The organism is Gilliamella sp. Occ3-1, assembly GCF_001690655.1.
Taxonomy (GTDB): domain Bacteria; phylum Pseudomonadota; class Gammaproteobacteria; order Enterobacterales; family Orbaceae; genus Gilliamella; species Gilliamella apicola_P.
The window spans coordinates 115,343-201,490 of the sequence record NZ_LZHQ01000034.1 but is presented as its reverse complement, the minus strand read 5'-3'; the positions used below and the strand labels follow the sequence as shown (position 1 = coordinate 201,490).

At 34.4% G+C, this 86,148-nt stretch carries 71 protein-coding genes, 1 tRNA gene, 1 other RNA gene and 3 pseudogenes (1 of these 76 running past the window's edge); 30 read left to right on the top strand and 46 right to left on the bottom strand.

The features are described 5' to 3' along the window. Positions 1 to 245, bottom strand: a 245-nt coding sequence (locus A9G43_RS10585) for a transposase (protein WP_065607405.1), incomplete at its 3' end; no start/stop codon positions are given. Between the two features lie 265 nt (positions 246 to 510). Between A9G43_RS10585 and A9G43_RS10580 the strand changes: the two genes are divergently transcribed. Further along, the gene (locus A9G43_RS10580) at positions 511 to 1,179 is read left to right on the top strand and encodes a hypothetical protein (protein WP_065608757.1); all 669 of its coding nucleotides are present in this window, start codon (positions 511 to 513) and stop codon (positions 1,177 to 1,179) included. A gap of 40 nt (positions 1,180 to 1,219) precedes the next feature. Further along, the gene (locus tag A9G43_RS10575) at positions 1,220 to 1,822 is read left to right on the top strand and encodes a hypothetical protein (protein WP_065608756.1); all 603 of its coding nucleotides are present in this window, start codon (positions 1,220 to 1,222) and stop codon (positions 1,820 to 1,822) included. Positions 1,823 to 1,969: 147 nt separating this feature from the next. Here A9G43_RS10575 and A9G43_RS10570 read toward each other — a convergent pair whose 3' ends face one another. The 3 genes from A9G43_RS10570 to A9G43_RS11485 form a co-directional block, all read right to left on the bottom strand. Then, positions 1,970 to 3,199 (bottom strand): integrase domain-containing protein, encoded by a 1,230-nt coding sequence (locus A9G43_RS10570; protein ID WP_065608755.1) that lies wholly within the window; start codon positions 3,197 to 3,199, stop codon positions 1,970 to 1,972. 175 nt (positions 3,200 to 3,374) lie between these two features. Further along, positions 3,375 to 3,739, bottom strand: a transfer-messenger RNA (tmRNA) gene (gene ssrA, locus A9G43_RS10565). Between the two features lie 206 nt (positions 3,740 to 3,945). Next, positions 3,946 to 4,212 (bottom strand): NAD(P)-dependent oxidoreductase, encoded by a 267-nt coding sequence (locus A9G43_RS11485; protein ID WP_442903324.1) that lies wholly within the window; start codon positions 4,210 to 4,212, stop codon positions 3,946 to 3,948. A 1,080-nt stretch (positions 4,213 to 5,292) separates the two neighbouring features. Between A9G43_RS11485 and A9G43_RS11480 the strand changes: the two are divergent. Further along, positions 5,293 to 6,186: pseudogene (locus A9G43_RS11480) on the top strand (DMT family transporter). 112 nt (positions 6,187 to 6,298) lie between these two features. Here A9G43_RS11480 and A9G43_RS10550 read toward each other — a convergent pair. Both A9G43_RS10550 and mprF read right to left on the bottom strand, forming a co-directional pair. Further along, complete coding sequence (locus A9G43_RS10550; protein ID WP_065608753.1) at positions 6,299 to 7,579, bottom strand: virulence factor family protein; 1,281 nt, start codon at positions 7,577 to 7,579, stop codon at positions 6,299 to 6,301. 1 nt (position 7,580) lies between these two features. Beyond that, a complete protein-coding gene (mprF, locus tag A9G43_RS10545; RefSeq protein ID WP_065608752.1) occupies positions 7,581 to 10,184 on the bottom strand; it encodes a bifunctional lysylphosphatidylglycerol flippase/synthetase MprF in 2,604 nt (867 codons plus the stop codon). A 463-nt stretch (positions 10,185 to 10,647) separates the two neighbouring features. Here mprF and A9G43_RS10540 point away from each other — a divergent pair, with 463 nt between their 5' ends. Both A9G43_RS10540 and A9G43_RS10535 read left to right on the top strand, forming a co-directional pair. Next, positions 10,648 to 12,174: a hypothetical protein gene (locus A9G43_RS10540; RefSeq protein ID WP_141674071.1), complete on the top strand. Its 1,527-nt coding sequence runs from the start codon at positions 10,648 to 10,650 to the stop codon at positions 12,172 to 12,174. 17 nt (positions 12,175 to 12,191) lie between these two features. Beyond that, positions 12,192 to 12,869, top strand: coding sequence for an HD domain-containing protein (locus tag A9G43_RS10535; protein ID WP_065608750.1), 678 nt, complete (start codon positions 12,192 to 12,194; stop codon positions 12,867 to 12,869). Positions 12,870 to 12,959: 90 nt separating this feature from the next. Here A9G43_RS10535 and A9G43_RS10530 read toward each other — a convergent pair whose 3' ends face one another. From A9G43_RS10530 to A9G43_RS10510, 5 genes are all read right to left on the bottom strand, one after another. Beyond that, positions 12,960 to 13,883, bottom strand: a complete 924-nt coding sequence (locus A9G43_RS10530; protein ID WP_065608749.1) for an AEC family transporter — start codon at positions 13,881 to 13,883, stop codon at positions 12,960 to 12,962. Between the two features lie 25 nt (positions 13,884 to 13,908). Further along, the gene (gene glnD / locus A9G43_RS10525; protein ID WP_065608748.1) at positions 13,909 to 16,563 is read right to left on the bottom strand and encodes a bifunctional uridylyltransferase/uridylyl-removing protein GlnD; all 2,655 of its coding nucleotides are present in this window, start codon (positions 16,561 to 16,563) and stop codon (positions 13,909 to 13,911) included. Positions 16,564 to 16,741: 178 nt separating this feature from the next. Next, entirely contained in the window at positions 16,742 to 17,872 is a 1,131-nt protein-coding gene (gene nrdB / locus A9G43_RS10520; RefSeq protein ID WP_065608766.1) for a class Ia ribonucleoside-diphosphate reductase subunit beta, read from the bottom strand. A gap of 145 nt (positions 17,873 to 18,017) precedes the next feature. Continuing rightward, positions 18,018 to 20,306: a class 1a ribonucleoside-diphosphate reductase subunit alpha gene (gene nrdA, locus A9G43_RS10515; RefSeq protein WP_065608747.1), complete on the bottom strand. Its 2,289-nt coding sequence runs from the start codon at positions 20,304 to 20,306 to the stop codon at positions 18,018 to 18,020. Positions 20,307 to 20,850: 544 nt separating this feature from the next. Further along, positions 20,851 to 22,188, bottom strand: a complete 1,338-nt coding sequence (locus A9G43_RS10510) for a replication-associated recombination protein A (RefSeq protein WP_034913662.1) — start codon at positions 22,186 to 22,188, stop codon at positions 20,851 to 20,853. Positions 22,189 to 22,366: 178 nt separating this feature from the next. Here A9G43_RS10510 and lolA point away from each other — a divergent pair, with 178 nt between their 5' ends. Next, positions 22,367 to 22,960: an outer membrane lipoprotein chaperone LolA gene (gene lolA, locus A9G43_RS10505; protein ID WP_034913659.1), complete on the top strand. Its 594-nt coding sequence runs from the start codon at positions 22,367 to 22,369 to the stop codon at positions 22,958 to 22,960. Positions 22,961 to 23,071: 111 nt separating this feature from the next. Here the strand turns inward: lolA and A9G43_RS10500 are convergent, their stop codons facing one another. The 6 genes from A9G43_RS10500 to exuR all read right to left on the bottom strand — a co-directional run bounded on the left by A9G43_RS10500 (position 23,072) and on the right by exuR (position 30,877). Next, positions 23,072 to 24,589: a UxaA family hydrolase gene (locus A9G43_RS10500; protein ID WP_065608746.1), complete on the bottom strand. Its 1,518-nt coding sequence runs from the start codon at positions 24,587 to 24,589 to the stop codon at positions 23,072 to 23,074. Positions 24,590 to 24,657: 68 nt separating this feature from the next. After that, positions 24,658 to 25,674 (bottom strand): zinc-binding alcohol dehydrogenase family protein, encoded by a 1,017-nt coding sequence (locus tag A9G43_RS10495; protein WP_065608765.1) that lies wholly within the window; start codon positions 25,672 to 25,674, stop codon positions 24,658 to 24,660. Between the two features lie 27 nt (positions 25,675 to 25,701). Then, on the bottom strand, positions 25,702 to 27,141 hold the full coding sequence (locus A9G43_RS10490) for a tagaturonate reductase (protein WP_065608745.1): 1,440 nt from the start codon (positions 27,139 to 27,141) through the stop codon (positions 25,702 to 25,704). A gap of 118 nt (positions 27,142 to 27,259) precedes the next feature. Next, positions 27,260 to 28,177 (bottom strand): GntR family transcriptional regulator, encoded by a 918-nt coding sequence (locus A9G43_RS10485; RefSeq protein ID WP_065608744.1) that lies wholly within the window; start codon positions 28,175 to 28,177, stop codon positions 27,260 to 27,262. A 92-nt stretch (positions 28,178 to 28,269) separates the two neighbouring features. Continuing rightward, positions 28,270 to 29,550: an MFS transporter gene (locus tag A9G43_RS10480; RefSeq protein WP_065608743.1), complete on the bottom strand. Its 1,281-nt coding sequence runs from the start codon at positions 29,548 to 29,550 to the stop codon at positions 28,270 to 28,272. A gap of 544 nt (positions 29,551 to 30,094) precedes the next feature. Further along, positions 30,095 to 30,877, bottom strand: a complete 783-nt coding sequence (gene exuR / locus A9G43_RS10475) for a transcriptional regulator ExuR (RefSeq protein WP_065608742.1) — start codon at positions 30,875 to 30,877, stop codon at positions 30,095 to 30,097. Between the two features lie 227 nt (positions 30,878 to 31,104). Between exuR and A9G43_RS10470 the strand changes: the two genes are divergently transcribed. The 5 genes from A9G43_RS10470 to A9G43_RS10450 all read left to right on the top strand — a co-directional run bounded on the left by A9G43_RS10470 (position 31,105) and on the right by A9G43_RS10450 (position 37,604). Beyond that, positions 31,105 to 32,370, top strand: coding sequence for an MFS transporter (locus A9G43_RS10470; RefSeq protein WP_065608741.1), 1,266 nt, complete (start codon positions 31,105 to 31,107; stop codon positions 32,368 to 32,370). Positions 32,371 to 32,439: 69 nt separating this feature from the next. Beyond that, positions 32,440 to 33,852 (top strand): glucuronate isomerase, encoded by a 1,413-nt coding sequence (gene uxaC, locus A9G43_RS10465; protein WP_065608740.1) that lies wholly within the window; start codon positions 32,440 to 32,442, stop codon positions 33,850 to 33,852. Between the two features lie 313 nt (positions 33,853 to 34,165). Next, entirely contained in the window at positions 34,166 to 35,389 is a 1,224-nt protein-coding gene (locus A9G43_RS10460) for an oligosaccharide MFS transporter (protein ID WP_065608739.1), read from the top strand. A gap of 74 nt (positions 35,390 to 35,463) precedes the next feature. Further along, positions 35,464 to 36,582, top strand: coding sequence for a glycoside hydrolase family 172 protein (locus A9G43_RS10455; protein ID WP_065608738.1), 1,119 nt, complete (start codon positions 35,464 to 35,466; stop codon positions 36,580 to 36,582). Between the two features lie 23 nt (positions 36,583 to 36,605). Then, positions 36,606 to 37,604 (top strand): LacI family DNA-binding transcriptional regulator, encoded by a 999-nt coding sequence (locus A9G43_RS10450; RefSeq protein WP_065608737.1) that lies wholly within the window; start codon positions 36,606 to 36,608, stop codon positions 37,602 to 37,604. 44 nt (positions 37,605 to 37,648) lie between these two features. Here A9G43_RS10450 and smpB read toward each other — a convergent pair whose 3' ends face one another. Then, on the bottom strand, positions 37,649 to 38,131 hold the full coding sequence (gene smpB / locus A9G43_RS10445; protein WP_034913656.1) for an SsrA-binding protein SmpB: 483 nt from the start codon (positions 38,129 to 38,131) through the stop codon (positions 37,649 to 37,651). Between the two features lie 33 nt (positions 38,132 to 38,164). On the opposite strand from smpB, the gene A9G43_RS10440 reads away from it, so the two are divergent. From A9G43_RS10440 to A9G43_RS10420, 5 genes are read left to right on the top strand one after another with little or no spacing between them, the layout of a single operon-like run. Beyond that, positions 38,165 to 38,626, top strand: a complete 462-nt coding sequence (locus tag A9G43_RS10440; RefSeq protein WP_051634262.1) for a type II toxin-antitoxin system RatA family toxin — start codon at positions 38,165 to 38,167, stop codon at positions 38,624 to 38,626. 1 nt (position 38,627) lies between these two features. Beyond that, a complete protein-coding gene (locus tag A9G43_RS10435) occupies positions 38,628 to 38,906 on the top strand; it encodes an RnfH family protein (RefSeq protein WP_065560477.1) in 279 nt (92 codons plus the stop codon). Between the two features lie 16 nt (positions 38,907 to 38,922). Then, positions 38,923 to 39,357 (top strand): zinc uptake transcriptional repressor Zur, encoded by a 435-nt coding sequence (zur, locus tag A9G43_RS10430; RefSeq protein WP_065560478.1) that lies wholly within the window; start codon positions 38,923 to 38,925, stop codon positions 39,355 to 39,357. Next, entirely contained in the window at positions 39,345 to 39,701 is a 357-nt protein-coding gene (locus A9G43_RS10425; protein WP_065608736.1) for an EamA family transporter, read from the top strand. The genes zur and A9G43_RS10425 overlap by 13 nt, the downstream gene beginning before the upstream one ends. Further along, on the top strand, positions 39,701 to 40,084 hold the full coding sequence (locus A9G43_RS10420; RefSeq protein WP_065608735.1) for a DMT family transporter: 384 nt from the start codon (positions 39,701 to 39,703) through the stop codon (positions 40,082 to 40,084). The genes A9G43_RS10425 and A9G43_RS10420 overlap by 1 nt, the downstream gene beginning before the upstream one ends. A 221-nt stretch (positions 40,085 to 40,305) precedes the next feature. Here the strand turns inward: A9G43_RS10420 and A9G43_RS10415 are convergent, their stop codons facing one another. From A9G43_RS10415 to gltB, 6 genes are all read right to left on the bottom strand, one after another. After that, positions 40,306 to 40,521 carry a DUF4177 domain-containing protein gene (locus A9G43_RS10415; RefSeq protein WP_065608734.1) on the bottom strand — a complete coding sequence of 72 codons (216 nt, stop codon included), beginning with the start codon at positions 40,519 to 40,521 and terminating at the stop codon, positions 40,306 to 40,308. A 584-nt stretch (positions 40,522 to 41,105) separates the two neighbouring features. Further along, positions 41,106 to 41,510 (bottom strand): 8-oxo-dGTP diphosphatase MutT, encoded by a 405-nt coding sequence (gene mutT / locus A9G43_RS10410; RefSeq protein WP_065608733.1) that lies wholly within the window; start codon positions 41,508 to 41,510, stop codon positions 41,106 to 41,108. 120 nt (positions 41,511 to 41,630) lie between these two features. Next, positions 41,631 to 44,363: a preprotein translocase subunit SecA gene (secA, locus tag A9G43_RS10405; protein ID WP_065608732.1), complete on the bottom strand. Its 2,733-nt coding sequence runs from the start codon at positions 44,361 to 44,363 to the stop codon at positions 41,631 to 41,633. A gap of 80 nt (positions 44,364 to 44,443) precedes the next feature. Continuing rightward, the gene (locus A9G43_RS10400; protein ID WP_065608731.1) at positions 44,444 to 44,788 is read right to left on the bottom strand and encodes a hypothetical protein; all 345 of its coding nucleotides are present in this window, start codon (positions 44,786 to 44,788) and stop codon (positions 44,444 to 44,446) included. 424 nt (positions 44,789 to 45,212) lie between these two features. Further along, positions 45,213 to 46,625 carry an FAD-dependent oxidoreductase gene (locus tag A9G43_RS10395; RefSeq protein ID WP_065608730.1) on the bottom strand — a complete coding sequence of 471 codons (1,413 nt, stop codon included), beginning with the start codon at positions 46,623 to 46,625 and terminating at the stop codon, positions 45,213 to 45,215. A gap of 13 nt (positions 46,626 to 46,638) precedes the next feature. Then, positions 46,639 to 51,096 (bottom strand): glutamate synthase large subunit, encoded by a 4,458-nt coding sequence (gene gltB / locus A9G43_RS10390; protein WP_065608729.1) that lies wholly within the window; start codon positions 51,094 to 51,096, stop codon positions 46,639 to 46,641. 256 nt (positions 51,097 to 51,352) lie between these two features. Here gltB and A9G43_RS10385 point away from each other — a divergent pair, with 256 nt between their 5' ends. The 3 genes from A9G43_RS10385 (at position 51,353) to A9G43_RS10375 (ending at position 55,206) form a co-directional block, all read left to right on the top strand. Then, positions 51,353 to 52,879: a hypothetical protein gene (locus A9G43_RS10385; protein WP_065608728.1), complete on the top strand. Its 1,527-nt coding sequence runs from the start codon at positions 51,353 to 51,355 to the stop codon at positions 52,877 to 52,879. Between the two features lie 10 nt (positions 52,880 to 52,889). Continuing rightward, positions 52,890 to 53,507, top strand: coding sequence for an MFS transporter (locus A9G43_RS10380; protein ID WP_065608727.1), 618 nt, complete (start codon positions 52,890 to 52,892; stop codon positions 53,505 to 53,507). Between the two features lie 517 nt (positions 53,508 to 54,024). Beyond that, positions 54,025 to 55,206: an NAD(P)/FAD-dependent oxidoreductase gene (locus A9G43_RS10375; RefSeq protein WP_065608726.1), complete on the top strand. Its 1,182-nt coding sequence runs from the start codon at positions 54,025 to 54,027 to the stop codon at positions 55,204 to 55,206. Here A9G43_RS10375 and A9G43_RS10370 read toward each other — a convergent pair. Then, positions 55,199 to 56,635 (bottom strand): sigma 54-interacting transcriptional regulator, encoded by a 1,437-nt coding sequence (locus tag A9G43_RS10370; RefSeq protein WP_141674069.1) that lies wholly within the window; start codon positions 56,633 to 56,635, stop codon positions 55,199 to 55,201. The genes A9G43_RS10375 and A9G43_RS10370 overlap by 8 nt on opposite strands. 249 nt (positions 56,636 to 56,884) lie before the next feature. On the opposite strand from A9G43_RS10370, the gene lysA reads away from it, so the two are divergent. Genes lysA through A9G43_RS10350 form a run of 4 tightly spaced genes read left to right on the top strand, consistent with a single transcriptional unit; the run spans position 56,885 to position 62,334 of the window. Beyond that, positions 56,885 to 58,282: a diaminopimelate decarboxylase gene (gene lysA, locus A9G43_RS10365; RefSeq protein ID WP_065608724.1), complete on the top strand. Its 1,398-nt coding sequence runs from the start codon at positions 56,885 to 56,887 to the stop codon at positions 58,280 to 58,282. 52 nt (positions 58,283 to 58,334) lie between these two features. Further along, positions 58,335 to 59,741: an APC family permease gene (locus A9G43_RS10360; protein WP_065608723.1), complete on the top strand. Its 1,407-nt coding sequence runs from the start codon at positions 58,335 to 58,337 to the stop codon at positions 59,739 to 59,741. 25 nt (positions 59,742 to 59,766) lie between these two features. Further along, the gene (locus A9G43_RS10355) at positions 59,767 to 60,873 is read left to right on the top strand and encodes an alanine/ornithine racemase family PLP-dependent enzyme (RefSeq protein ID WP_065608722.1); all 1,107 of its coding nucleotides are present in this window, start codon (positions 59,767 to 59,769) and stop codon (positions 60,871 to 60,873) included. A 54-nt stretch (positions 60,874 to 60,927) separates the two neighbouring features. Continuing rightward, positions 60,928 to 62,334 (top strand): amino acid permease, encoded by a 1,407-nt coding sequence (locus tag A9G43_RS10350; protein WP_065608721.1) that lies wholly within the window; start codon positions 60,928 to 60,930, stop codon positions 62,332 to 62,334. Positions 62,335 to 62,511: 177 nt separating this feature from the next. Here A9G43_RS10350 and A9G43_RS10345 read toward each other — a convergent pair whose 3' ends face one another. The 13 genes and pseudogenes from A9G43_RS10345 to aas all read right to left on the bottom strand — a co-directional run bounded on the left by A9G43_RS10345 (position 62,512) and on the right by aas (position 73,091). Beyond that, positions 62,512 to 63,114 (bottom strand): MarC family protein, encoded by a 603-nt coding sequence (locus A9G43_RS10345; protein ID WP_065561484.1) that lies wholly within the window; start codon positions 63,112 to 63,114, stop codon positions 62,512 to 62,514. Between the two features lie 163 nt (positions 63,115 to 63,277). After that, on the bottom strand, positions 63,278 to 63,628 hold the full coding sequence (gene rplS, locus A9G43_RS10340; protein WP_034913735.1) for a 50S ribosomal protein L19: 351 nt from the start codon (positions 63,626 to 63,628) through the stop codon (positions 63,278 to 63,280). A 31-nt stretch (positions 63,629 to 63,659) separates the two neighbouring features. Next, complete coding sequence (gene trmD / locus A9G43_RS10335; protein ID WP_065575039.1) at positions 63,660 to 64,412, bottom strand: tRNA (guanosine(37)-N1)-methyltransferase TrmD; 753 nt, start codon at positions 64,410 to 64,412, stop codon at positions 63,660 to 63,662. A gap of 16 nt (positions 64,413 to 64,428) precedes the next feature. Further along, positions 64,429 to 64,959: a ribosome maturation factor RimM gene (gene rimM / locus A9G43_RS10330; protein WP_065608720.1), complete on the bottom strand. Its 531-nt coding sequence runs from the start codon at positions 64,957 to 64,959 to the stop codon at positions 64,429 to 64,431. 23 nt (positions 64,960 to 64,982) lie between these two features. Continuing rightward, complete coding sequence (gene rpsP, locus A9G43_RS10325) at positions 64,983 to 65,231, bottom strand: 30S ribosomal protein S16 (protein ID WP_034900786.1); 249 nt, start codon at positions 65,229 to 65,231, stop codon at positions 64,983 to 64,985. A 224-nt stretch (positions 65,232 to 65,455) separates the two neighbouring features. Beyond that, a complete protein-coding gene (locus A9G43_RS10320; protein ID WP_065589383.1) occupies positions 65,456 to 65,830 on the bottom strand; it encodes a DUF956 family protein in 375 nt (124 codons plus the stop codon). 145 nt (positions 65,831 to 65,975) lie between these two features. Then, entirely contained in the window at positions 65,976 to 66,887 is a 912-nt protein-coding gene (locus A9G43_RS10315) for a PTS system mannose/fructose/sorbose family transporter subunit IID (protein ID WP_034913718.1), read from the bottom strand. A 16-nt stretch (positions 66,888 to 66,903) separates the two neighbouring features. Then, positions 66,904 to 67,698: a PTS mannose/fructose/sorbose transporter subunit IIC gene (locus A9G43_RS10310; protein ID WP_065608764.1), complete on the bottom strand. Its 795-nt coding sequence runs from the start codon at positions 67,696 to 67,698 to the stop codon at positions 66,904 to 66,906. A gap of 26 nt (positions 67,699 to 67,724) precedes the next feature. After that, positions 67,725 to 68,264 (bottom strand): annotated as a pseudogene (locus A9G43_RS11475) (PTS system mannose/fructose/N-acetylgalactosamine-transporter subunit IIB); the annotation flags it as partial. A gap of 60 nt (positions 68,265 to 68,324) precedes the next feature. Further along, positions 68,325 to 68,699: pseudogene (locus A9G43_RS11470) on the bottom strand (PTS sugar transporter subunit IIA); the annotation flags it as partial. Positions 68,700 to 68,863: 164 nt separating this feature from the next. Then, a complete protein-coding gene (gene murQ / locus A9G43_RS10300) occupies positions 68,864 to 69,760 on the bottom strand; it encodes an N-acetylmuramic acid 6-phosphate etherase (protein ID WP_065608718.1) in 897 nt (298 codons plus the stop codon). Then, a complete protein-coding gene (gene lplT, locus A9G43_RS10295; protein ID WP_065608717.1) occupies positions 69,747 to 70,934 on the bottom strand; it encodes a lysophospholipid transporter LplT in 1,188 nt (395 codons plus the stop codon). Before lplT ends, murQ begins: the two co-directional genes overlap by 14 nt. Before the next feature lie 15 nt (positions 70,935 to 70,949). Further along, positions 70,950 to 73,091: a bifunctional acyl-ACP--phospholipid O-acyltransferase/long-chain-fatty-acid--ACP ligase gene (gene aas / locus A9G43_RS10290; RefSeq protein WP_065608716.1), complete on the bottom strand. Its 2,142-nt coding sequence runs from the start codon at positions 73,089 to 73,091 to the stop codon at positions 70,950 to 70,952. 200 nt (positions 73,092 to 73,291) lie between these two features. Here aas and A9G43_RS10285 point away from each other — a divergent pair, with 200 nt between their 5' ends. Next, positions 73,292 to 74,266, top strand: a complete 975-nt coding sequence (locus A9G43_RS10285) for an ornithine cyclodeaminase family protein (protein ID WP_065608715.1) — start codon at positions 73,292 to 73,294, stop codon at positions 74,264 to 74,266. A 70-nt stretch (positions 74,267 to 74,336) separates the two neighbouring features. Here the strand turns inward: A9G43_RS10285 and gpsA are convergent, their stop codons facing one another. From gpsA to A9G43_RS10270, 3 genes are read right to left on the bottom strand one after another with little or no spacing between them, the layout of a single operon-like run. After that, on the bottom strand, positions 74,337 to 75,353 hold the full coding sequence (gpsA, locus tag A9G43_RS10280; protein ID WP_141674068.1) for an NAD(P)H-dependent glycerol-3-phosphate dehydrogenase: 1,017 nt from the start codon (positions 75,351 to 75,353) through the stop codon (positions 74,337 to 74,339). Positions 75,354 to 75,393: 40 nt separating this feature from the next. After that, on the bottom strand, positions 75,394 to 75,870 hold the full coding sequence (secB, locus tag A9G43_RS10275) for a protein-export chaperone SecB (RefSeq protein ID WP_065608713.1): 477 nt from the start codon (positions 75,868 to 75,870) through the stop codon (positions 75,394 to 75,396). 24 nt (positions 75,871 to 75,894) lie between these two features. Further along, positions 75,895 to 76,335 (bottom strand): rhodanese-like domain-containing protein, encoded by a 441-nt coding sequence (locus A9G43_RS10270; RefSeq protein WP_065608712.1) that lies wholly within the window; start codon positions 76,333 to 76,335, stop codon positions 75,895 to 75,897. 1,060 nt (positions 76,336 to 77,395) lie between these two features. On the opposite strand from A9G43_RS10270, the gene A9G43_RS10265 reads away from it, so the two are divergent. Beyond that, a complete protein-coding gene (locus A9G43_RS10265; protein ID WP_065608711.1) occupies positions 77,396 to 77,740 on the top strand; it encodes a hypothetical protein in 345 nt (114 codons plus the stop codon). A 59-nt stretch (positions 77,741 to 77,799) separates the two neighbouring features. Here A9G43_RS10265 and A9G43_RS10260 read toward each other — a convergent pair whose 3' ends face one another. The 4 genes from A9G43_RS10260 to secG all read right to left on the bottom strand — a co-directional run bounded on the left by A9G43_RS10260 (position 77,800) and on the right by secG (position 79,346). Continuing rightward, entirely contained in the window at positions 77,800 to 78,021 is a 222-nt protein-coding gene (locus tag A9G43_RS10260; RefSeq protein WP_065608710.1) for a tyrosine-type recombinase/integrase, read from the bottom strand. Between the two features lie 13 nt (positions 78,022 to 78,034). Continuing rightward, positions 78,035 to 78,691 (bottom strand): integrase arm-type DNA-binding domain-containing protein, encoded by a 657-nt coding sequence (locus A9G43_RS10255; RefSeq protein WP_065608709.1) that lies wholly within the window; start codon positions 78,689 to 78,691, stop codon positions 78,035 to 78,037. 187 nt (positions 78,692 to 78,878) lie between these two features. Beyond that, positions 78,879 to 78,964: transfer RNA gene (locus tag A9G43_RS10250), tRNA-Leu, on the bottom strand. A gap of 7 nt (positions 78,965 to 78,971) precedes the next feature. Continuing rightward, positions 78,972 to 79,346, bottom strand: a complete 375-nt coding sequence (gene secG / locus A9G43_RS10245) for a preprotein translocase subunit SecG (RefSeq protein ID WP_065608708.1) — start codon at positions 79,344 to 79,346, stop codon at positions 78,972 to 78,974. Positions 79,347 to 79,642: 296 nt separating this feature from the next. Here secG and thiI point away from each other — a divergent pair, with 296 nt between their 5' ends. From thiI to trmL, 4 genes are all read left to right on the top strand, one after another. Next, positions 79,643 to 81,091, top strand: a complete 1,449-nt coding sequence (gene thiI / locus A9G43_RS10240) for a tRNA uracil 4-sulfurtransferase ThiI (protein WP_065608707.1) — start codon at positions 79,643 to 79,645, stop codon at positions 81,089 to 81,091. Positions 81,092 to 81,209: 118 nt separating this feature from the next. After that, complete coding sequence (locus A9G43_RS10235) at positions 81,210 to 81,932, top strand: response regulator (protein ID WP_065608706.1); 723 nt, start codon at positions 81,210 to 81,212, stop codon at positions 81,930 to 81,932. A 29-nt stretch (positions 81,933 to 81,961) separates the two neighbouring features. Next, the gene (gene cpxA / locus A9G43_RS10230) at positions 81,962 to 83,344 is read left to right on the top strand and encodes an envelope stress sensor histidine kinase CpxA (protein ID WP_065608705.1); all 1,383 of its coding nucleotides are present in this window, start codon (positions 81,962 to 81,964) and stop codon (positions 83,342 to 83,344) included. Positions 83,345 to 83,363: 19 nt separating this feature from the next. Next, positions 83,364 to 83,849 carry a tRNA (uridine(34)/cytosine(34)/5-carboxymethylaminomethyluridine(34)-2'-O)-methyltransferase TrmL gene (gene trmL, locus A9G43_RS10225; protein WP_255308783.1) on the top strand — a complete coding sequence of 162 codons (486 nt, stop codon included), beginning with the start codon at positions 83,364 to 83,366 and terminating at the stop codon, positions 83,847 to 83,849. A 219-nt stretch (positions 83,850 to 84,068) separates the two neighbouring features. Here trmL and A9G43_RS10220 read toward each other — a convergent pair whose 3' ends face one another. Then, positions 84,069 to 85,538: a mannitol dehydrogenase family protein gene (locus A9G43_RS10220; RefSeq protein WP_065608703.1), complete on the bottom strand. Its 1,470-nt coding sequence runs from the start codon at positions 85,536 to 85,538 to the stop codon at positions 84,069 to 84,071. A 277-nt stretch (positions 85,539 to 85,815) separates the two neighbouring features. On the opposite strand from A9G43_RS10220, the gene A9G43_RS10215 reads away from it, so the two are divergent. Further along, positions 85,816 to 86,148: the start of a GntR family transcriptional regulator gene (locus A9G43_RS10215; protein ID WP_065608702.1), read on the top strand. Its footprint extends 429 nt past the window's final position; the window shows 333 of its 762 coding nt (coding positions 1-333); the start codon lies at positions 85,816 to 85,818; the stop codon falls past the right edge of the window.

Sequence of the window (86,148 nt, the reverse complement as noted above, 5' to 3'; positions counted from 1 at the left end):
ATGATTTCTTCCTGAAGCTGGGATTTTAAGCTCAGTTCGGCAAACATCTGTTTAAGCTTACGGTTTTCAGCCTCCAGCTCCTTTAAGCGTTTGATATCCGAAGTTTCCATTCCGCCGTATTTTTCCCGCCATTTATAGAAAGTTGAATTACCCATGCCATATTTACGACAGAGTTCTTTAACCGGAATACCCGCTTCAGCTTCTTTTAAAATAGCGACGATTTGATGTTCAGTCATTTTTTTCATGTTTAAATCCTCTTTACTTTTATCATAGAGAATTTTCTACTTTTTTGCTGTATTATTTTAGGGGAGAGTTACAGTATTACCTTGTTTGCAATTCACAATGTAAAAGTAACAGATAAAAAATTGTGGAAAAATATTTCGTTGGGTTTTGTTGCTTTCATTACAATAACTAGAATTTTTATTTTAATTTCATAATAATACACTTTGAAAAGTCCTTCTAAAAATAAAATTTAGGGGGGCTTTTATTCGTTAACGACGAGAACACATCATGAAAAAACGCACTCTATTTTTAGTTATTTTTCTATTCTCTTTTATAAATATTGCAGTTGCATCGCAACAAAAAATTCAATTATACAAAGAGTTGAATTATGGCATGAGTAAAAATGACGTATTAAATAAATATCAACTTGAATCAAATCCTCAAAATAATTCTGAATTATATGGTTATAACCAAAAATTTTTAGATTTCGAATGGGACATGTTATTAACTTTTGATAGTGATGAAAAATTGGAATCAGTATACTTAGAAACAAAATTCGATGAGAATGCTAATAAATTTACTTCACTAATGTCGGCATTAGGAAAAAACTTTTCAGCTGTTTATATAGCAAATGATGACAAAAATATTGACCTTTTTTATATTGTTAAGACTAAAGGTAATATTGTATGCCAAAAAATAGTTGAAGATTTTATGATGGAAAGTTTCGATAGCTCATCTTCATTGAATATTATTAGCATTAACAACGAATCATTACAACAAACGCTTAAAACGGCTAATTCATATATTGATTTACTACAAAAAAGTCCATTAAATACTCGTCAAGCAGAAATAATCATACAGTCTTACGAGGATGGAAGTTTTACTCTAGCGGTCGAATTTAGTGCTCCTAAAATGTTGATACAAAAAATGCAAAGTAAAACCTATGAACAGTTTTAGTAAAAACTGACTAATAAACTATTAAAATACTCAGTTAATAATGAGCGTTGTTTTAATTCTGCTTATTATTCCAATCCCATATTTTGCTACAATTCAACAAAAACCTATAACATTGGAAAGTGAATATAGTTATCTGTTCTGGGAAATATTAGCTACCGCTTTAGCGATAGCTATTTATGGTTCCTTCAAGAGTAACAGACGTGAGATAACCGTTTTTACAAACTACACTGACATTGTATTTGTTTTCGCTTCTATTTTTATACCGCTTATTGTGTTTATTATCATGCGTTGGGTAAATTCTTCTCTCAACATAAGTTATTGGGTTTTTAGCATAATCTTTATTACTTTTTTAATTGCAATAATTAAAGTTACCTTTTTATACAACAACGGTAACATACTAAATTTTTTATTGGAACTGTATACAAAAGTGTTTATTCCATTTGTATTGGTTGTATGCATAATTATTGCATTTATTTTATCGTCGGTATTAAGCAGAAACAAATATGAAAGAAAGACAAGCTATTCCAAACGACAAACCGGCACAATAATAGTAGGGTTTGGATTTAGTCTTTTGGCTGCTGCTTGGGTATTACATGATGAAGAATTTGTTTCTATTAAAAATTATTTATCAGGAAAAAACTAGAAACATAAGTTTATTAACTAGCTTTAACCTAAAAATAATTCAGTAGCGTGTATTGAAACAATACACTATGATTCACTCAAATCGTGTATTCTTTTAGCCCTAATAGCTAAACTAGTAATCATAATAGAACAAAATTGAACAACATCGCTAAACTACCATACTTAATGGTTTATAACTTGATTTTGACTGCTCGACAAAATTTCCCCACCATTGCATCATTTCAATTCTTTGTTCAAGGTAAACAGCTCGATTATAAGCTCGGCGAACCTCATTTTTATCAACATGAGCAAGAGCCGCTTCTATTACATCAGGAGGAAAACCATTCTCATTAAGTGCTGTAGATGCAATAGAACGAAATCCATGAGCAACTAATCGACCAGCAAAACCTATCCGTTTAATTACAGCATTAACAGTCTGACTGTTCATTGGTTTATTATGAGGTAATTTCATACTAGGGAAAACATATTCGCGATGCCCACTAATGGGTTTCATGATTTGCAAAATATCAATTGCTTGAGAGGATAAAGGAATTATATGTTCTCGCCCCATTTTCATTCTTTCAGCTGGTATAATCCAACAATTATTGTTGAGATCAATTTCACACCATTTTGTTCCTGTTGCTTCCGTTGGTCTCGTCATTGTATAAAGTTGCCAAAATAATAAGCACCAAGTCTGCTTTTCTATATTTGCGGTACTCAATGCACTTAACAATTCAGGCAATTGTTCAGGTCGTAGTGCTGGCATATTTTTTACAACAGGATTAGCAAATGCCGCTGTGATTTTGGATGCTGGATTAGCATCTATCAAACCAACATTAACCGCATAATACATAACCTCATTAATTCGTTGGCATATTCGTCGAATAGATTCTAGCTTTCCTTGTTGTTTAATTGGTTCAAGAGCATTTATAAAGTCTCTTGCTTTAATTTCAGTGATAGCAATACTACCTATATAAGGTAGTACATGTAATTCTAAAGAACGCCAAATATCTTTTAATGTATCAGCTTTTAAATTAGATGAAGATTTTAATTTAAACCAATCAGTAGCAACCTTTTCAAAAGTATTGTTCTGTTCATCTCTAAGTAGTTTTAGTTGATCTTTTTTATATTGTTGAGGATCTATTCCTTTGGCAAGAAGTTGTCTTGCTTCATCTCTTTTTAGCCTAGCATCAGCTAAACTAATCTCAGGGTATGATCCAAAACTCACAAGAGTTCTTACTTTAGATGTGGGATGGTAATAATTAAAACGCCAAATCTTTGTACCTATTGACTTAACGAGTAAATACAAACCATTCCCATCAGATAAAGTGTAATCTTTTTCTAACGGCTTGGCTGTTCTGATTTTAGTATCTGTGAGTGGTGTAGTTATACGTGGCATAGTTATATATTTATAGTTATACGTTGATGTTGTGTTTTTAGCGTATAACTAATTATATAACTAAAACTATTGATTGTCACTGAATTAACATAATACTTATTGACATAAAAACACTATAAAACATTTGGATTATAGTGAATTAATGATGGTTGGTGAATTTTAATGAACAGTATGGTGGTGGAGCTGGCGGGAGTTGAACCCGCGTCCGAAATCTCTACATCCTCGGTACTACATGCGTAGTTTGTTTTTGAATTTCATCTACCCGCTGCGAACAAACACGCTACTGATAGACTAGCTTGATTAAGTTTAATGTTTCCGCCCCAAGCAAGGTTTCCACACGATCTCGTTTGGGTTTGACTCCTCTTGATCCCCGTCCTACGAGCGGAGGCTAGGGAGAGAAGGCTCTATACAGGTTATTAAGCTGCTAGTGCGTAGTTTTCGTCGTTTGCGACTATTTTTTTGCGGTTTATTTACGAGGCCTACCGCACCTCGGCATGCACCTTGGGTTTCGCAAATCCCGTCGAATCCAGAATCAGCCCCAATTGTGAATTGTAACTAAGAACAATATCAGGGCATTATAGGTTAATTTAAGATGGAATACAAGTTAGCCAACGTCAAGGTTAACCCAGTTGTAGGTTGGTTTTTCATCTTTTAATGCTGTGATGATATTATCAACAGTACATTTTGCCATTGCATATCGTGTGTCAACCGTTGCAGAGCTGACTTGAAGTGATAATAAGACATCATCATAAAGTTTGTAGTAAAAAGGGAATTGGTGGGTAGCAGTTCAACTCTAAATGCATCAAATCCTGCGGCTTTGCTCGTTTTATTTTATAGTGCTCCAAACAGCGCTTATTGATCAACAATTTTTTACGGGTATTGTTAATAAGTATTCTTGAAGGCTTTATTAAAGCTAATTTTTCTTTTGTGAATAGTTGAGTAGTTTTTTTATGGATTAAAGATAGAATGATAACAACAAAATCGGCTTGTTTTAATACATTCTCTAGAAATATATAATCAAGCGGATAAGTTAACTGATGAATTAGCAGATCGCCCTTATTCTAGCTGTAAAATAGATGCAAAATCAAAATTAATAAGAAAAAATTCATTTAAAATCGATTAATTTGTTTCGACCAAATCATTTTTACCGTTGTTATCAATTAATTTTGCAGATGCTGACTGCTTACCATTTATCTGAAGGTGATAATTAGCTTGCCCAGAACGTTAATAATCAACTTTTTGATCCTCTGATGATTCAGCTTTTTCTATCGCTAATTTATTTACATTGAATGGCTGAGTATTTTTATCTTTAATCTATTTATTTTTACATAATCACTGATTACAGCTCTAGCTTGTTTAATTGCTTCTTCCAACCCTTTGTCCCACCTGTTTTTTACTTTCCCCCGTTATTTTACAACAATATAATTAGAATTAGTTGTATTACTATCGCTGTTAATTTTAGGATACCAATTCAATTATGATTTAAAGATTTGAAAAATTGTTAAAAATTCCAGTTAATTATATATTTCAATATAAAAATAAAATTTGTAACAGTTAAATTGAAAAATTTGCTGTACGATTATTTAGTACTTCTATTAAAGTAAATATGTAAGATTTATAACTTTTTATAAATATTTAAAAAAGTTTTATATAATATAATCAACATGTTAATTATTTCTTTATTAAAATATTAAGAAATATATGAAATTAAATTGAACTTTTCCCCATTTAGTCTGTCTATATTAACAGATTACGTTTTTCATTTTTTGCCTTCCATCCGAGTTTTCGGGTGGATTTTTTTTGCCTGATATTCCTTTCATATAAATATTTTTAAAATCTTTCCTTTTTCCATTTATTTATTAATAACTACTTGCTTTAGTATTTTTACTTCTTTTTTTTTGCTTTAAAATAATGCGTATAGAAAGCTAGTATTGCTAGAATTTTATTTATTTAATAAATAGCGCCTTTTCTTTGGTTAGCAAGTCTTATCATAAATTGTTTTAAATTTTTTTGAATACTACTATTTTTAATAAAAGATTGAGCAATGAGCTGTACTTTGGTTGCGAAATAGTTATGTGAGCAGAGAGATTATTATGTTCTTTTCAAAAAGAACACAAGGGCACTTAATCGCATTAATGACAGTGTTTCTTTGGGGAACAACATTTATTGCAACTAAAGTTTTATTGACGGATTTTAAGCCAATAGAGATCTTGTTTTTTTCGATTTGGACTTGGCTATCTAACCCTTTGGATCTTATCACCGCGCTTTTTGGCTTGGCAGGGGGTTAAGCGAGAGTTTATGTTTTTATGTGCAGGGCAGTGTGGTGTAACTTGTTAATTTTTATGTGAGAATATTGCATTAACTTATACTACAGCTTCAAATGTTGGAGTAATTACCACTTTAGCACCAATATTTACTGCAATATTATCTATTTTCTTTTTAAAAACTGAAACACCACCTAAACGTTTTTATATTGGTTGTTTATTTGCAATTATTGGTGTTGGACTAATTAGCTTTAATGGTAAGTTTGTGCTTTCGTTAAATCCACTTGGTGATCTGCTTACTATGTTGGTTTGTTTATTTTGGGCTTGTTATTCGATTTTTACTAAAAAAAGTAGCAATTATGGCTACAATACTATTTTGTTAACAAGGCGATTCTTTTTTTATGGTTTGATGTTAATGTTTCCTGTATTATCTTTCTTTGACTTTGATTGGAATTTATCACGTTTTACCGATCCTGTTAACATTTTTAATTTTTTATTCTTGGGTGTTGGTGCCTCGGCTATTTGTTTTGCATCTTGGAACTATGCTGTTAAATTAATTGGTGCAGTTAAAATTAGTATTTATATTTAGTTCCAATTCTTACTATTATTGCGGCTGTTATTATTTTGAACGAACCTTTTACTGGGATTGCTGCTATTGGAACACTATTTACGCTTTGTGGTGTGTTATTATCAGAAGGTGTAGTTAGGGTAACAAAAAAATAATTTTTTTATTAAGTCGAACATATAAAAAGGAGCATTAGCTCCTTTCAGATTGATGACAAAGAACCCGATTTTATTTAATAAATTTGCATTATTTTGATATCACTAATCGAAATTATTGTACCCTTTTATCGATTGCATCCATGATAATTTGCCCTAAATGCTGATAGTCTTCGTCAAAATGATGGCCTCCGGGTAATTTGAATGCTTCACCTTTCATTTCTGGCTGTAAGCATCCAGTATCGTTTTTCTCTTCTTCACCATAAATACAAAATAGTTTACTCGCTGGGATGTTATTGACTTCTGGACCTGTTTTCATTTCATTACCAGATTGACCAAGCCAACCACTGATTTCAATTTCAAAATTAGCATTTTTTGAAAATGCGATCATCACAATCGCTTGAACACTATTTTGATCTGTAGTTGATAACCGATTATAAAGTGCAGGTAAAATATCTCCACCGAATGAATAACCTGTAAGCACGAAACGAGTTGTACCCCATTTTTCGCGATATTGTTGCATCAAATAGGCGAGATCTTTTGCACTACGCTCAACAGAACGGTGTTGCCAAAACAGTTTCAAAGCATCGACACCGACGACAGAATAACCATGCGCAGTCATATATTCAGCAGATACTTTGTCTAAGTCACGCCAGCCCCCATCGCCAGAATAGTAAAGAGTGACGGTTTTAGGATGAACTTCTTTACTCGTTGCGGGTAATTCAATAACAGGTAGCTGTTGATGATCACCAAATAAAATTGAAGATAAATGCAAACTTAAAAGCTCAACAGGTGAAGTTTGGTATTCGCCAATTCCTGTGGTGACAGTAATCTTTTTCTGTTCTCGTGGGAATACGGCAACATTTTCTTCGGGTGGATTATTCCAAATTACTTGCCACGTTCCGTGGTTAGCTTGTCTTGGCAATGGATCATCACAATCTTTATGATCTAATATGAATTCTATTGATAATGCTTTAGCATCATCACTTTGCTGTTCTGCTAGCCATCGATAAGCAAAAGTAGCACCTTCTCTCATACCTGCGACAGCAAAATTAGACTCTCCTAATATGTTTACAGCTTGGTTAAAGCGATTTTTTTGCTCAGCACAAGTTGCTTGCGGTTTTAATTCAAACTGAACTAGTTTGGCGCCCATTTTTTCAGATAAGTTTAATAGTTGTTGTTCTGTAAAATGATTGTTGTTAGTTGCGACAATAATAGCCGCAGCTTCGGCTGTTTGTTTAGGTTTTGCCGATATAATAGAAAAGTCATTTTCGATTGTTATCGTTTTTACTGACGCACTATCTTGGTTTTTTATCAAATACCAACCAACAAATCCTAATAGTACTATGAGTATCATAACAATTAAAAATAAAATGCAATGTGTTATTTTTTTCATATTATGATCTCTTATTCTTTTTTAATCCCGTTATTCCGCCTGAAATTAGCATGGTGGTATCAATGATTGCAACTAAAGGATCAAGCCCTGCTGGAGCGGCCATATAACGTGGTTCCCAGTGTGTTGCAAACTTCTCTTTAAAGCGACGTAATCCTTGGAAGTTATAAAAACGTCCACCTCGTCTAAAAACTAGTGCACCTAGTCTTTGTATCATGGGAGCGCCTCGACGTCTTTGCATACCTGCAAGTGGAACCATCCCTAAACTGAAGAATATAAAATCTTTTTGTTGATAATGTAAAATCAACCCAACCATTAAAAACTCCATAGTTAATTTAGGGATATCTTGGACAACACGCATTAAATCAATGCTTGCACTATAGTTTTGATTTGTTTCTAGTAGATTTACAAAAGCAATAATACGACCTTCATATTTTATTGCTGCAATAGTGAACTTGTTCAAGTATTGCTCTGAAAAAGATCCTAACGAAAATTGCTTTTCTTTAGCGTGTTTACTTTTTAACCATGCATCTGAAACTGCTTTTAATTCATCAAGTGGTGCTGTGCCTGGAGAATAAAATACTAAAGATAGACCATCACGTTGACCACGATTCCACGTGTAGCGAAGATCTTTATAATCTTTTGAGCTTAAATCAAATTGTTTTAAATTAACTAAGGCTTCTTCACCAAGCTTAATAGTTCTAAGACCAATATCCATATAAAAAGGTAAATTTGCTGCTTTAACTTGATAAAAAACCGGACGAAGATTATGTTGATCGCACAAATCTCGAAAAGTCCAAATTAAATTGGCTCGATCAGTACTGTTCCCAATTGGATCATAAAGAGCAATCATGCTCCTTCCTCGCTTGGCATACATTATAAAAGCAGTTTGTGATTCATTAAAAAGTAATGACTTATCGCCGCTCATGGCTAGCCCACCTTCAGGTTGTTTTGAATCTAAAATAATTTGATAAGCTTTATTTAGCTCGTTTTGTTCAGGTTGAGTTAGAATTGGTGGCGCAGGGCGAAATAACCAAAACAACATAATAAAGCTTAACAAAATAAAACTGCCTAAAGCGGCACGAAGTGCACGCGGTACTCGGCTGTCTAACTCAAATTGCCACCATAAATCGTGACTATAAGGAATATCTTGATATATAAATAAAATTAGCCATACAAAAAGCGCAATAATGCAAAAGCAAATGACAAAGGATTTAATTGAAAAAGGTAATATGCTTAATCGACTTTTACGATAGAAAGCATGTTTAAAATGGATTAATAATATTGCTATAATTAATAATACACTGGCTTCAATCCAATGTAATCCGCGTAAAAGCGAGCAGATACTACCTAAAAATAATAAAATAATCGAAATGCCCCATGCAAAATAGAGTCTTCGTCTTACTCCTACTGCAAGTAATATGCATAAAACGCCAATTAAACTAGCAATTAGATGAGCAATATTGACTATTTTACTGGGGATAAAGGTGCTGACTAAATGGTGATTAAACCCAGGAAGTACACTTGAAAACATCATTACCACACCGGCAAAAAATACAGCTGCCGCCATGATAGGCGCTGCAATCCCTGTTTTTGTCTCTTTAACCTGAGGTGCGGTTAAAAAATGTTTTCCCTCGTTTATTAAAAGCAAAATAGCCGCCAAAATAAGGGGAATTAAAATATAAATAATGCGATAAATGATTAATGCAACGGTTAATGAAGCTATATTAATTTCGGATGAAAATGCCGCTAACATAATGGCTTCAAATACACCAACACCACCAGGAACATGACTCAATACTCCAGCTACTAATGCCAGAATATAGATCATAATAAAGGTAGCAAAATCAGGGTGTTTTGGTAAAAGAAAATAAAGTACTGCGCCAGCTAAAATGGCATCAAATAGAGTAATAATAAATTGGTAAGATGCTAAACGAAGATTAGGAAGACGGATAGACCATCGAAATAATTGATATAATTGGGTTTTGTTATTTGGTTTTTCTGCTAATCGCTTATTTTGCAAAAAGATAAATAGCACACCATAAAAGCAAATTACGCTACATGCAATTATCCACACACTATTTGCTGATAAATGCAAAGCTAACATCGTATTTTTGGGATGAATTAAAGCGGTAATCGCTGCTAATAGTGGTAAAGTGAATCCTAATGATAAGGTAACAAAAATTGACATTCTGGCAACATCAATAGTTGTTAATCCTTGTTTAAAATAGAGACGACAACGCACCGCACCACCAGATAATGCCGACAATCCGATTGCATTACCGATAGCTGAGGCACAAATTCCGCCCAGCACAATAGTTGCGGGTTTCAATTTGACGCCCGCATAACGTGCAGCTGACCATTCGTAGCAGATCAACATTAAATAACTACCAATAGCAGATAAACACGAAAATAAAATTGTAGACATCGAAAGGTGATGAATAGCTCTTTTTAACTCATTAACATTAATTGCCTTAAGTAAGTGCCAACACACAATCAGTGCTATAAAAAAGATAGATAGACCAAATAGTAGAGCTATAAACTGGCGATAACGAGTGAAGTATTCTATTAACTGCCAAGGCAAAACTTTACGCGTTGATATTTTCACTTAATCAACTCCAATATTTGCTTTGATAATATTTTGATTCGCGCATTCTACCTTTCCGTTTTAGTGAAAACAATCGTAAAAAAATAAAGAAACGATAAAAAATATTAATTACTGAAATTTTACTATTAATATTATGTGAGTATTTTGTTTACCTAAGATTAGATTACTATAGAAAGCTGTTTTCCTTTCTAATACTGTATTTAGGCGATGGAAAATGTCTTTTTACATGTGATAGATAATTATTTTATTGAAATTTTTGTGTAAAAAAATAGCCTTTACGCTATAATTGTATTGACTTAATTTTTAATTTGTGAAACTGGATTTTTTGTTGGAAATGTATTTGCAAAAATCGATCATTACCAAGTAAGCGCTATGCAATGTAATAAGTTGACAAGAAATTATGCTAGCAACGTTATGGTATAGCATTTATATGGTGTGGATATTAATGTAAAGGAACATTATCATGAAGTCAAAGGTACAACATGTTAGAATAAAAAATAAGAAGAATAAGAGTGGGTTAATTAAGCAGTTAGCATTAAGTTATTTTCGTTTTGTTATATGTCGATTATGCTTCTGTAGCAATTTACTGTTGATATTGCAAAAAAACCTCATCACTTTAAAATCAATTTTATTTTTGTGTTTTTGTATAGGAATTAGTCATCCTTTATTTGTATTTGGGGTATTACCTAAAGTTAAGTCAGCAAAAACCGCAAAAGAAATAGAGGGATCAGCACCTTATTTAACGTTTGATGGCGGCAAAACCCAATCATGGGATACAGATAGATTTTTAAATATCGAACTACCTGATGGTAAGGTACTAACCCCAAAAAACAATCCCTCAACTAAAGCCAATCCGATACCATTGCCGCATGATGGTTTAAAACTTAGCGATATTAAAACGCTTATTCCATTGGGTCAAAGTGCTATTTCAATGACCGATTTGCTGAATAATAATGATTTTTGGGCTGATAAAGATGGCGATGGTGATATTACCGCAACGGGGAATTTAACCATTATTGGTCGAGATGCCAATGGTACCGAAATGGGATTGGATGATACCTTTCAGGATTGCAATGCACCCTATAGTGTAACAATGCAAAGTGATAATAGCATTTTATCAACGGCTTATGGCAAACCAAATTCAACTCAGATAATGGCTAATCGCGCCACCTATTACCTAAATCCGTCTAAAGGCGCTTGTACTTATTCTGCCAAGCCTAACTTATATTTAAGTAATAGTCGAAAAAAAAATTGGGGTGGGTCAAATTATTCAGGTCCACCAAACCAATGGGATGATGCAAAAGGTTTTAAACGTCAAGATTTAAATAATCCGGCATCAAACTTTCCAACCATGGGGGCATATGGGCTATTTTTTACCATGGATATGGTTGATAGCTTAGGCAGTGATATGACGTTTGACAAGTCACCAGCAACATCGGGCATTGATTTAACTATAACGGGCAATGGCAGTATTGCCAAGATTCGATTAGTCGGACCCAAAGAGGGGGCTAGCGCTGCCGAGGCAGCAACCGCAGTGCCGACGACCTTTATCTTATATTCCGATAAAGCCAAAACCAATAAAGTATATAGTTTTACCATCAACAAATGGTTTATCGCAAGAAAGGATTATAGTGGTAGCAATCGTAGTTATGCTCAGGCTGAACAATACTGTAATCAGTTGGGCTATCAAATACCTACAGTTAATCAATTAACTAATGCTAATTCTCAATATTGGAATCAAGGTTTAGCAGGTCAAGGTAATAACTACCAACGTCGTATTGGTGGGGGATTATTGGCAGAATGGGGAGAAACTTATGACTCTGCTAACATTAATGAGGGCTACCCTGGTAGTAATTTCAAAAGTAATCAGGTTTATTGGACTAAAAATACATATAAACCTCCATACGAAAGACCTATGAATCTTCTAGTATATTCTAATATGGGACAAGTTGGCATTTGGTCGGATGGAAATACAGTTTGTGTAAATTAAATTAGCAAAATAATATTATGAATAATAAAAATGATAAGCAACAACAGGGGATTATTCAAGCTATACAATCTTTTGTTAAACAGAAATTATCCAATGATTTTTCAGGTCATGATATGGCACACATTGAACGTGTTGTAAAGTTAGCAAAAAAGATTTTACAGCATGAACCAAAAGCGAACGGTTTTATTGTGATTGTTAGCGCTTATTTGCATGATGTGATTGATGAAAAAGTGGTTGCTGATGTGAGTCAAGCAATAATGGAATTGCGTGATTATTTAACGTCTCTAACACTTACCGACACCGAAATTAAGATGATTTTTGCTATCATCGAGAATATGTCATATCGAAAAAATTTTAATCAGAAAAAAGAATTATCACTAGAAGGGCAGATCGTACAAGATGCCGATCGTTTAGATGCATTGGGTGCAATTGGTATTGCCCGCACCTTTTATTATGGCGGTAATAAGCATAATATTATGTACGATCCTAATATTTCACCACGAACTTCACTGGATGAAAATAATTATAAACATCCTAATACCGTTATTAATCATTTTTATGAAAAACTTTTTTTACTTAAAGATATGATGAATACCCCCATAGCTAAAAAGCTAGCCGAGCCAAGACATCATTTTTTAGTTCAGTTTGTTAAACAATTTGAAAAAGAATGGCAAGGAGAGGATTATTCTTACTGAAAATTAGTTTATCGATAATAGTTAGAGTATGAATAATTAATTTTTGAAAAATTTGTATAACACCTGCCTCTTTTAAAAAGACAGGTTTTACTAAAATGGAATTGGTGTTCCAACTAATCCAAGTACAATAGGAAGAGTGATCAAGCTTAATAAAGTACTGAGCAAGGTCGCACTTGATACCAGTTCTGGATGTGTATCAAATTGTACTGACATTAATGTGGTATTGGCGGCAGTTGGCATTGCAGCAAGGACAATTAAAACTTGTTTATAAACAGGCTCAATTGGCATAAAGTAAACCATACAAAATGCCACAATTGGTGAAATCACCATACGTGCAAGTAAGGCAAATGAGATTTTAGGATAATTAAGCTGAGTAAGTTTTATTTTTGCCAGTTGCATGCCCAAAATAACCATGATCACTACAATTGATGCGTCACCGATCATTCCGATTGAAGTCATAATCGATTTAGATAAAGGGATGTGGCACAATTGGAAAATAATACCTAAAAAAGCGCCATACGCTACAGGCATACGAATAACTTTATTAATAACGTCTTTTTGATTTACAATATCACTATGAGCGCTACCTTTAGCCGCATAGTAAATGCCTACAGTACTCATTACAAACTGTTGTAATACCATCATTATTACGCCAAGATCAAAGCCGACAGCTCCAAAAAAGATTAATAGTACAGGAGTACCATAGTTACCATTGTTCATAAAACAGGAACTCAAAATCATTGCACAGCGCTCTTTAACTGAATACTTCATGAGTATCGACCAAATTGAGACAATAATAACTAATGAAAAGCATAAACCAAAGACATAACCAATATAAAATAGATAATCTGTGGTTAAAGTATGAGTATAAAACGTTTTAAATGCCAAAAAGGGCGATAGCACATAAAGTGACATTTTCGATAGGTTGGCGACATCAAATTTTAAGGCTTTTTGTGCGATAAAACCTACAATAAAGATACAAAAAATAGGAAATAAGATAATAAAAAATTGCATAAGTTATATCTTTTGGTTAATTAAATTAATTCATTGAATCAAAAGCTATAATGATTGATTCTCGAAGTTTTTGACATGTTTCATCATCAAGCGCTTGATTGTTTTTATCAGTTAGAATAAACAGATCTTCAACATGTTCGCCGATAGTTGCTATTTTAGCGCTCCTTAATGATAAATCTAAATTAGCAAATATTTCGCCCACACAAGCCAGCAATCCCGGTCTATCAAGTGCTATGAGCTTCATATAGGTTTGGCTGTCATTAAAGGCTGAAAGAAAGTTAACCTGAGTCGGTACTGAAAACGATCGCAATCGTTGTTTCGGTGGTTTTATGGTGACAGGTTTGTAAACAGGTTGTTGTAGTGCTTTATCAAGTGCATTTACTAGACCTTGGTTTCGATCTTCTTGTACTGTCTGTCCATTAGGCTCTAATACGATAAATGTATCGAGTGCAAATCCTTTTTTATTTGTAATGATAAGTGCATCATGAATAGTTAAATTATGCATACTTAGCGTATTACACACAGTTGCAAATAGATAAGGTCTATCTGGCGAATAAATAAAAAGCTCACTACCACCATGAGATGGATTTGGATTTATGGCTACTAATGTTTTGCCCAAGTCATGTTGCAATAGAATTTTTGCATGCCATACAATTTGTTCGGTTGTATAACGGACAAAGTAGTCAATGCGATAGTTTTGCCAAAGCTCTTTAATAATTTGTTCATCATAATTTTGTTTAACTAAAATGGTTAATGCCTCTTGCTTATTTTTACGTGCAACACTTCGCTGTTCGGGTATTTGGTGTATACCAGAGTCAAAGGAATTTGCTGCACTAAGATAGAGTTCGCGCATTAAACTTTGTTTCCAATTATTCCAAAGCGTTTCGTTTGTAGCACAAACATCAGCTACTGTTAGGCATAACAAATACTGTAAGCGACGCTTACTTTTGACCAATTGAACAAATTCTCCAATTACCGCAGGGTCTTGTAAATCTCTGCTTTGAGCAGTAACAGACATCAGTAAGTGATAACGTACTAGCCAGCAAATTAAATCAGTATCTTTGGTTTCGAGTTCGTGTAGTTGACAAAATTTTTCAACTAAATGAGCGCCAATTTCCGAGTGATCGCCATGTTGGCCTTTGCCAATATCATGAAATAGACCAGCAATTACCAATAATTCGAGTTTAGGTAATTTAGCAAAGACTTTTGCACTATTAGGATGTTTTTGTTTGCCACTTTCGGTTTTAAGACTATCAAGTTCAAGCAGCAAGCGGATGGTATGTTCATCAACAGTGTAAGCATGGAACAGATCAAATTGCATCATCCCAGATATATGTTTCCAACCCGGTATATAGACAGAAAGTATACCGTATTTATGCATTGGTAAAATGGCTTTATTAATTGCATCTGGGTGCTTGATAATCGACATAAAAAACGCTCTTGCTTTTGCATCTTCACAAAGTAAAGTGGTTAGTGTGCGCCGAGCGGAACGTAATTGTCTAATTGTATTAGAATACAGTCCTATAACTTGAGGATTCAACAAAATAGTGTGAAAAAGCTGCATAATCATGACGGGATCTTTTTTGAAAATGTCATTATCTTTTACATCAATTAGGTTGTCTCGAACTTGAAAATATTCGTCAATATCATAAGGTTTGTTATGTGGATTATGTTCAAGTATAGATTCATAAAACAGTTGTAATAACATTTGATTAAGTTCAGTAATATTGTGAGCAACACGATAATAATCATGCATCATCTTCTCAACAGGAACATTACCTTCGCCTTGATAACCTAACATGTTAGCAATGCTTAACTGACGATCAAATAACAAACGATTATCATAACGAGTTATGACACAATGAAGTGCAAAACGTATTCTCCATAAAAATTTACGACAAGTTTTAAAGTCTTCAATATCTTCAGGGGTTAAATAGTTGAAATCAGCTATTTTTTGTAGAAATTCTCCACCAAAGTGACGAATCGCTATCCATTGAATAATTTGCATATCTCGCAATCCACCCGGACTATTTTTCAAATCAGGCTCTAGGTTATAAGAGGTGCTGTGATATTGCTTATGACGTTCATGTTGTTCTTGTATTTTTGCCTTATAAAAAGCACGAGACGGCCAGATTTTATCGCTAAAAATTTGCTTATGTAGTTCATCTAATAGTAATTGATTGCCAGAAATAAGCCTTGATTCAATCAAATTAGTCATTATTGTGATATCATTTTTTGCTTCTTGTAGGCAGATTTTTAATGTTCTAACACTGTGCCCTATATCTAAATGCAAATCCCATAACAAGCGAACTAAATCACTGATCTGTTTTTCTATCTCTTTAGTCAACGGATAATCACTTAAAATTAAAATATCAATATCTGACAGTGGGTGTAATTCCGCTCGACCATAACCACCAACAGCAACCAAAGCGATACGATTACGTTTAAAGAAGGAAGAAACATGTTTAGGTATTTGATAAAAACGCCATAATCGCTCAAGTAAACGGCCAATAAATTGACTGCGTAAATGCACTAAGGTATCAATGTCAGCTTGTTGCTCAAACTGGACCATGGACCACTGTTGAAACTCCTCAAGCTGCTGTTTTAGATATGTAATATTTATCTGTTCATCATTGAAATTAAGTGGAGAGACTGGGTAACACAAATGGGTTTTAGTCATAGCTATATTATCAAATTAAGACAATTCAATAGCTATATCGTTACCCGATTTTAAATGGCTGTCAAGCTACGGTTAGAAGAAAGAAAATTATTATTAATTGATATTAACAACAAAAAAGGAACAATAATTTGTTCCCTTTGTCAAAAAATTTCAGGTAAGTATGTGTTTGAGTATAAAATTATAAAGTAAAATCGCTTAAATCATCTTCATTAATTTCAGAATCAATTTGTCCAACTAAATATGAGCTCATTTCGGCTTCTTGTGGTGCTACTTGCACATTATCAGAAACAAGCCAGTTATTAATCCATGGAATTGGATTGGATTTAGCTTCAAAAGGTAATTTTAGTCCGACCGCTTGCATACGAATGTTCGTTATATACTCGACATATTGGCATAATATATCTTTATTTAAACCAATCATTGAGCCGCCCTCAAACAGGTATTCGGCCCATTGTTTTTCTTGATTAGCGGCTTGTAAAAATAAGTTATAACAATCTTGTTCACATTCTTTGGCAATTTCAGCCATTTCGGGATCGTCTTCACCACTGCGTAGTGTGTTGATCATAAACTGAGTGCCAGTTAAATGTAGCGCTTCGTCGCGGGCAATAAGTTTAATGATTTTAGCATTCCCTTCCATTAGTTCTCGTTCAGCAAAAGCAAATGAGCAGGCAAAACTAACATAGAAGCGAATAGCCTCAAGTGCATTGACACTCATTAAACATAAGTAAAGTTTCTTTTTAAGTTCACGTAAATTAATGCAAACAGTGCGATTATTGATGTTATGTTCACCCTCACCAAATAAATTATAGTAACTTGCATAGCTAATAAGATCATCATAATAACCTGCAATGTCACCAGCACGTTTTTGAATTTCTTTATTAGTGACAATATCATCAAAAACCACAGATGGATCGTTGACGATATTACGAATGATATGAGTATATGAACGAGAATGAATGGTTTCAGAAAACGACCAAGTTTCTACCCATGTTTCCAATTCAGGTATTGAAATAAGTGGCAGTAAAGCAACATTAGGGCTACGGCCTTGGATGGAATCAAGCAGAGTTTGATATTTTAAATTGCTGATAAAAATATGTTTTTCATGCTCTGGTAACGCAGCATAATCAATACGGTCTTGTGAAATATCGACTTCTTCTGGGCGCCAAAAAAAAGAAAGTTGTTTTTCAATTAGCTTTTCAAACATCTCATATTTTTGTTGATCATAACGCGCAACATTCACTGATTGTCCAAGGAACATTGGTTCTTTAAGCTGGTCGTTATGCACTTGCGAAAAGGTACTGTAATTCATACTCATAAAAGAACTCCTACTCATTTACTGTTGCTTTTACCGCTTCCTTTTGACAGTGTAAAAGGCAAGTTGAATGGGGAAATTACTAGTTTTCCCCCGATAAAAAATTGAATTTTAGCGTGTAGCTATTTAGTTTTAATCAAGGTTAAATTTTGCAAGCGCCACCTTCACAGCCATCATCCGAATGGGTTGTTGAAACAATATCACCTTGAATATCTTCAGCGCCATCGCGTGTATTATGATAATAGAGTGTTTTTACGCCAAATTTATAAGCAGTCAATAAGTCTGATAATAGCTGTTTCATGGGTACTTTATTATTTGGGAACTTAGCTGGGTCATAATTAGTATTAGCAGAAATTGATTGATCAATAAATTTCTGCATGATGCCAACTAATTGTAAATAACCAGTGTTATTTGGAATTTGCCAAAGTAATTCGTAAAAATTTTTCAGATGGTTATACTCAGGAACCACTTGTTTTAAAATACCATCTTTTGATGCTTTTACACTAATAAAACCACGTGGTGGTTCAATACCATTTGTTGCATTGGAAATTTGTGACGAAGTTTCTGATGGCATTAATGCCGATAATGTCGAATTACGAAGTCCATAGGTTTTAATTGATGCTCGTAGTGATTCCCAGTCATAGTGTAACGGCTCTTTAGTAATGGTATCTAAATCTTTTTTATAAGTATCAATAGGTAAAATACCTTGCGAATATGTGGTTTGACTAAATAATGGGCAGGCACCCTTTTCTTTAGCTAGATTATTCGATGCTTTTAGTAAATAGTATTGCATGGCTTCAAAGGTACGGTGAGTTAAATTGTTGGCACTGCCATCGGAATATTTAACCCCATGTTTTGCTAAATAATAGGCATAGTTAATAACACCAATACCTAATGTGCGACGATTTAATGAAGAATGACGAGCTGCAGGTACAGGATAATTTTGGTAATCAAGTAGTGAATCAAGAGCGCGTACCGCTAAATCGGCTAACTCTTCAAAGTCATCTAGAGATTCTATTTTACCTAAATTAAAGGCTGATAATGTGCAAAGGGCAATTTCGCCATGTTCATCATTAACGTTATTAAGCGGTTTTGTTGGCAGTGCAATTTCCATACATAAATTAGATTGATGAACAGGTGCTAATTGTGCATTAAATGGGCTGTGAGTATTACAGTGATCGACATTTTGGATATAAATACGCCCAGTTGATGCGCGCTCTTGCATTAATAATGCAAAGAGTTCAACGGCTTTAACTTCGCGTTTGCGAATATTTGGATCTTGTTCATATTGTTTATAAAGCGTTTCAAATTTATCTTGATCGGCAAAGAAAGCATCATAAAGACCAGGAACGTCCGATGGGCTAAATAAGGTAATATTTTCGTTTTTGATTAAACGTTGATACATTAATTTATTGATTTGTACGCCATAGTCTAAATGGCGGACACGATTTTCTTCAACGCCACGGTTGTTACGTAATACTAATAAACTTTCAACTTCTAAATGCCAAAGAGGATAGAAAACAGTTGCTGCTCCTCCTCGCACACCACCTTGCGAACAAGATTTAACCGCTGTTTGGAAATATTTATAAAATGGAATGCAGCCTGTATGAAAAGCTTCACCACCACGAATTGAGCTTCCTAACGCACGAATTCGCCCTGCATTAACTCCAATTCCTGCCCGTTGTGATACATATTTAACAATAGCGCTTGCTGTGGCGTTAATAGAATCTAAACTATCATCACATTCAATTAATACGCAAGAACTGAACTGTCGAGTAGGAGTACGAACCCCCGCCATAATTGGCGTTGGTAGCGAAATTTTAAAGGTTGAAACGGCATCATAAAAGCGTTTGATATAACTAAGACGTGTATCTTTAGGATAATTAGCGAAAAGGCAAGCTGCAACTAGAATATATAAAAACTGCGCGCTTTCATAAATCTCGCCAGTGACACGATTTTGTACTAGATATTTTCCTTCAAGTTGTTTAACTGCGGCATACGAAAAAGACATATCTCGCCAGTGATCGATAATCTTATCCATTTGTTCAAATTCTTCTTGCGTATAATCTTCAAGCAAGTGTTTATCATAAAGCTCGTTATCGACCAATTTTTTAACGTGTTCATAAAGTGAAGGTGGGGTAAATTGATTAAAGGCTTTTTTACGTAAATGAAAGATTGCTAAGCGTGCGGCTAAATATTGATAGTCTGGCGCTTCTTGTGAGATCAGATCGGCTGCAGCACGAATAATTGTCTCATGAATATCCGATGTACGAATACCATCATAAAATTGAATATGTGAACGTAATTCAACCTGAGAAACAGAAACATTTTCTAATCCTTCAGCAGCCCATGTAATAACACGGTGGATTTTATCAAGGTTTATTGGTTCTTTCTTTCCATCTCGTTTGGTAACGAGTATTGATTTATTCATTCTTTCATTCCAATGTTAAAGTATATTTTTAATTATGATAATTGATGTTTATCAAAATATACAATATATAGTACCTATTAATTGAATTTGTCACTATATGTAGTATTATTAATCAATGGTTCAAATTTATTAATTAAAATAAAACGTTATTGATTTTAATAGTTAAAATTTATTTTTCATAAAAAATGATAAGAATAACTTATGCAAGTTAACGTTGTGCTATCGATATCATTTAACTGATTATCGACAAAGTAAAAATTTGCATGAGTTAAAATGTACTTTTTGTACAAGAATTTGATTGCTATTTTTAGATAAATAGTACTTTATTATTTAATATTTTATACTCAAACACATACTTTACTGAAAGTTTTTAACATTATTTTAAGATTTGAAAGTAGGGTACACAAATTAGTACATAGAAATACTACTCTCTATTTTACAAGTATTTTTGTTATCTTCTTTTATTTTTAGTTGAAGATTATTGATTTAGTATTTCATTAGATCAAATTCTTTCAAAATATTTTTATAAAAATAATCATAGCCTCTATTTTTTAGACTTATAACGTTGAATAGAGCTTGAGAGGTTTTGTTCTTCTATCCATGCTAATTTTTCAGTATAATTTTTTTCAGCACCACGAGTTGTTGGGCGATAATATTTTGTATTAGCCATTTCTGGCGGGAAGTAATTTTCACCTGCTGCGAAAGCGTTGGGTTCATCGTGGGCGTAACGATACTCAGCGCCATAACCTAAGTTTTTCATTAAGCTTGTTGGAGCGTTGCGTAAATGCTCAGGAACATCGTAATCAGGTTTTGATTTGGCATCAGTCATTGCTTGTTTAAATGCAAGGTAAACTGCATTACTTTTTGGTGCACAAGCAAGATAGATTATTGCTTGTGCAATTGCACGTTCACCTTCAGCAGGACCAACTCTTGTAAAGCAGTCCCATGCGGCAAGCGCGACTTGCATAGCTCTAGGATCGGCATTACCAACATCTTCCGAAGCAATGGCTAATAATCGACGTGCAACATAAAGCGGATCCCCCCCAGCAGAGATAATTCTGGCATACCAATAAAGAGCGGCATCAGGTGCGGAACCACGTATTGATTTATGTACCGCGGAAATTAAATCGTAAAAACGATCGCCTTGATTATCGAATCTCGCACTACGTTCTCCCATAACTTCTTTGAGTAAATCAGGTGTAAGTTCATGCCCATCTGACATGTCAATTAATAGTTCAAGAGTATTGAGTGCTCGCCTCGCATCGCCACCAACGAATTCTGCAATTTGTTTTTTTATTTCTTCAGGTAGATTGATGTTTTTATTACCATAACCACGCTTAGGATCATCCATTGCCTGCTGTAAAATTTGCTCAATGTCATGGTTGGTTAATGATTTGAGTAAATAGACTCTTGCACGAGATAATAACGCAGAATTTAATTCAAATGATGGGTTTTCAGTTGTTGCTCCAATAAACGTAACAGTACCGTTTTCAACATAAGGCAAAAACGCATCTTGTTGACTTTTATTAAAACGATGAACTTCGTCAACAAATAATATAGTGCGGATCCCTGCTTGCTGATTAATTTTAGCACGTTCAATTGCTTCACGAATATCTTTTATGCCAGATGTAACGGCAGAAACTCGTTCAACTTTAGCATTAGCATGATGAGCAATAATTTCAGCTAAAGTTGTTTTGCCAGTGCCAGGCGGCCCCCAAAGGATCATTGAGTGTAAATTTCCAGCTTCAATTGCTTTTGGTAGCGGTTTATCTTTCCCCAATAGATGAGATTGACCTATATATTCAGCTAGATTACGTGGGCGCATTCTAGCTGCTAATGGTTTAAATTCATCAGTAGTAAATTCAAAAGACATACTCGGCATGGCAGGTATTTATCCGCATTTGTAAAATAAAACCTATTATATACTTGTTATTTTGTAAGTGAAAAAAGAAAAGAAAATATCTTCCCCCAGTGGAATAAAAACGGTAATATTTCGATCATATATAGTAATCAAAATATATTTAACATATTTTTATAGAATAAATACATAAGGATTGATTATGAAAAAGTTTTTACTTTTAATCGGAGCATTAGTTAGTTTATCAGCATGGGCTGGCGATAAAGAAGTATTACAACAACGTTTAGATAAAATTGACGGGTTTTATGCAAGGTTTTCGCAAGATGTGAAAACGGCCGATAATCAACAAGTACAAGAAGGTAAAGGCGATCTATGGGTTAGTAGACCTTACTATTTTAATTGGACGATGAATGAACCTGATGAAACATCGATTATTTCTGATGGAAAGAATATGTGGGTATATACACCAGCAGTTCAACAAGTTAGTGTAATGGACTTGAAAAAAGCGATTGATAACCGATTAATGTTACTAATTACTGACAGTCAGAACCCAATTTGGAATGTTTATAATGTCACTCGTAAACAAGATTCGTTTACCCTAAAACCAACAGATGGGTCTAATCAAGACTTTATTATTTCGGTATTACCTACAGGTATGATTTCTAACTTTACTATTATAGAAGAAGATGGCCAACGTAGTTTTTATGACTTGTCTCGACAAACACTAGGTAAAGTCGCATTAGATAAATTTAAATTTACTCCGCCAGCAGGTGTAACTGTTGATGACCAGCGTTAATTGATTATCTTCCGCTCAAATTTAATATATAATAAGTTACTTTTTGTTCAGTTTTCATCAAGAGTTATATTAAAAATTAAATTTGAGCAATCATAACAAGATAAGAGAAAATTATTCAATCACTCCATTTTTAAAAATAGATAAATCTCTAAATTGATTAATTTCATTACATGTTTGTTTACCATTAACAAGTTGTATAATTAGATCAATAAATTGTTCTAATAATTTGTCCATTTTGACCCCATTTACTAATTGCCCAGCATCAAAATCAATCCAGTTCTTCTTTTTTTGAGCCAGAGCTGAATTGGTTGAAATTTTTACGGTTGGTACTACACCACCATAAGGAGTTCCTCTTCCTGTGGAAAATAGCACCATATGACAGCCTGCTGCGGCTAATGCTCCTGTTGCAACAGCATCATTACCAGGAGAAGATAATAAATTTAACCCAGTTTTTTGAAGTCTTTCACCATATTCTAAAACATCAATAACTGCACTATTTCCCGCTTTTTGTGTGCAACCTAAAGATTTGTCTTCTAGTGTAGTAATACCGCCTACTTTATTGCCTGGGGAGGGATTTTCGTAAATAGGTTGATTATATGACATAAAATAATGTTTGAAGTTGTTAACCATATTTACGGTTTTTTCAAATGTTTGTTTATTAATACAGTGAGACATTAAAATCGTTTCTGCACCGAACATCTCGGGAACTTCAGTTAGTACACTTGTGCCGCCATGTATAATTATATAATCAGAAAATTTGCCTAATAATGGGTTAGCAGTAATGCCAGATAATCCATCAGAGCCACCACATTCAAGGCCAAATTTAAGTTCACTTAGTTTACCTTGTTGACGTTGATCAGATTTCATTATTTGATATAGTTCGTGCAAATAGTTGACACCTTCTGTAATTTCATCTTCAATGTCTTGAGCGATCATGAAACGCACTCGTTCATTATTATACTCTCCAAGGCTTTCTTTAAATGCCTTAACTTGATTATTTTCACAACCTAAACCAATAACTAAAACACCACCTGCATTAGGATGTTTGACCATATCTTGTAATATGGTTTTAGTGGTTTGATGATCGAGACCTAATTGTGAACAACCATATGGGTGTGAAAGTAGATGAACACCATCAAAATTAGATGATTTTTGTAAGGGCTCTTGAGAAATATCAGCTAAAAACTGTTTACGAATCTGTTCAGCAATACCATTAACACAGCTCACAGTAGGAATGATCCAAAGTTCATTACGAATACCAACATCTTTATTTTTTCTTCGATAAAGATTGACTTCTTTATCGCTAATTTGTGTTGAGATTTCCTTTATAGATGGTTGATATTGATACTCATTAAGCTCACCAAGATTCGTTTTTACGTTATGAGTATGTACATGTTCGCCTATTTTAATCGCCTGTGTTGCATGGCCAATAGGGAAACCGTACTTTACAATATTTTCACCTTGTTCAATTGGTTTAATTGCTATTTTATGACCTGAAGGAATATCCTGTAACACAATGATTTGGTGTTGAGTTACCAATGGTTCGCTAATGATTATATCGCCTTGATGTAATGGCTCTAATGCAATAATGACGTTATCATTATCGTTTATTTTAATTGTTTTTTTCATAAACTCATTCCTATAATGCACAATTCCGCTATTTTTATAGCGGAATTAATTGGAAAACTGTTATTATGTTAACTGATTTTTATTACTGATTTTAGTCGAGCACTAGGATCATCTTGCATTTCTTTGAATGCCTTTTCAGCATCAGTTAATTGGTATACATCAGTAATGATTTTTTTAACATCACATTTTCCTGAGCTGACTAGATTGATTAATTCGATAAAGTCTTTTTTGAGAGCATTACGAGAACCAAAAATATCTAACTCTTTTGTTTGAATTTGAGTAAAGGCAAAATCTAATTTTTGCTTACTAACACCAACTAAACCAATGCGACCTCGGTAAGCTGCGGCATCAATGCAATTTTGGAAAGTTTGTGGTAACCCAGCACATTCAATGCAAACATCAAAACCATCACCTTGAGTGAAGTTTTTTACTTTTTCTTCAAAATTTTCTTTATCTGTTCGAATAACACCTTTTGCACCTAATGATAAAGCTTTATCTAATCGTGATTGCATGACGTCACTTACATAAACCTCAGCCCCTTTTAATATAGCAGCCATAACAGCAAATAAACCGATAGGTCCGGCACCAACAATTAATACTCTATCTCCTTCTTTTACAGATGTGCGTTGAACTGAATGATAGCTAATGCAAAATGGCTCAATCATTGAAAGTGTTAATGCATCTAATCCTTTACCATCATAAATACGTTCAATTGGCATACTGTAATATTCTCTAAAAATACCATCACGCTGTGCGCCAAGTGTTTGATTCCGTGTGCAGCAATTGATAAACCCACGTCGGCAAGAGTAACATATACCACAATTAAAGTAAGGATTTGCTGTAACAATCATCCCTTTTTCGATTCCATGCTCATTATCATCTACTTCAACAACTTCGGCCGAAAATTCATGACCAGGAATGCGAGGATAACTAGCATAAAGAAAAGTACCTTTGTACGTCCCCATGTCTGAACCACAAATCCCACCATATAATACTCTTAAGATTGCTTCTCCCTTTTGTAAAGTGGGTTTTTCCATTTCTTTGATTTCAACTTTTCCAGGTTCTGGAATAACAATATATTTCATTTTAGGCATTAATTTGACTCCTAAGGTTTAATGGTTTGGAATATAATCTTTAATATCATGGGATAAAATATTTTCCAGATATTCCGTTACTAAATCGTTTAATCCAGCAATATGATTTAAATCTATTCCCCAATGCTCTGTCATTTTTAAGATGTTTGTTACTAATGTTTTTACATCATTTTGGTAAAGAGGGTACCATTGATTAAATTTTGCTAATAAATGTTCATCATCAGTTAATGGAATAGTTTGGCCTTGATACTCTCCACGATAAAAGGCAATAAGAGCAGCTAAAGCAAAGGAAATATATTTTGGCGGTTGGTTAAATTGTTTGCTATAGGTTAATAATTGTGGTAATAAACGAGTTTTGAATTTCGTTAATGAATTTAATGAAATAGACATTAATTCATGTTTAATGAATGGATTTTTAAAACGTTTTAATACTTCATCAGTAAATTGTTTTAACTGATCCTGATCCAAAGATAGAGTCGGGATCACTTCTTGAATTAGGAGATTTTTAACAAATGTTTCAATTTGCGGATTATCCATACATTGACCTACAGTACGCAGTCCAGCAAGATAAGCGACGGGAACCATAGCTGTATGAGCGCCATTTAAGATGCCAACTTTTCTTTCTTTGTAAGGTTTGATATCATCAACAACTAAAATGTTTAAGTCTGCTTGGTTAAGGTTTAATTTTTGTTTTAACCAATTTGGTCCTTGGATAACAAATAAATAAAAGTATTCTGCTGTATCTAAAAATTGGTCTTGGTAGCCCAGTTGTTGTTCAATTTGTGTGGTCTCATCTTTTGGGTAACCTGTTACAATACGATCTACTAATGTTGAGCAAAATGTATTACTTTCGTTTATCCACGTAATAAAACTATCACCAAGTTGCCACAAATTTGCATATTCTAGTACCAACTCTTTTAGCCTTTCGCCATTATAATCAATTAGTTCACATGGAATAATAATTAAACCTTTATCCCTTTTTCCGGTAAAAAATTCGAATCGATGATATAAAAAACACGTTAATTTCGCAGGGAAAGTTGTTGGTGGTGTATCGCTAGCTTTATCCTTATCGCTAAAGGCTATTCCTGCTTCAGTTGTATTTGAAAAAATAAACTCTAAATCAGGATTTTCAGCGCATTTTAAATATAATTGATAATCTTGATATATCAAGATTTCACGATTAACTGAGTAGATAATTCTGGGGGTAGCAATTGTGTTACCTTGTTCATTAAGACCTCGGACAATAGTTGTATAAAGTCCATCTTGTTCATTAATGGATGGTTGATGGGTATCAATAGGTCTTATGATTGTTACACCACTATTGAAGTCTGTTTTTTGGTTTAGATTATCAATAATCCAATCAATAAACGCTCTTAAAAAATTACCTTCACCAAACTGGATAATCTTTTCAGGATAATTTGGACCAGGAAAATTAGATCTATTTAGTTGTTTATTCATATAATAGTTCTCTTTAATTAAGTTATTAGCTAGTAAGTAAAGAGAACTATAAAAGAAGATAAAAAGTAGTATTTATTTTTTTAGTTGTTTCGTGTTGAATATAAAAATTTTTTGTTTTTTATCTGTTTTTTATAGGTAATGTTCCACCAATTGATTCTTGCATTGATGTTTTAGCTGTATTTAAATGTCGGCACAACGCTGAGATGGCAGCCTGTTCATTTTTTTGTAAAATTGCTGTTAATACTGCAATATGCTCCGATACAGCAATACTATTACGTTCTTTTAAATTACTGTTATCCCACTGATAATGAAAATGAAATATAACAGAAATTAAATCAAAAGACTGCATGAAAAAAGGATTATCATTACAAGATAAAATTAACTGATGAAAATCACGATCGAGTGTTGAAAAAAGTGTATATTCATCTTGAATGTTTTTTTGAAAATTCTTATGGCGTTGTAATAACTCTCGTGCTTTTATCCAGTTGATATGATTATCAGGTTGGATCATAAATGCTTTAAGAGCAAATATTTCTAAAACACTCCTAAATTCATAAAGATTTTCTACATAATCTTTACCAAATGTAACTAGTTCCCACTCTCCCTTTTTTATGTTATTAATAAGCCCATAATGTAAAAAACGTAATAAAAATTCACGAACAACAATGGGATTTACATTTGTGTCTTTAGCTAGTTGAATTTCATTAAAATTATCGCCTGGTAATAATTTCTTGTTATTTATTAAATGGTAAAAATAGGTTTCGAATTTTTTATCTTGAACCGATCTTTTTTCAAAAATACAAACTATCTTATCCTCATTTGTTGGTTCTCGTAATAAATGGTATTCATTGTTATTCAATAGTAGGATTTCTTTTTTGCACAAATGCTCAAGTACTGCCCGGATAGTTGTTCTACTAACATTAAATGCATCAGCAAGAATTGAAATAGAAGGTAATGGAAATGATAATATTTTGTTATTAATGCAATCAATAAATTGATTAATGGTATTTTGCCTTAATGTTTGACTTCTGCCCATATTATTTTTCTCGATAATGTTATTATAATAATAAGAGTTTAAGAAAATCCTACCAAATATTTTTAATAGGATCTTCTAATAAAATGGCTAAGTTATAAAGTAGTTTGATTTTCTGTAATTGGTTTAATATCTTTCAATACAAATAAGTAGACAAGTGCTCCTATTGCACAAGCACAACCTGAAACTACTAACGCATACATAAATGAGCCTGTTGCACCAATAATATATCCTGTTACAATTGGACCTAATATACCTCCGCAATTTGAAACCGTATTTTGGATCCCGCCTAAAACAGATGTCATATTTCTTGGCGCAACATCGCCTGGTAGGCACCAAATGGCTGAACCAGCAAAAGCAAGACCAATATATGAAATACAAAGCAGAGTCATCATTATGGCTATAGAATTAACTAAACCAGCAAATGAAATTGATGTTGCAATTAACATACCACCGACCAGATTAAGTTTTCTGGCAAGATTAATGTTATCTGTTTTTATGTAAATAAAGTCAGTTAACCAACCTCCAATCCATTGTCCAATGATTCCACATAAAGGCGGTAACATAGCAAGAATGCCCATTTCAGTTAAACTTAAGCCTCGTTCTTTCATTAAATAGGTTGGGAACCAAGTAATAAAAAAGTAGACTGCGTAATTAAGCATAAAAAATCCAATACACATGGCAAGCACATTACGATATTTTAATAATTGATACCATTTCATTGGTTGTATAGTATCTATTCCTTCTTTTTTGATTTGACCGTCACGAATGTATTTTAATTCTTTTGTACTGATGCTAGGGTGTTGTTCTGGGTCTCGATAAACACATAACCACCAAACAACCCAAATAAGCCCTAAAGCTCCACAAATAAAAAACGCAGCATGCCAACCCCAGGCAGCAATAATCCAAACCACAAGAGGCATGGTGAATGCCGTACCAAAACGTGAACCACTATCAAATAGTGCAGTAACGCGTCCTCTTTCTCGATCAGGGAACCATTTTGCTGTAATCCCCCCATTACAAGGATATGCGGCAGCTTCTCCAATCCCCATAAACACCCTAGCAAAAATAAAACCGATAGGAGATGTTGCGAGTGCTGTTGCACCTGTTGCTAAAGACCACCAAGTTACCGAACCTGCAAGAGTTGTTCTTTGTCCAAAACGATCTGCAAGGAATCCAGCAGGAATTTGGCAACATGCATAGCTTAAGAAAAATGCAGACATGATCCATCCCAACGCTTCAGGTGAAATATTTAAATCAATAGCAATAATAGGTGCAGCTGCAGACATTACAGTTCTATCTAAATAATTAATCACAATAGCAAATAACATAAGTATTGCTATATGGAATCGAACACGATTATTTCTTTTAGGCATAAAAAACCTCTTACTATAAATTATTTAATAATATATTCAGTTAGTTATATTTTTTTTGATTAAGATAATAAAGGTTACTAACGAATAAGCCATTTCACTAAAATGGCTACAATTAATAGTAGAGAAAAAATTTATTTAGATAAGGAGTTGTTTGTTCGATTGTGGTCTGGATAATATTTTTCTGTTTTTTATTTGTTTTTTTTATTTATTTATTTATATACCTTTTTGTTAATTTTAACCTATTTTCTTTTTATAAAACTTTTACTTTTTGCATAACTTTTGGTTTTAAATGTATGTTTAAAGCTAAATTCTTAGCTCTGCATATTCAATTGCAGTGGTTCACTTTTTTTAGGATAATTTATGGCAAGCACATTTTATAATAAATCAAATTATTGTTTTTTTAATGTTGCAGTTTTATATATTCCACTGCAAGCAGTTTCGTCTTTTTATTTTATGCCTTTTTATTTTTTTATTAAAAGATCAACAGTCTTTAGAATTTATAAAGAATAATTGGTTTGGCAAAAATTATAAGTTAAGTTAAAAATTAATTTTGATTATTTTCATTGATACCTATAACCGGATTATCAGAAAAAAGGTAGTGATCTCGCTTGGTTTCAAAATCTTCACTAGTTGCATCAAATAACATTTTTTTTGTGTTTTCTAAATGTTGCCACATAGCTAATTTGGCAGCTTTAGGATCACGGTTGATGAGAGCTTCAAGAATTTTATCATGTTCATCCCACCAGCTATCAATATCTTGATGTTGTATATGTTCATGAAGCTTTTTCCATAAAGGGTTTAGCATTCGTTGTTGCCATGCTTCTTCTACAATTGTTATCAAAGCAGTGTTACGCGTAATCATGGCAATTTGTGTATGGAATTTTAAATCCCAACTAGAATTGCGATAGTGATCTTCTTTTTTCGCGTTATGTTGTATTTCTAATAATTTTACAATGTCATCTTTTGTAATTTGTGTTGCGGCAAACTCAGCAATATTGCTTTCTATTAATTGGCGAGCTTGTAATAGTTCAAAGGGCCCAGTTGTTGCAAAATTTAAACCTTGTGAGTTTGATAATATATTAGTGTTTTGTTGATTATTTGCTATAACATGGATACCTGACCCTTTTCGAGCATCAACGAAACCTTCAACTTCAAGCATTATTATTGCTTCTCTTACAACTGAACGACTAACTTTTAACTCTTCGCATATCAATCTTTCTGACGGTAATTTACTCCCTACTGGATAAATAGCGTTAATAATACGGCTTTTTAGCTCTGTGGCTATAACTTGGTAAAGTCTCTGATGTCCATTTTGTTCTTGGGTCATATTTGATTAAGTCGGTAAGTTGGGTTTAAACCTTAAAATAACATCTAATCGTTTAGAGTTAAACAATCTTACTCTAAATTTTGTAAAAATGCTTATGAGTTACTCAATATGATTAAAGGTCACGTCGGTTTAGCAATTATTTTTAATCCGTGATGTAGGTCAACTTTTAAAGTTATCATACATGTTATTATGCTTCAAAATATTTTATATATGCATGGAGTGTAAAAATGTACAAAACAATAAAAAACCTTCGTTGGTATATGATAGTCTTAGTTACTATTGGAACTATTTTAGGTTACCTTACTCGAAACTCGATTGCAGTTGTAGCCCCAGTTCTTAATGATGTAATGGGATTAACAACACAACAATATTCATATGTTGTTGCGGCTTATTCAGCGTGTTATACCATAATGCAACCGGTTGCTGGTTATGTTCTGGATCTATTGGGTACCAGAATAGGTTATGCTGTTTTTGCTTTATTATGGTCGATATTTTGTATTAGTACTGCATTTTCAGGAAGTTGGATTGGATTAGCCGTTACAAGAGGAGCAGTTGGCGCTTCTGAAGCAGCAATGATTCCAGCTGGATTAAAGGCAACAAGTGAATGGTTTCCTGCCAAAGAAAGATCGATAGCTGTAGGATGGTTCAATTTAGGATCTTCTGTTGGGGCTATGATAGCGCCACCATTAGTAGCGGCAGCAATTTGGTTACATAGTTGGCAATTAGCATTCATAATCTGTGGCATTTTAAGTTTTATTTGGGGATTATTTTGGTTTGTACTTTATCGTCATCCGACCCAACAAAAATATTTATCAGAAGAGGAAAGAAAATATATTTTATTAGGTCAAGAAGTAAGGCATCAAACGTCTAACACTAAAAAGTTACCAACTCATAAGATTCTTACTACTCGTCGTTTTTGGGGAATTGCTTTGCCCAGATTTTTAGCCGAACCTGCATGGGGAACTTTCAATGCTTGGATTCCATTATTTATGTTCACAGCATATGGCTTTGATTTAAAACAAATAGCAATTTTTGCATGGATGCCAATGCTTTTTGCTGATGTCGGATGTGTGTTAGGTGGATACATGTCACCATTTTTCCAAAAGTACTTTAAGGTAAGTTTGATTAATTCCCGCAAATTAGTAGTAACGGTTGGAGCGGTATTAATGATTGGTCCTGGTCTAATAGGCTTGTTTGCAAATCCTTATGTAGCTATCTTTTTATTCTGTATTGGTGGTTTTGCACATCAAGCTTTATCTGGCGCTCTTATTACTTTGTCATCAGATGTTTTTGGGCGAAATGAGGTAGCAACAGCAAATGGTTTTACAGGTATGGCTGCATGGCTTGCAAGTACTATATTTGCCTTAATTGTTGGAGCACTTGCTGATACAGTTGGATTTAGTCCATTGTTTGTGATTTTGACTTGTCTTGATCTTTTGGCCGCTGTTGCTGTTTGGACAATTTTAAAAGTGCCATCAACAAGTGAACAATAATAATTTGAGCTAATAGGCATATATCTATCATTTGCAATTAAATAACTAAATACAGTTAAGGAGAATAATATGAGTTTTTTAACTGAAGATTTTTTATTAGATACCGAATTTTCTCGTCAACTTTATCATAATTATGCTGTTGAGCAGCCGATTTTTGACTACCACTGTCATTTACCCCCTGAGCAAATTGCTCAAGATTATCAATTTAAAAACTTGTATGACATCTGGTTGAAAGGTGATCATTATAAGTGGCGAGCAATGAGAACTAATGGCATTGCTGAAAAATTTTGTACTGGTAAGGATGTAGATGATTTTGAAAAATTTAAGGCTTGGGCTGAAACCGTACCACATACAATTGGTAATCCTTTATATCATTGGACTCATTTAGAGCTTCGCCGACCATTTGGTATTGATAATATTTTATTATCCCCATCAACCGCCGAAACGATTTGGAATAAATGTAATGCAATGTTAGAAACCAAAGCGTTTTCTGCTCGTAGCATTATGAAAAAAATGAATGTCAAAATGGTTGGAACTACTGATGATCCTATTGATGATTTAGTTCATCATAAAACGATTGCACAAGATAGTTCATTTGATATCAAAGTATTACCAAGTTGGCGTCCAGATAAAGCATTTAATATTGATTCCGAATTTTTTGTTACTTACTTGGACAAACTATCTGCGGCTACCGATATGACGATTTCGAGTTTTCATGTACTTTGTCAAGCGTTATCAAAACGAATGGATCATTTTGAGCAACATGGTTGTAAAGTTTCTGACCATGCTTTAGATACAGTTTTTTATGAAGAAGCTTCAGAAAAAGAATTGAATGCCATCTTAACTAAGCGATTATCTGGCATTGTATTAAGTACTAAAGAAACTGCGCAATTTAAAACAGCCGTACTTATCTTTTTAGGTAGCGAATATAACAAACGAGGTTGGGTACAACAGTATCATATTGGCGCACTACGTAATAATAATTCAAGAATGTTTAATTTGATGGGTGCTGATGTGGGCTTTGATTCAATTAATGATTCACCAATTGCTCAACCACTATCACGATTACTAGATGCGCAAGCAAAACAAAATGCGTTACCTAAAACAATACTCTATTGTTTAAATCCTTCTGATAATGAAATTCTAGGCACGATGATAGGTAATTTTCAGGGAGAAAGTATTTGTGGAAAAATGCAATTTGGTTCAGGATGGTGGTTTAACGATCAGAAAGACGGCATGATTCGTCAAATGACGCAACTTGCTCAACTTGGTTTATTAAGTCGTTTCGTTGGTATGTTGACTGATAGCCGTAGTTTTCTTTCTTATACTCGACACGAATATTTTAGACGCATTTTATGCCGCATGATCGGGCATTGGGTCGAAGATGGAGAAGCTCCTCGTGATATTGAGTTATTAGGTCAAATGGTTAAAAACATTAGTTTTGATAATGCTAAAAATTATTTTGGTATTGAACTGAACTAAAATTAATGTAGTCAAAAAAGATTAATAAAAATAATGGTTATTGTAATGAGGATATTAAATACTAATTTTCCTTCTTCATTATGCCCTACAAGATGATGCGAGTTGGTTAAAACGATTTAAAACTAGTTGGCCTAATATTACTGCAGGTAGAGACAATAGAACAATTAGTACAACTAGTATTAGGAGATAAAAAATACTGGGAACATGACTTAATAAATTTGAACTTGATCACATTTATCCAATAAACCCTTTAAAGCTAAATTTTTAGCTCTGCATACTCAACTGCAGTGGTTCACTCTTTATAGGATAAATTATGGCAAGCGCATTTTATAACAAACCAATTTATTGGTTTGCTTCATGTTACAGTTTTATGTATTACGCTGCAGGTAGTCTCGTCTTTTCATTTTATGCTATATGGCTAAGTAAGGAGATTGGTTTAACGGCAAAACAGACAGGTATTATTTATTCATTTAATTACTTTATTTCATTAATTATTATGATTGTGTATGGTATTTATCAAGATAAATTGGTACTGAAAAAACATCTTATTTGGTTTCAAAGTATTATTATCACATTAGCTGCACCTGCATTAATTTATGTTTATGAACCGTTGCTAAAACATAGTTTTTACATTGGTGTCATTTTTGGTAGTTTCTTTTTAGGCTTTGGTTGGGTTGCAGGAATGGGGTTGATTGACTCTTATTGTGAAAAAATTAGTCGAGCTTTTGATTTTGAGTTTGGTCAATGTCGTACTTGGGGATGTATAGCTTATGCAGTAGGTACTTTTATTGCTGGTATTTTAATTAGTATTAATCCTCATTTTAATTTTTGGGCTGCATCGTTTGTCGGTATCTGCTTTATGATTCTTAATGTTAGTTTTAAGCCCGATTTAAGTAAATCATCAGAAGAAGTGTTCAAAAAAAAGGATAAGTTAAGTTTTAATGAAATTATGTCCGTCTTCACACTAAAAAAGTTTTGGGTATTTGTTATCTATGTACTTGGGACCTATAGTCTTTATAATATTTATGATCAACAGTTATTTCCTGTCTATTTTACTCTGCAATTTGAAGATATTAATGATGGTTATCGTATATATGGCATATTAAATTCATTTCAGGTTTTTTTAGAAGCAGCTGTAATGTTTTTGGTTCCATTTATTGTGAATCGTGTTGGAGCAAAAAATGCTTTGATTTTTGCTGCTTTTATTTCTGCTTCTCGTATTTTCCTTACAGGTCATGTTAATAGTATTACGATTATTTCCGTAATCAAATTGATGCACTGTTTAGAAATATCTACTATTTTAGTCTCGGTATTTAAATATATTGATATTAATTTTAATTCTCGTCTTTCTGCAACTGTTTTTTTGATCGGTTATCAGGTAGCAGGTTCTGTGGGAGTTATTTTGTTTTCGACTTTTGTCGGCGATTTTTATGACACCGCTGGTGCAGCAGCAACTTTCAATAATCTAGGATTAATTGTTTTTGGATTTATGATTTTTGCTATTTTCTTCTTAAGTGGTGAAAAGAAAAATATATGAATAACAAAAATAGTTAAATAAAAATGATTTAGTTTTAACACATTGCATTTAATAAACCTTAGTAAGGATTCACAATGAACATATATGACTCAGTAACACAATTTCACTTTGAACAAACCAGAACTATTTCCCCAGAAAACATGACCGGTGAAAAAGGTCAATCTTGTATGAAGGCAAGCGCTTTAGGCCCAAGCCGTAAAGGGCAAGGATGTATATCAATTGGGGCAGGTGAAACGGTAACTATTGCTGAAATTACAGGGCCAGCAGAGATCCGTCACATGTGGTTTACCTTAACGGATAGAACTCATCGCGGTAGTTTTGTGCTACGTGATGTTGTTATTCGTATTTATTGGGATGATGAAAAAAAACCTTCCGTTGAAAGTCCAATTGGTGATTTTTTTTGTAATGGCTTTGGCGCAAGATGTGATATTAACTCAATGCCAATTGTGGTTAATCCAACAGGGGGATTTAACTGTTACTTTAGAATGCCTTTTAATAAAAAAGCAAGAATTGAAATTCAAAATGAACATGAAGCAGATTTACAGCATTTCTTTTTCACCATTAATTATGCTTTAATGCCACAGCCATTTGAAACACCACTCTATTTTCATGCTCAGTGGCGCAGACAACGAGTGACTAATTATGCTGAAGATTATGTATTATTAGATAATATCAAAGGTTATGGCTATTATGTTGGTACTTATTTAGCATTAACGGCTTTGGAGCGTTATTGGTGGGGAGAAGGCGAATTTAAGTTCTATCTTGATGATGATAGCGAATATCCAACCCAACACTCAACAGGCTCTGAAGACTATTTTGGTGGGGCATGGGCATTCCATAATCGTGATAGTCAAGGGCACCCATCAGCTAAATGTTTTCAAACGTTATTTATGGGTTACCCTTATCAGACTAATCGTGATGCAACGCGTGACTTTTTTCAAACAGGAGATGCGAATCCTGTTCACGGTTTTGGCGATGATGCTCTACCTATGCATGGTTTATATCGTTGGCATTTACCTGATCCTATTGCCTTTCATAAAAATATCAAACTTGCCTTTCAACAAATAGGTAATGATGATATAAGATTATATGAGCGTTGTGATGATATTGCGAGTGTTGCATATTGGTATCAAAATCCATCAGTTAATTGCAACCCAACATTTCCTAACAAGCAACAACGCACTCCTCGTTGATATAAAAGGAGATTGCGATATTTATGGCGAGTAATAAATTAAAAATCAAGGATATTGCTCGTTTGGCTGGCGTATCAGCAACGACCGTCAGTCATATTTTTAATAAACGAGATAAAAAATATCGTATTTCGCCACAAACACGACAACGTGTATTATTCATTGCTGAACAATATAGCGACCAATCACATATTCGTCGATATCTAGTTAAGGCCAATAGTACCAATACTATAGGTGTGATAGTGCCAGATATGTCCAATTCTTTTTTTTCCATGTTTTTGCACTATTTAGAAGCTTCATTTAGGCAGAAAAAGATACAATTATTAATAACATGTAGTCATTATAATAAGGAAGAAGAAATAAAAGTTGCACAAAACTTAATTGAAAGAAAAGTAGATGCAATGATTGTTGTTACTTCATTAGATAGCGATGAATTTTATATTAGTATTAATCAAAATACCCCAGTATTATTTTTCGATCGTTATCTCAAAGATACGCTATTACCGTTTATTACTAGCGAATCATTGCATTCTGTAGCTGAGCTAATTCAACCGTATGCTCGGCAATTAGATGAATTTTATTTTATTGGTTGTGATACTCAGTTAACTTCCATTGGAGCTAGGCTTAAGGGATTTAAACAGGGACTTAAAAATGTGGGTTTAACCATTAATCCACAATGGTTAGTAAGTGATCGGTATTGTCCCAATAAAGGATATGAATTACTCAAAAATCTTCACATAAAATTGGGCAGACTACCGAAGGCTATTTTTACTCCTTCGTGCAATTTACTACAAGAAGTACTGAATTATTTAGTTGAAGTGGAAGCCAAACCACAACAGATCCGTTTATGTTCTTATGATTATAATGTTTATCTTAATTATTCTTATTACCCGATTGATGCTATTGCACAGGATTTTCAATGTATGGCTCATACATGTGTTGATGTAATTGATAATTTGCTAAATTTTAAACAATTAGAAAACAATGCATTTTTTATCAAGCCACAAATTATTCGCCACCGTTAAAGATATACTCTACTAAGTAACAATATATTAAATATAACAGCACATTACCGATTTGCGTTTTTCATAATACGTGCTTTATCAACTTGCCATTGGCGTTCTTTAATATCGGTACGTTTATCGTATTCTTTTTTACCTTTGGCAACACCAATTTTTACTTTTGCCCATGCATTTTTCCAATATAACGAAAGGGCAACAACCGTATAGCCTTGGCGGTTAATCTGACCAAATAATGAGTTGAGTTCACGCTCATTTAGCAGTAACTTACGATTACGCATAGGTTCACAAATAACATGTGTTGAAGCAACATTTAATGGCGTAATAGTTGCACCAAATAACCATGCTTCACCATCTTTAAGTAAAACATAGCTATCGCTAATATTTACTTTACCTGCACGGAGTGATTTTACCTCCCAACCTTGCAGGGATAATCCCGCCTCAATTTCCTCTTCAATAAAGTACTCATGGCGTGCGCGTTTATTTAATGCAATAGTTGCCGATCCCGGCTTGTGTGATTTTTTCTTAGTCATAATGTGCGTTATTATAGAGTTACGTGATATTATATGCTACTAATTTTAACTTTTTATTTTATTATTATGGCGCATGTTTTTCACGAAGTTATCGAGCCTTACTCAATTGAACAAATGTTTGCTTTAGTTAATGATATAGAGAAATATCCAGAATTTATTCCTGATTGTATCGCATCTGGTATTATTAGAAAACAAGATAATATTATGGCTGCATTTATTGAGGTTGAAAAGTTCGGTTTTAAAAAATCTTTTACTACATTAAATAGAGCCAATGAACCTAACTCAATTGATATGACTCTTTTAGAAGGCCCGTTTAAACAATTATCGGGTCGTTGGCAATTTGTTAAAATTACTGAAAACCAAAGCAAAATTAGTTTTAATTTAGATTTTGAGTTCAAAAATAAATTATTAGATATGACTTTTACCCCTGTATTTAAAGAAATCATGACTAGTATGGTTAATGCGTTTTCAAAAAGAGCAAGGCAGATTTATTAAAATGATCAATATTCAAGTTGTTTATGCGTTACCGAATAATTCGACAGTAATTAACTGTAATGTTGATGAGCAAACGAATGTCTTGCAAGCAATTACAAAATCCAATATCTTATCGTTATGTCAGATTAAACTAGATGAGCATTTAATCGGCATCTATGGAAAACGTTGTGATCTTAATGAATTGGTTAAAAATGGCGATCGTATTGAAATATATCGCCCTTTAATCAATGATCCTAAAGAAATAAGACGAAGAAAAGCTGCACAAAAAAATTATGGCTAAAGGTAAAGGATATTAAATGCATAATCTGTTAATTGAAAAGATTGAAACTTTATGCAAAAAACGTGGTATTAAACTGACAACGCAGCGTCGAACAGTTTTAGATATTATGTTAACGGCAAATAAAGCAATGAGTGCCTATGATCTTTTAGATCTACTCAAACTAAGCGAACCTCAAGCTAAACCTCCCACAATTTATCGTGCACTTGAATTCTTGCTTGAACAAGGTTTTATCCATAAAGTGGAATCTTCTAATAGCTATATTATTTGTCCACATTTTCAAGACCCTGAACATATTTCAATTTTATTTATTTGCGATAAATGTCAGCGAATCACTGAAAAACACTCACAAAATATTGAATATCAATTTAAACAGTTAGCACAGCAAAGTGATTTTTTAATCAAACATAGTGTGCTTGAAATACACGGATTTTGTCAGCAGTGTCAACCTTAATTGTTGTTCTTTGGCTAATTAATATTGCCTGCGATACTGTTGGGCAAATTGCATTTAAGTATGCCGCAATTACTTCAAAAAATAAGCAAGGTTTACATTATTGGCAAAAATTAATTAGTAATTTTTGGCTTTGGTTGGGGTTTGGTACATATTTTATCGGTTTTATTTTTTGGCTAGCTTTTTTAAGTAAAGTGCCTTTATCGCAAGGTATTTTACTAGGTTCATTTAATATCATTACTGTTATGTTAGCTGGGCGTATCTTATTTCAAGAGCACCTTACTTTATTCCGTATCATTGGTATATTTTTTATTACTACTGGCGTAGTTTTAGTGGGGCTTACATAATGAAAAAATTTTATATTATTGGATTTTTTTTACTATTATTTTTTGATACATTTGGTCAAACAAGCTTTAAATTAACTGCAATATCAGCTATGCCATTTGAAATAAGTATTGATTGGTTAATTCGTATTTTTTCTTATGGTTGGGCTTATTTAGTTATACTTGGCTATACAGGAGCATTTGTCACTTGGATGGTATTATTAAAAAAAGCCCCAGTGGGTCCGGCTTTTGCTGCTTCTCATTTACAAGTGGTTACAGTAATGTTGGTCTCGGTTATTGTTTTTGATGAGCAAATTACATTGAAGCGCATGCTTGGTGGGGTAGCTATCATTATAGGTATTGTTTTTTTAGCTCTAGCAGAGCAAAAATTACAGCATAAATCCTAAAGTTACCTCTTTTATACTGAAACATAGTGTTTCCTGAAACTTTTTAACAATAGAGCAATACTTCTAATTTGTTGAATTTAGCAATTGATCAGTTTGAGTTTATCTTATTTAGTGGAAATAATATGTCCTAATAAGCATATTAATTTCCAACCTTATAATTATTAATTTAGAATATTACTTATCGTAAATATTTATTTTAATGAAAATTATTTCATGATTATTTAAATTCGGTCACGCTCAAGGATAACTATGTGAGCTTCTCGATTCCAGAATAAGAACAAGCGGCGTATCTCTCTTTCCATCGTTACTACGCGCCAGCCTGCTTCAGCATTTCTATTTAACAACTCGGTAAATCTAACAGGATTAACATTAGCTACTCCCAAAAACAATGAGGAAAAGCCGTTTTCTTGATAAATAACTACCTTATATTCTTTCATAATAATTAAACCTCCAAGACTTTCTTAAATTAACATTATATATTTTTTAAACTTTAGTATCTAGAACATAACAATTTGTTTTTTATTTAAAAATAGTTAGGTTTAATTTTTTTATTCTTTAGTTGTTAACCATTTTTATTATTATTATCAATATCCCATAGGTGTAGGAATTACTCGTGTTGTTTACGGTAAATTTGAAAAACTGCTGTAATAAATATACAAAAAATATCCTTATTGACTTAGCTAAACGCCTTATGAATTTTTAGAGGATTATTTTAATCATGAGGTGTAAACAACTCGGCGTTTTCCTACAAATAAATTTAGTAAAAAGTTCATTATGGAAGATTTGAGTTTCTCTAATCTTAATATATTAGTTGATAAATTTTCGATTCAGTTACATGTAACTTAGATTACACCATGAAAATAATTATCATCATATGTATTCTGGACAAATCAATAGTTGTGAATACTCCATAGATAATTAGTGCAAAACTTGCGTAGAAAATTACGTTGCCTGTTTTAGTGTTTTATATTCAATGGGAGTTTGTTAAATTGCTACAAACAATGCGAGCAATTCCTACAAATTAGATCTGTTTATCTAAGTTCTTTAGCATCTCAATAATTGGTCTATTAGCATCTGGAAACTCATCAGCATTCAGATCTTCTTGGTCAACCCAACGACTTGGTTGGCCTTCTTTAGCAAAAGGGACTCCATCCCACTCTTCAACTAAATATGCATGAATTGTAATATCGCGATCATCATAATTGTGGTTAAAGGTATCTAAAAATTGGGCTTGGTGGATATGGATGTCAACTTCTTCAGCGATTTCGCGTTGTAATGTTTGATATGGCGTTTCTCCGGTCTCGATTTTTCCACCAGGAAACTCCCAAAAACCAGCAAGATGAGAGTCTTCTCCGCGTTGGGTGATAAATATTTGACAATTTTGTGAACGAATAATACCTACAGCAATTTCAATATGTTTATTCATAATTCTATTTGCCTATGAGTAAAATTTTGGGGGAAAGTTGTGACTTTCCCTTTCAACCTATTGTCGATCTTAATCGACGATTTAAGTATCAAATTTGTTTGATGATACTAAATTTTTTCCTTACTGAACAGCACCATGGCAATGTTTATATTTTTTACCTGAACCACAGGGGCATGGATCATTACGACCAACTTTGGCTTGAGTTCGTACTATTGGTTGCGAAGAAGCTCCTGCTGATAGTTCTTCATTTTTGCCATTTATACTCGCTACCGAATCATGGTTAGCTTGTTGTTTGGCCATTAGTTTTTCCATTTCTGCTAGGCGTTGGCGTTCAGCTTCGTCAACTTCTTCTTGTGAGCGAATTTGTACGCGACTCAAAATACCAATAACATCATATTTTAATGATTCTAGCATGTTAGCAAACATATTAAATGATTCACGTTTATATTCCTGTTTTGGATCTTTTTGTGCATAGCCGCGCAAATGAATACCTTGGCGTAAATAATCCATAGCTGCTAAATGTTCTTTCCAAAGCGTATCAAGTGTTTGTAACATAACACTTTTCTCGAAATGTCTAAATGCTTCAGCTCCAGCCATGTTTTCTTTTTCTAAATATTTGTCTTGAGCAATTTGTAAGATTCGTTCACGCAATGTTTCTTCGTGCAGATTTTGCTCTTCATCTAGCCATTTTGCGACCGGTAAATTCAAGTCAAAGTCTGTTTTTAGCGCAGTTTCAAGACCTGGTATATTCCACATATCTTCAATTGATTGTGGTGGAATGTATTGGTCAATTAAAGTGTTAAATACATCACCTCGAATTGAATCAATGGTATCCTTTATATCGGTATTATCAAGTAAGCCGTTTCGTTCTCGGTAAATTACTTTACGTTGATCGTTGGCGACATCATCATATTCAAGAAGTTGTTTACGAATATCAAAGTTGCGACTTTCAACTTTCTTTTGAGCATTGGCAATGGCTTTTGTGACCCATGGGTGTTCAATAGCTTCACCTTCTTTCATACCCAATTTACGCATCATATTACCCATACGATCAGAGGCGAAAATTCTCATCAATGGATCTTCCAGTGATAGATAAAAGCGTGAAGCGCCAGGGTCACCTTGACGTCCTGCACGACCTCGTAGTTGGTTGTCGATACGGCGTGACTCGTGACGTTCAGTACCTAAAATATAAAGTCCACCTAACTCAATCACTTCTTCGTGTTTTGTTTGCCAAGCTTGTTTCGCTTTTTCGATGTCTTCTTGTGTTGGATTTTCAATTTTTGCTATATCATTTTGCCAGTTACCACCGAGCATAATATCAGTACCACGACCAGCCATGTTGGTTGCAATAGTAACTGCACCTTTACTCCCTGCATTAGCAATGATTTCTGCTTCTTGAGCATGGAATTTAGCATTTAGGACATTATGTTTGATACCTGCTTTTTTAAATGCTTGTGAAACTAATTCTGATTTTTCGATTGATGCTGTTCCGACTAAAACAGGTTGACCGCGTTTTACACATTCTTGTACATCAGCTACAATTGCATTTATCTTTTCCTTTTCGGTCATATAGACAAGGTCGGATTGATCTTTTCGTTGCATTGGGCGATTAGTTGGAATAACAATCGTATCTAAACCATAAATTTGGTTAAACTCAAATGCTTCAGTGTCAGCAGTACCTGTCATGCCAGCTAGTTTTTCATATAAACGGAAATAGTTTTGGAAAGTAATTGAAGCCAGTGTTTGGTTCTCATTTTGGATTTTAACGTGCTCTTTTGCTTCAACAGCTTGATGTAAACCATCAGACCAACGTCGACCATCCATTGTTCTTCCAGTATGTTCGTCAACGATGATAATTTCGTTATCTCTGACAATATAATCAACGTCGCGATGGAATAGGTGGTGAGCGCGTAGGGCTGCATTAACGTGATGCATCAATACGATATTGCTCGGCGCATAAAGTGACTCATCACCTTTCATGATACCTTGTTTTATCAGTAATTCTTCAACTTTAACTAAGCCTCGTTCTGTTAAGTTAACTTGGCGAGATTTTTCATCAATTGAGAAGTCACCATCACCTTGGAACTGGTCAGAGTCTTCTTTTTCTTGATGGGTCAAGTAAGGAATGATTTTATCAACGCTAATATATCTGTCGGAACTATCTTCCGCTTGACCTGAAATAATCAGAGGTGTTCTTGCTTCATCAATTAAAATTGAGTCAACTTCATCGACTAAGGCGTAATGTAATGGACGTTGTACTCGAGCATCTTTGGTAAATACCATATTATCGCGTAGGTAGTCGAAACCATATTCATTATTGGTACCATAGGTGATATCTGCGTTGTAAGCCTCACGTTTTATGTGTGCGGGCATATTTGGTAGGTTAATCCCTACAGTTAAGCCCAAAAATTCGAATAAAGGACGATTATTTTCAGCGTCTCGCTGCGCTAAGTAATCATTAACCGTAACAACGTGTACACCTTTACCTGTTAGTGCATTTAAGTAGGCAGGTAATGTCGCTGTTAAAGTTTTACCTTCACCCGTACGCATTTCAGCAATGCAACGTTCATTTAATACCATACCACCGATTAACTGCACATCAAAATGACGCATGCCAAATACACGTTTACTCGCTTCACGTACCACTGCGAAAGCTTCTTCTAAAATATCATCTAATTGGGTTCCAGAGGCAATCCTGTCTTTAAATTCTGTAGTTTTTGCTTTTAGTTCATCATCAGTTAATGCTTCTATGTCTGGTTCAAGTGCATTAATTTTTTCAACTCGTTTACGCATACTTTTTAATACGCGCTCATTGCGGCTACCAAATACTTTTGTCAATAATTTTAATAACATAACTTTTCTCTTGTTTTTTCTATACGGATCTAGGGCATTAGCCTTATATAAAAATTAATTTTATTTGCGTGATAATATCATTAAGCGGTAGCTATAGGTCCGGCTCGTATGCCGTTATAGGGAGATAGTCGGATAACTTTACTTGGTGAAAGCTCAATATAATTGGGTCTGATAAAAAGTGCTACAATACATTGCTTTTGTAACTGCGGTAGCGTTTGGGATTTTTTTCGATCTACTTCTTTGTGATCTTGCACAATAGATGCAATTGCAATAATTCCAATTTGCGAAACTGAAGATTCTGTAGGAAGTGCATTGTGTTGACATAAACTGAACACAGTAGCAATCACACCTAATAATAAGTGCGGGAAAGCGGTTTTAATAATTAAGCATTTGCTAAGTTTTTGCCAATAATTAGTGATTGCCATAATAGCAATATGTTAGCATTTTTTGTCAAAATGAAAAACAATTATTATAAAGATGTAATTTTTGATTATACTGATTATACTATAGATAAACATTTCAGTATTTTCTATAAACATGCACTATTTTCGTTTATAGCATGAGTTGACGGTTGAAAAAAGGATAATAACAAAAGAAAGCAACCGCCGTATAAGTTGAGAGCGGCAAGGGGCAACAAAAATTCACAGCTTATATTTTTACTTAGATAACAAAATATTTCTCGAACGCAAAAATTTTAATAAAATAAACCATATAAATGAAGCTTTTTAGTGAATAATTGTTATAAATTGCTTGGATAACAATACAATAAATTAAGCATTAAAAACCCGCTGTTTTAAAGCGGGTTTGTTTTTTTATTTAAAGTAATTTTGATTGAAAGCAAGATAGTCGCTAAATCTCTAAGTAATCTAAGATACCTTCAGCCGCTTTGCGACCTTCGTTAATGGCAGTGACAACTAGATCAGAACCACGAACAGCATCGCCACCAGCAAAGATTTTTGGATTGGTGGTTTGGTAGCTGTTAGCTTCGGGTGCGATGATTTTGCCATGTAGGTCAAATTCGACACCATGCTGAGCAAGCCAAGGCATGGCGTGAGGTCTAAATCCAAATGCCATTACAACCGCATCAGCAGGTAAGACAAATTCTGAACCTGCAATCACCACTGGTGAACGCCGACCTTTTGTATCGGGTTCGCCGAGTTCTGTTCGAACCATTTTGACACCTGTGACTTGTCCTGTGCTGTTAATTTCAATGCTGAGTGGCTGTACGTTAAATTGGAACTGTGCGCCTTCTTCTTTGGCGTTTTTGACTTCTCGTTTTGAGCCCGGCATGTTGGCTTCGTCTCGGCGATAAGCACAAGTAACTTCAGTTGCACCTTGACGAATAGATGTTCGTACACAGTCCATTGCAGTATCACCACCACCTAATACCACAACACGTTTGTTTTTCATGTCAATGTATGGGGTATCTTGGGTTTGCGCATGTTTCATTATGTGTTTAGTGTTGGCAATTAAAAATGGTAAGGCATCATAAACGCCGTTGGCATCTTCATTTTGAAGACCCGCTCGCATTGATTGATAAGTTCCAGCACCCACAAAAACCGCATCAAATTCGTTGATTAAGTCGGTTAATTGTACCGTTTTACCGACCTCAGTATTTAGACGGAACTCAATGCCCATTTCAGTAAAAATATGTCTTCGGTTGATTAATACTTCTTTATCAAGTTTAAACGCTGGGATGCCAAAGGTGAGTAGTCCACCAATTTCAGGGTGACGGTCAAACACCACTGGTGTTACGCCATTGCGGACTAAGACATCGGCACAAGCAAGGCCAGCAGGACCAGCACCAATAACTGCAACTTTCAATCCTGTTTTTTCGACGTTTGATAAATTAGGTTTCCAACCCATTCTAAAGGCTTCATCAGTAATATAACGCTCTATATTACCTATGGTAACTGCGCCAAATTCAGCATTTAAAGTACAAGAGCCTTCGCAAAGGCGATCTTGTGGGCAAACTCGGCCACAAACTTCAGGCAGGCTGTTGGTTTGATGTGAGAGTTCAACCGCTTCTAATATTTTGCCTTCATTAACCAGTTTTAACCAATTGGGTATATAGTTATGCACAGGGCATTTCCATTCACAATATGGGTTGCCACAAGCAAGGCAACGATCAGCCTGCGCTTGTGATTGTGGAGCAGAAAATCCTTCATAAATTTCAACAAATTCAATTTTGCGAATGTTTAACGATTTTTTAGGCGGATCAACACGTTGTAAATCGATAAATTGATAAACATTTTGACTCATTTTCGTGTTCTCCTTACTGTGCTTGAATACGTAATTCTGCTGATGAGCGACTGCGGTGCCCAAGTAACGCTGTTACATCACTCGATTTTGGTTTGACTAATACAAATTGTTTTGAATAATCATCCCAATTAGCCAAAATTTCTTCCGCGCGTGATGAATGGGTAAGTTGAGCGTGCTCCATTATTAAACCACGTAAATGTTCTTCGTGAATTGAGTAATCAGCAACATTCAATAGTTCCACTAACTCTTTATTTATGCGTTTATGGAAATCACTATCTTCATCTAAAATATAAGCAAAACCACCTGTCATACCTGCACCAAAGTTAACTCCTGTTTTACCTAATACGCAGACAATACCGCCTGTCATATATTCACAGCCATTGTCTCCAATGCCTTCAACAACACTAATTGCACCAGAATTACGTACCGCAAATCGTTCTCCAGCACGTCCAGCGGCAAAGAGTTTTCCTCCAGTTGCACCATATAAGCAGGTATTACCGGCAATGGTTGCTTCATGGCTTAAAAATGCTGAGCCTTGCGGTGGTCGAATCACAATACGACCGCCAGCCATGCCTTTACCAACATAATCATTGGCATCGCCTGTGAGTGTTAAGTTCACACCTCCAGCGTTCCAAACACCAAAACTTTGACCCGCAGTGCCGTTAAAGTTAAGCGAAATAGGATCAGCAACAAGACCTTGGTCACCATATTTTTTGGCAATATAGCCAGATAAACTAGTACCCACAGAGCGATCAGTATTTTGTATATCAAAATAGAGGCTTTGGCTTTGGCGATTATCAACAAATTGTTGTGCTTGTGTGATGATCTCTTTATTTAGCACACCTTTATCAAATGGTTTATTGTCTTCAATACAATAAACTGGTTTGCCATCAATAGGTTTTGCTGTTTCGAGCAGTCCTGATAGATCAAGTTTTTGTTGTTTTGCTGTGATGCCATCAAGTTCTAATAACAGATCGGTGCGTCCTATCAAATCGACGATACGACTGACACCTAGCTCGGCCATAATTTCTCGCGTGTTACGCGCAATAAAGCGGAAATAGTTTATCGCCTTTTCTGGCAGGCCATGATAATGTTCGCTACGCAGTTTTTCGTCTTGCGTTGCAACACCCGTTGCACAGTTATTAAGGTGGCAAATACGCAGATATTTACAACCTAAGGCAACCATTGGTCCTGTTCCAAATCCAAAACTCTCAGCACCTAAAATAGCTGCTTTGACAATATCAGTGCCCGTTTTTAAACCACCGTCTACTTGTAAACGTATTTTGTGACGTAACCCATTGGCGACTAATGATTGCTGAGTTTCAACCAACCCTAATTCCCATGGAGAACCAGCATATTTGACTGAAGTTAATGGGCTGGCGCCTGTTCCACCATCATAGCCTGAAATGGTAATTAAGTCGGCATAGGCTTTAGCAACTCCAGTTGCGATTGTGCCAACGCCTGGCTCTGATACTAATTTAACCGAAATCATGGCATTAGGGTTAATCTGTTTTAGGTCAAATATTAATTGTGCCAAATCCTCAATCGAGTAAATGTCGTGATGAGGTGGTGGTGAAATAAGTGTGACGCCCGGTACAGAAAAACGCAATTTAGCAATATATGGTGTGACTTTGTCGCCAGGTAACTGACCACCTTCCCCCGGTTTTGCTCCTTGTGCTACTTTGATTTGAATAACATCGGCACTCATTAAGTAACTTGGTGTTACACCAAAACGACCTGATGCAACTTGTTTTATGCGTGATACTTTTATGGTGTTGTAGCGAGCTGGATCTTCACCGCCTTCGCCTGAATTTGAAAAACCACCGAGCGTGTTCATTGCTTCGGCAAGGGATTCATGTGCTTCAGGGCTTAGCGCACCAATAGACATGGCTGCCGAGTCAAAGCGTTTGAACAGTGATTCTTCTGGTTCGACTTGATCAAGTGGAATAGCTGCGTTTTCAGGTGGATTGAGCTTTAATAAATCACGCAAGGTGGCAATAGGGCGGTTGTTGACGATATCGGCATAGCGTTTGTAATCTTCATAATTGCCATTATTGACCGCTTTTTGTAGTGACTGTACTACATCAGGATTATAAGCATGATATTCACCACCATGAACATATTTAAGTACCCCACCTTGTTCTAATGGTTTTCTTTTCAGCCATGCACTTTTTGATAAGTTAAATTGGTCTTGTGCAAAATCATCAAAATTGGCTCCATTAATACGGTTAGTAACTCCTTGGAAACAAAGTTCAACGACCTCTTTATTTAAGCCAACTGCCTCAAATAGTTTTGAACAGCGGTAAGAGGCGACGGTTGAAATGCCCATTTTTGACATAATTTTATATAAGCCTTTGTTAATTCCATTACGATAATTAAGAATGGCTTCACGGTAAGATTTGTTTATTGTGCTATTATCGACCATTTGGCCTAAGATTTCGTAGGCTAAATAAGGGTAAATTGCGGTTGCACCAAAACCAAGAAGTACCGCAAATTGATGTGGATCACGGCAGCCTGCGGTTTCGACAATGATATTAGCATCGCAACGTAAGTTTTTTTCAACTAAGCGTTGCTGAACAGCTCCAACTGCCATAGGCGCAGGAATTGGTAAGCGATCAGGTGCTATATTTTTATCTGATAAAATCAATAATACCGTGCCATTGCGAACTTTTGCTTCAGCATCACCACATAATTGTTCAATGGCATCGCGCAGGCTACCATCGATTTCATAAGTGATATCTAAGGATTCTGATTTGTAATAACGTGATTCTAATGCTGTTAATTGTTTAAAATCTGAATAGACCAAAACAGGGGATTTGAACGCAACACGATGCGCCTGACCTTCTGCTTCGGCAAACACGTTCATTTCACGGCCAATACTGGTTGAAAGTGACATAACGTGTGATTCGCGTAGTGGGTCGATAGGCGGATTTGTTACCTGAGCAAATTTTTGACGAAAATAATCATAAATTGAGCGAGGCCTTGTTGATAGTACCGCAAATGGTGTGTCATCGCCCATTGAGCCGGTGGCTTCTTGACCGTTTTCACCTAGCACTCGAATACATTGGTCTAGCTCTTCAACACTATAACCAAATTGTTTTTGATAAGTTGCTAGCAAGATATCGTCATAATATCGAGAGCCAATGTTATCATCAGGTAGGTTTTCAAAAGGGATCAGTCTTTTAACATTTTTTTCCATCCATTCTTTATATGGATGACGTTTTTGTAAATCGTTGTCTGTTTCAGACGATTGTAAAATGCGACCTTCTTCAGTGTCTATAACTAACAATTCACCTGGACCAACGCGTCCTTTAGTGACGACTTCGTCAGGTTGATAATCCCAAATACCGATTTCGGATGCACAGGTAATGAGTTTGTCTGTCGTTATTACATAACGTGCAGGACGTAATCCGTTACGGTCTAAGTTACATGCGGCATAACGACCGTCAGACATTACAATACCGGCAGGACCATCCCAAGGTTCCATATGCATTGAGTTGAAGTCGAAAAAAGCACGCAGATCTTCGTTCATGTCAGGATTATTTTGCCATGCAGGTGGAACCAATAAGCGCATAGCTCGTACAATATCCATTCCTCCTACAAGAAATAGCTCAAGCATGTTATCTAATGAACTTGAATCAGAACCTGTGACATTAACAAAAGGTGCCGCATCTTGTAAGTCCGGAATGAGTGGAGTTTTAAATTTATAGGAACGTGCTTGTGCCCATTGTCTATTACCTTCAATAGTATTGATTTCACCATTATGAGCTAAATGCCGAAAAGGTTGCGCTAATGGCCAACGAGGAACAGTATTGGTTGAAAAACGTTGATGAAATAAACAAATTGCTGTTTCCATTCGGATGTCAGCCAAATCTAGATAGAATCGAGGTAAATCTTTAGGCATACATAAGCCTTTATAGATATTGACCTGATTTGAGAAGCTACAAACGTAAAATGTATCGTCTTGTACCCGTTTTTCAATTCGACGGCGCACCATGTATAGGCGGCGTTCTAAATCAATTTTTGTCCATCCAGCGGGTGCATTAACAAAGACTTGTTCAATTTTAGGCAATGATGATAGGGCAATTTCACCAAGCACACTTTTATCAATTGGTACTTCACGCCAACCTAAAATAGATAAGGTTTCATTGGCTAATTCTTCTTCGACAATATCACGGCTAATTTGAGCTTCTTTTTCATCTTGGCTCAAAAACAACATACCAACGGCATAATTACTTGCTAAACGCCAGCCCGCATCTTGTGCCACTAATCTAAAAAATCGATCGGGTTTTTGTAATAAAAGTCCACAGCCATCACCAGTTTTACCGTCTGATAAAATAGCACCACGGTGTTGCATTCTGGCAAGTCCGTGAATTGCAGTACGCACCACTTTATGACTTGGTTGTCCTTCAATGTGAGCAATTAAACCAAATCCACAGTTATCTTTTTCATGATACTGGTTATATAACATATCATTGCCTCTAATTCATCGTTTTATAATTTAAGAAGGAATAGGCTTTAATTCCATATTGCGTGTGAAGTTAATCAAAAATTAGTTTTTGGTCAAATAAATATTACTTATAAGTTAATCTTCCAATATAGCGTTATTAATGAAGCTAATTTTATTTGATGTAAAATGAATAATTGTATAAAACATTAGCAATTAATTATATGTTTACTATAATAGTTATAAATAATAATAGTTATTTAGGATAGAGGAAAACACTATGAAATATTTTGCTTGGTGCATTTCACTTTTAGTTGGATTAATGAGCTTAGGTCAAGAAATGCTATGGTTTAGAATCGTTAGCTTTATGTTAGGTGGTGCTCCTTATGCTTTTGCACTTGTACTGTTCTTTTTTCTATTAGGTATTGCTTTTGGTGCAAGTCGAGGTAAAGCAATTTGTACACGCTATTCGAACCTACTATTGGTCGGAGGAATGGTTTTAATTTTTGCTGGTTTTATTGATATATTGATTCCATTTATTATTCAAAGCATAAATCAACCAAATAGCTTAACTCAATGTATACGTATATGTAGTATTTTAATATTTGTCGTTGCAGCTTTAAAGGCAATATTATTTCCAATTGTGCACCATTTAGGTACGAATATTGGCAATGGAAAAGTAGGTGCTTCAGTTTCTAAAGTCTATTTTTTTAATATTATTGGCTCAACACTTGGTAGTTTATTAATTGGCGGAGTTCTCCTTGATTATATTTCTATTTCATCAATGTTTATTTTAATAGGTATTGTTTGTATCTTATTAGGTGGCTTGATGATAATTAAAAAATCGGCAGTTTCTGTTTCTGCCTTTGCTATACTTGGTATTAGTTGCTTTTATTTTGTAGATAAACACTCTGATTATATTTTTAGAGATAGCTTCGGACAAGACATATCTATTAATTCTTATATTGAAAATCGCTATGGTATAATTCATATTGCCAATGACAATAGGGATGGAAGGAAAAATATTGTATTAGGAAATCGAATGTATGATGGTATTTTAAATATAGATCCTGATAATGATATAAATGACTTAAACCGGCTTTATCTATTAGCGGCAATTCATCCAAATCCTAAAAAAGTGCTGGTTATTGGTGTTAGTGGTGGGGCTTGGACGCGTGCTCTATCAAGTTTCCCTACATTAGAAACGATTGACGGCATTGAAATTAATAAAGGTTACTTGGATATTATTAAACAATACCCAGTTGTTTCTCCAATACTAGATGATCATCGAATTAATATCTATATTGATGACGGTCGACGTTGGCTTAAACGAAATAGTGATAAAAAATATGATTTAATTATCATGAATACCACTTATCATTGGCGTTCAGGTACAACCAATCTATTATCGCAAGAGATGATGAATATATTACATAATTCATTAAATCCTAATGGTATTTTGGCATTTAATAGTACTCGTTCGCTAGATACATTAAAAACGGCACAATCGGTATTTAAACATGCTTATTGGGGCACTATGGGTTTTATTTATGCTTCTGATTCAATGATTAAAATAGATGAAGGTGTAGCGAAAGAGAGTCTCGATAAGTTAGTTTTAGATGGTAAGCTATTGTTTAATGAAGCTTCCAAACAACTTAAAAATGGCGCTTACCAAAAAACATTAGCAACCAAACTGTTAAGTCTAGATGAAGTTGAAAAGCTTTATAACTTAGGAAGAGATACAGAAATTATTACCGATAGTAATATGATAACTGAATATAAATATGGTTTTTGGAAAAATAATTAAGGACGCTTTTATGTTAAGTAAGAAACAATCACTACTATTAAGCACGCTATTTTTTATTTCTGGAATGAGTGGTTTAACTTATCAAGTTGCTTGGCAACGAGCTCTTTATTCGGCTTTTGGTTCTGATGTTGATTCTGTGGCAATCATTGTATCGGCATTTATGTTAGGACTTGGTTTAGGCGCTCTTGGAGGAGGAAAAATTGTTGATAAATACCCAAATAAAGCACTACAGTTTTTTTGTTTTAGTGAATTTGGAATTGGTTTATTTGGAATAATTAGTTATCAACTTATTTTATTTGTCGGTGATATCTTTATTGTTTACAATTTAATTGTTGTTGCAATTGTTAATTTCTTATTGGTGCTTATTCCAGCTCTTTTGATGGGAGCAACACTTCCAATTTTAATTACTTATATAGCACAGTTTTGGAAAAATATTGGTCAAACAACTGGACATCTTTATGCGATTAATACTTTTGGTGCGGCAATTGGTGCAATTTTGACAGGATTTATTTTATTTAACTATTTTGCTCTTAATGTTGTAACAATATTTGCTGCACTAGGAAATTTTGTTGTTGCTATATCTGCTTATCTATTTTTAAATAAAATACGAATAAAAAAGAGCGGATAAGAAGATAGAATAGTACTATAAAGATATTAAAAATGATAAATCGGTGATAGTTGTCGCTGGTTTATCAATATATTATTAAAATCAATTAGTTAATTATTTTAATAATACAAGCTTTTTACTACTAATTAAGTTTAAATAAGTAATAAAGATTATTTTGATATATTTACCCTCCTTTTATAAAAATTGCATAATCATACCTTTATAATTGTATGAAGAATAAAAAGAATGCTGGCTTAATAAATATTATTTATAAGTCGATCTTTTAATAAGTTATATAAACGTTATTAAGAAAGCTAATAGTAGTATTTACCTTTATGATTTATTTTCTTTTTTATAAGTTAAGGTGTTGCTTTTAAATTTGGCTTTAGAAAATGGGATATAAGTTCTTTTTCTTTCTTGTTAAAAAGTTTCCGGTAACTAGGTGTTTGAGTATAAAATCTGCTGTTAGATTCAATAACTATGAGTGACAATTGTATACTGTTATAATTTGTTATCTTTTATTTTTGATCTATTAATAATGCAAACTAAAATTACAATTGTGGGTGCTGGCGCCGCTGGGCTTTTTTGTGCAGGTTTACTGGGGCAAAAAGGGTATGATGTTACTGTGATTGATAATGGTAAAAAGTTAGGACGCAAAATTCTAATGTCTGGTGGTGGTAAATGTAATTTTACTAATTTAATGGTTGAACCTAGTAATTATATTTCTTGCAATCCTCATTTTTGTAAATCAGCTTTGAAACAATTTACTCAGTGGGACTTTATCCAATTAGTAAATCAGTATGGTATTGCTTACCATGAAAAAGATCATGGGCAATTATTTTGTGATAATTCAGCGCAAGATATTGTTGATATGCTATTAAACGAGTGTCAAAAAGGGCATGTTCATTTTATGATGCAGACTCAGGTTGAAGATATTAGCAGTGATAAAATAGGATTTAAATTACATACTTCTCAAGGCATTATTGATAGTGATAATCTTATTATTGCTACGGGAGGCTTATCGATGCCAGCCCTTGGCATGACTTCAATTGGTTATAAAATTGCCGAAAAATTGGCTATTCCAGTGATACCAGTCAAAGCAGGATTAGTACCGTTCACGTTACATAAACCTTTACTTGATATATTATCAACCTTGTCAGGTATTGCTGTTGCTGTTGAAGTTTCTAATGAAAGAGTTAGTTTTAAGGAGAATCTATTATTTACTCATCGAGGAATTTCAGGACCAGCTATTTTGCAAATATCAAGCTATTGGCAGGCTGGAGAGTCAATTACTATTAATTTATTACCTGATTTCACATTCGAATCATCGTTTAAACCATTATTAGAGCAGAATCGTAATCAAACTATAAAAAATTGTTTAGCACAGGTTTTACCTAAAAGGCTTGTTGAGGTGTTAATACAGCTCAATTTGATAAACGATATAATAGTTAAGCAACTTAATCCCAAACAACAGCAAGACTTGTATAATGCTTTAACACATTGGCATATTACTCCAAATGGGACTGAGGGTTATCGTACTGCGGAGGTGACTCTTGGTGGTATAAGTACTGATGTGTTGTCTTCCAAAACTATGGCAGTTAAAACACACCCCAACCTCTATTTTATTGGTGAGGTTGTCGATGTGTCAGGTTGGTTAGGTGGCTATAATTTTCAATGGGCATGGAGTAGTGCATTTGCTTGTGCTCGATCGTTTAATTAATTACGCCCATTTGAATATGGTATTTTTTTACTTTGTATTGTAACGTTGTGCGTGAAATGTTTAATAGTTTTGCCGCCGTTATAATTTTGCCGTTGGCTTGATTTAATGCGTTAATAATGAGTTGTCGTTCATAGTTTTCAACTTGTTCAATTAAGTTGTTTCCATCAGTAGATGTGTTAATAGGTAAATTTTCTGGTTTATTGATATCATCGTTTTGAGAAGATGAACTATTAAGATCGAATAGATCTTTATCAAGGACAATATTCTGTAATTTACCCGGTTCGTTTTGTAATACCATACTTCTGACAATTGTATTTTCAAGCATACGGACATTACCAGGCCAAGGAGCTGATATTAATTGTTGTAGTGCATGTTCACTAATACCGCTAATTACAACATTGACGTCGTTTTTATGTTTATCAATAAAATAGCGTGCTAACACCGGAATATCTTCTGTTCTGTCGCGCAAAGCGGGGAGTTTTATTAAACCAACGTTTAAGCGAAAAAACAGATCACTTCTCATTTTTCCTGTTTTTAATAGTTCTGTAGGTGGTTCATTCATGGCAGCAACAATACGAACATCTGAATGCATTTCTTTATTACCACCTAATTGCCAGTAGGTTTTTTCTTGTAAGAATCGTAATAATTTACTTTGCATTTCAAGAGGCATAGCATTTAATTCATCAAGGAATAATGTGCCTCCGTTAGCCAGTTCTAAATAACCTTGTCGGTTTTCAGCACCTGTAAATGCGCCTTTGACCGTACCAAATAGGGTGCTTTCAATCAGTGTGGTTGGTAGTGCACTACAGTTGAGCGAGATAAATGCTTTGTCACGGCGTTGGCTTATTTGGTGGATTAAACGAGCAAATAGCTCTTTACCTGTTCCTGTTTCGCCAACTATTAATACTGGAACTTCATTTGCTCCCAAGATGTTAGTTTGATCGATAACCTCTTGCATTGTTTTTGATACAAAAACAATTTCTGGTAATGGTTGTTCTTTATTTTGATATAACTTGCTATTGAGCTTGAATACTTGGTCTTGTAATTGCCTAACAGTAGATAAATTTCGACCTATTTCTATTGCGCCGATAATTTTTTGATTTTTATTATAAAGAGGAACTGTTGTGTGCATATAATCTACAAGTTTACCTACATGGTTATAATAGCTTTGGTAATTGTTTTGATATTCTTTCCCATGTTGTAGGGCTTGCAACATCGTGCTGTCTTCTTTTCGCATCTTGGGATAAACTTTAAGCATTGGTTTTCCTATAGCTTGTTCTATAGGGTAACCATCAAGTTCAGCACTTTCCTGATTGTAATAAACATATTTGCCTTCTTTATCAATAATCGCCATTGGTTGATGGATTAAATCAAAAAAATGTTTAAATATTTCCAATGATTGTAATAATTCAGGATCGATTGTCATGATATTCGTGCCTTTTGAACTAGGGTGATTTGTTATATTTAGTTTTGTTTAATTTAAACGCCTGTTAATTATCATATAAAAATGACAAATTTTTGTCATAAAAACGGATTTCATACTAAATGATTAAATTTTTACTTGCGTTTTGTTTGTTAATATATTGATTATTTTTGTTTTTAAAGTTGGCATGCTGATTGCACAACAAGTGAGAAGCCATTTTACTTATTTTTTATGTAATCATTAACTGGAGGCTATATGTCCGACAAAATTATGTCAAATTATAACAAATTACGTACTGATCTTGTAACTAAAGATCGTCGTTTTAGCGCTGAAAGTGGCAAACTTTGTTTTGATGGTGTTAATTTAGAAGAGTTAGCCAAAAAATATCCAACGCCTTTTTATGTGTTTTCTGAAAAGGAGATTGATCGTAATGTGCAAGAAATTAAAGAGGCATTTAAAGCTCATCCAAAAACAAAAATTTTCTATGCATCAAAAACTTGTTCAGTAATGGGTGTTCTTAAAGCGATTAAAGATGCAGGAATTTATGCCGAAGCAAACTCAATGTTTGAAGTGCGTAAATGTTTAGATATCGGTTTCTCTGGTAGCCAAATTGTGTTTAATGGTGTTGTTAAAAAGCCAGTGGATTTAGAGTTTGCTATTCAAAATGATCTGTATATTATCAACGTAGATAGCTTATATGAGCTTGATATTATTGATGAGATTTCAAGACGTTTGAAAAAGGTAGCAAATGTTTGTGTGCGTGTTGAACCAAATGTTCCGTCAGCAACTCACGCAGAATTAGTCACTGCTTATCATGCTAAATCAGGTATCGATTTAGAACAAGCAGAAGAAACATGTCGTCGTATTTTAGAAATGCCATATGTTCATTTACGCGGTTTACATATGCACGTTGGTGATCAAGTTCCAGAATCAGAGCCTTTTGCTAAAGCTACGAAAGTTTTAGTTGATGAATCACGTCGCTTAGAAGAAGTGCTTGGTATTAAATTTGATTTAATCAACGTAGGTGGGGGGATCCCTGTTCCTTATAAATATGATGAAGAAAATGGTAATCCATTAGAAGATAATATGTATGCAGGTATTACTGCAAAAGATTTTGCTGATGCTGTTATTAGTGAAGTACACAAATGGCGCACTGATGTTGAAATCTGTATTGAGCCAGGCCGTAAAGTAACAGGCTCAGCAGGTGTGCTTGTAACTGAAGTTGCCTGTGAAAAACGTAAAACCAATTATGATTTAGATGGCAATATTGAAGAGCATGTTGAGTGGAAATTTGTTGATGCTGGTTATAGTGTGCTATCTGATAGTCAACATTTTGATTGGTTCTTCTATGTTTATAATGCTTCAAAAATCAATGAAACACATGATGAATACATCAAATTGGCAGGTCCTTTATGTGATGGTGGTGACTATTTCCATGTCGGTGTTAAAGGTGAAGAATTCTTAATGCCAAAAGACACTCAAATCGGTGATATTGTTGCTTTCCTTGATGCTGGTGCTTATACCATCGAAAGCCAAACTGTTTATAACAATCGTCCTCGTACTTCTGTTGTAATGGTAGATAAAGAAGGCAAGGATAGATTGATTCGCCGTGAGGACACTTACGAAGATATGGTTGGATACGACATATATTAATCATCAATATCTGGGGCATTTTATGCTCCAGATATTATAAAGTGAGGTTATTATGAGTGATTCTAAAGATTCAAGTCTACTTGGTATTAAAGACATTGTTTTTATGAATGTCATTGCAATACTAAGTTTGCGTCAAATTCCTAATGTTGCTCCTTATGGGGCGTCAGCAATGGTACTTTGGTTACTTGCTGCATTTTGTCTTTTCTTCCCATTAGCTATGGTTTGTGGCGAACTTTCAACCGGTTGGCCAAAAGATGGTGGAATTTTTGTTTGGGTAAAAGAAGCATTTGGTAAACGTATCGGTTGGATAGTTGTTGTTTGCTTTTTGTTCTCTTGCGTTCTTTTCTTCCCGTTAATGTTGCAATTTGGTTTTACTGCAATTGGGTATATGTTTAGCGCTGAGTTAGCTCAAAATCAAGTATTTATTGGTGTTGGCTCTATGGTGGTATTCTGGATTTTAACACTGATGAATATTAAAGGGATGCAATGGACTAAGTTTATTAATAGTGTGAGTGCATGGCTTGGTGTATTTATTCCAGCCGCTATTATTGTGCTATTAGCTGTTGTATGGTTATTCACAGGGCATCCTATGGCTACAAGCTATAGTCATGTTAGTGATTGGTTACCTGATTTAAGTAGTTGGGATACTATTGTTTTTCTATCTAGCATGATGTTCGCATTTGCTGGTCTTGAGGTGGCTCCGATGATTGCAGGGCGTACACGAGATCCACAACGAGACTTTCCAAAAGCAATGTTGGTTTCAGCAGTGGTTATTGTTGGTATTTATATGGTCGGAACATGGGCTATTAATACTTTATTACCAGCAGCCGATACTGATATCGTAGCGGGTGTTATGCAAGCAATGGAAGCTGCAGCTAAAGAATTGCATATGCCTTGGTTATTACCAGTAATGGCAATTTGTTTGTTTTTTGGTGCATTAGGACAAATAAACTCATGGTTAGTTGGTCCGATTTATATGCTACAAGAAGCATCAAAAGAAGATAATTTGCTTGGAGAACGCATCGGTCGTTTACATCCAGTATATAAAACACCAGCGTTTGCGTTAATTATTCAAGCTGTTATTGTTACAGTACTTTGTTTTTCAACTTTTGTGTCGCCAAGTATTGCAGCAGCATATTGGATGTTAACAGCGTTAACGACAATTTGTTACTTTATTCCGTACTTAGTGATGTTTATTGCATATTATCGTTTACGTATTACTCAACCAGATGTTGCTCGTAGTTTTAAAATTCCGGGTAAGGTGTTGCCAATTGTGTTACCAGCACTTGGTTTCTTATCTACTCTATTTGCTGTGGTATTAGTGTTTATTCCACCTGCGCAAATAGATATGGGGGGGTATGTCGAATATATTGCTAAAATTGTTGGTGGTGCAGTACTTGCCATTGGTTTAGCTGAATGGATTTATTATCGAGCACAAAAACGAAACCGTTTGCAGTAGTAATAATATATAGAGGAGTAAAATTATGTACAAACCTATATTAGAAATTGATTTACGCAAATTAAGAAATAATGCTCGTGTTGAAAAAGATCTATTAGCTAAACACGGTATTGAGGTTATGGCTGTTAATAAAGTTTTTGATGGTTGTGTTGAAACGGCCAAAGCAGTACTTGAAGGCGGTATTGATGTGATTGCTGAATCAAGAACATACAATTTAAAGAAATTAAAAGAAGCTTTAAATTGTAAAACCTGCTTATTACGGAGCCCTTGTTTAAGTGAAATTAGTGATGTTGTTAGATATGCTGATATTAGCTTAAACAGCGAAAAAGTAGTAATTCAGGCACTTTCTGATGAAGCCGTTAAACAACAAAAAGTTCATCAAGTTTTATTAATGGTTGATATGGGGGATTTACGCGAAGGTATTTGGTTTGAACATATTGATGAAATCATTGATACGGTTAAACTTATTCTTTCTTTACCCGGTGTTGAGCTCTATGGGCTCGGCACCAATTTTAATTGCTATGGTACTGTACTACCTACAGTTAAAAATGGAGTAGACTTTTTAAAAATAGCGCGTAAAGTAGAGCAAGTTTGTAATATTAAAATAAAGTATTTATCGGCTGGTAATTGTACCAGTTACCACTTATTGGATAAAGGTATTTGGCCAGAAGGATTAAATCATTTGAGAATTGGTGGTTTACACGAGTTTGGTATTGAATATGTGGATATGAAATATCTTGACGAGTTTCATCATTCAAATAAACCCGTTGATAAAGCATGTAGTAATATTTATAAATTATATGCGCAAATCATTGAACTCAATAGTAAACCAACAGTTCCTGTTGGTGAATTAGGTGTAGATGCTTTTTTAAACAGTAAAACCTTTGTTGATAGCGGTACACGCAAACGAGCACTTCTTGCCTTTGGACGTCAAGATGTGCCAGCAGAAAGCTGTATACCCATCAATGATGATATTACTGTATTGGGTCAAACCAGTGATCATACCTTGGTTGATATTGAAGATGTTACTCAAATACTTCGTGTTGGCGATGTTATTGGATTTGAGCTTGATTACACTGCTTTACTAATGGCTTGTCAAACTAATGGTGTAGAAAAACGGTTTATTTATTAATTTGTGTTAACTGCTGGGTAACCAGCAGTTTTTATTAATTACTAGGTGGTTTATATGACAACATCTGAATCACAAGAAAACCCTTATCCCAGTAGTAATTTAAAGAAAAACCTAAAAAATCGTCATTTATTGATGATTTCATTAGGTGGATCAATTGGTACTGGATTATTTATTGGTATTGCAGCTCCACTTAGCACAGTTGGTCCATTAGGAACAATTATTGCTTATTTAATGGCAGGAAGCATAATGCTTTCAACTATGTTATGTTTAGGTGAACTTTCTTGTGCATTTCCTCATGCAGGTTCATTTCAACACTATGCGTTGATGTTTATACCCAATCCGATTTGGAGTTATACCATCGGTTGGTTGTATTGGCTTAGTTGGGTACTATCTATGGCGGCAGATTTAACCGCTGCTTCAATGATTGCTCACCAAACCTTCCCTTCGATTCCTATTTATCTTTTTAGTCTATTAATTCTAATTGTTCTTACTTCAGTGCATTTAACCTCTGTTCGTGCATTTGGAGAAAGTGAGTATTGGTTTTCAACTATTAAGGTTCTTGCGATTATTGCATTTATTGGGGAGGGGATTTATTTACTTAATCACCAATATAGCGAAACGCATATCTTACCAACATTTAAAACCGAAAAAGGGTGGTTTCCTAATGGTTTTTTAGCTATATTTGTTTGTATGACTATCGTGACCTATTCCTTTCAGGGCGTCGAATTAATTGGTAGTGCAGCTGGTGAGGCACAATCTCCACAGTCTGTGTTACCCAAAATTATTACTGGTGTTGCTTTTCGCATTATTCTATTTTATGTTCTGGCTATTGCTGTTTTAGCCCTTGTTTATCCATATGGAACGGTTCATCCTGAAATTAGCCCATTTGTGTGGGTATTTAATAAAGCAGGAATTTCAATAGCTTCGTATTTAATGCTTTTTGTTATTTTTTGTGCGGCAATATCGGCGGCTAATTCTGCAATTTATGCCAGTTCAAGAATGCTGTGGTCTATGGCACAAGATAAACTCGCACCTCAATATTTTTCAGACGTAAATAAGCGTGGAGTGCCCACAAAAGGTATTTTATTTATTGCTATTATTGCGCTAGTTTCACTATTTTCTAAATATATTGCCGCTGAAAAATTGTATATTTATTTAGTAGCGGGAACAGGGCAAGTGGGATGTTTTGCATGGATTATTATTGCTTGGTGTCAATATCAGTTCCGTAAGGGAGTAAATAACGGTAAATATCCCAAAGAGATGGTAAAGTTCAAATCGCCATTATTTCCTTTGCTGGCAGGGGTTTCTATTATTGTTAATATTGTGATTATTATTGGTGTTTGGTTTGGGGAGTCAGGACATTTTATTTTATTATCAGAAGTTTTTTTAGTAATAATTATTTTGGTTTCTTACTTTTTTTATAAGAAACGAAATTCTTTAATAATAAAAACGTTAGATTAATTTTATTGACCTATTAATTTGTTTGTAATCACCTAATAAATCGGTTTAGGTGATTACATTTAATTTTTAAAATCAGATTATTAATGTTTTTACTATTTGTGATTTATCTTTATTTTAAGGCACTAAGTTAAGTGCGTTTGCTTGGTATAATCTTGATTAAATCCTTTCTGATACAAGTTATTTTAGAAAAGCTGATACACCCGTAAAAACGACTTGCGCAGCAATAGCTGATATTAGTAACCCAGTAAGTTTTGATAAGATAGCAATACCTGTGTTTTTTAATACTTTAGCAATACTTTTTGCACATAATAGCATTGCATAAATTCCTGAAGATGCAATGAATAAAGAAACAGCGCCAATCATATTGGCTGCAAAGCCTACGGAGCTTGTTCCCATAACAATGATAGTACCAATGGAAGCGGGTCCCATACAAAGTGGAATTGCAAGGGGTACAACACTGATATCGTCATCACTGTTAATTTTGTTCTTTTCTGGAGAATCATTCATTAGTGACACTGCAGTGATAAATAGCAACGCTCCAGAACCAATTCGGAATGCATCAAGAGTAAAACCAAAGACACTAAACATGGTATTACCAAAAAAGAATAGCACTATACCGATGATAAATACGGCACAGGATGTTTTGAGTGCTGTTTTGCGTCTAAGCTGTTCGTCGTATTGTTTTGTGCCACTTAAAAATGCACTTAAAACAGCAGGAGGTGTCATTAATGCAAATAGCTTTACAGTTGTGGCAAGGATATTAACAAGATAGTCATCCATAGTGTTACCTTTCAAAGAATAACAATTAAATTCCCTTTAATTTTGTTAACATTATTAGTTGCTAGGGAATGATTTTTGTTAGATACAAAAACGGTCACCAAAAAGGTGACCATGTTTAATCTGATATTTTTTAATTGGTTTTAGACAATTAAACCAATAAAATTTAGTTAAGGCGCTCTTTGATACGAGCTGCTTTACCACGAAGTTCGCGTAAGTAGTAAAGTTTAGCTTGACGTACTTGACCACGACGTTTCACAGTAATTGAATCAACAATTGGTGAGTGAGTTTGGAATACTCGTTCAACACCTTCACCATTCGAAATCTTACGTACGGTAAATGCAGAGTGCAAACCACGATTACGAATGCCAATAACAACACCTTCATAAGCCTGAAGACGTTTTTTGTTACCTTCAACAACCCATACTTTTACTTCAACCGTGTCACCAGGGCGAAAAGACGGGATGTCTTTTTTCATTTGTTCTTGTTCTAATTGCTGAATAATTGCATTTTTCATAATATTATCTCTTACTAGTTATACTGAAATATTAATTGCTTAGTTTGTCACTGTATTCTTGTTGGAATTCAGCGAGTAAACATTGCTCTTCATCAGTCAGAGCTAGATTTGCAAGAAGATCTTCTCTTCTTAACCAAGTTCGTCCTAGTGATTGTTTTAATCGCCAGCGACGAATCGCTTCATGGTGACCAGACATTAATACGTCAGGTACCGCCATTCCATCTAACACCTCAGGACGAGTATAGTGTGGACAGTCAAGTAAACCGTTAGCAAAAGAGTCTTCTTTTGCCGATGATTGGTGATTTAGCACGCCAGGAATAAACCTTGCTAATGCATCAATCATGGTCATCGCAGGTATTTCACCACCACTTAACACGTAGTCTCCAATTGACCATTCTTCGTCAATTTCGGTTTGAATAACGCGTTCATCTATACCTTCGTATCGTCCACAAATTAAAATTAAATTTTGATTTTGTGACAATTCACAAACACCTTGTTGGTCTAATTTGCGCCCTTGTGGGGAAAGATAGATTACTTTTGTATTGTTACCTGACACTGTTTTTGCCGCATGAATTGCATCTTTAAGTGGTTGAACCATCATTAACATGCCGGGACCACCACCATAAGGCCTATCATCGACTGTTTTATGCTTATCATGCGCAAAATCGCGAGGGTTCCAATATTCTACTGTTAACAACCCGTTTTTAACGGCTCGACCAGTTACGCCATAACAGGTAATAGCTTGAAACATTTCGGGAAAAAGGCTAATTACGCCAATCCACATAGTTTTACCTTACCAATTAAAAAGCAGGATCCCAATCGACCACAATCATTTTTGTTGTTAAATCAACTTGTTTTATAAATTGATTATCAACAAAAGGGATTAAACGTTCTGTTGCTCCAAATGCATCTTTTAGATTTGCTTTAACCACTAATACATCGTTAGATCCGGTTTCCATCAAATCAGTTACCAGTCCTAAATCATAGTTATTAACTGTTTTAACTCGGCACCCAATGAGATCTTTCCAATAAAAATCACCATTGCTAAGTGTTGGTAATTTTTCTGCATCAACAAACACTTCAATATTGGTTAATGCAATGGCTTGATCACGATCATCAATGCCTTTAAGTTTTACAATCATATCATGATTATGCGGTTTAAAGCTCTCTACAATTACCTCTTGCCATTGCCCAGCATGCTGGATATACCAAGGAGTGTAATCAAAAATGCTATCTGGGAATTCTGTAAACGAAAAAATTCTGAGCCATCCGCGAATGCCGTAGCTTGAACCAAGTTTACCAACAACAATAAGATTCTCAGTATTCATCATTACAGTGATTATCAATTACTAAATTAAGCAGCTTTTTGTGCTTGTTTAATTAGTGCATTAACACGATCAGAAACAGTTGCACCTAAACCAACCCAATGATTTACGCGATCAAGATCTAAACGTAATTCTTCTGCTTTACCTTGTGCAATTGGATTAAAAAAGCCAACGCGCTCAATAAAACGGCCATCACGTGGGTTACGGCTATCAGTGACAACTACTTGATAAAAAGGGCGCTTTTTAGAGCCACCACGAGCTAAACGAATAGTTACCATAACATCCTCTTAAATTAAAAAATAATCTTTTTTCTGCCCAACACGGACAAAATCAAAGCCCCAGAATTATACTCTTTCTAGCAAAAAGTGCAATGGCTGTTTGTTGATGAAGTGGTGTTATATTGATTGACTTAAACTAACTTAAAAAAGAGTGGAAAAAATGATACTAACTATAATTTATTTAATTTAAGTGGAAATCGATAAATATAATAAAATAGTGATTTTTATTTTTTGTTCTTTTTGTGAAAAAAAGCTCTCTTTAAAACATCAAAAAAGCCAAGTGAGCGTACCATTTTTTGCCCGTCAATATAAACTCGAATGGCTTTTAATACCTTCTTGGGTTCTTTAGATGCAAAGGTGAATGTGCCGTTTTTTTTTGTTTGTATTGAATAACGAGGGATCCATCTACCACCTAACAATACAGAAGCAATCACATAATCAATTTCATTCCATGGTATTTGGATATATTTGCGTGGATCGTGTTGATGATAAAACTCGAAGGCTTTGTCACCAATTATTATATTGCCGTATTCAGATAAGCCTGTAAATGCGGTTGCTTTCATTGTTAAATCAATTTTAGTATTTAATGATTGAACCATCTATCCTATATCCATGCAAAGTTCGAATGATTAATGACACCTTTTCATCACATGGTGTGATAAAAAGGTTAATGTAATAGTAAATAGAAAGTTGGCACTATTTTAAAATATCATACTTTCTAAATATATAGGCATAGCTATATGTTTATAAAAGACCGATTACATGGCCAACAATACCTACTATAAATAATCCCAAAATAATTAGGATTGGTGATACTTTTTTACGAAGTAACCACATGCAAAAGAAAGTCAATAGTAAGGGGACAAGTCCAGGTATTAACTGATCCAAGTTATTTTGTAAGGTGGTTACCTTTTGTTGAGTTAGTGATAATCCGCTTTGCATTTGAATTAATGCTTGTTGAATGCCTTCAGCACCTACTGGTAATGTATTCCAATCAATAAAAGCACCATTGTCTAGCTTGACAGTAGATACGACTGGTTGGAATTTAATTGATACCCATCTTTGTACTAAGGCTGCCAGTACAAACATTCCTAAAATAGAAGCTCCTTTGGTGATTTTTTGTAGTAATCCGCCTGATAAATTATCGGTTATTTTAGAGCCTGTACGGTAACCAAATTCTTGGGTATACCACATGAAGCCCCAACGAATAATATTCCATAATAAGAAGAATAAAATTGGTCCCATAATATTACCGCTTAGTGCAAGTGAAGCGCCAAGAGCGCCGAGCATTGGACGTACGGTAAACCAGAATACAGGATCACCCACACCCGCTAATGGTCCCATCATCCCAACTTTTACCCCTTGAATTGCTACGTCATCAACAGCAGCTCCATTAGCTCGTTCCTCTTCAAGTGCAAGAGTTACCCCAAGTACTGGAGAAGCTAAATAGGGGTGAGTATTAAAAAATTCTAGGTGACGCTTAAGAGCAGCAGAGCGATCCTCTTTGGTGGTATATAATTTTTTGATAGCAGGGATCATTGAATAGACCCATCCACCATTTTGCATACGTTCATAGTTCCAAGACCCTTGGAGGAAGGTTGAACGCCAAGCAACCGCTAAACGATCTTTTTTGTTTAATTGGATTCTATCAGTCATTTTCTTCTCCAAGTTTTTAGTAATCATTTAAAATATCATCAAGTGGATCACCTTTGCTACCACCATTGGATGAATTGCCACGTTCAGAAAGATTGAGGTAAATTAGTGCTAATGCTATACCTAAAGCGCCAAGTGCAATCAGTGTTAATTGTGATATCGCTGCAACGACAAAACCAATAATGAAAAATGGCCATACTTCGCGGTTTGCCATCATATTGATTACCATTGCATAACCAACAGCAACAACCATTCCACCACCAATAGCCATTCCTGTTGTTAGCCATTCTGGCATTGCTTCTAGTGTACTTCTAACAACTTCAGCAGGAATAAACAGTAACGCAGCAGCTGGGATTGCGATACGTAAACCTTGTAAACAGATACCTAAAATTTGTAACCATTCAATTTTTTGAATATTGCCTTCTTCCGCTGCCGCATCCATCATGTGTACTAAAGGAACAGCAATAGTTCGTACAATCATGGTTAAGAATAGCCCTGCAACTGCAAGTGGAATAGCAACAGCTATAGCAGTAGATACGCCAGTTATACCTTGGCCGCCTAATACTAAAATAATTGATGAAGCAACCGATGCTAAAGCTGCATCAGGTGCTACTGCCGCCCCGATATTGGCCCAACCGAGTGCAATCATTTGCAATGAACCGCCCAATACAACACCCGCTTCTAAATTACCTGTTACAAGTCCAATTAAAGAACAAGCCACTAAAGGTTGGTGGAATTGAAACTGATCTAAAATACCTTCCATTCCTGCTAGAAAGGCAATAACAATAACTAAAATGATAGCAATAATAGACAATGTCATAATATAACCCCTTAAATAAACTAATTCTTTTGTTGCGCCAATTCTTCTTTCGCTTTTTTCAATAATTCGTCCATATTACTGCTAGAGTCATTAGGCACTTTGCGAACATCAAGTTTCACATTTTTTGCTTTTAATTTTTCAAATGTATCAACATCATTAGCATTCATTGACAGCACTTTATTAACCATAACCTTTCCTACGGAATGGGCCATCGAACCAATATTAAGTTCATTGATATCAACACCGCCTTCTATGGTTCGTAGCACATCTTGTGGGTTTTCAAATAGAAGTAGGGCTTTGGTATTACCAAAACGAGGATCGCGTGAAACTTCAATAATTTTTTTAACTGGAACAACATTTGCTTTTACACCAGGAGGTGCTGCTTCTTGGATGAGTTTTTTTCTTAATTCATCTTTTGCAACCGAGTCAGAAACAACAATAATACGGTTAGGATTGGTTGATTTTGTCCATGCTGTCGCCACTTGCCCATGTAATAGGCGTGAGTCAACACGAGCTAACACAATTTTCATTTTACCATCACCAAGTACTGTTCCATCGGGGATAGTATTTGCGTTTTTAGTAGAGGCAGAAAATTGTGTTGGTATTTCGACTGTTGTTTGAACACCTTCTTTGCTTGGTTCAATAATTGAGGCAGCAATTTCTTTAGCCGTTTCCATTGAAAAACGAGAAGAATAGGCTTCAATTAACATTGGTAAATTTAAACCAGCAACAATAGCCCAATTACTATGTTCACCACATAAATTGTTAGCCTGATTAAATGGTGTCCCTCCCCATAAATCAACTAAAAACAGGATTTCTTCTTGATTAGCAAATGTTGCAATCGCTTCAAGCATTCGTTCTTTTAAACTTTCAGGACTATCGCTTGGATGCAAGGTAACAGCTTTAACATTTTCTTGTTCTCCAAATATCATTGATCCTGATTGTAGAATACCTTCCGCAAACTCGCCATGAGTTGCTAGGATAATTCCAACCATATAACGACCTCCTAATTTTTATATTAATTGCATAATATAAAGTATGTAAAATAAAATTACCTTATTATTTTATAGAGCAAACTAAGTAGCTAACCATGTAGCTCTCACGTTTTGATAAAAAACTCAAATTTTCTATTATTTATTAATAGTAAAATTAGTTTATGTTATAGTATTTGACGAATAAAACCATTTTCTTTTTTTAGTTTCAGTCTGGCTTGCTCTGCATTTAAACTTGAAAGAATCATCAAAATAGCAGTTTTACAATGCTTATTACTTTCGGTTAATGCGGCAATGGCTTTTTCTCGACTGCAATCGGTAGCCTGCATAACAATGGATATTTGTCGTTCAACAAGTTTTGCGTTGGTAGCTTGTACGTCAACCATTAAATTACTATAGACTTTGCCGATTTTTATCATGCTGGCAGTAGTTAACATGTTGAGGACTAATTTTTGTGCTGTACCTGCTTTCATTCTGGAGGAGCCTGTAATTACTTCTGCACCAACAATTGGTGTAATAGCAATATTGGCTAAATTAATCATTGGTGCTGATGGGTTACAGCATAAGCTGATCACTATTGCTCCAATTGATTTAGCATATTGCATAGCACCTATTACATAAGGTGTGCGTCCACTAGCTGCAATGCCAACTAAAACGTCATTTGAGTTAAAATTAATGTTTTTTAAGTCAGTAATTGCCAATTCTGGGTTATCTTCGGCGTTTTCAATTGCCTTAAAAATAGCTGTTTTTCCTCCAGCAATTAAGCCAATAACTTGTTCTGGTGATGTGCCATAAGTTGGTGGACATTCACTTGCATCTAAAATACCTAATCGGCCTGAAGTGCCAGCCCCTATATAGATTAGTCTACCTTGATTTGACAATGTCAAACTAATTGCATCAACGGCTTTTGCGATATTGGGTAATTCTTTTTCAATAGCCAATGCGACTTTTTTATCTTCATTATTGATAATTTGTAGCATTTCTAATGTTGAACAGTTATCTATTTTTTCGCTATTTGGATTACGATTTTCTGTTAGCATTGCTGATAGATTAATGTGATTCATTATTTTTTAATCCTAACCATAATAAAAATATAACTAAAGCAAATAAACTCCCAAAACAAACACCGATAGCAGTAACTGATAAATTTAAAGCAACGGCTAACGTATAAAGCCCTAACATTATCATCATCGCTAAGTATTCACTTAGGTTTTGTACCGAAATAACACCGCCGGCACCAACTAAATCTTTACCAGTTTTTTGAATAAAAGCATTTAATGGTACCAAAAAGAAGCCACCTAATGCTCCGATAACAATGAGTAAAATATAAGACAAAATTATGTTGCTTTGCAAAGTGAAGGCAATTACCGCTATGCCCATCATTATACCAGCAGGAATACAACGTAAAGTGTTGTTAATTGAAATAAATGTACTAGCTAGGCCTGCACCAATAACAATGCCGATAGCAACTATTGCATACAGGTCTGTTGGCGTTGCATTGTCATGAATGTTTAATACATCAGGAACCCAGCTAATTAACAGCAAACGTAAAGTAATTCCAGCTCCCCAAAACAAACTAGTACCTAAAAATGCAAATACGTTCTGTTTATTGGTGAAGATAATTTTAATTATATTAACAAAATCTTTTAGCATGCCTATAAATTGCCATGAAATATTCTGTCGTGCAGCAGGTAATTTAGGAATAAAAAAGTTAGTAATAAGTGCCAGTCCATACATTAATACGCAAGCAAGTAAGGAAGCACCTACATTAAAATCGGCAATATGACCACCTGCTAGTGAACCAAGTAAAATAGCTGCAATGGTTGATGCTTCTATTAACCCATTTGCTTTAACCAAATTATCACCTGTAGTAAGTTCACCTAAAATTCCATATTTAGCAGGGGAGTATGCTGCAGCGCCTACTCCAATTAAAAAATAGCCTACAAAAGGATTAATGTTTAAACAGATACAACTAGCGCCCAGTAATTTTATACTATTTGAAATCATCATTGCCTTACCTTTTGATATGCTGTCAGCAATTTGACCAACAAAAGGGCAAAGAATGATAAACGGAACTACAAAACTAATCTGTAATACCGATTGACTCCATGCTGGATAATGTAAATTTTTTATGAAAGCTAAGATAGCAAAAAAGATTGCGTTATCGGCAAATGCTGAAAAGAATTGCGCCAGCATGGTTGTAACCATGCCTTTGTTTAACAGTGAATGTTGCTTCATGTAGCATCCTCTGGCTTATTCGTCAGCCATTTTGCGTAAGGTAATAAAATCAATTTTCCCCGTACCGAGTAGCGGCAACTCTTTAACTATACGAATATCACGCGGAATAGCTAATGCTGGAATGCCCAATTCTTGAGATGCCTGATTAAGCTGCTCTCGATTTAAATTTGTCGAGGTAGTAAATAAAACAATTGCTTCACCTTTATTCGCATCGGCTTTAACTGTTGCGCCGTGCATTGCATCAGAATCGACTTTTTTTGCTAAGGATTCTACACTTTCTAATGAAACCATTTCTCCAGCAATTTTGGCAAATCGCTTTAAACGTCCTTTAATTGTTACAAACCCCTCACTATCAATAGCAACGATATCGCCGGTATCATACCAACCTTTTTCGGCTTGTCCATTTTCATCAACTGCTACTGGTTCTTCAAGTTTGCCCGGATTTTCCACCCGTAAATAGCCTTTCATCACATTAGGTCCTTTGACTTGCAATTGACCTCCATCGGTAATGCCAGGAATGTGAATTAATCTTGATACCATGCCTGGCAATAATCGACCTACTGTACCTGTTTTAAACGCCATAGGAACATTCAGAGCCACAGCTGGCGCACACTCAGTAACGCCATAACCTTCTAAAATACGTATACCATATTTGTCTCTCCACTGTTCGCGCACTATGTCTGATAATTTTTCTGCTCCAGCAACAACATAGCGTAAACGCATAAAATCATATGGGTGTGCGTAAATGGCATAGTTTGCTAAGAAAGTTGGCGTACCAAATAAAACCGTACAATCTTGATCATAAATAATTTCAGGTACCATCCGATAATGTAATGGATTTGGATATAAAAATGTACGACTACCAGAAAATAGTGGTAGAAATAATCCTGCTGTAATACCAAAAGCATGGAATAATGGTAGTGCTGACATAAATCGATCGGCTGGCGTTGGATCAATAACGGTTCGAATTTGTTCAACATTTGCAAGTAAGCTAGCATGGCTATGGACAACACCTTTAGGATTACCCTCTGAGCCCGAGGTGAATAGTACTAGTGCTTCGTCATCACTTGATTGGGGGCGTTTAACTAAACGAGGAATATATTGATGAACTGCGACATAAAGTTTATCTTTAAAATTTAAACTATTACGTAGATCTTCAAGGAAACACCATTTAACATTTTTTATTTCTTCAAGAAGATAATCTAATTTTCCCTTTTTAATAAATTTGCGCGAAGTAATAATAATTTTAATTTCAGTGGCTTTAACTGCACAAGTAAGACCTTTGGTTCCGGCGGTATAATTTAGCATCGCAGGAATTCGATTTTTAACTGATAGGCCAAAAATTGTCGCAACAGTAATGGTTGCATTAGGTAATAAAACTCCTACACGCTCTTTATTCTTAGTGATTTTAGCAATAATACGGCTAATCCCTATAATTTGTTTTAACAAATTACGATAAGATGCTTCGTTAGTTGTAGGGTCTTGCACCATTCTTGATTTTACACCATAGCGGACTTGTGCTTCCAATAGTGCTTCAAATAGAGTTAACTTTGGACGACTTGCCATGCGTGCATTCATCATAATTTGATGAAGTTTTTCACCTGCAATATAACGTTTTTCATTAGAGTTAAGCGCATCAGGCATTTTTATAGATGTCGGTTTAAGTACATGAATGGTTATTTTAGGAAATAAACGACGTTTAAATAATCCTTTTAAACGACTAGTTAATGTAAATTCAGCGCCCTCGATCCAAACTGGTACAATTGCGGACTGAGAACGAGCAGCAACAAAAGCAGCGCCATCATAAATTTTCATTAATGAGCCTGTTACAGTAATTCTTCCTTCAGGAAATATCACTATCGGCCTACCTTTTTCAACTTCTCTAACTAATCGCTTTATTGCCATTGGACTAAGTGGATCCATTGGCACAAAATCAACATAGCGTTTTGCTAAACGGACTAACCAATGATTAATATAGCTAGGATAAATAGCAAAGACCGTTCTTACTGGCAAAAACACACCAATTAAAATACCATCAAGGAAAGATACATGGTTAGGTGTAATAATAATTCTGTCTTGTTTTAAATTTTCTAGATCACCATTAATTTTAACTTGGAATAAAATCTTTAAGAAAAATTTTAATATTTTAAATAACATCTGATTTCTCAATTACCGTGAAAAATTACACGGCGTAATAATAGTGAAAATATACAGAATAAACAAGAACTGTGTTTTTTCTTAATTTTTGTTATATAAGACAGCTTTTTATGGTTTAATTGACAATGAATCTTGATTAAAAAAATAGATAATAGATACTAAAAATCTAAATAAACATAGAAAATCAATAAGGAATTAATATGCTTATTTTAACGGCCAATGATATTGAAAGATTTTATACTATGAAAGATGCGATAGCTGCAGATAAACAAGCTTTGAAAATCTATAGTCAAGGAAACAGTGATGTGCCGTTACGAATAAATTTTGATATGCAAAAGGGGCAATGCTTGTTTATGCCCGCACATATTAAAGGTAGCGATATTGTGGGTATAAAAATTGTTTCGGTATTTCCTGACAATCCTAAATTGGGTAAACCATCAGTACCAGCTCAAGTTTTAATATTAGATCCGCAAACAGGTGAAGTCTGTGCTATGTTAGATGGCACTTTTGTTACTCAGCTTCGTACGGGAGCCGTTCAAGGTGCTGCAAGCGATTTGCTAGCTCGTAAAAATGCTAGTCGAGCAGTGTTGATAGGTACAGGTGGGCAAGCAGTATCTCAACTAGAGGCAATGTTAACTGTTCGTTCGCTTACTGACGTCGCTATTTTTGATATTGATACACAAAAAGCGAAACAATTTACAGAAGAGATGAAACATCGTTTTGCTCATTTTTCTACTAATCTTTATTTTTCACAAAATTTGGATGAAGACATTAGCCAAGCCGATATCATTACTTCGGTTACAACGTCAAAAGTTGTGACATTTAATGGCGAAAAAGTAAAACTTGGCACGCACATTAATGGTGTAGGTGCTTATACACCATTAATGCATGAAATTCCTGAATGTGTAGTTGAAAAGGCTAATATTCGGGTAGTTGATACTAAAGAAGGCGTATTTGCTGAAGCAGGTGATATTATTGATCCAATTAAACAAAAATTGGTATCAGAAGATGATTTTTTAGAGTTAGGAGATTTAGTGATAGATCCAACCCAATGCCGTCTAAATGATCAGCAAGTTACGCTGTTTAAAACTGTTGGTACAGCCGTATTAGACGTGTATATTGGCTATGATATCTATCTTAAAGCAAAAGAAAAAGGAATTGGTACGTTTTTGTAATACTTAGATATCAAGTTCGTATGATTTTTTGTCAAAAAGTTTTTGATAAATAGGTGTTTGAGTGTAAAAACTAGCTTTTTAATTCTTCTTTTTGTGAACGTCTAAGTAAAGCCATCGCTGCTTGTTTTGGGTCTTTATGCTCATAAAGGACTTGATAAATTTGTTCAGTGATTGGCATATCCACATGATATTTCTGGGCTAATAACCAGACTTCTTTTGTATTATTGAGCCCCTCAATAACTTGGGCAATAGCATCTTGAGCTTCTTGAATGGATTTATTTTGACCCAGTAACATTCCAAAACGGCGATTGCGGGATTGATTATCGGTACAAGTTAAAACCAAATCACCTAGTCCTGCCATTCCCATAAAGGTTGCTGGAACTGCGCCTAATGCTTCACCTAAACGCATCATTTCGGCAAGTCCACGTGTAATTAGTGCTGTTCTAGCATTGGCTCCAAAACCAAGACCATCAGATAATCCTGCACCAATAGCGATAACATTTTTGATTGCACCACCAAGCTGTACCCCAATAAAATCTTTGCTGCTATAAACACGAAAGCTTTTGCTACAATGGAATAAAGTTTGCAGTTGATTTAAAAAATGTTCATCAGTTGAAGCTACAGTTACTGCCGTTGGTAATCCAGATGCGACTTCTTTAGCAAAAGTTGGGCCAGAAATCACCGCTAATGGAATCTTATCGCCCAAAATCTCTTTCGCAACATTTTGTAATAATCGACCAGTATCAACTTCAAGCCCTTTTGTAGCCCAGACAATTTTTGTATCTTGGCATAAAAAAGGTTTAATTTGAGTCAAAATACTTGCAAAAGCGTGACTTGGCACCACAATAAGTAAAATTGGTGCTGCTGAAACTGCCGTTTTTAGATCGGTTTCAATTTGTAACAGATCTGGGAAAGGAATATTCGGTAGAAACTGTTTGTTTTGCCTATCATGCTGCAAAATGATCATTTTATCGGGATTGTGTCCCCATAACAAAGTTGAATGACCATTTCGCGCCAGTAAAATAGCTAAAGATGTCCCATAAGATCCTGCTCCAATTACTGTTACTGCAGCATTTTTTTTCATAATTACCTAATAAATTTATTTTCGGTTAATTCCAATAAAACAACTATTGTAGTGTTTCTTTTAATTCTGTCTCAGCTTGTTGTTGCTGAATATATTTCATAAATAGTGCTTCAAAATTTACTGGCTCTAAATTCACTTGTGGGAATGAGCCTTTATTCACTAAACTTGAAATTACTTCACGAGCATAAGGGAACAAAATATTTGGGCAATAAGCACCAACACAATGTTGAATTTGGCCTTCGTCAAATCCGATAAGTGAAAAAATACCTGCTTGGGTAACTTCGCAGATATACACAACTTCGTTTTGTTGTTTTACTGTTACAGTGACACGAAGCGCAACTTCATATACATTTTCACTTAAAACTTGTGAAGATGAGTTTAATTCAAGATTCAACTCTGGTTGCCATTGTTTAGTAAAAACTTCTGGAACATTGTTAGTTTCGAATGAAACATCTTTAGTATAAATACGTTGAATTCCAAATTGTGTTTCTGATTGTTGTGTATTGTTTTGTTCTGTCATGATAAAACCTTATTTTTTATAATATTATTTTTTAACTAATGGTAAATTCTCGCTGTTCCATCCAGTAATGCCGTCTTTTAATACAAAGACATTTGAAAAACCTTGTTTGACAAGTATTTCACCTATACTCGTTGATGATAAACCATTCTCATCAATTAAAATAACAATATTTTCTTTAAATTTTTCAATTGCTTTTGCACTTGCATTTTTAATATCGGTAGGCAAAATATTGTGAGAATCTGTTATATGCCCTTTTTTAAAACTATCAGCAGAGCGAGTATCAATAATAACTGCATCTTGCTTATTAATCATATGGATTGCTTGAGCATTATTGATAATTTTAACTTTAGACAGTTTACATTTGATGGTTAGTACAATGATTGCAATAAACAGTACAACCCAACCTAAGGAAAGTAAAAGATGATTTTTTAAAAAAGGTAGAATTTCGAGTGTTATAAAGTCCATACTTGTATAATTACCTAGTTTCTTCAATATAAGGAGTGATTATAGCGATAATGCGTAATGAAATATAGTGCCAATAATTGAAAAATTACTCTATAGTGAGCTGTTTTATTTTAAGAGGTATAGGAATGACTCACTTTGATTACAGTAATTCAAGAAACTATTATAATGAATATATGTAAAAATACAAAACTAACGCCGTATCACGTACAAGAAATATATATGGCGTTTATATCATAAAAAATAATCGTTAACGGTTTAGCTAAACTTTTTATGGTCAGTGGTTCGACTATTTATAACGTGTTAAAGAAAACATGATTGAATTTATTTATCCCTTTAACCAGTAAAAATGCGTTTTATAAAACCATCAGTTATGGAATTAAATATTTAGTTAAAGTTAATAAATTAATTAAAGATAAATTAAGGCGGCAAATTAAGGACTATAACAAGAGCTATCTAGGCGAACTGCTATATGTCAATACCAAACCTCCATTTTGGGTATTCCATTTATAACACCGGAAGACCTTATGAGTATTGAATAATATATTTTCATTGAACATAAAGCCTAAAAATAGGCAACAAAATTTCTATGTAAACTTTGTAATCGCTATAGGCTATTTACAGAACTGTTCACTTTTAAAGTTATATTTTTTGTGAAAAATATTCAGGAGTCTCTACCGTTTGGTGATTAATTGAGAATTAGCGAAATCTATTTATTAAAAAAAATGATAACTATCGTATCAATCAAAACTCAAGAGGCCATCCCCCCACAAACTAATAGGAAAAATGAAAGAAGTGATACGAACTTTGAGTCGAGATGTAGCATAATCAACCAATATTAAGCGATTTATTCGCCTTTATAATACTATTAAACTGATTCTCGCCAAAAAAGTGGACAGAAGTCTCATTTATTAAAAATTATTTAACCGCCTATCCTATAATCAAGGTGTGTCAATTACTTGGTGTCAGTACATCGGGTTATTTAGCCTAGCTAAAAAGACCCAACAAATCCATCAAATTCAGCGAGTATATCAAAAAGTAGTATTGGTACCATAAGGCACGTTTGGTTGCACCAAGCCTGCTTCATGATGTTAGAGATGCAGGCTATCCAGTTTCAGAAAGAACAGTTAGCCGTGTTTTGCAACAATGGGGATTACGTAGTTTAAGATTGCATAGTAAAGCAGCACGTAAATTCAAGCATAACATAGATACTGATATCCATCATCATATCGCCCCCAATACGTTAGATAGGCAATTTAACCCTGATAAGCCTAACACCACATGGGTAACCGATATTACTTACATTAAAACAGGTGAAGGTGGGTTATATCTGTCGGTGATTATCGATTATAATCGTATCCGTCGTCATTCAGCCAACGGCTGGATATCGCCTGAACAATATGAATAACAATATTATCAAAACAATAAAATGATAGAGGTGGGCACTGTCTAATATTTTGGCGAAGATCACATTATCTCAAGTATTTTTATTGCCTGCGGTGATAAAGGTATATTGTGTGGTCTATCCATTTTCATGCGTTCGGCAGGAATACTCCATAATTTTTTATCTAGATTAATTTCTTCCCACTTAGCCCCAACGGCTTCACTTGGTCGCGTTAATGTTAATAACTGCCATTCAATCACGCATTTGGTTTGCAATTCAATCTTTGCTATAGCTAAAGCTTGCATGAACTGCGGTAACTCAGTAGGGGGAATAGTTGGCTGATTTTTTTACTTTCGGGCTATTAAATACGTCGGTGATTTTAGCTAGAGGGTTATTATCGATAATTCCCATATTGACAGCATAATACATTATTTCATTAATTCGCCGACAAACTCTTTTTACTGTTTCGTATTTATTATTGTTATTTAATGGCTGTAATGCGTTAATTGCTTTGATAGCTGTTACTTGGTTTATTGGAATATCTTTTATATAAGGGAAAACATGATTTTCTAATGAACGCCAAGCCTTTTTGAGTGTTTGTTCTTCTAAACCTTGTTCTGTTTTGAATTTGAACCATTTCTCAGCCATAGCGTAAAAGGTATTATTACAAGCTTCTTGCTTACGTTGTTCTTGTTCCGCTTTGTAATGCTGTGGATCTATCCCTTGTTTAATTAATTCGCGTGCTTCATCTCGTTGTTTTCGTGCCTGCTGTAGCGAAACTTCTGGATAACTTCCGAAGCTTACAGTAGTCCTATTATTAGTTATAGGGCGGTAATATCTGAATTGCCATATTTTTGTCCCCGTTGACTTAATAAGTAAAAGCAAACCATTTCCATCATAAATAGCATAATCTTTACTTTGTGGCTTGGCATTCTTTATTTGTGTATCCGTCATTGGGGTTACTTTTTTAGGCATACTTTTCTCTTATGGGACTATGAAATTATTTTAATATGTTTGCATAGTCCTTAATATAGTCCTAAAAATTTTGGTTGTAAATGTACCTTACTGATACTTAATGGGCAATAAAATAGACTTTAAGTCTTGTTATTACTGTGTTTGGTGTGTTTTTTTGGGTTTAAAAGAATGTTATTGTTTATTGATTTGGTGCCGTGGGCGGGACTTGAACCCGCATGCTCTTAGAGCACTACCCCCTCAAGATAGCGTGTCTACCAATTTCACCACCACGGCGCCGTTATTATTCAGGTATATCTGAAGTTGAATTTTGCTGTACAGGTTGAGTAATTGGAGCTGTAGTAGGTGCGGTATTACCTTCATTCAGCTGTGTTGTTACTGGTACAGTATCTTCAATATTCTCAAATTCTCTAGATGAAGTTATTCGTGGTTTGCTACCTAAATTTGAAAGTAAAATGCTTATTACAAAAAACAAAATACCTAATAAAGTAGTAGCGCGAGTTAAAAAATTCCCACTACCTGAAGAGCCAAATAACGTTGCGGATGCACCAGCACCAAATGATGAACCCATGTCAGCACCTTTACCTCGTTGTATTAAAACTAACGCAACTATTATAACCGCGATAATTAAATAGCTTATAATTAAAAATTCGTACATTTCAACCTGTCAATTTATATGTTATACAACAGAATTTATTGATGCGAGATATTAGCGAAAGACAGTCCAACAAGCAAGTAAAATTTAAGATATGATTGATATATTTTAAGCATTTATACTTTTCAGGTAGTAAAAATACTTATTTTATCTGTAGATGATGTATTATTGTGTATTCACTAATTTTATTTCAAGCAATAAATTAAAACAGTCATTAGATATATTTATCATAATCAATTGTGAGTTTTTGAGTAAAACAAGTATAATGATGCATTTTTATAATAGTTCGCATTGATTTTATGAAATTTATTGTTAAGCTCTTTCCCGAAATTACCATCAAAAGTGATTCTGTTCGTTTACGATTTATTAAAATACTAACAAGTAACATTCGTAATATTTTAAAGCATCATATTGAAGATGTTGCGGTTATTCGTCATTGGGATTTTATTGAAGTTCGTCCAAAAGTTGAAAATAGTGAAGCTAAGATACTTGAGTTATTAACGCGGATCCCCGGTATACATCATATTTTAGCCGTTGATGAAATCACTTTTGTTGATATGCATGATATTTTTGAAAAAGCATTAAATTATTATGCTCCATTAATTGAAAACAAAACGTTTTGTGTACGCGTAAAGCGTCGAGGTAAACATGAATTTACTTCAATTGATGTTGAACGTTATGTTGGTGGTGGGCTTAATCAACATGTGTCTTCGGCTAAGGTTAAATTAACTCGTCCAGAAATCACCGTTCATCTTGAAATCGACAAAGAAAAGTTACTGCTGGTAAAAGGTCGACATGCTGGCATTGGCGGTTTTCCAACTGGTACACAAGAAGATGTTCTTTCGCTCATATCGGGTGGTTTTGATTCTGGTGTATCAAGTTATATGCTAATGCGACGCGGAAGCCGAGTGCATTATTGTTTCTTTAATCTTGGTGGAAAAACTCACGAAATTGGCGTTAAACATATGGCTCATTACCTATGGGAACGTTTTGGTAGCTCGCATAAAGTGCGTTTCATTGCTATTGATTTTTCTGATGTTGTTGGTGAAATTCTTGAAAAAATTGATGATGGGCAAATGGGAGTTATTCTAAAACGGATGATGATTCGTGCGGCATCAAAAATTGCGCAACGCTATAAAGTGGAAGCTCTCGTTACTGGAGAAGCATTGGGGCAAGTATCAAGTCAAACACTTACCAATTTACGTTTAATTGATAATGCCAGTGATACATTAGTTTTACGTCCTTTAATCACACATGACAAAGAAACCATTATCAATATTGCGCGTCAAATTGGTACTGAAGATATAGCTAAAACAATGCCAGAATTTTGTGGCGTGATATCTAAAAGCCCAACGGTTAAAGCCGTGAAAGAAAAAATTGAAGCAGAGGAAATGAATTTTAATTTCACGATTTTGGATAAAGCAGTTGCCGAGGCTGAAAATATTGATATTCGTGAGATAGCAAAACAAACTGATACAAAAATTGCTCATGTTGAAACTGTCACAACTCTAAGTGCCGAGCACGTAGTTATTGATATTCGCTCTTCAGAAGAGCAGGAAGATAACCCACTTATATTGAGCGATATTGAAGTTAAGCATATTCCATTTTATAAGTTAGCAACGCAATTTGGGCGTTTGGAACAATCAAAGCAATATTTGCTATATTGTGATCGTGGCGTAATGAGTAAGTTACAAGCGCTTTATTTAATTGACCAAGGTTTTAGTAACGTAAAAATATTTTCTATATAAAACTTAACAATAATTTACTATATTATTAGTAAATTTTACATATAATGAGTTTTTTAGGATAAAAACTATATTTGTTATTGAAATAATATCAAGAGTGAATTAGATAAAGAGGATTGCAATGAGCAGCAAATTACTTGTAGTGGATGATGATCAGGAAATTACCTTATTATTACGAGAGCTGCTTGAGTTAGAAGGGTATCAAGTTGAAATAGCAAATAATGGAATTCAGGCTTTAGACAAATTTGATAAAACAATAGATCTCATTTTACTTGATATTATGATGCCTGAGATGAATGGATTTAGATTATTATCTCAGCTTAGAGGTAAATTTACTGTACCTGTTATTCTTTTAACAGCCAAAGATGATGAATATGATAAAGTGATTGGACTTGAACTCGGTGCTGATGATTACATTATAAAACCATTTAATGATAGAGAGCTTATTGCCCGAATTAATGCACTTTTACGTAGAACCTATTGGGATAATATAGCTAACTATGGATTTGAAAAACCAATTCAATATTCAGTTGATAAACTTAATGTAAATCGAAAACAACAATCTGTTTTTTTTGATAACAAGTATATTGACTTAACAGGTACTGAGTTTCAAGTGTTGCTTACATTTCTTGAAAATGCAGGCAAAATAATTACACGTGAAACACTAAGTGAATCTGTTTTAGGTAAAGAATTTATTCCACTTGCTCGATCGATTGATGTACATGTATCTAATTTACGCAAAAAACTTCCTCCTAGGAGTGATGGTTTACCTTGGATTAAAACATTACGTTCAAAAGGTTACTTATTTGTTATTGATCAAAATAACAATTTGTTACACAAATAACATTATAATGAAAAATCAGATAACATAATATGTGGTTTTTTAACAAGCTAACAATCAGAATTTTCACAATATTTTTATTGACTATAGCTTTTTTCCTAATGTTAATAATGGTTTTGCCGAGTCTTGACTCTCGAAATTTAACCTATTTAGCAAACAAAGATAAACAAGCTGGTAATATGCTTGCACATCAGATTGAAAATGATCTTATTAATGTACCAAAAGATAGTTTTCGGTGGTGGATGCGTTTTATTGTTGTCATGGATAGTCATCAAAAACCAGGTCAATTTTTATTTATTGTTACTCCTAATGGGCAAATCATTACAGCTGAAACAAAAAATATTGCTTTAATCAAAAACTTTAGTGAAAAATCCCATGATGTCAAAGATCCTGCAAAAAAAATCTATGATTCTCAAGAAATTATAGGACCTTTTCTCATTCATTATGCTAATGCTGAATATCAATTATATATCCTACAACAAACTACAGATATTCAATCTCAATTAGTCAACTTTATATTTGATCATCCTTTTTTACTATTAACTTTGACCATGCTGGCAAGTTCTCCTTTTTTACTATGGTTATCTTGGAGTATTGCAAAACCAGCTCGCGGACTAAAAAAAGCAGCTGATCAGGTCGCAAAAGGAAATTTACAAGAGTGGCCTGAGCTAGAACAAATAGGATCGTCTGAATATAAAGCAACGGGGGCTAGTTTTAACCATATGCTAAGAGAGCTTAAACGAATGCAAAAAGTACAGCAGCGTTTGTTTTCAGATATTTCTCATGAATTACGCACTCCTTTGACTCGTTTGCAGCTTGCTACATCACTATTGCGGCGCAAACAAGGAGAAAGCAGTGAAGTTATACGTATTAATAATGAAGCGATGAAATTAGATTCTATGATTGGTGACTTATTGTCATTGGCAAGGCAACAATATGACAATAATGAAATTCGTGAGGTTAATAAAATTAATATTTTATTTAAACAGGTGCTTGATAATGCCACTTTTGAAGCAGAACAAATAGGTAAAACGTTGGTCGTTACAAATTTTCCAACTAACCATACTATATTATGCTATCCAATTGCTTTGTGTAGCGCACTTGAAAACGTTATACGCAACGCATTTCGCTATTCAAATAAACAGATCGACATTAATTTTGTAGCACAACAACAAAAGCTAACAATTACAATTGATGATGATGGTCCAGGAGTTGCTGAAAGTGAACTAGAACAAATTTTTAGACCTTTTTATCGTACAAGCGAAGCTCGAGATCGTGAATCTGGTGGAACTGGATTAGGGCTCGCTATTGTAGCTAATGCCATCATACGCGATCACGGTACTGTAAAAGCAGAAAAAAGTCATCTTGGTGGACTTAGAATTGTGATAATATTGCCAATTCATAAACATCAATAAATAATAAATGAGAAAAGTTGTGTCAAATTCAGCCTTAAACATCGTTTTATTTGAACCCGAAATTCCTGCTAATACAGGAAATATTATCCGCCTTTGTGCTAACACTGGTTTCAATTTACATATTATTGAACCAATGGGCTTTTTCTGGGATAACAAAAAATTAAGACGAGCAGGACTTGATTATCAAGAATTTGTTGATGTAAAACGTTATAAAAATCTCAACCATTTTCTAGATGCCAATCAAATTGACCTGTTAACCCAAGTTTATGCTTTAACCACAAAAGGGCAAAAACCACATAGTGAAGTCAATTACCAGCAAAATGACTTCTTAATGTTTGGACCAGAAACCCGTGGCTTACCTAAAACCATACTTGATGCATTACCTCAAAATAAAAAAATTCGCATTCCTATGCTAGCGACTAGTCGTAGTATAAATTTATCTAATTCTGTAGCCGTTGTTGTTTATGAGTCATGGCGTCAGTTAAATTATGTGGGGGCAAAATAAAATTTAATTTTACTCAGTTATACCTGCGGTACTAAGTATTCTCTATTTATAGTGATCACCAGCAAGCTAAATCTGGATTAAATTACAAAAAATTTTATTGATTATAATCTATTTTGGTAAAAATTGATCTGCTGCATAATCAAAATAGAGTCTTTGCGCGACTTTGGTTTGTAACAAAAAGTTTTTCATTATATTTAATCCGCTCTTAGTTTAATAACCTTAGTTTGATAAATTGCTGACAGTTTGTTTTGCCCCATATTTCATTAAAGAAAGGTAATGTATTGTTACCTTTTCTTTAAATAATGCATTGTTCGGCAAATCTAAACCAAAGACAGCCCCTAGACGTAATAGTGCATTCACTCGTTCAACGCCATCGTTGCTCGTTTTAACAATAGTTTGTAGTTGCTCACTCATTGGATCTCGTAAATCTATTGGCTGGTTATTATCATCGATGCCGCCAATATAGCGCATCCAACTCGCAACCCCTAAAGCTAGCAATGAAAAATCTGAACCATTTTTGATATGCCAACGGATTGAATCGAGCATTCTTTGAGGCAATTTTTGAGTACCATCCATCGCAATCTGCCATGTTTTATGTTTTAATGATGGATTACTAAAACGTTCGATAAGTTTGTTTGCATATTGTTGCAAATTAACATGACTAGGGACGTGAAGTGTTGGTGCTTGTTGTTGTATCATCAATGTTAAAGTTGCTTTTTTATAATTAACATCATTCATGCAATCATTAATGTGCTCGTAACCGGCCAAATAGCCTAGGTAGGCTAAAAAAGAATGGCTACCATTTAGCATACGAAGTTTCATTTCTTCATATGGAACAACATTATCCACAAATTCAGCACCGACTTCATTCCAATTAGGGCGGTTAGTGACAAAATTATCTTCTATAACCCATTGAATAAAAGGTTCACAAGCAATACCACATGGATCAAACATACCGCCTAATGTATCTTCTATTTCAGTTAATGTTTCGGATGTTGCGGCAGGGACAATACGGTCAACCATAGTGCATGGGAATGTTGTATTAGACTCAATCCAATTTGCTAATTGTGGATCTCGAGCGTTAGCTAATCCTAATATTGCTTTTTTTAAGACCAATCCATTTTCAGGAATATTATCGCATGATAAAGCAGTAAAGGATTTTAACCCTCGTTGCATTCTTCTATAAAGCGCCTCAACAATAACACCTGGGGCAGACATAGGCTTTGTTGGATTTGCTAAGTCAGTTTTAATTAATGCATTATTCAAATCTAATCCAGCTCCACTAGGTAACATGCAATATCCTTTTTCTGTTACTGTTAATGAAACAATTTCAATTACTGGATCCGTCATCTTTTCTAAAATTGCATCTATGCCATCTGTTGGTGTTAATAATGATTCTTTTACGCTACCAATAATAAATGCTTCTTTTGATGTTGCACCTTTTTCTAACACAGTATACAAATGGTCTTGTTTACGAATTTCATTAATTAATTCTTCACCACCAACAATATTAACTTCACAAATACCCCAGTCACAGCTTCCCTTGTTAAGTAAACGATCGGTCAATAACGCTTGATGAGCACGGTGAAAAGCACCGAATCCCAAATGAACAATTCGTGAGGTTATTTTTTGCCGATCATATAAAGGTCTATGTTGGATTGATTTAGGAAGATTTAATAAATTTAACATTTTATTCACCGTGATTATCTGTTTAATTACTTTATTGGTTAGACATGTTTTCATTTGTTGGCAAACATTTCATCCCAATTTTTTCTTTTTTGCGATATAAATCACATTTTTTGGTTTATTTTATATATGATGTTCAAAAAAATCTATAATACGAAACTATATTGGCATGCCAATTATGAAATTAAATCAATTTATCCCATAATTGACTTATAGTACTTGTAATAATTAGCGTATAATTACTCAAATTAGACCGAAATTAGAATAAGGATTATAAATAATGCTAACAATTAATCGGCTATATCAAGAAATTGGTAATGAACTTAAATCACTATTAAAAGGTGGTACCTATAAAATTGGTGACCGATTACCGCCAGAAAGAGATATTGCAGAGGCATTTAATGTAAGTAGAACCGTAGTAAGAGAAGCGTTAATTATGCTAGAATTAGAAAATCTAGTCACTGTCAAAAAAGGTTCTGGTGTATATGTAATTGGTTTACCAAATGAAATATTATCAGAAACAGATAAAAAAATTGAAGAAGATGATTTTGGCCCTTTTGAACTATTACAAGCTAGACAATTAATTGAAAGTAATATTGCCGCTTTTGCCGCT

Excerpts from the sequence above, each read along its gene's own strand:
- A9G43_RS10420 (WP_065608735.1), top strand. The coding sequence starts at position 39,701 with ATGAAAAAATTTTATATTATTGGATTTTTTTTACTATTATTTTTTGAT.
- lolA (WP_034913659.1), top strand. The coding sequence starts at position 22,367 with ATGAAAAAGTTTTTACTTTTAATCGGAGCATTAGTTAGTTTATCAGCA.
- rimM (WP_065608720.1), bottom strand. The coding sequence starts at position 64,959 with ATGATGAATACTGAGAATCTTATTGTTGTTGGTAAACTTGGTTCAAGC.
- secG (WP_065608708.1), bottom strand. The coding sequence starts at position 79,346 with ATGTACGAATTTTTAATTATAAGCTATTTAATTATCGCGGTTATAATA.
- A9G43_RS10400 (WP_065608731.1), bottom strand. The coding sequence starts at position 44,788 with ATGGCAATCACTAATTATTGGCAAAAACTTAGCAAATGCTTAATTATT.
- thiI (WP_065608707.1), top strand. The coding sequence starts at position 79,643 with ATGAAATTTATTGTTAAGCTCTTTCCCGAAATTACCATCAAAAGTGAT.
- A9G43_RS10315 (WP_034913718.1), bottom strand. The coding sequence starts at position 66,887 with ATGACTGATAGAATCCAATTAAACAAAAAAGATCGTTTAGCGGTTGCT.
- trmD (WP_065575039.1), bottom strand. The coding sequence starts at position 64,412 with ATGTGGATTGGCGTAATTAGCCTTTTTCCCGAAATGTTTCAAGCTATT.
- A9G43_RS10395 (WP_065608730.1), bottom strand. The coding sequence starts at position 46,625 with ATGAGTCAAAATGTTTATCAATTTATCGATTTACAACGTGTTGATCCG.
- A9G43_RS10220 (WP_065608703.1), bottom strand. The coding sequence starts at position 85,538 with ATGTTAAATTTATTAAATCTTCCTAAATCAATCCAACATAGACCTTTA.
- A9G43_RS10495 (WP_065608765.1), bottom strand. The coding sequence starts at position 25,674 with ATGAAATATATTGTTATTCCAGAACCTGGAAAAGTTGAAATCAAAGAA.
- murQ (WP_065608718.1), bottom strand. The coding sequence starts at position 69,760 with ATGAATCACATTAATCTATCAGCAATGCTAACAGAAAATCGTAATCCA.
- A9G43_RS10510 (WP_034913662.1), bottom strand. The coding sequence starts at position 22,188 with ATGCCGAGTATGTCTTTTGAATTTACTACTGATGAATTTAAACCATTA.
- rplS (WP_034913735.1), bottom strand. The coding sequence starts at position 63,628 with ATGAAAAATGCAATTATTCAGCAATTAGAACAAGAACAAATGAAAAAA.
- rpsP (WP_034900786.1), bottom strand. The coding sequence starts at position 65,231 with ATGGTAACTATTCGTTTAGCTCGTGGTGGCTCTAAAAAGCGCCCTTTT.
- A9G43_RS10320 (WP_065589383.1), bottom strand. The coding sequence starts at position 65,830 with ATGGTTCAATCATTAAATACTAAAATTGATTTAACAATGAAAGCAACC.
- A9G43_RS10270 (WP_065608712.1), bottom strand. The coding sequence starts at position 76,335 with ATGGACTTTATAACACTCGAAATTCTACCTTTTTTAAAAAATCATCTT.
- A9G43_RS10380 (WP_065608727.1), top strand. The coding sequence starts at position 52,890 with ATGTTAAGTAAGAAACAATCACTACTATTAAGCACGCTATTTTTTATT.
- A9G43_RS10375 (WP_065608726.1), top strand. The coding sequence starts at position 54,025 with ATGCAAACTAAAATTACAATTGTGGGTGCTGGCGCCGCTGGGCTTTTT.
- A9G43_RS10455 (WP_065608738.1), top strand. The coding sequence starts at position 35,464 with ATGAACATATATGACTCAGTAACACAATTTCACTTTGAACAAACCAGA.
- A9G43_RS10535 (WP_065608750.1), top strand. The coding sequence starts at position 12,192 with ATGAATAATAAAAATGATAAGCAACAACAGGGGATTATTCAAGCTATA.
- A9G43_RS10255 (WP_065608709.1), bottom strand. The coding sequence starts at position 78,691 with ATGCCTAAAAAAGTAACCCCAATGACGGATACACAAATAAAGAATGCC.
- A9G43_RS10580 (WP_065608757.1), top strand. The coding sequence starts at position 511 with ATGAAAAAACGCACTCTATTTTTAGTTATTTTTCTATTCTCTTTTATA.
- lplT (WP_065608717.1), bottom strand. The coding sequence starts at position 70,934 with ATGAAGCAACATTCACTGTTAAACAAAGGCATGGTTACAACCATGCTG.
- A9G43_RS10485 (WP_065608744.1), bottom strand. The coding sequence starts at position 28,177 with ATGGGCAGAAGTCAAACATTAAGGCAAAATACCATTAATCAATTTATT.
- A9G43_RS10530 (WP_065608749.1), bottom strand. The coding sequence starts at position 13,883 with ATGCAATTTTTTATTATCTTATTTCCTATTTTTTGTATCTTTATTGTA.
- A9G43_RS10355 (WP_065608722.1), top strand. The coding sequence starts at position 59,767 with ATGTACAAACCTATATTAGAAATTGATTTACGCAAATTAAGAAATAAT.
- A9G43_RS10500 (WP_065608746.1), bottom strand. The coding sequence starts at position 24,589 with ATGAAAAAAACAATTAAAATAAACGATAATGATAACGTCATTATTGCA.
- A9G43_RS10480 (WP_065608743.1), bottom strand. The coding sequence starts at position 29,550 with ATGCCTAAAAGAAATAATCGTGTTCGATTCCATATAGCAATACTTATG.
- A9G43_RS10345 (WP_065561484.1), bottom strand. The coding sequence starts at position 63,114 with ATGGATGACTATCTTGTTAATATCCTTGCCACAACTGTAAAGCTATTT.
- A9G43_RS10540 (WP_141674071.1), top strand. The coding sequence starts at position 10,648 with ATGAAGTCAAAGGTACAACATGTTAGAATAAAAAATAAGAAGAATAAG.
- mutT (WP_065608733.1), bottom strand. The coding sequence starts at position 41,510 with ATGAATAAACATATTGAAATTGCTGTAGGTATTATTCGTTCACAAAAT.
- A9G43_RS10440 (WP_051634262.1), top strand. The coding sequence starts at position 38,165 with ATGCTACTAATTTTAACTTTTTATTTTATTATTATGGCGCATGTTTTT.
- A9G43_RS10575 (WP_065608756.1), top strand. The coding sequence starts at position 1,220 with ATGAGCGTTGTTTTAATTCTGCTTATTATTCCAATCCCATATTTTGCT.
- A9G43_RS10570 (WP_065608755.1), bottom strand. The coding sequence starts at position 3,199 with ATGCCACGTATAACTACACCACTCACAGATACTAAAATCAGAACAGCC.
- cpxA (WP_065608705.1), top strand. The coding sequence starts at position 81,962 with ATGTGGTTTTTTAACAAGCTAACAATCAGAATTTTCACAATATTTTTA.
- A9G43_RS10260 (WP_065608710.1), bottom strand. The coding sequence starts at position 78,021 with ATGCAAGCTTTAGCTATAGCAAAGATTGAATTGCAAACCAAATGCGTG.
- A9G43_RS10285 (WP_065608715.1), top strand. The coding sequence starts at position 73,292 with ATGCTTATTTTAACGGCCAATGATATTGAAAGATTTTATACTATGAAA.
- secA (WP_065608732.1), bottom strand. The coding sequence starts at position 44,363 with ATGTTATTAAAATTATTGACAAAAGTATTTGGTAGCCGCAATGAGCGC.
- A9G43_RS10360 (WP_065608723.1), top strand. The coding sequence starts at position 58,335 with ATGAGTGATTCTAAAGATTCAAGTCTACTTGGTATTAAAGACATTGTT.
- A9G43_RS10415 (WP_065608734.1), bottom strand. The coding sequence starts at position 40,521 with ATGAAAGAATATAAGGTAGTTATTTATCAAGAAAACGGCTTTTCCTCA.
- A9G43_RS10490 (WP_065608745.1), bottom strand. The coding sequence starts at position 27,141 with ATGAATAAACAACTAAATAGATCTAATTTTCCTGGTCCAAATTATCCT.
- secB (WP_065608713.1), bottom strand. The coding sequence starts at position 75,870 with ATGACAGAACAAAACAATACACAACAATCAGAAACACAATTTGGAATT.
- A9G43_RS10460 (WP_065608739.1), top strand. The coding sequence starts at position 34,166 with ATGGCAAGCGCATTTTATAACAAACCAATTTATTGGTTTGCTTCATGT.
- A9G43_RS10470 (WP_065608741.1), top strand. The coding sequence starts at position 31,105 with ATGTACAAAACAATAAAAAACCTTCGTTGGTATATGATAGTCTTAGTT.
- aas (WP_065608716.1), bottom strand. The coding sequence starts at position 73,091 with ATGTTATTTAAAATATTAAAATTTTTCTTAAAGATTTTATTCCAAGTT.
- uxaC (WP_065608740.1), top strand. The coding sequence starts at position 32,440 with ATGAGTTTTTTAACTGAAGATTTTTTATTAGATACCGAATTTTCTCGT.
- A9G43_RS10235 (WP_065608706.1), top strand. The coding sequence starts at position 81,210 with ATGAGCAGCAAATTACTTGTAGTGGATGATGATCAGGAAATTACCTTA.
- A9G43_RS10550 (WP_065608753.1), bottom strand. The coding sequence starts at position 7,579 with ATGAAAAAAATAACACATTGCATTTTATTTTTAATTGTTATGATACTC.
- smpB (WP_034913656.1), bottom strand. The coding sequence starts at position 38,131 with ATGACTAAGAAAAAATCACACAAGCCGGGATCGGCAACTATTGCATTA.
- glnD (WP_065608748.1), bottom strand. The coding sequence starts at position 16,563 with ATGACTAAAACCCATTTGTGTTACCCAGTCTCTCCACTTAATTTCAAT.
- A9G43_RS10350 (WP_065608721.1), top strand. The coding sequence starts at position 60,928 with ATGACAACATCTGAATCACAAGAAAACCCTTATCCCAGTAGTAATTTA.
- nrdB (WP_065608766.1), bottom strand. The coding sequence starts at position 17,872 with ATGAATTACAGTACCTTTTCGCAAGTGCATAACGACCAGCTTAAAGAA.
- lysA (WP_065608724.1), top strand. The coding sequence starts at position 56,885 with ATGTCCGACAAAATTATGTCAAATTATAACAAATTACGTACTGATCTT.
- A9G43_RS10450 (WP_065608737.1), top strand. The coding sequence starts at position 36,606 with ATGGCGAGTAATAAATTAAAAATCAAGGATATTGCTCGTTTGGCTGGC.
- A9G43_RS10435 (WP_065560477.1), top strand. The coding sequence starts at position 38,628 with ATGATCAATATTCAAGTTGTTTATGCGTTACCGAATAATTCGACAGTA.
- nrdA (WP_065608747.1), bottom strand. The coding sequence starts at position 20,306 with ATGAATAAATCAATACTCGTTACCAAACGAGATGGAAAGAAAGAACCA.
- exuR (WP_065608742.1), bottom strand. The coding sequence starts at position 30,877 with ATGACCCAAGAACAAAATGGACATCAGAGACTTTACCAAGTTATAGCC.
- A9G43_RS10385 (WP_065608728.1), top strand. The coding sequence starts at position 51,353 with ATGAAATATTTTGCTTGGTGCATTTCACTTTTAGTTGGATTAATGAGC.
- zur (WP_065560478.1), top strand. The coding sequence starts at position 38,923 with ATGCATAATCTGTTAATTGAAAAGATTGAAACTTTATGCAAAAAACGT.
- gltB (WP_065608729.1), bottom strand. The coding sequence starts at position 51,096 with ATGTTATATAACCAGTATCATGAAAAAGATAACTGTGGATTTGGTTTA.